Origin of the sequence: Sulfuracidifex tepidarius, from assembly GCF_008326425.1 — an archaeon.
GTDB lineage: Archaea > Thermoproteota > Thermoprotei_A > Sulfolobales > Sulfolobaceae > Sulfuracidifex > Sulfuracidifex tepidarius.
On sequence record NZ_AP018929.1, the window covers coordinates 1,942,189 to 2,057,531 of the forward strand.

Consider the following 115,343-nt stretch of genomic DNA (forward strand, 5'->3'; position numbering starts at 1 on the left):
CTCCGAGCGTGAGGACCAGCATGAGGACCCCAAGGATCCAAAGCAATTCCCTCGGTTTCTTGTAAGCTCCAGTGAAGTAATTCCTGAACATGTGAACGTAAGCTAGAATTATCATCGCGTAAGACCCGTACAAGTGGCTGTACAAGAATACTGAACCGTAAGGCACACTGTTGATTATAGTCTCAGTGGACTGGTATCCAGCGTCCGCGTTGTAATAGAGGAGGAGAATTAAACCCGATATTACAGTGTAAAAGAAAGCTCCAGCAACTAGAGCACCTAACCATTCGTCAACGTGGTACATGTAATCTGGAGTTCTGAAGAAAGGCAGGTCGTCTAGCCCCAGCCTATCTTTAAACCAGTTTGATACCCTTGAGGTTAAACTTTGTTTCATCAAATCATTTTCACCTCTCATGTGGAAAAGCGTTTCACGTTGAACTCATGACGAGAACGGGTTCTCAGAGTCAGACACTTCAGTCTTATCTCCTACGGAAGACCCGAAGCTACTTGATAAGTCTACCGTGGGATCCTTAGAGGGGACTCCGTTTGCACCTTCAGGGTATATGCCTACTCCTAATGAACCTAGGGCATATAGGTAGTCTGTGGAGCTATCCCATTCGAGGATCGTGGTCGGAAGAGGCCTCTGTGTAGGTCCGGTTAAAGGTTGGGCTCCGTGGTACGGGTCGTAAGTGGAACCGTGGCAGTCGCAGTGTATGATTGTGGGCGCATTAGCTGCCTTAGCATTCGCTATCGCTTGTGCCGTTAAAGTATCGGGTTCTGGTGCGTTAATTTGCGACGGAGTTACATATTTCGGAGGATAGAAATGAATGAAAGGTGGTTTGCATCCTAAGTGTTGACAGATAGCACTGTATGATACTATGGACTTGTTCGGTCCTACTCCACCAGGCCAGGTGTACTTATCACCAGTCTGAGGTACGGTTACAGTGTAAGAGGGTACTGAAACTGGCTTCCCCGAGCTATCTCCCAAGTTCAAAAGGAAGTTAGGCTCCCCTGAGAGGGGATAGTAGTAAATGGTTATGATAGGGCTATTCACGGGTAACGACGATGCCTTGATCGGATTCCCAGAGGAGTCTACCAGGAGGCTCTTCGGAAAAGCCGACACTGCTGACACATTAGGTGGAACGAGGACACGCAGTCCCGGGACTATCCCAGCTACCGTCGCCACACCGACACCTATTACCATGGCTTTGAGGAAGTTCCTTCTTCCCTCGTCTAAACCAGAGGTGTTCTTTTCGGCGAAGTTGAAAAGGTAACTATCTCCTTTCCTTATGAACTCTCTGGGGTCGAAGTTCTTAGTCCTAATCGCTATGGTGAGTTCCCTGACGAAACGAAGCTGATCCCATTCCATGACTTTCTTATCTCCCTTTTTCCAGTGGAAAGATAACATTCAAGGTCGTGTAATTTTCTCATACATTTCTATTAAGGTTGAGACGTTAGACTGATAGTAGTCTAGGCGACTCAAAATCAAGGATCCTTTATCAGGGAGATGTCTAAGGTAAACTAGAAAATAATAATAATATATAACACTTTTAATACTATCTATTACTAAAAGTATAATTCGTTGAAATCAAGGATTTGAAGTAAGCTTTTTTTCTTACTCTACACTGATGAGCGACTAGCAAGGAGTACGTAGCGGTCAAAACAAAAAAAAGAAGACCTGATTTAAGAACAGATCTGGATTAGGTGATAGAAAAAAGAAAGGAAAGAAAGCTTCATTTAAATTATATTGCATAAAAATACAAAAATCATTTTCATTAGTAAATTAATGTATACTGGACGAGTCATGGACTTCCATGGTCTTGCTTAAGGCTTCCCTTCCTTTCTCCCTCGCGGTATCCTTGTACGTTATCATGGAGAAGCCCATTGCTACCAAGAAAATGTATTCCATTAAATGGAACCCTGTAATACCCATGAAAACGTCGCTAATCACCATGAAATAGCCTAAGCCAGCCATTCCGTTCCTCCTTAATGCTGTCACGAGTGAAAGGTAGGTAGAGATGCTTAACAACAGGAGAAATAACCCTAAGTTATTTGGGTCATTGAAGGAAATCCCGTATATGGCAGAGAAAGTCATGTCCATTATCATGAACATGAATCTATTTGACTCGACCAGGAAATAAAGGGGTAAGAACAGGAAAAGGGATGGTATGGAAACTAAATACTTTATGACGTCTTTCTTACTTTGTTTCCCCCAGAACGTGAAGAACGCGAAAGTAACTACGCTCAACAAGAACATGTAAGTGTACCCGGGGTTGAACGTGAAATTCAATGAATCTATCGTCACTGCAGATATCATCGAGAAGGATATGAGAGCTAAAGTAGGAAGGAGGAATAGAGTGTCAAGACCTTTCCTCCTGAGGAAAGACTCCACTATCACAACAATTGAAACTGCTATACCGAGTATGGTGAACGGAAGGGAATGGTTGAACACGGGAGAGAGAACATCTACCACTGCGAGAGGAATTAAGGACTTTATCTTACCTGACATTGCTATTGCGATGAGGAATGAAGCCCCATACCCTAGGTATATACCAGCAGTACCTAGGTATTCCAAGGTTATTTTCCCCGGGATTGACAGAGGTAAGTAAGAGATTGGAAAGATGACTTGATAGAAGAATTGGAGAAAGAAAGCTACGAAAAGGAAAACTGTATACCACTTCAGATCCTTTTCTGAGATCAGTGACTTGATTTCCACTTTCACTTTCCTACACCTTTAGCGTAAAGGAAAGATATTCCTATTCCAATCCCCGAGACGATTACTCCGCTCAGTATGACCATTGTCAGGAACATTTCACTCACCTCCTATACATAACCCATATTATTCCCAGAGCTATCAAGGAGACTACTACACCCGCTATTGTCACGTCCATAACCAAGGGGTTTATGCTCACTATTGGAGGTGCGGGAGGGGACGATAGACCGCTTAGGGATAGTTGCAGGAAGGAAGAAGTTATGCTCTTGTCGAATAGAGTTTCGCCTTCCTTTCCTTGCCATGCGGCGAACGCTACGTAATAGGTCTTTCCAGTAGTTATGTTAGGCATGTACTGGGAGTAATTTGATGGTACAGCCAGAGGCCTAACGTATTCCACAGTCCAATACCCTCCAGAGTAAGTTGCTCCTGTCTTGATGAAGAATAGACTACCCTCTAGTCCAGAGCTCTTCACCGGAGCGTACCAAATTCCAGAACAGTCAACTTCGTACATGTTGGTATTGTTTGTGTATAGCGGAACTGCGAAGCCTTGTCCGTTATCTACATATGGGAGCCCGGTCAAGGTTTTGTTATCCCACAAGTTAGCCTTGAAAGCTGGGTCACTATCATTATTCCATGTAGCACCTGAGACCCACATCCATATGTTAGCTGACCCTCCTACTTGTTTCAATGAACCCCCAGCGTAAGTGAAGTTCTCCCCGTCAAATTGTTGACCTGGGAACTTACCACCTATGTGCATCCCGTCCATGGACGGAGTACCAGAGCCCATGTACCACATCATGGCAACTCTGTCCGGATAATACCAAGTGGAGTTAGTGTAATATCCATAAAACAGCCCGGAGTTGTATAGAATCCTCTCAACTGGTCTAAGGGAATGATAGAAGAGAATCGTCCCGTTGCTCAACACTTGGATTTGGCTACCATTAGGCATACCTACGGAAAGTCCGTCGTAAGAAAGGAATAGCCTTCCCGTCTCCTGTTTCCCGTTAACTATGGTATAGTACATGGTGTAATTGGACATTACATCATATTTGGCACCAGGGGTTATCTCGATGATCCTGAAGAGACCCGGTCCCGAAGCGGACGGATCTATACCCGCAGCGGCAGCTGACCAAGCTCCAAACGCAGGATTAGGGGCTTGCCACTTCACTAAAACCATGATATCGCTACCGTTCCATGCTGCTTTAACCATGATGTTGTGAGTTAGGCCTGAAGTAGGCGCATTGGGAATGTTTGCAGACAAGGATAAGTTAGTCCAAGGAATGTTCTTCCAGAACGACTCAGTCCCCGGTGCCTTGAGGTTAGCAGATCCTACCTCCTTGTACACGGTAATCTGAGAAGACGTCTGTGCCATAGGCACGTTCATGAAGCTCATAAGAAGAGAGATAAGGGAAACTAACAAGATAACAGAAAACACACCTTTGATTTTCCTCAACTCATGTCACATTGAAGATTTACGGTTCACAAGAATTAAGTGTGAAACGTTGGACTCATGGACATTCTTCCCCTTGCCATGACAAGGGAGAAAAGAACTTCATTTCGGACTGATTTTGTAATTTCCCATCCCCAGATACTATTAGAAAATATCGACTAAAGATAGGAATTAATATTATCAGACTTGTTATATCTACTTTTTTAAATATTGAGTAACTATTTTTATTTATTTTATTAATATAGTATATTGTGATTTTCATGATATTTCTATAGTTTTTATAACAGTTGTTCTGTTTCAACCTTTACTCTTAACTCAGATAAATACTTGATTTATATATATAATTTTATTAATGAATATTATTTCATTACTCTATTTTAAATAGAAAAAGGATAGGTTTAGCCTCTGATGAACACCTCACATAGACTCGTGGTTCTAACTGCAAAATTGAAGGTCAAGAGTTGTTTTCATGATAGTTTCTAAACTTAAATAATTTAAACAGAGTTAACTCTGGTCTATGATCTCTCTATATTATCTTTATGTTAAAAAATTTAAGGCAATAAACCCACTTTTAAGTTATGTGTATATTTTTCACAGACAAAATAGAAAGACCCTTGAACGCTGATAAAATAGTAATACTTAAGATGAAGGAGTTTTCTAAATTAGGACGTGAGAACGTAATTAAAGTCATAGCAAGGGAAAGACCTTCAGAGATGAGCAAGAGCTATTATTACTTTACTTTGAATAAGCTTAAGTCCCTTGGGCTAATGAGGGACAACAGCATCTCTTTCAAGGCTACCATACCGATCACTGGAGATTACTCACATCTGAAAGGTATTCTTTACGTTACTGAAAACAAGAATTTGATATACATAAACCTTGAAGTCGAGAACGGAACTCATTGTGTTAACTGTGCTCTTAAGGAGAGCTGTCTCTATGCTGTTAAGACAATAGCTAAGGAGACTGACATAAAGCTTAGGAGGGAGAACATAAGGCAAGCCTGGGAGGAACTCATAGAGGAAGCATGGAGAAGGGTGGTGGAGAACTCGGTTTCCATGAACGTTCCAGTTTCTCAAACTGATCTAGTTAAAGAGTCCAGTTAACGTCTCAGTGAAGAAAAATCATTATCTCTTTTAACACAGTTAAAAACACTATACTTTAATATTAGGTATGAGATAAAAGATTATGAGACTCGTTGTAGGTACGAACTTCGAAGATTCCTTAATAGAGAATATTGGAAAATTTCCGGTTAAGTACTTGTTTGGAAGCGAGACGAAAACGGTCACAGGTCACGGGAGAGCCTCTTTCGTTCTGCCCAACGTTGATAGGGAGAGATTAAAGGTACATGCGTCAATTGCCCATGAGAAAGGGATCAGGTTTCTGTACACTATGAATACCGCTACTCTTGGAGGGGAGGAGTACTCTGGAAAATTCATGAGTAAGGTTATGAAGGAAGTGGACTCCCTCTCTGAAATAGTGGACGGTTTCATCGTCGCTTTACCTATCCTGATTTCATATATAAGGAGGGAATTCCCTGATAAGGAGATTTCAGTTTCGTCTTACTCTAGGGTGTATAACGTAAGGGAAGCTGAAGAGTACTACATGATGGGTGTAGACACGGTGATAGCACATGAGGACGTGAACAGGAACTTCAGGACGTTGAAGGAGATGAGGAAATTCATTGATGTAGAAGTCATCACTAATAACTCCTGCCTTTGGGGATGTCCTTACAGGAGGACTCACGACGTGATATCTTCCATTACGTCGAGGGAAGATCAGGATAGAAAGGTCTGGTTCGAGTACCCTATACTCATGTGTGCTACCGACGTTAGGAACGACTTGAATAATTTGATTAGAATGAGGTGGATCAGACCGGAAGATCTCCACTTCTACGAGGAAATAGGGATCGATAGGTTCAAGATAGCGGGTAGGAACAAGAGCACGGAATGGATCACACGTGCGGTCAAGGCTTACTCCGAGAGGAAATATGAAGGAAACCTACTCGACATCGTGAGCTACCCCCAAGGGAGGGCAGTCCCAAAAGTGATGAGGAAGGTGGGAGGGCCTTCATATTACGACGTTTTGGAGAAAGTTAAGGTAGACAACAGTGAGTTTCCCGAAAGATGGTTAAACTTCTTCAAGTACAACGAATGTGAGAGCAAGAGGTGTGAAGACTGCAAGTACTGCGATATAATAGCAGAGAGGGTACTAAAGGTTGAGGGTGATAAGCCGAAGGATAAGGTTAAAGCACCATTGGAATTAATTCCGAGGTTTGAAAATGAGGAAAATACAAGTAATTAAACTCAAGGAGAGGGACTTCTTCGGAAGGGAACTAGCCCATAACGTAGTCCTAGTTATTGACGGGGACGGAGTAACTATGATTGATACCAGTCTGCCGGAGAACTTTGACTCCCTGGCGCATCAGCTCAAGGAATTGAACCTATCCTTAGAGGACGTGTCTAGGGTAGTCCTGAGCCATTCTCACCCGGACCATGTAGGGAACGCTGAGGCGATTAGGAGGATCTCCGGGGCTAGAGTTTACGCTCACAGAGAGGAAAATTTCACACAGTCTAATTTCAATTTAAGCTATGAAGAAGTGAACAGTGAGATTCCGGTCTCCCGTGAGGAGTTCGACCGCACATTGGAACGGATAAACCAAATCAAGATGGATTTACCTAGAATAGACGTGAAGCTTGAGGGAGGAGAAGATATCTCAGGTTTCCGAGTCCTGCACACCCCGGGCCACACCCCGGGCCATATAGCTCTATTCGACGGAGAGAACTTGGTGGCAGGTGACGCTATCAGGAATGAGAACGGATTAATGCCACCTTTGAGGTTCTTCAATTGGAACAACGAGATGGCCCTGAAGTCCTTCAATTTCCTCACCTCCCTTCCGTACAAGAGGGTGATCCCTTATCACGGGTGATACGATGCTTCCTTCAGTGGTGGTGTGGGAGAGCACCAAAGCATGTGATTTCAACTGTAGGCATTGTAGAGCCGTCAGCATAAAGGAAAGGCTTCCTGAAGAACTCACCGCAGAGGAGGTTGAGAGGAGGGTCATAGACCGCATCAAGGGCCTTTTCGTAATCAGTGGAGGCGACGCCATGAAAAGAGACGACATCTTGGACATAGCTAAGTACGCTTCTTCCAAGCTCGTTACTGCCCTTTCACCTAGCGGGTCCAGGATAACCAAGGACGTAGCACAGAAGATAAAGGACGCTGGGATCAGGGCTGTCTCGATCAGCGTAGACGGCCCTGAGCCTATCCACGACGACTTCAGGGGAGTCCCAGGGGCATACGAGATAGCGAGTGAGGCATCCAGGAACGTAAAGGACGTAGGACTTCACCTTCAGGTGAACAGCACGGTGAGCAGATTCAATATAGACCACTTGGACGAACTGAAAGACACGGTCATGTCCCTGAATCCGGACACGTGGGACGTGTTCGTTCTCATCCCTACGGGGAGGGCAACCAGGAACATGGAGATACTCCCGATACAGAACGAGATGCTCATGTTGAAGGTCAGGGAATGGAGGAGAAAAGGGATTAACGTTAAGATGACGTGTAACCCTTACTTCGTGAGGTTCAGCGCAGTAAGGGGAGACCCAGTGCCGAAATACGACCCAGAGAAGGGGAGAGGGTCGTCTGGAGGTGCAAGGGGATGCATGGCTTCAAACGGTTTCCTCTTCGTGGCTTATAACGGCGACGTTTATCCTTGCGGTTTCCTACCCATAAAGCTGGGGAACGTGAAGGAACGCCTCCTAGACGAAATATACAACTCTCCCCTCTCTAGGAGCATATCAGACCCTTCCGCCTTAAAGGGGAAGTGTGGAGTCTGTGAATACAAGCTAGTCTGCGGAGGGTGTAGGGGTAGGGTTTACTCCAAGACCCGTGACGTCCATGGTGAGGACGAGTTCTGTCTTTACCACCCGAGAGTGATGTACCATGATAAGCGTTTCCAGATTGCTTAACGGTAGACAGGAAGGAGGGGACTCGGTGAGGTTCTCTCCCGATACCTCTTATCCTAAGGTATTGGTATTCAACGTCACTAAGAACTGTAACTTGAGATGCGAACACTGTTATTCGTCTTCAGGAGGAGGTCACTTTCAAGACTTAAGCTTGGACAAATGGTTGAAGGGGATCAAGGAGGCATCAGACATGGGGGTCAAGCACATTCTGTTGTCAGGAGGAGAACCGTTAGCAAGGCCTGATTTACCCCTGATAGCGAAGGAGGCCCACGACAGGGGAATCTCGGTGGAGCTGTCAACAAACGGGACTATGTTGAAGGACAAGCTAGAGTCCATGAGGAGATACGTGAGTTACGTGGGGATAAGCGTAGACGGCCCTGAGCCTATCCACGATGACTTCAGGGGAGTCCCAGGAGCATATAAGAAAGCTCTAGACGGGATCAGGTATTCCAGAGACCTGGGTATCAAGACAGGGATAAGGTTCACGATAACGTCCAGGAATTACCAGTACATACCTCATATTTTCGACCTCATGAGGGAGGAGAAGCTTCAGCGTGTGTGCTTCTACCACCTAGGGTACGCGGGAAGGGCATCAAAAGGGATTGACGTGAGTAATGAGGTCAGGTACAAGGTCATTAGACAAGTGATAGAGCTCACCAAGGGGTTAGATTTCGAAGTGCTCACCGCTGACAACCCTGTGGACGGGATATTAATTTACCATGTAACTAAGAGCGACAGGGTTAAGGAACTCTTGATGAGGAATGGAGGTAACAAGTCAGGGGAGAGGATAGCCGACATATCTCCTGAAGGAGAGATCTACCCAGACCAGTTCACTAGGATTAGGATAGGAGATCTCGAAAACCTCAGAGCTACATGGGACAACCCGACGGAGTTGTTGACCAAGTTAAGATCCAGGAGAAAATACGTCAAGTGTTCATTATGTCCTTTCTTCGACATGTGCAACGGAGGTTTGAGAGGAAGGGCTTTCTCTCTAGGCGACTTGTGGGGGAGAGACCCTTCTTGCTATCTGGATCAGCTTCTGAAAGGAGAAAGCCTAGTTTAGCATAAACTGGAACATAATTGTCTTCTCTATAGAATTTAATTTGACTAAATCAATTAATTTAAGATTATTTTGCTAAAGATGATTTTGCAATATTAATGAACATTGTTATATATTTTAATTAGATAGTTCTCTAGGCTAGATTTGTAATCATTAAGTAAAGGAATAGGTATAGCCTGAATTCGCTTCTTTTTACGTTATCCTTGAGCATCACATAGATGGAGTTCGTGGTCGTGTGCGCAGTCTACTACCAGTACTGGGTCGTCTTTTGTCGTGTTTTCTTCACTGTTTTGAAGAGGTCGATTGTTGCTAACTCGTCCGGGTTTTGAGTATTGTCCCTAGTTTATGTTCGTTGTTTGTGCTATTTCTAGCGCTCCTCCCCTCGTTATTGCTCCTAGAGACGGTTCGATTGTCGTGTCCTTTCTCAGGTCTACTGGTTCCGTTAACGCTACGTCCGCTGCGTCCTTTAAGGCTTTGTAATATTCATGATCACTTAAGTTTCACTTATGAGTTATATTCTACCTAGTAATTTTTAAAAAGTTTTTAAGGTCTACTCGGATTACAAGGTTTTTCGGATAAAAGCTACACTTGAAAGAAAGACATATTGTCTCGTTGTTGAGTTACATGGAAGAGAAGAGGTAAGTGGCGATGCTGAAAGGGTCACTCGACCCGAAGAGGCTTTAGCAAGAATAAAATAATATGAACTGCTAAAGAATTCAACGAGATGCCAAACGAAAACAACGAGTAGAAGGAGAAAGAAGTAGGAATACTACTCAATTCTTACAACTATTATTTCTAAAGAGATATTAAACAAAAAGAGAAAGATTCTTAAATATATTTTCTATTTCATTTATTATGACTTGTGAGAAGTGGATTTTTAGATTGCTAGTTAAGGAGGAAATGGATAGAATAGATTTCATAAAATGGTTGAAGAAGAATTTTCCCCACTCAAAACTTCTGAAGATTGTCCTCGAAAAATTAGAATTGTTAAATAAAGATCCGTTCAACTATGCCAGAGAGAAACTAGGAAAGGATAAGTACGGTAACCCTATGTTCTCTATACGAGTTACGGGCGATATAAGGATAATTTAAAGCGCTGATTCAAAAATTGTATAGTCTTCATTCGGGAGATCGGGTCTCATAAGAGGGTTTACGGGCGTTAACTTTTTCTCATTCTCTAAATCTTTAATAGCCTCATTAAATGCATCCCTCACTTCATCAAAGTCTTCAAATTCTACGAAAGTATCTTCACCTTTCTTGACAATTCTCATAATTAAAGGTTTATTGAGGACATTAAAAGGGTAGCTGGTTTTCGTAGAGCTGACTTCCAGCCTGAGGGCTTGTAGTTCACTTTCTCAGGATAGAAATAGGGCCTCAATATCCTTTCCTGTATTCACGAAAGACGATGAAGCAACATTGATTGACTCCTTCCTTTCATTGACTTTTGTTTTACAAACTATTAAAGTATTGTTTCTCAGAGAGGATGGGGCGAGCTTTCCAGGGCTCTCTCCTCTTACTGTATAAATTGCAGTTATATCCATAAATTTCTTAATAGAAGACGCCACTATAGTCCATGCTTTCTCCCTCCCGTTGAATATCAACACAGTTCTACCGTCCTTTCTTAAAGTAAGGCTCAGATTTCTCATTATCTAATCTAAACCTTCTCTGAATGCTTCCTCTGAGATGGAGATTTCCTTCCTCTCAACCTCTGAAGGATTTGGAAGAGGGACGAACATTTTCATCACTTGGTGATGAATTACGGGCAGAGGGGAATACGACCTAATAAGTCCGTAGTAGGGGGATCAACTACCGCCAAACCTATTTCCTTTGGATATAAATTAACGTCTCGTGCATCCCCCAGAATCGGAGTGATAACTCCTTTTCTATCCCATTCTCCAGTCCAACTTTACAGTTAAACGGAGACTGTAAGGTGGGTTTCTCCCTTCTTGATAACGCAAAAGAATAGACATTACAATAGGTTATATATACGAAAGCTGCTTAGGTAAGGTAGAAAAGTTGTTAGATCAGAGGACTAAGGTTAAGCTAGTTCTTGATTAGGAAATAGCAAGTCTTTTCCAGAGAAGTACAAGAATAAAATAGAAGAATTAAGGAGTAAGGGTTTAGAGATTAATAAAATAGAAGAATTAAGGAGTAAGGGTTTAGAGATTGACTTCAAGAACGCTCATGAGAAGGAATACATAATTTATCTATCTTAATAGGGGTTCAAAGGGACGGAAGACCCTCGTCAGGGAGGGATGGATAGCCCTTTGTATAAGTTTAATTTTGTGAGTAGTATATTTATCCCTCTCTTTTACTAGAGTAGAAACATGAAAAGGAGCAGAGTAGATAAATTGAGGGACTTGATGGGAAAAAAGGAGGTAGATTACGTCATTTTAGGGCCTACAAGTAACATGTTTTACCTCACAGGTTTCACTGATGAACAGATGGAAAGACCACTCCTCTTCATAGTGTCGCGGGATGAGGCTTACTTCTTGGCTCCTAAGCTCTACGAGGAGCAGTTGTCACAAACCGGGTTCTCTGTACTCTCCTATCATGATGGTGAGGATCCCTATTCCCTCACGAGGATGGAGAAACGAAGCAGGGTTGCACTTGACGACCAACTGTGGACTGCCTTCACGTACCAAATAGAGAAAAGGTTTTCTCCCACCCTTTCCCTAGCTAGTTCTCTCCTAATGGAACTCAGGTCTAGGAAAGAGCAGGAAGAGATAGATATCATGATGGAAGGCATTACGACCGCTGAGAGTAGCTTTCTGGACTTCTTGAACGAGGTGAAGGAAGGGTTAAGTGAGTGTGAGCTAGCGAGGAAACTAGAGGAGGAGTTCTCTGTCCGTGGGGTGTCACCTTCCTTCCCTACAATATTGACATCAGGATATAACACTTCTATGCCACACCTCAGGTGTACCAATAGGAAAGTGAAGAAGGGGGACGTGGTTATCGTCGATTTCGGAATCAAATTCAAGGGTTATTCCACGGACTCCACGCGCGTGGTGTCAGTCGGGAGCCCAAACCCCGAGGTAAAGAAAGTTCATGACGTGGTAGTTAGAGCACAAGAGGAAGCGGAGAGTAGCGTCAGTGGAATGAAGGCAAAGGACGTAGACCGTCTAGCTAGGTCAGTGATAGAGAAGGAGGGTATGGGAAATTTCTTCATTCACAGGACTGGGCACGGGATAGGCATAGACGTGCATGAAGACCCTTATATCTCTAAAGGAAATGAGGAGGCTGTGGACGATAACATGACCTTCACTGTAGAACCGGGAGTTTACATTCCCGGTAAATTTGGCGTCAGGGTAGAGGACATGGTCCTCATGAAAGGTAGAGTCAGACCAATGAACTCACTAAGTAAAGAGATTTACATAGTATAAAACCTAGAAAAGGAAAACGTATATATGCACATGATTTTTTGTTCCTACACTTCTTTTCCCTCATTTAGCACTATACATCTTATCGCTATGCAGTATATTTCTGCTTTATATCCTGTTGACTCTCAGCTTACGTTTCCTTCGATAATAGTCTATACTTTATCCCTTCTATAATTGACCTTATCTCCATAAAACCGAACGGATCTTTACCTAAATAGTTAAGAAATCTATCCTCATTACTTACCGTAATTTTCCTTACTTCAGATCTCTTTTTCATTACATATCCCATTTCTTTACCTAAAGTAAGAATTGCCTTCAACTTAGCTTTCCTATTTGGAGGAGAGAAAGATTGTATAAGTCTAACGAAATATAGTGGTATAAAGTTAGAAAGGATCTGTTTCTTATTGTAATAAGAGAGGAGAAGGATCAACTGATTTCTCATGGTCAAATAGGAGGTGAACTGTGAAGGGAGTCTCTTGAACGTGCCGTGGGCTTCGTGAATGACTCTCGACTTAGGAACCATCATAACTCTGTATCCTGCTCTGTATAACCTCCAGGATAGCTCTGTATCTTCCCAGTAGAAGAAGTAGTGTTCATCAAAGCCTCCCACTCTCTCCAACACGTCTCTTCTAGTTAACGCTGCAGCTGTTGAAAACCAGGGGATCTCTGATGGCTCTTCTCCCCAACTCCACTCAGTGTAAACACTTTGAACTGCTGCGATACTCTCGTCACTCTTTGTTACCTCAACTAGTGGATCCAACCAGTCCTTGGGCACCTCCACGTCGTTGTCTAAGAAAGCCATGTATTTAGTCTTGAAAGTCCTGATTGCGACGTTCCTAGCATAGGAGGGCCCATAGTTCCTGTCTAAAGGAATTACCTTCACTCCTTTAGACTTGAGGTATTCTAAGCTACCATCCTTAGAACCGTTATCTACTACTATCACCTCGTTTGGATATTCAGTTCTCAGCACACTGTCGAGATATAGCTTCAGCAAATGTAAACCATTGTAGTTAAGTACTACAATAGGAATTTCCTGCATTGAAACGAATATGTTGTTCCAATTTAAATCTTTTTTGTTGTTCATGTCTAAACTTTAACTACAACATAAATACTACATTTGGAAAAATAGAAAAATACTTGTTTTTAAGGCCATGTTGATTTAAATTCCCTGTTTCACGTACTCTGCATAACCATTAAAGTTACCTAGGTCGTAAACTTGAGATACTTCTACGACTCTGAAGTCTACTCCGTTCTTTATCAAGGTTCTGATCCCGCAAGTGAGTTGCAGTTCTTCTGAGTAAGAAATTCCTCTGAGGGCGGAGAAGATTCTCCTATCGAACATGTAGTAAGGGACGATAATCATGTTTGACCTAGGAACTTTGGGCTTCTCCTCTACATCTATGACCTTGTCGCCCTCAGCTATAACTACACCGTAATTCCTAGCGTCAGTAACTCTCGTAGTTAGAAAGGAATTTGTTTTCATTTTACTTATATCCAGATCCTTAACTATCGTATCAGCTGCAACTACTAGGAACTTGTCCTTTGCGTAAGGTTCAGCGCGCAGCACTGCATCACCGAACCCTCTCGGCTCGTTTTGGTTGACAAAAGCTAAATTGCTGGATTCAATCTTCTTATAAAAGCTCATTAGGCTTTCGGCTTGTGAGTTCTTTCCTTTCATCTCCAGGAACCTTACGAACTCATAATCAGGGGTAAAGTAATCTTCGATTACCCTCTTGTTCTTGCTGACTACGAAAATGAAATCCCTCAATCCATTTTCGAATAGTTGCTCGAAAATCACTTGTATGACGGGCTTGAGTTCACCGTTAAACGGAACTGGGAGCATCTCCTTTGGTATTTCCTTACTTACTGGTAGCATCCTGGTTCCCAAACCTGCAGCCGTAATTATTCCTTGCGTGTCACTCACCCAAACCTATTGCTCTGAACTTATATCCTAACACTGAAGGGTTAAGGATCCTTCTTCCGTCTACTACGTATTTTCCTTTAAGCTTCTCTTCGATCCCAATAAATTCTTTCCATTCAGTTGCAATTATTACTCCTTCAGACATGTTCACGCATTCATCTAGGCTGGTCATTTGCGCCAGGTCAGTCTTGGCTTTGGGGTCGTAAGCGAACACTGTAGCACCGTCTTCCTTAAGCAACCTGATGATTTTTATTGAGACGCTCTCTCTAGTGTCGTCTGTGTCAGGCTTAAACGCTACGCCGAGGACGCATATCCTCCTGTCTTTGAGGCTCCCCATCATTTCCTTGAGGAGTCCCACCGCCTTTCTGGGCCTCTCGTTGTTAACTTGGATGGCGGCCTCAACTAGTCTCAATGGAGTTCCCATGCTTCTGGCATAGGACGCGATCGCAAGTGTATCCTTGGGGAAACAGGATCCTCCCCAACCTAGGCCTGCCCTCAAGAAATAAGGAGAAATTCTCTTGTCGAACCCTATTCCCTTGGCTATGTTATTCACGTCGCAGCCTGGGATTTTCTCGCAGAGGTTAGCTATCTCGTTAATGAACGAAACCTTCATAGCTAAAAAGGAATTAGCAGCGTACTTTATCATCTCAGCCTCCTCAGGAGTAGTCCTCAATATGGGCGCGTTAGTGAACTTCCATACTTCCTCTACTAGGTCTCCTGCCTCCTTAGAGGTACTCCCTATCACCACTCTGTCAGGCCTTATACTATCCTCTATAGCGGTTCCCTCTTTCAAGAACTCTGGGTTTGAGACAGTCTCAATCCCGGTGATTTCTCTTACCTTCCTGGACGTTCCTGGCAGAACCGTGCTCTTCATGACGATAACTGCGTCCTTTCTGAGTACCTTGGAAAGGGACTTAGCCGCAGAGAAGACGTAGTCCAAGTATATCTCTCCGTTAACTGTAGGTGTGCTTACCGAGATGAAAGCTAAGTCCACCTCCCTCAGGAAGGAATAGTCAGTAGTGAAAAAGAGTCTCCCAGTGTTCTTTTTCAGCAACTCGTCGAGGCCTGGCTCATAAATCGGGTTAACGCTACAGTTGAGCCCGTCTACCCTTTTCTGGTCTATATCAACGCCTATTATGTGATGGCCTTGGTTAGCTAATACTGCCGACGTGACTATCCCTACATATCCGAGGCCTACAACGCCTATTTTCATTCGAATCACCTCATAGTTGTTCTCTGAACCACTCAATTGTCTTCTTTAGTCCGTCTTCTACTGAAACTTTGGGTTCCCATCCCAGCTTCTCCCTGGCTTTAGAGATGTCAGCAGCCCTTCTAGGTGGGTCATCTGGCCTGGGAGGGAGGAACTTTATCTTAGACGTTGAACCTGACATTTCAAGTATCATGCTAGCTAAGTCTATTATTTTCATTTCCTTGTTAGACCCGACGTTGAAGACCTCTCCCTTGAGACTCTTCAAGAACATCATTTTGAGCGTTGCGTTTACCCAATCGTCCACGTAGAGGAAAGCCCTAGTCTGGTTTCCGTCCCCAAAGATTGTAATGTCTTCTCCCTTAATTGCTTGGTATATGAACCTAGAAACGACTCTCCCGTAACTCCCGTCCTCTCTTAGCCTTGGTCCGTAGACGTTGAAGGGCCTCTGAATCCTCACGTCCAGTCCGTACTCCCTGTAGTAAGACATGATCAAGGCCTCGGAGAACCTCTTGCTCTCGTCGTAACAACTCCTTATTCCATTAGGGTTCACTTTCCCCCAGTACGTCTCCGGAGTGGGCACTATCTCTGCTGAACCATAGACCTCAGAGCTAGAGGTATATACCATGACCCCGTCGCTTTTCCTCGTTATCTCTAACATTTTGTAAGTTCCCATGGAGTTCGACATAGCGGTCTCAACTGGGTGTTGTATGTAGTCCTCCGGGGAGGGTCTCGCTGCAAGGTGGACTACGTAATCAAACTTCTCGTTTAAGTCGGTGGACTCGATCTTTCCTTTGATCAGTTTCACTTTTTCAGGCAAGGCGTGATACTTAACGGTGGAGAAATCATCAACGACTGTGATATCGTGGTCCTCTTTAATTAAGGACTCAACTAAGAACGAGCCAAGGAAACCGGCTCCTCCGCTGATTAAAATTTTCATATGACTATTTAAAGAAAATGGGAAAAAAGCTTTTTGGATTATCCCTAAAGATAATCTATTTTGTCTTATAAGGTTAAAAACTGTTATTCTATTCAAAGTGATGAGACATGACGTGGATTTTAAACGAAAAAACTTGGATTAACTACAAGAAATGTAAATGTCTATAATTTGGACGGTTACTATACACTTGATAATATGTTTATATACTTACTATTGTTAGAATAAAGGTTCTACTACTATAAACACCAATACAAGATTTTATAAGATAACAAGAAGAGTATATTAGGTGAAAACAAATGAAATCCACAGTTGCTTTAGAAAAGCAGAAGAACAAGACAGAGATAAATGAAGGACCAGCGTATTACTTAGATCTAGACAAGAAGAGATCTTCTACTCACATTCTGGATAGTCCCTTACTTTATCTAAAGGTGAATTAAAAACTTTTTTAGAAGTTTAATTTTGTTAGTTCTGCTCTTGATATACCCTGACGTCAAGGACAAGATTCCCCTTCCTCATCTCTTGTTTCTTGATGAAGGAAATCTTCGATTCCCTCTCTGCTATTATGGAAGCTACAATGAGGGCTTGTATAAATCCTATTGCGCCTATCGGGCTGGACGGCTTAGGATTTACAATGGTTACGTTGAATTCAGACTGTCCAACTTCTACTTTCACGTCATCGCAGAACTTGTAGAGCTCTGTCATACCTTTCTTTAGTATCAATTCTGCGTCCTCAGTCATGGATATACCGCTTCTCCTTAACTCTTGTATTAAGATGGTAGCTGGAGTTTCCATGAATACTCCGAAAACTCCGTTAAAGTTTTGTATGAATTTTCTCTCTACTTTATCTATATTAATAGGGAATTTTTCTAGCATTAACATACCGTTTTGCCCGAGAGAGGAAGGAACGAAAATCCTGTAGAAATTCCTCTTGTCGTAAGTCCTGAAAGCAAGCTCCAGATTGTCGTTCATAGTTTTAGTCAGAAGTTCTGCCTTGTTGTCTGAGGAACCTCCCATGTTTACTCCCAGTACTGCAAGTCCTCCTGTAACTAGAGTTGTTCCGAAAATTGCAATCGGATAATAAGAAATGACGAAAAGTCCAATTACAATAAGCGCAATTCCTATAAGGATTATATATGCCCACGCACCCCGCATTCGGTTCACCTCCAGTAAACTTTCTCAGTCATATCTATTACTTGATTCCAAGTCACCACTTCCTTTTTACCCTCCTTTCCTAGATCGTCCCATCTACCGTCCAAAACCTCATTTACGACTTTTGATAATTCGCTTTCATCGTTAGGAGGAACCAGCAAACCATTTGTCCCGTGCTTCACCCTATATCTCAGGCTTCCAACGGCAGAAGCTATGACTGTCTTCTCTCTGCTCCATGCCTCACTTAGAACTATTGAGAACGCCTCTGCGTAATCTGTAATGCTAGGTATTACTACAGCTGACGCCCCGTCCAGTAACGAAATTTTCTTTTTCTCATCTACTATTCCCATGAAAATGCACTTATCACTGACATTTAGTTTCCTCGCTAGTTCTTTATATTTCTTTATGTCACCAGGACCAGCGAAAACTACCTTTGCATTTACCTTTCTGGATGCCCTCATCAGGAGATCTACACCTTTGATTGTGTGTAATCTACCTAGATATAATACATACTTCTCTTCTATTTCAGGTTTCATTTTAGGTGCAGATAATAAGTAATCGTCAACACCATCAGGGATGATCTCAGCCTCCTTTCCATACGTCTTTACAAGTTCGGCATCTCCCAGATTCTTGGCTATTATCACATCAGCGTTCCTTATCGCAGATTCCGTTACCTTGTGATATAGAGGCGCCATTCCTCTGACCAACGGATTTGGATGACTCCTTAATGAGTTCATCGCCATGACGGTAAGAACTTTCCTATCCTTTATTTTCTTTATTAACTTAACTGTAAAAAGCGAATTTTGAGAATGGAAGTGATATACGCCTTCTTTCAACTCAACCTTTTCAAGAGGATAAGTAAGGTCTGGCATCCCTAGAGGCCTTATTGACTTAACTCTAGTCACGTTGAAGTTGAACTTCTCCTCGGGAACCTTGTCAGAGGTAATAACTTCTACCTCGTGAATTTTAGATTGTCTTGATGCTAACTCATACAAGACCTTTTCCATTCCTCCGGGGACTGGATAGAAGGAGTGATTTACGTGGATCACTTTTTCAGTGCGCTCCACATTTTCACCTCTCCTTTAAACAAAGCATACATTTGAGCTATGATCAGGAAAATCTGATTTGGAAACCAAGCCTTAATTACGTTTCTCGTCTTTTTAGGGACGTAAAGTAATCCCAACAAGGAAAGCATCAATAAACTCAGAATTGGGTCGGACAAGGTTACTATGGCAAATCCTACCACTAATATCCACGGGTTTATCAGGTGGAGGTAAGCTTCCTCAGCAAAGACCTTCTTGAACTTCTTGTTCTCGCTTTTCAACACCTTAGGAAGGTATCTGGTGAAATGTATTATCAAATGTGACCCTCTCCTTGCCTTCCAACGGACGTAATCCATTCCAGAGGGTGCTAGCTCGTAAGCCCTCATGTTCACGCACACAGCTCTATACCCCTTCAGTGCAGTGATAGTAGCTATTGTACTATCATCAGCTCCAACTATCGGTATCTCGTCACAGGACAGAACATCCTTTCTAAAAGCAGTCATTTCCCCGTGAAATATTGGGGAAGAATGTATAGCTGATTCTCCCATTCTAAGGACGTTGTAAAAGTCCCTGTAAGAGTTCTCGGCAGAGGAATTGGCGTGTTTTATACAGCTTACTGCCCCCACCTCACCGTGGAGGTATTTTATGGCATTCTGAAGTGGGTCGTCCCATTTTGCATCTACGTCGGTCATGAGCACTATGTTGTTGCTAGACGCCTTAACTCCTTCCTTTATTGCAAAGATCTTCCCTCTCCTCTCAGTCTTTATTATTTTCATTCTGGGTATCTGTAAATAACTCATTCCAGAAGAAATTTCATCTTGAATGTTTCTTATTTCTTCAAAGGTTCCGTCGTCGCTGGAATCTACTATGACTAGCTCTACCTTTTCACGAGGGTAGCTTTCTAATACATTCATTATTTTCTCCCTTATCTTGTCCTTCTCGTTGTAAGACGGTATTATCACGCTCACCGGTGGGAGGTCTTCATTCTCCTTTAAGTCTAATTTCTTGTTCTTGATGTAAGCAAAGTAGCTTAACGGTTCAGTAAAATGTATGGCTAGCAAAGAGAGACCTATATCGAGCATGAAGTGATTATAAAAACTAAAAATAAAAGCGTTTCCATGAATTTTGCTTACAATATAAAAATATCTTATAATTAAGTTTTACTATAGAACTTTATTTACTAAATCAAGAAGATTTCTTTCGTAATTCTCTATCGAAAAATCTTCTGCTTTCTTCATCATTTCCTTGGCTTTACAGAAGTTCCACTCGTTGATAGCTTCCTCAATTTTAGCTTGGATCTCATCGTCCTTATGGTATGTATATTTAATTGGGACGAAGTCTACTACACCTCCTACGTCTCTGGAAACAGGGATTAGACCGGCATTCATTCCCTCAACTACAGCTACGCCGAAGCCTTCTATGTACGGCGTCGGATTGAAGTATACTCTTGAGGAGAGCAAGAGCTTGGTTTTCTGTTCTTCTTCTACGTTAGGGTAGAGACTAACGTTTTCAGTTTTAGATTCTAAGAGCTCCCTGAAGTATTGTTCGTCTTGAACGTGTCCCGCTAAGATGAACTTTACGTCGCTCAGATTTCTCGCTACCTTCAATACCCTCTCTAGACCCCTATCTCTGGAGAATCGAGACACAGTTATCACTGCTTTCTCTCTCTCGAAATCTTCTTTTAATTTACCATCTAATTTAAGGTGAACTGGAGGATGAAGTAAAGTTGCGTCGATGTCCCAGAAGTACTTAGCCTCTGCCTTGGTCCATCTACTGTTTACAGCGATTATACTACCTTCCTTCTTGGCTCTCTGTATGAACGTTTTCCTTATCTGATATTGAGGGAGTATCTTCAATCTTTCTTTGATTGGAGATCTAATTCTATAGTCAACATTAAATTGATGGAAATAGATGATATCTCCCATAATTGGTTGAATGTCACCATGCATGTTAATAGTGACCTTTCTTTTAGATAGGAAGTCATGAAGCATCTGAAGAGTTACGTTCTTTAAATCGGGTAACCTCTCGATACTCAAGTTCTTTAGAGTATCATCCTTCTTAAGCTCGTTTAGGATGAGAGGAGAAGTCCTAGATGTAATTAGTGTTATGTGGTATCCTCCCTTGGAGAGTATCCTCAAAGTGTCAATGGTCATCAGCTGAATTCCTCCCAGGACGTTTAGATCAAGTAAGGCTATCGAAACCTTTTTCATGAGATCACAGGATTTCCTTGTAGGTCGAAATTAACTGATCTATAATCACTTTGTTATCGAACTTTTTGCTTGCATTATCTCTGGCTATGAGCCCCATCTTCCTGACCTCTTCCCTTGGCATTAATGATACCTTATACAGCGCTTCTCCGAATTCCTTAATGTCATAAGTGTTAACGTGATAACCGTCTACTCCGTCGTTCACTTGCTCTATCAATCCTCCATTACCTTTAGTTACGATAGTTGGCCTTCCTGCTAGCATGGATTCTATCACTACCCTTCCCCACGTATCTATGTATAAGCTTGGGACAACTACGAAGTCGACGTCAGCCAAAATCTGTTTGAGAGACAATAAATACTTCTCATAAGGAACTCTCTTGGTCATTTCAACACTCTTCTCGATTCCTAGATCTCTTACGGTCGAGATCACTTCGCTCGATTCAAGTCCTCCGGGGATCTTTAGTCTAATGTTAGGGTTCTTCTTCGAAGCGTATGCGAAAGCATGAAGGAGTTGAAATACCCCTTTCTCTCTGTCGGGGTAACTCAGGTAAGCGAAAGTGAACTTGGAAGAGGGTGTGTAAGGTACGTAATCGATGTTGGATGCGAGGGCATTCACGTTAATTATTCTTATTTTGTCTTCTGGAAAACCTCTAGATACTAGAACGTCTTTCACCACTTTGCTTACTGCAATTATAGCGGAAGCTGAAGAAACATTGGCCTTTATCCTCTCCATTTTCTTCACAGCGTAATAAGCCTCAGCCAAGGAAGTGTAACTCCTCATGCCTTTCTTTTTCATGCCTATACACTTACTGAGCTTGGTAATACTTCTACAGTCACAGAAGTTTTCCTCCATCGAATTGAAGTAACATGTAGGCCACCAGTATTGTACGTTTATTACGGTCTTTACACCCATCTTCTCTGCAAGTGGTATTATTCCGTGCCAAGCGTTAGCTAGATGAATTATAGATCCTTTCTCTGGCTTTATCTCACTCAAGACTTTAGAAGAGTACTTCTCGCTATTGAGTATGGCTTCTCTTCCAAACAACTTCCCTTCTCGGGGTGGCTCTATGTAGTTGAAATCCGACTTAAAAGTCGTGTACATGTTCACCTCTATTCCGGCTTCGCTCAATTTCTTGTACATCAGTAGCGTAGTAGCGTAAACTCCTCTAAGATCTGTCTCGGTAAGTATTCTCACTCTCATTATAATTTATTAGCGTAATAACTCGATATAAAATTTTTCTTTTTTGTAAAGTCAATTAGTACTTTAGTCTAACGCATCAAACAAGTCAATGTTAAGAAATAATAGATAATTTCTTTTTACAGATATTCTCAGCTTTTGAAGAGGTACAATCTGAAACACTACTATAGATTTAGATGGTAGATAATTCATATTAAGAACGACAGCGACGGTGTCTTTCTCTTTTATCTTCTAACCTTGACCAGCAAAAAATTTTATGAAGCGTTCTACCATTTTCTATCATATGTCACCACAGAAGTTCTATGGCTATTTATTATTGTTCACAGGGATACTATCATTATTGATCTATACAATTTTATCTATATCTTTTCATTTATTTAATTATTATTTCACAATTCTCCTTATATTAGTTTCTTTCTTTGTTATAACTTTAGGTCTATTACTAAAATCCACACCAGACCCTATGTCTCTTGAAGAAGTAGAGCAGGAGATAATCAAGGAAATGAAATCTTTGGATTAATGCCGAACCTTTATGAAAACTTATATTCTTAGCAGGTCTTATCAGTGTAATGAAAGTTGTCTTTCTGCCACTGACCACTAGGCCTTGGGACGGTATAGAGGTTTACTCATATGAACTCGCTAAACGATTCAGCAGGATGGGAATAGACATCGTGGGAGTAAGGATATCACTCGAAAATAAGGTAAACGAAGTGAACGACCACTTTAAGGTAATAGACGTTAAGACACCTAATTTAAAACGTCAGGCATACCATTTTAGAGTAATCTATGCTTACCTACAGAAACATGACTTAATAAAGGAAGCCGATGTGGTTCATGCAGTTGGTGGCTACTATCTAGGTGTCAGGTTTCTTCCAGCTAGGAAGATAGTAACAGTAATAGGTTCCAGTAGCCTTCGTGAGAGATCTTCAATAAAGAAGCAGATTAGGAGAATCTATTCGTCCTTCTTATACAGGGGAGCTCAGGGATACATTTTCCCCAACGAGGTCATTAAGAAGGAATTTATGAGTTATCTCAAGCCGAAGAGACACGTAGTGATACCAATAGGGATCGATCTGGATTCGATGAGAGTGAGTGAATCCAAGGCAGAGTTAAGAGAGAGGCTAGGTTTAGATAAGGATGAGTATATATTCCTTTATCTAGGGCAGCTGGTAAACGGGAAGAGGCTCCCTGAGATGGTTAAGGCGTTTAGCCTGTTACTCAAGGAGAAGCCAAACTCTAGGCTAGCGATGGTCAGTTGGGGTTATCTTAAGAACGAATTACAAGGTTTAGTGAATAGCCTCAAAATTCAGGATCGTGTCACTTTCATCCCTCCTGTAAAGTATGATGAAAGAAAGTATTACTATAAGGCATCTGACGCTTTCTTGATGCTTGGAGATTCATTCGGCGATGGGGGTGTAAGTACGGCTGTAATGGATGCTCTTGGCTCTGGACTTCCTATCCTAGTGTCGAAGCATAGTCCCAACGTAGAGGTGGTGAAAGATGGAATCAACGGATTCTGTGTTGATCCTTCAGACGTTCAGTCCGTCAAAGAAGCGATGATAAGGATCGTTGAAGATCCTAATCTCGGAAAGAATTCACTTGAAATCGCCAAACGTTATACATGGGAAGAAGTCGCCAAATCGACTCTGGAATTTTATAAACAAGCATTTAATGACCTAGAAGTTTCATATGAGTTAAAAATGTAAAGATAATTTCTTGTATAGATAATAAATTAAAATGAATTAAAAGAAAATACATAAATAAAAATAAAAAAGTTACTTATTGAAGTTAATTAGTAGGCGTACCCGCCAACATTTCTCCTGAATTGAAGAAGACAGTATCGTTTTCAATTATTCCGTTATAGTATGTATCATATCCACTTAAATTAGGTCCATTAAAGTAAATGGAAAGCGTTTCTATATAAGGTCCACCAAAATTTACGCCCGAGATTTTACCTTGGGTGGGTATTTCGTGACCTTCGTAACAATATACAGTAACGTAAAACTCATAGGTCGGATCGCTAGATACTCCGTATCTTCCCAGAAGTTCTCCTCCCATGAATGCAGCTTCAGGGGAGTGTTCAGATGTAGCTATCATTGCATATCCTAAAATTGCGAGAGGTATTAACAAAATCAGGAAAAATGGAGCTATTTTGAAAAGTAATTTCTTTTGTTGTAGATAAACTATAATTATTACAGTGAAAAACACCATCGCTTGTGGTATCATCCTTGTTAATACATTGCTGATGTTGTTAGCTAACCCTAATGCGCTCTGCATCGCAATCAGCGATAATCCCACCGCAAAAGCCATCCATAGGAATTTGTTCGTCTTCCTCGATTTTAGAAGTAATATAAACGAGGCTATTCCGCTAGCCAAGAATATTCCTCCATCGATTAACTTGCTTATTACTGAATAGAAGTGATAAGGAGAAGAAGGTATGAAAGTGCTCGCAAGGTGAGACGACGGAAGAACGAGGTTCTTTGTAGCTTCGGGTATAAATATCGATTCCAGTAAAGTAACTAAACGGCCTAATAACAGATCTGCACCTCCTTGTGCTCCCTGAGCTAATGGATTGAAGAAGACCCAATAGATGTAAATTGAGGCAGTCAAAAGGGAAGAGTAACCTACATATTTCCAGTTAAAGTTTCCAATTTTTCTATAAAATGCTATCATCCCTATTAGGGCAGTGACGGAGCTTCCGAAAGTTCCTATGTCAGTTAAACCGGTAAGCCCAGTTATCACAACTAAGAGAGGAAGCAATCTAGATCCTCCGTTCTTTATAATTAACCCTATGAGCAGAAACGCTGGCATTAGCAAGTTGTATGACATTAGCTGCGGCGACCATTCTGCGACATAGAATGGCATTGAAGCGATGATCATGACAAGGAACCCAAGTTCAGAAAAAGGCGATTTCAAGAAAAGCCTAAGGAACGCATAACCAGTAATTAACTGAATGAGAGGGAAAATGAATGGACCATAGAAAATAAAGTAAGTTGTTGGTGATAAAGGTGAGAATAAGAAGGAAATTGCTCCGTAAATGAAGCCAAACGGATAATAAGCTTGATAAAGACCTGGATTCATGAGTGTAGAATGCCTTGCGAGTAGTAGGAAGACCTCTGAAGAGTGTCCTAACTCGTCCCTAGCAAGCACAAAGACCGGGTTGATGAAATAAAATAGAAAGAAGCTATTGAAGATTAAGAAAACTAGAGACGCTGGGACAATCTTGTTGTAGAGTTTCTTATCGAACTTCTGGTACTGAAGAATGGGTATTATTATTGCAAAAGCGCAAAGAAAATCTCCTATCCAGAATACAGGAGGTAACTCCTGGGTAAGTCCGAAAGGATATCTAAGTAAATCGTAGTTATTAATAGACACATTTAATATTTCGAATAATGAAATTTCTATCGCACCGGCAAAAAGGATAACTGATAATGTCTCAGGTTTCAAAAACCTCATTTCATATACCACCTAGGATACCTATCATGTAATATACTACCAAGCCAATCCATAGTAACGTAATACCGTTTATTATAGGTCTGCTCTTCTGAGGGAAGGGGAAGAATGCTATTTCAACGAGCACTGCAATTATGGCGTTCAAGAGAATTAGTAACCTGAAGTCCCTGATTCCTAGGATAAGCATTAAAGAATCAATTATACCGGTTGCCATTATGAATGTTACTGGATAGTACTTGTATTCCATTGTCTCACCTCCCTGATTGAATTAATTGTATTAAAAATTTCTGTTAAGATTATTACTGGTATTATCACATTGAAGAATGTAAAACCAATTGTGAAGTTTATAACGAGCCCTATGAGAGCTATTGCAACGAAACCTAATCCTAAAGAGAGACCGAGGAGAGAAAGTTCTGACAATACTTCGGTTATTCTCGGGTAGAACCCCTTTAATACGGCATATCCGACGAAGAAAAGCGTATAGGGAATTCCAAAGATGAGCAGCGGTTTAAGCAACGCAGACAAGACAGTGAGTAGAAGTATAATCGAAGAAGTATGAATAACCACTTCCATTGTTCCTACCTTCTGTTTCACGTCAAATGATTCTCTTGTTTCCTCCACTGCATCATTGAAAGAGTAGCCTTTAGACATAAGGTAATCTACGTGTTCTCTTACTGTGGAGAATTTATTCGATGTAGATTTCTCTTTATTTGTTTCCACAAGAAGTGATACAGCTGGTGTTATAAATGGTTTATCCAGCTTCTTTTCCCGATTTGTTTAATAATAAGCTGTGTCTCAAAAAAGTTTGTGTAGTGTAAGTGTAGCTGATTACTTCACTGTAAGGAAAGTCTGAGTAAACAAATTAGTTTTTTCAAACTTTGACTCAGATGAATTGTAATAATATAATATAAATATTATTTTATAATTACCTGTGTTTGATACAGTAAAGTTTATTGGTACTTTCCATTGCTGATTGTTAGAAAGCACTTTATATGAAGACGTTATGGTTTCGTTATCTCCAGTAGAGCTGTTCTGTAATATAACTGACAACTTGTAAAACATTGGCTTCCCTTCATGATTTTCAACCAGAACGTTATACTCGATTAATTGACCTGGTATAACGTTGCTCGTATATCCTCCTACAGCACCGTTCTCGTTAAGAAGCAACATCTCAGAGAAGCCTTGCTTTGTCTCTGCATGTATCACGATAACCCCGAAGGAGAAAACTGACATGACTATGAAGATACCTATTAAAATCCCCTTAAACGTGGTATCTCTATCTCTTTTTGAAACAAGAATACTATTTTTGAAAAGGTAGAACCATAAACGGTTATATAATGACTTAATTTTATTTCGAAATAGGTAAAACAACACAAGAATTATGGGTAAGGTCAGGAGTGAAGCGTATAGCTCTATCATTAAGAGGTCTTGTGAGGAATGGTATTCTAGACAAAGCGTATTATACTGCTGGATGAATTGTTGCATCTGATTCATTTAGACCACTGTCTACTTTTATAGTTAAAAAGCCTATTGAATATCCTAAAAGTGAAAAGAAGATAAGGAACGGCGATCCTAGGGTATACTTTGACCACTTGTAAACCTCACACGTTTCTCTGTTTACTTTCAGGAGAATACCTAAGTAAATTACTCCGATGAAAGGGAGCAAGAGTGAAGGATAGAAAATAGCAAGACTTACGGACATCAAGACAACGAATAGGACTGCGCTCACTCTCATTGTACCGTCCTTTATGACCCAGCTCTCTCCAGTAAATTCTCTGTACATTCTAGCTCCTATGGCAGACTCGATGTTCTGCTCTATATATGATTTCAGATTGTTTCTATGATAGTGATAAATTATATCTTGGGTATTAACTACGTACTTATAACCTGCTGCAGTTAGTTTCTTCAGAAGTTCATCCTCTTGCATGTAATTCATTTTTACGTTGAATCCTCCCACCTTAATCACGGCCTCCCTTCTGTAAATTGCCCCGTTAGCTGTAGCAAAGCCCTTACATAGGAACGCGTCTATGGCTTTCTGCATGAACGAAGAGTCGGGAGGAGCGAAAACCTTGGTGAAAACAACACCTATTTTCTCGTCCTTTTCCATTAGACTAACAGCGTAATCTATCCACCCAGGGGTTGCTACCATCGCATCGCTATCCAAGAAGGCTACGTATTTTCCTCTCGACTCTAAAACGCCCCGATTGTAAGCTATTCCCCTGCCCTTTCTTTTCTCTTCAATTACTCTGATTTTATATTTAGAGGAGAATTTATCAACTATTCTTAAGGTATCGTCTGTAGAATTTCCATCCACTACCAATATCTCAAAATTCCTGTAATTCAATCTCGAAATAGACTCCATTGTTTTTTCTACAGTCTTAGCAGAGTTTTTTGTAGCTACTACAATTGTTACTAGAGGATCCATGATCCACTTCTCCTTTACTAGTTAAAAAATATACATTATGTAGCCACTTTTTTAAAGCTGAACTCATTAATCATGTAAGTGTAACTTTTGAGTGATAACGATCCCTCTAAGGTAGGAAAACGGCTTGCTTCAAACTACATTAGCTTGTTTAAGGGAAGGCTTCTCTCTCACATGATAGGCTTCATTGGATCTATCATGGTCATCAGAATACTCATGCCACAGGACTATGGTATTCTCTCCCTTGCTATGTCTTTACCGTACCTTTTAGGTTCTTTAGGAAATGGAGGAGTTAACATAGCAGTAACTAGACTAGTAGCTAAGTACAGCGACGATGAATTTAGAGTGAAGAAATATATTTCGTCAGGGATCGCTTTCGACCTGCTCTTCGGCACTGCACTAGCCATTATTGGATATTTTCTAACCCCTTTTATTTTTACAACAATTTATGATAAGCCGTCCGTGATACCATATGCTCAGTTTGCGTCCTTGTTTTCAATTCCCTATTGGGGTTCAAGTTCCATATTTCAAGGTATTCTAGGCCTTGAAATGACGGAGGAGAACAGTAAAATGTGGATAGCTCATTATACTGTTCAAACAGTTTTAGGCATAGGATTAGCGTTATCTTTCCTCAGAGTATATGGAGTCGAAATAGCGTATATGCTAGCTTATTTAGCCATGATAATATACGGTATGAGTTTACTAATAAGAAAGTCATTACTGACGGTTCCCTCTCTCTCCTTCATGAAAGAACTAATCACCTTCGGCCTTCCTCTCACAATGACTTCAATTTCCTCAGTATTTGGAGGTATTTACTCTGTTTCTATAGTGAACAGGTTTTTCTCCATCTTCGAGGTATCTAACTTCACGGCTTCAAACAAAACAGGAGTTGTAATAGATACCTTGGTGAATCCTCTAGGTTATTCAATTCAACCGACACTTTCAAAGCTCGATTACTCAGATAAGGCTACTGTATCTACAATAATTAATAAGATATATAAATTAAATTTAATAATTAATCTTCCAGTTCTAATTGTTCTTGGTTACATGAGCTATCCGATAATTTTCATACTTGCAGGGCAGAGCTACACATTGGCACCTTTAATGTTGAAGCTTACGGTAATACGAATGATAGAATCAAATCTTCTAGGATATCCTGTATTTAATTCTGTGTTGACATATGCAGGTAAGGTCCGAACAGTGTCGAAGGTTAATACGTTAACGCAGATCATTTTTTCAGGTTTAATAACGGTTCTTGTACCGTTATATGGATATTGGGGATACTTCGTTGCGTCATGGGTGGATTTCATTCCAAGTTTCATTATATCGTTTCTTGCTCTAAGGGATCTGATCCCATCTTACAAGCCTCCAGTGAAGGAAACTGCAAAGGCTTTCTTAATAACCTCCGTTGTTCTCTCTCCCTTGCTATACCCAAGCATTATAGTAGTTCCCTTTTCGTTTCTATTCTTAATTATTTTGTTTAAACTGTACTCAGTAACGAAGGTTATATCTAAAGAAGAGATAAATGTCATCATGAAAGCCGTAGATTCATCGTCTCTCAAGGTAATGAGCCCATTGCTTAAAAGAGTATTTAGTGTTTAATAAAATATAGACATAATTTATATTTCATTCTTAGTTTTATCTAGAATACCTATAAAAGATGATACAGTGTATTCCCATGAGAACATTTCCGAACATTCTAGAGCTATTTTAGAATATTTTTCATAATTAGAAAGTATATTTAGAGTCTCCCTAGTCATTTCCTCCACGTTTCCAGTTTTAACAATTCTCACAGCGTCGCACTTTCCGTAGTAATGTGTCATTGCAGGGATATCGTAAGTCACAACAGGTACACCACATGCTAAGGCCTCAGCTACCACTATTCCAAATGAGTCTATATATGTAGGATAAATAAACACTTTCCCTGACTTCATAGTGCTGAATATCATGTCTCTACTTACTTCTCCTAAGTATGATATTCCAGTATCTTTAATTTTTTCTTCCAGATTGAAATCATGGTCTATAGGCCCCGCTATTGCTAACTTATTGTAGCCCTTTTCTTTTAGTCTTTTCATGACTTCTATTGTATCGTGAGTTCCTTTCATGAATCCAACCCTTGAAACTTGTATAGCGTCTAGATCCATCAGGGGTTTTGCCCTTCTTGCGCTCTCTAGATCTACACCTGCAGGTGGGTCCATTGGATAACAGTCAATTCCATAATTTTCTTTGAGTGAGTTGGATAATATTAGCCCGGCGCATATGTTATTTTTATTTTTTCTATATCTTTTTAGATTAGAAATACTACTTATAAACCAAAAGGTACCATCAATTGGATTAGTTTTTTTAATTAATTCCATGTAAAATTTCCACAAAGGATGAAATATAAAAGGTTCAGTATAGATCATGTTGATACTGTTTCGAGTTGAAGCTCCTATAACAAAATCGTATTTTCTTGAGATCTTATTGATCCTATTTTTAAAAATCGTAGAAAGATAAATTTTTCTTATAAGTCTGTATTGTTTACTATCGCTAGGCAAAACAATTTTATCCTCTAGCTTTACCTTGTTTTTCAGATCGGGGAAAGTATCCAGTAGCCCTGCTTCTTTTTTAGAGACGACCTCGATTAAGCCTACTTCTATTCCGTAGTCAGGAAGTCTGGATAATAACTCCTTTACAGTTGTCGTTGCACCGCTTATAGTGGGCCTTCCTATATTGACGTATAAAAGTTTCATATTTATGAGTAGTCAAATGATCCAATTTAAAAACTTATTTTAGAGGATCTATTTAAACGCAACTAACAATAGAGAAAATTTTTCTTGTTATAAAGGAGTTTCGGTTTTATTTATAGATATGCGGACGGCATTTTAGCTATTTTTAATAGGTTAAAATAACTTATCAGGATATTCCAGATATCTCCCTTTGAAAGATCCCCAATATAAGCTTTATTAAACACTTGCGCAATTTTGTATTAAGTTGAGAATTATACAGGTAGCTCCATTCTATCACCCCGTTCTAGGAGGAGTAGAAAAGGTAGTACAGAAAATTTCTGAATACATGAAGGAAAAAGGCCATGAGGTAGTCGTAGTTACATACAATAGAGACAGAGACAAAAGTAATATTTATAAAGAAAAAGAAATTATAAATGGAGTTGAGGTTATTAGGCTTCCTCCTAAGTTTACATGGAGTCACGGTTCTTATAGTTCGCTTCTACCGAAAATAGTATCCGACCTTAACCCAGATTTAATTCATGTACATGTCTGGAGACATCCTCATGTATTTCAACTAAGTTCTATGAAAGTTCCTAAGATACTTCAACCACACTCTCCTTTTTATTCGAGAAAACAGATAGGAAAATTCACTTTTATTTACTATAAAATTGTGGATTCTTTCCTAGGTAAAGAAATGAAGAATTACAATGTTATCTCTATAACACCACTTGAGAGGGATACAATAAAGAAGAAATTTAAGGTAGATTCTGTAGTAATACCCAACGGTATTGAGGACTATTATTTCGATGTAAAAAGTAAAGGAGACGACTATTACCTTTTTTTAGGAAGGGTTAGCAGTGAAAAGAACGTTATGAAAATGCTGAAGGGTTTCGCTTTGTCGAAGGTGAGTAGGCCACTTATCATAGCTGGTCCAGACGGTGGTTTGGGGACCGAAGTGAGGTCTTTCATCCATAAAACTGGTATTAATGCGAAATATGTAGGAAGCGTTACAGAGGAAGAAAAAATAGAGCTATTAAGTAAATGCAGAGCCTTGATCAATCCCAGACCTTATGAGGCATTTGGAATCACGTTAATTGAAGCTCAAGCTATGGGTAAGCCTTGCATGATAGTCGGACATGGAGGACAGGAATACGCTGCCCCTCCTGGGGTATCCAGCATAAGGGGTGAAGACAATGAAGTTGATATTTCCAATTTATTTAAGCAGATAGAAAATGATGAAATTTTTGAACTATTGTCAAAAGGAGCTAGACAGTATTCAGAGAGGTTTAGGTACAGCAAAGTTTTAGCTGAAATAGAGGAATACTACAACACTGTGGCCCAAAAAACTATAGAAAAAAATAATTAACATATTAAAAGATTTTATATGAGATATAATTTATTTTATCTAATAATTTTATAGTAATGGAATTATAGGGAAACTCTTAATAAAGTGCTAAGTTACTGTTATTTTTGAGGTACATAGATCAATGGCTTCCGACAATAGCGTTACCTTGAGTATTATAGTTATTAATGTAAAGGGAAAGGAAAATCTAATGCCTCTTATAGATTCTCTCTTAAATTCCTCTTTCAAAGATTTCGAAGTCATAGTTATTGATGACGTAGAACAAAAATTTGAAGATAAAAGGATAAGACTGTTAAAAATAAATGAAGATAAAGGAATTGCTTTCTGCAGAAATCTAGGTATTAAGAATTCTGTAGGTAAATTTATTCTTTTTTTAGATAATGATACTGAAGTAGATCATGATACTCTGGAAAAGTTTATCTCATATCTAATAGAAAATCCTGATTCTGTAGTTCAACTTAAGTTAGTGAGGCCTAATCACGTGATAGACGCAACAGGTGGATTAGTAGATGATTTGGGATATCCTATAGAATTAAACAGGGACGTGGAAGAGTCTAAGATAGACAGGGAAATAGAAGTGCTTTATGCTAAGGGAGCTGCTATGGGAATGTCTAGGAATACCTTGAATCAAATAGGACTTTTCGACGAAATTTACTTTTACGGTTACGAAGAGACCGATCTTTGTTACAGAGCGAGAAAAATGGGGATAAAGGTGATAGCTCTTCCTTTCGGAAGGGTAATTCATAAGGAGCATGGCTCATTTTCGAAAGATAACAAGGGAAGGGAAACTAGATTAGCTCATTTTCTAGAACGCGGAAGGCTTTATTTCATATTTAAGAACTTTGACTCTATGTTTCTTTTGAAACGTGTTCCTCGCGTCTTATTCTATTTCTTTGGATCAATACTAAAGGATATATACGGAAGGAAATATCATTTGGCAAAAACTAAGATAAGGGCTTTCGCTTGGTTCGTATCAAAATTTCCTTCTATTATAGCCGAAAGGAGGAATATTAAAGGAGTCACAGTAAACGAGAAAGAACTAATGAAACTAAGGCTTATTGTAAGGCACGGGGAGACAGTTAGTTAGATATGTTTTCACCCAAGAGTTTCCTCTAAAAAGTTATTGTGTAGGAATTAGATAATACACTCAATAATATTATACTACATTATATAACGATTAAACTGTTGTAGCGGTGTAATTAGTCCTTTTACTCTTAAATAATACTAGCGCCCGCGAAGCGTAATGTGTTATCAAACCTTGATTTCTTTTCCTTTCCAGCGAGGAGTCTTGTTCCTTTGTTGTCTATAAAAAGTAGGGGTATTTAAACTAGTTACTAATACAGATAATACCTGGAAATCAGTACAGATAGTAAATTATTTCAATACTCATGAATTTATAAGTTGAAGGAGCTAGTTCTATTTGGTAACTGGGATTGAGCAGGACGTCTGTGGAAGACAATTTCCCTAGAGTGAGTAAAGAAGATGTAACTGTGGTTCTTTGTACTTTAAACGAGGAAGATGCTATAGGTAAGGTGATAGATGATCTTTTTTCTCATGGATACAGTAATATTCTGGTAGTAGATGGATATTCCAAAGACAGAACGAGGGAAATAGCTGAGTCTAAGGGAGTTAAGGTGGTGATGCAGATTAATTCAGGTAAAGGAGGAGCCGTTATAACTGCTATAAATAAGGTAGATACAAACTTCATTGCGTTTATGGACGCTGACGGCACATATTCTGCCTCAGACTTGGATAGGTTGCTTTACCACGCGCCAGATTATGTGGAAGTCATAGGAAAGAGATGTAAAAGAGGAATAAGGACTCTCCATAGATTCGGAAACTGGGTTATAAATAAATTGTTTGCAATGGCTTTTTCTGAAGACGTGGGGGATGTTCTCTCAGGAATGTATATCCTTAAAACAGAAATAGCAAAGAAACTAGATCTTAGATCTAATGGCTTTGAAATAGAGGTAGAAATTGCTTCCCAGATGGCACGTTTCGGTAAAATAGCATATGTCCCCATATCTTACGGAGAGAGAATAGGAAAGACTAAATTATCAAGTTTTAGGGATGGTTTAAAGATCGTATTGTACCTATTCAAGATGATGAGATTCCAAAATCCCTTAGTGTTTTACGCTATAGTTGCTGGAATTTTCATTGTACCAGGCTTGATATCTTTGTCATACGCTTTCATTTTATATATTTTAACAGGAATATATCATAATGGATACGCGTTGATGGGAGCTATATTGACAATAGTAGGCGTTCAAGGAACGCTCGTAGCTGGTTTATCCTCTATGCTGAAGAGAATAGAAAAGCTTCTCTTGACGTCAAATGTATCTGTTAAGTAGAGGTATTTCTATTAAACGCCTTTCTTTTTGTCTATAAAAACATTTATAATATTGCAAAATAAAGAAAGCGACGAAAGATCTTTATAAGCACATCTGGATTAATTTTTTATTCAGAAATTGGAGGTGTTGAATGTGTATATATTATTATTGATCGCTTTAGCTATATCAGGTATAACCTTACAAGAATTCTTGCTTAGAAAAGTAAATACTCCTTTAAAGTCGTTAATTCTGGTTCTGTACTCCGCTATTCTCTCTATTGCAGGATTTTTAGTAATAATCTTTGAGACCCTCTTAAATGAGCCACTACTTGGGATATACTTGATTTCCTTCTCTTTGCCAGCATTTTTCATTGTTTATCTAACAAATTATTTCAAATTCTTCAAGCAACCAGAGTTTCTAGGCCTTTTAGTTGTATTATTTACAGTTCTGTCTTTCGCTAGTTCAGTGTACGTACCATCTACTTTACAGACTGTCACGGAAGATTCACCTCATTTATGCGATCCTTCTGCATATCCATTCTTTATCGATTTAAGTAATATATTACAGAATTCATCTTATGATTCGTATAAAATAAACATTAACTTAGGTCAGGGAACAAGTGAAGCCTATCTCGTTTATGGAGAGTTCTTACTTTATCTTAACGAATCTAAAGAAGTCCAATTTTTAGCCAATCAGACAATCAGTTTATTGCATAATGGGGACCTTAAGACCGCAAATAGTTCATATTCACAAATGTTTCGCGAATATAATCTAATGACATCTACATTGCAATCCTTAATTTACAATTCGAATCAATTGTTTGACAAACTAGGAGGTTCTTCGATCTCTACTTTCAGTTATGATTTAAATCAATTCAACTCCAAGGTTACATCTAGGGTTTACTACGTCGAGAAAATAATGTCATTAATTCAAAATTATTCTTTTAAGTCGTACCATCCAGTGTCTGTACATCTTAGTCCAACTGTGCTAGAATTTAATAATACTGTAGAAATTAATGGGAATATCACCTCCTCTTACGGATCTCCCAATGGATCAGTAGTAATTTATGTTAACAATATCTCAATTCAGAGATCATTAAATAACGGAGAGTTTAGTTTCCCACTTAAGTTGACTCAGTACGTTAGAGCCCTTCCTATAACGGTAGAATACCTAGGTAACAAAGGGTATCTTCCAAATATTAGTTCCTTCTATCTTCCTACTAATGTAGTCCTAACGAGTATGACATTTAATGTAACACCAAGGGGGAGCATCTACCCTGGTGAAACTATAACAATTCAAGGAAATGTAAGCGGAAATTTCAGGACCTTATCAGTATCATTCGATAATATAACTAGATACTTCATGGTAGGCCATAATTATTCAATTCGTTTTGCATTACCCACTAACTTAACTAACGAAACATACTTCCTAAACGTTACCGCCTTGCCTGATGGAATGTATTCGCCTTACACTAAGATAGTCTCCATTACGCCACACTTGTATAACATCAGCGTTACAGTTTCTTTGCCAAGCAAATGGATAGTCCCAAGTTCAATAACTTTAACGGGACACGTTTCATATAGTTCCGCTCCGGTTGATACTAAAGTATACGTGTTTGTGGATTCGCAGAGGTATGAAGCAATAGTAAGGAATGGAGAATTTCATGTCACAATAAAACCAAAGCTTACTCTAATATACGGGAAACAAGTGGTTATCGTGGATACAGTTCCATCTAATCTGTATTATAGACATATAGTTTCAGCTACGACTACCTTATACAACCCCTTCTGGTTCTTGGTAATCTTCATTATCTTACTCATATACATTGTCTTGAATAAGACGAGGAAGAAACAGGAAAAAGCTTATTTAATTGAAAAATATGTGGGTGGCGAGGATGAACTTTAAAGTAATTATTTTATCAATCTTGATAATTTTAAGTATTTTTACTCTTTTATTTGAGTTCCCAATAAATGGTTATTTATCTCCAGGGAATAATGGGCCTTATGGTATGTCCAAGGTATTTTCTGAGCTGGGGAACTCATCTAAAACCACCATGATATACTTGGTGTTGACTCCAAGCTACAACGCGAGTTACCTATATAGCTATGTGGAAGATGGGAACACCCTTATACTAGCCGGAAACCTGACTTTCCTGAATGATCTATTGAGCAAGATGAACGTTAGTATGTTATTAACTACAGGAATTTATGTAAATTACACATCATTTTACCAAATACCCGAGAACGTGGTAGCTTACTATCATGGGATCAGTATGGTGTTTCCAAGTCCTCACCCAATACTAGGGGGTATCCCCTTAGTCAAGTCGGGGCATTACGCGCTCATATCGCAGGAGAGGTTAGGTAAGGGCAAATTGATAGTGTTTTCTACCCCAGACTTCTTTATGAATAAATACGTTAATGCGGGATACCAGAATCTGGATTTTTTGAAGCAACAGATAGGTCGTTCTTCTATAGCAATCAATTCCCCTCAACCATTGATAATATATATTAGAGCATATTTGGAAGGAATTTAAAAGTTGGAACAAGCTTTTTAATGAAGTCTTTCATGATTACTTATATGAAAACAAAGATAGTGTTTTTATCATTTATAGTATCATTTATTATATTAGTCATGGTATTGCTTTCCACGGTAAACGCGGTGTCCTATGAAGGTTATGGACTTCGGATTTACTCTCCCTACCCTTTCTATATAAATGGTAAACTAGTTTCACCGGGTACGTACTATGAAGGATTTGGTGAAGTAGTTAATCTAACCTTTCCTACATATTTTTACAAAGATTCTGTATCAAGGTGTTATTTAAATTCAATTGACCTTAATGAAAGCAATGCAGAAAGTAATACTCCTGGTGTGTTAGAGCTCTATAATTCCAGTAATTCAACTATAATTGTTCTTAATACATCAGATTTTTATGAGACCTATGTAACTCCTCGCTATTTACAGCAGTACTACGTGAACGTAACATATAATTTACAGTTACCAGAGGCCCCGATAAAGTCTGGCTGGTATGATAGCCAATTTTTATTCAATATTCATTTACCTTTGATAGAAAATATTAGCTCTAACTACAGATATTATACCTATGAAATTCTAGTTAACGGAGTACCAGAGAGTTATTTTCACGTTGGTTCACCACTTAACATAAAAATACTGTCATATTATCAGGTATATGAAAAATTCATTAATAATATTACAGGGTATCTGAACGGGACTCTCGTAAAACTTTCTACAGGATGGTATAACTATGGAGATGATCTGAATTTAACTTCTCCTCTGTATACTGGGGTTGGATCACGATTAATCATATGGGGAAACGAAGTCGGGAACTTCAAGTTAACATCTCCCATCACTTTCGATGATAATGAGACGAACCAGTTTTACGTTAATTTCACCTCTCCAACTTTCATAAAATCTAATGGCCTAATCTATGAGACTACTGGTCAATGGTTTAACGAAAGCCAGAAATTTATGATTGAGAGCTCTTACCCAATAAACGCTACGTATAGATATTTCAGCGAAGGAAATTATCCTAGATATTGTGTGGGAGTTTATGGACCAATGAATATTACTGATAAACAAGTAGTACAATATTTGCTTACGTTTCCGGTTCAGTTAGAAGTTCAGTTGTCTAATGGGACTGAAATGACGTTTTCCTCTCAATGGATAAATGTAGGGACAACAGTTCACGTTTTACCACAGACAGCTTACGCCGATGAAGGTAAGGTGAGATACATAGTTCCTTCTCAAAACTTCTCTCGGCCCGAAGAGTTACAATATTTAAAGCAATATCTATTGAATGTACAACCATCAATAGTAGCTATGGTAAATGGGACTAACACCACCATCGGAGTAACATGGATGAATGCAGGGACAAATGTGACTCTATACAAGGTTTATTACATCAATTCCACCACAAGGATGGTTTTGTTAAGCTCTAACACTATGAGTTTCATTGTGAACTCTCCTATGAACATCTCCGCAGTTTATCAGCTTCAGGATCTAGTTCAAGTATACGGTAAATATTCCACAAGTATCATTTACTCCTTCAATAACTGGGAACCATACGGTTCAACGGTTACGATACCTCCTCTCCTTAGCTATGATAAAACATTGTTCCAGTTAAATTCAACCGTTAATACCATCTTGGTGAACTCTCCTAAATTCCTAAATCTTTCCTATGATCCTTTCAACGTTACTAGTTCAAATGGTATAGTTAATAATCAATCTAATTCAAACTTCACCTTCATACTTGTTTCTGTCATTGGAATAGCTGCGATAGCAGTCCTAGTCTACACTGTACTAATAAGAAGAAATCCACAATAGAATTAGCTCGTATTTTTTATTTTAAGTAAAGAATTAAGGTAAAACTTTTTATATAGATCATTTATCTTTCCTACATGAAAGCAATAATACTCCATGGAGGTCAGGGTACAAGGCTAAGACCACTCACCCACACTGGTCCGAAACAATTGATAAAGATTGGCGGGAAGCCTGTATCTCAATGGGGTCTAGAGGCGCTTTCAAAGGTAGGAATTAAGGAGTTCGGAATAGTTCTCGGAAATAATCACCCAGAAAAGGTAGTAGAATACTACGGTGACGGTTCAAAGTTTGGAGTATCAATTACTTACATCTATCAAGGAGAGGCTCTGGGTCTTGCGGACGCAGTGAAAAAAACTGAAGATTTCGTAGGTGGAGATAACTTCATTGTTTACCTAGGAGACAACGTAATTCTAGAAGGACTAGAGGAGCTTTTAAAGTTTCAAGGCTCAGCATCTATTTTGCTCGCTCAAGTGGAGAACCCTCAACGTTTCGGAGTAGCTCAAATAAAAGATGGCAGGATAATCAGACTTGTAGAGAAACCCAAAGAACCCATTTCAGATCTGGCCTTAGTAGGTGTATATGCGTTTACTCCAGACATATTTGACGCAATAAATAAAATAAAACCAAGTTGGAGGGGAGAGTTGGAAATTACAGACGCAATTCAGAAGCTTATAGATGAAGGTAAGAGTGTCTCTTACCATGTTATAAGAGGATGGTGGAAAGATACGGGTACACCTGAAGATCTATTGGACGCAAATCTCAAATTACTTGATAATTTCCTGGTAGAAGACAATAATGGATCTGTTGAAAATTCTAAAATACGCGGAAGAGTATATATCTCTCCGCAAGCAAAGGTGGTTAATTCCGACATTAGGGGCCCCGTTTACATAGGTAAAGGATCAGTAGTGGAGAACTCAATGATAGGTCCTTATACTTCTATAGGTGATGAATGCAAAATTAGGGACTCTGAAGTAACAAATTCTCTGTTACTTGACAGATCAGAGGTGAGCGGGGTTCAATTAATAGATTCTATAATCGGGCAAAGCTCAAAAATATCGAAGAAAGTGTCCAGTTTCCACGGATCTCGATTCATTGTAGGCGAAAACACCGTATTGCAGTTATGATGTATTTATCAATATTCTCTAATTTTCTTTTATACTTCATCAGACCTTAAAAGTCAAGATTTTTATATTTCAGATCTTCATAGGCCTCGAGATTTTAATGCGTAGCGCAAAGAAGTCCATACGCTCCGTAGCATGGGAGGCAAATGATCTAATGTTTCGTGAGGAAGAGGGAAGCCTTAGACATCAATACTGGAGGAAGTTCTCTTGCTCTTTAAGATCTGACGAAGATATTTCTATATTGCTTATTTTGATTTGGTTACTATATCATACTTTTAAAGTCGTAAACTAATTTTTCTAAGTATATAGAGACTTAAAGTTATATATACTATTATCCCTCGTTAATGAATATGAAGATTTATAGACATGTAAGTGTTTGATAAATTGATATATAATGGATTTGAAGTCTCTAGTTGTCCTACCGCCTCTCTTCTTTAATAGTGAAGCAAAAACTGCGGTAGCGTTCATTAAAGCTATCCGAGAGTACGGGATATCACAAATAGTTTCAGTTTCAACTAGAAATGACGATTATACGCAAGTTGATGAGATGGTAGAATTAGTTAAAGGCATAAAATCTTCCTCACTTCCAATAATAAGCGGACCATTAATCTCTGGACCAATAGATTACATCTTATTGAATGCCATGAAAATCATAGGTAGATTTGACTTCTCGTTAAATCTCTATTATGTTGATGTACCAGTAGGACTAGATGCATCCTACATTATTTATCCTCCCTCTGCTTTAATGTCTAGAGAGGAAATTATTAAAAGGAGATCGGGTTTAAAAAGAATTTATGCTAATATTGTTGAGAACTTAGTGCAGAAATCCGCCAACTCGAAGCATTTGTTATGTAGTTCCTCTTACATTAAGGACCTTATCAAGAGAGAGTATAATTACGAATGTTCAGTTATATATCCGCCAGTTGATGTGTTTTGGACTCCTAAGATTAATGAAGAAAAAGAGGAACTGGTAGTAGGAGTTGGAAAGTACGTCGAGCCAAAACACTGGGAGGAATTCATTCAAATAGCTAAGCTTGTGAAAGAGAAAAATAAGGAGGTAAAATTCACGATAATAGGCGGGCTAGACAAGGTGAGATCGTCAAGAGAGTATTTCAATAAGCTTCGGGAATTAGCAGGGGATAACGTAGAGCTTATGACGGATGTCTCCGAGAAAGATAAATGGGACATAATAAGTCGTGCGAAGATAATTCTACATTGCATGAGGAACGATAATTTCGGTCTGGGAGTCGCGGAGTCAATGTTCACAGGAGCTGTTCCAGTTATGTATAGAGCAACCGGGTCTTTAATTGACATTTCAGATAACGGTAAATATGGAGTCCTTTACAGCACAGTTCAAGAAGCGGCGAATTCCATTTTAGATATAATGATGGACGACGAGAAGTTTATGTCCTATAGCAGGAAATCCTTGGAAAGAGCTAAGGAATTCTCTTACGACACATTTAAGGCAAAGGTGTTTACTCTTCTTGATGAAATAACAAGAGGGCGTTGAAGAAGTATATCATTATTTTTATTTAAATATATTTTCCTTCTCTTTGATGGTTCATCCAAAAATTAATATCAAGTTTAAATAAATTCTTATAAGGGAAAAATCTTTTATAATTTGTGTACACACTTTATCTAGTTGTATTAAATTGATGATGAGTATTGTCATTATAAACTATGGAGATACCACTTACTTTAGAAAGTTAATTGATTCTCTGGACAATAAGGAAATGGAAATTGAGATTCTTGTAGGAACATTTGATAAAATAAATAAAGATGCAGAAGGGAAAATAAAATGGATATACCTAGATAAAAATTACGGTCCTCCAGGTAATAGGAATAGAGTGGCGAGATATGCCAAGGGAGACTTCATAGTTTTCCTAGATAACGATGTTGTTCTAAGTCCTGATTTTTCCGTTAATATATCAAAATACCTAGATCACAGTTCCATACTGCAGTTAGTGCTTATGAGGGAAGACGGAAGGATAGATAGCGCAGGAGGTTTAATAGATAAGTTAGGATACCCTCATGAAATAGGCAGAGACCAAAGATTTACTTCTCAAGAAGTAAAAGAAATACTCTATGCAAAGGGAGCAGGAATGATAGTACCAAGAGACGTATTCTTAAAACTTAATGGATTTGATGAAGACTATTTTTACGGTTATGCGGATACTGATCTAAGTCTCAGGGCATGGAAAACCGGATACAGAGTAGTTTCAATTCCAGTAACTGCAATTCATTATGAGCATGGCTCTTTTAGTTCGGACGAAGTTGAGAGAAAGCTCAGGCTTGCCTTCCTCTTGGAGAGCCGGAGGCTTTATTTCGTGACGAAGAACTTCGAATGGAGTTTTCTGCTCTCGGTTTTCCCAAAAATGGCTTTCTTCTTTCTAGGTTCAATGATTAAAGATATAGTAATCAGAAAGGACTTCAGTTTATTTGTAACCAGGTTCAAGGCGGGAACATGGTTTCTCGGTAAATTGACCGAAATTTCTAGGAAGAGACTGAAATACAGAGGGAAGTATAGACTGGGAGAGAAGGAATTGGTGAAGAAAGGTCTTATAATAGACCATTAGTTATCTTTATTTCTTTATTCATGAGAGGCTAGATCGTACTGGTTAACTCAGGGTAAGTCCCTTGTTCTTGTTGTCAATAGCATTATTTGTCTTTTCTCTTTGTTTATGAAAACTATTTATATGATGTATAATCAAATTGTTAAGTAAAACAAATAAAAGAATTTATTAGCTATTCTATACCTGCATATAAAAATACAGAACAAGAAAATTCCTATCTCTAGACTTCAATAAAAGGCATTTCGTTCTCATTAGGTACAACTATCTTGTAATTTCCCTTGATGAGTCTCTGTCTTACAGCAGCTGAGAACATGTCCATGAAGAAAGTCTTATAACAAGACTCTGCATGAGGGATTCTGTAAATGTCTAGACGAATGTTTAATTCTTTATTATATTTCATTGCCATTCTGAATGCCTTCAGATAGTTACTAGGAGATGCTAACTTTTTCCCCATGGCCTTTCTTATACCTTCTTTTAAATAATTGGCTATAAAGTATTCTTTAATATATTTTCTAAATTTAGAATTAGTTATCATTATAAATAAAAATCTACTTATTTTTATATGTAAATCGCTAACTTCATCTTCAGTAGTAGCTTTTCCTTTGTGATAACCAGTTTCGTATGGAAAGTACTTTACTTTGTATCCATGATGATATAGTTCCATTCCGAGTACACTAGAATCGAAATAAAGAAACGGAACTTCGTAGAATATGAATCCTCTAGATCTGGAAAATTCGCCTCTCAGCATCATCATGGCTCCTGAGACGTAAGTGACTAAACTCTCCTTGTTTGGATCCATGTTCGCTGTATGTAATCTGATTACGTTTCCATCATCCGCGATGAATCTACCCGTGTCAATCTTTCCTTTTCCCGTTATAAATTTCCCTTGAATTGCACCTAGCTTTGGATCGCTCTCCATCAATTCGGTCAAAATATTTGCGGAATCTGGATTAGGGACTGCATCTGGATTGACCAGGTATAGATATTTGGACTCCTTCGATGCGGCTTTGAAGGCTATGTTATTTCCTCCTCCAAAGAAAGTATTAATGTCAGATCTCAATAATTTGAATCGTGAATCTGTTACTTTCTCCTTCAAAAACTTGTATGTAGAATCTGTTGAGCCATTATCTAGAGCTATCACTTCGTAATTCGGATAATCTAAACTTCTTAGAGCTTTCAGATGTTCCTCTACAATTTGTTGTTCTTTCATTGAATTGAAATGAACTACTAAGATCGATATTTTTGGCTTCACGGGTATTACAGTAGATTACTACTATAAAAACCCTTTTATATTAAAAAGATAAGAACAAAAATTAGCTTTTATCTACTTAAAAAAAGATAAAGTGTTAAATTAAATAAATCATTCTCGTTGACGAATAAAATCGTATTCAGGAAGAGGTTTTCTCGCTTTTTGACCTTTGTTTAGGACCTCGTCTATAACGCTTTTTATTTTCTCGGCTTCTTGAATATGCCTTTCGTATTCTTCTATCTTCTTGAGGATCATCTTGCCCTTATCCGTTGTTTGGAATGCCTTGTTTCCTGTTTCTATAATTAGATCGCTCTTTATGAGATCAGATAGATAACCGGTAATCGTTTTATGATTCAGATTAGCAGCGTACATCAAAGAGGTCTTCTGAGTTTCTTTTATAGAGGCGCTCAAAATAGATTTAATTATAGCTATCTTATTTCTTCTAGCCCTCCTTTTCATAGTTTTCTATAGTAGAAAACTTGTATAAAAAGGTTTTCTATGAACATTAGAGTTATTGAAACTAAAAAATAGACCAAACGGTAGTGTAAAAAAGATTAAAGCTAAATCATACGGGACTTTTTCTAACAAAACAGTATATCTGGCCTTAGTTTTCTGTACAGTAGAAACTTGTCGTTAATAAGTTTCAAATACTATCTAAGATCTTTCTATAGAGAGTAAAAGTATATAGATTAATTCTTTTAATAGACATACTCTTTTTAACAGTATTGATGTTTAATATCAATGTGTAGAATATCAATTTAGCGAAGAACTTTTTTTCCTAAAAAAAATTAAGAGGAATAAGTACCTCCTGTATAAAATTAGAGAGACAATGGACTTAAATATTAGAAGTAAAATGGCAGCACCCTCTATATAAGCTCAACTGAAGTTGGGTAAATATAGTCTTTAAATAGAACGTTATATTTTAAAATAAATTGACTAAAAATTAGTAGAATTTCTCTAAAATTCTAAGAGTTATGTCTAAAATAACTTTTTAGCTATAAGATTTCGCTTGTTAAACAAAAATAGTGATGGCAGTGAGTAGGAATCCGGACCAAAGCGGAACATGACATTATCAAAACTGATTATTTTTTGAAAAGATATAAAATATAGTTTTTATAAATCAAAAGAAAATACTTAAGAAAGACTTAATTATATAAGAATTTATGGTAAGAATTTCAGGTTTTCTATAATCTTTGATGCAGCTGAATCTGGAGAGTGATTTGTGTTTACAAATTTAATGTTTTCATGAAAATCTAGATCTATCTTGTTTTCTAAGATATCCAGTATACGGGTTGCGAACTCTTCTTCACTTTCTGCATTTACGTAATTTATCTTCTCTATGCCTTCTACAGCTATTTTACTGGCAATGATAGGTTTCCCTGAGGCCATATATTCTAGTGTCTTTAATTTAACTCCTCCTCCCCTCTTTAACGGAGCTATACAGATGTCTGCTGCTTTTATGTATGGTGCGGTTGACTCTACATACCCAGTAGCGTGGACGGGAGGTTCTACAGATGGAGGAGATGGTCCTACAAGATAGAAATTGGCATCCTTTCCCTTAGCCCTTATAATTTTTGATATCTTAATTACTGATAGCGCAGCTTCCTTATTTGGGGGATAACTCATTCCCCCAACGAAGACTACCGCCGGTTTCTTTAACTCAACCGGCTTAGCGTTGCTAAACGCTTCTACATCTATAACGTTAGGGAGTATCTTTGCTTTCTTCAGTATAGTTCTCTCAGTTTCGGACGGAACGAATGTGACGTCGCAAATCTCCCCTATTCTCTCTAGAATTGAGACTATTCTCTTTCCAAAGCTGGACAGCCCCGTGTCCTGCCTTGATTCCACAGAATGGAGATGAATAAAGCAAGGAACCCTTAACATCCTAGAGGAGACAAGGGAAGGGATTACGGGCCACGCTGTCTCTGAGATTATTACGTCGTATTTTCCGTCGACTATCCTTTTTATAAAGGTGGGAGATATTTCTCTAAGCCAGAGAAGTCTCTTTCCCTTTTCGTCTGCCTTTCTCTTGGAATAAGGAACTATATCAACGTCAATTCCCTTTTTTCTTAGCTCCCTTGAAATCAGGTACACTTGTTCATGAATTCCGCCCCTCTGAGGATATATGCTCTCCATCATGACGAAAGCTATTTTCATATATGAAATTAGTTCTTCCTATTTTTAAAATTTCTTCTATATTGAAGTACCTTTAAATGGAAATAATTAAATACTTGGAAGTTCCTATTATAGCTGTGTAATAACTTGGACGTTACAATAGGGATTCCTACATTCAAAAATGACGGAAGGACTATTCTATACACTTTGCAGTCTTTGACCAAACAAACTTACGCGGATTTCAAGGTTTTAATTGCGTATAAACCGAGCGAAAACGATAGAACTCTGGACGTTATAGAAAAATTTACTAAGTCATTAGATCTGAAAATAATGTTTCAGAGAGAAGGTTACTTTGACGAAGCCTTGAACATGATTTATTCTACATCCAAAAGTGATATCCTTATATCAACAGACGATGATGCAGTCCCTTCAACTAATTGGGTCGAGTCCCATATAAGGGCCCATGAGAACTTCTACGACGCGGGCGTCATAGGTCCTTTTTTAGGGATCTCGCATAGATCATCCTTGATAGCAAGGCTTTATTCAAATATATTTGAAGATCCATTAGAGGAAGATATGAGGTTATCCAATAATTATTTCGCAAAGACCGGGATCCTAGTTAGGAATAATCTATTTAGAAATGCAGGGTCAAAGGTTAGAACATTTAATCCAATTGGGGTCAATATGAGCATTAAGAAAGAAGTGTATTCGGATTTCAAGCTTCCTAATATGACCCTGCGGGGTATAAACAATGAACTGTATTTATGTCTTCATGCATATGAAAAAGGATATCCTTGTACATTGGTAAACGAAAAAATTGAGGTAGAACATTTCGATCGTGATTCAATGAGCCGTCCCAAAAATTTGTCAGGAATAATTGAACGTTTCGCAGAATTTTCCTTGTCAGTGTATTATCTTTCTAAGTTGGGATATGATCTTGACTTCAAGAAACTTAAGCTAGATATCTTTTTGAAATCTATTCCTTGGAAGTTTAAAAAAGATGAGAAATTAAAAGCGCAGCTCGTAGGCATAAAGAAAGGAATAGATATATCTTTAGAGGCATTAAAACTTAAGAAAGATGAAAAATGGATAAGACAAAAATTAATGGAAATTCGCGGAGAGCAACAGAACTCATCTAATGTTTTGAGGGATTATCAAAATGTCTAAGATATCTAGAAGGCAATTTGTAGGACTACTAGCAGTAGGATCTATCGGGATCACTGCAGTAGTCCTGGAAGGCAGTAGGAAAGGTAATAACTACAACTCAGGTTCACCTACATCTTCAAAGACCTCATTAGCGGGAACTACATTCACTCCTTTAGTAATTTTAGTTGGTTCTTCTCAACAGTGCAAGGCTATAGGTTCAAACGGAGAAGTCATCTTCTCAGGCACCTGCTCTGATGGAAGTGGAACTTGCGGTATTTATGAGGCAATGCAGTACGTCAACCAGAACTTCGGCGCTGGAAAGGTTGACCTCATAGGCGAGTTCTATCCTACCAGTTCACCTTCCCCGATCCCCAACGTTGAACTTGACGGAAACGCAGTGATTTACTTGTCCCCTGCTAACTTGCAGTTCATTATGTCCTCAACTAGGGGTAACGGAATAAAGCTTCTATGGTATCAGAACTACGGTTTCGTCAACACCTTGCTCTCTCGCTCGCCTTCCTTTTCGCTTTCTCCTTACTTTTTCTTCCCTACCACAGCCTCATCGGTTTTCTTCGCTAACGGTGACCTTACCTTAGGCACTCCTTCATCATTCACAGTAGGAGCTTGGGTGAACGGAAATCAGAACAACAACGGAGGATATATCCTCACCTATGGATCCATGAGTGGAATATCCTGGGCCATACAGTACGGATATGGAGCGATTCTCTTTAACACAGATCAGACGTTAAAATATTATTATGACGAAGCTCCTTTCCATGTTGCAGTCACTTACGACAACGGAGACGTCACTCTGTACGTCAACGGCAAACCCGTGTCAACATCCACCTCTTCCATCTCATACGTAACTCCCTCTTATCTGTGGTTGAACAACTTCCCTAAGGTAAATCAGCAATCAGGTCTCTCTCCTTCCTCTCCGTTTTCGTCTATAGAGAACGTTCAGTTCTACCCTAAGGTTCTCTCTCAATCTCAGATCGAGGCAATTGCATCACCTACTGCTTCGCCAGTAGACCCATCCATATCTTTCTGGGCCCTCTATCGCTACATCTTTTATCTCGGAGATCTGATCACAGGGAAGGGATTTCAGAGGATGGGAGGCGTCCTAGAAGGAGGTGTGTTCTAGGCTTAAAATATTTCTAATTTATTAGATTCTTTTCTAAATTATTTTTGGTTCCTTCCAATTTATATAACGTTTCTTTAGCTTCGATTACATAATTAATAAAGTAGTTTCTTGACCTCATATAGTTGATCTCTTTTTAATCTAACTCCTTTTGACTAGTCCTAAATATAAGGAAATTTTCTGATTAATAACTTTATAGATTATCTGAGAATTCATCAAGTAGAGAAAGAAAAAGTTTTTACTATAATATTTTTATAAATAGCTTTTTATTACTATATAAAGATAAGAGCTCAGTTACGAACGAAATTTATTTAAAAATAATATCAATTTTATAGAAAACTTAATATAGATTAGTTAGGAACTGAATATCTATGAGCAAAATTTCAAGAAGAGAGTTCATAGGACTGTTAGGCGTAGGAGCTGTAGCTTTAGGTTCGTCTAAATTAGCTCTCTCTTCAAGCCCCTCCAGTGAAATACCATCTTCCTTTTTTGGTTCGTCATTGGCAGTAGTCTTTAGTTCTTCTCAACAGTGCAAGGCTATAGGTTCAAACGGAGAAGTCATCTTCTCAGGCACCTGCTCTGATGGAAGTGGAACTTGCGGTATTTATGAGGCAATGCAGTACGTCAACCAGAACTTCGGCGCTGGAAAGGTTGACCTCATAGGCGAGTTCTATCCTACCAGTTCACCTTCCCCGATCCCCAACGTTGAACTTGACGGAAACGCAGTGATTTACTTGTCCCCTGCTAACTTGCAGTTCATTATGTCCTCAACTAGGGGTAACGGAATAAAGCTTCTATGGTATCAGAACTACGGTTTCGTCAACACCTTGCTCTCTCGCTCGCCTTCCTTTTCGCTTTCTCCTTACTTTTTCTTCCCTACCACAGCCTCATCGGTTTTCTTCGCTAACGGTGACCTTACCTTAGGCACTCCTTCATCATTCACAGTAGGAGCTTGGGTGAACGGAAATCAGAACAACAACGGAGGATATATCCTCACCTATGGATCCATGAGTGGAATATCCTGGGCCATACAGTACGGATATGGAGCGATTCTCTTTAACACAGATCAGACGTTAAAATATTATTATGACGAAGCTCCTTTCCATGTTGCAGTCACTTACGACAACGGAGACGTCACTCTGTACGTCAACGGCAAACCCGTGTCAACATCCACCTCTTCCATCTCATACGTAACTCCCTCTTATCTGTGGTTGAACAACTTCCCTAAGGTAAATCAGCAATCAGGTCTCTCTCCTTCCTCTCCGTTTTCGTCTATAGAGAACGTTCAGTTCTACCCTAAGGTTCTCTCTCAATCTCAGATCGAGGCAATTGCATCACCTACTGCTTCGCCAGTAGACCCATCCATATCTTTCTGGGCCCTCTATCGCTACATCTTTTATCTCGGAGATCTGATCACAGGGAAGGGATTTCAGAGGATGGGAGGCGTCCTAGAAGGAGGTGTGTTCTAAATGATAGTAGTCTCTGACCACATGGATCCAGACGTAGACTTCTATGTTCCACCAGGATCAGACGCTACTGATGTTTTAAACGAAGCTCTCCAGCTCGGGAACATCTATGGTGTGGCTCACATTATGATTAGAGGTAGATTGTATCTTTATGCAAACGGAAACACTCTCTTTAGCTTAGAACAGAGCAAGCACTACCTTTTTGAAGGGGATGGCTTAGGAGAGCTGTACTACGTTAACCCTAATAACGCACAGAACCCCGGTCCGGTTTTTGCCGTGGCGTCGATAGCGACTTCACAAATGCAGGAAATAGGGGATACAGCTCCAGTCGTAGGTAAACAGTTCGCGGCGTATTCCACAAATGGGTGGATGGTAGCTTTCAAAAACTTGAGGTTATTGAATCAAACATCTCAGCGTTGGTTTATAATCACAGGCTTTTCGGGCATGCATTCCCTCATGATGTATTTCGACGGAGTAGAATTCTTCTCAGGCATATGGATAAATGAAACCACTGAAGTAGTTGTGTATAACTGTTATGCTAATGGAGCCGAACTTCTCTTTGACTCTCAGTCTAGAGAATTAACGGTTTTTGGTTCTAGATTCGAACATAATGCTGTGCTTGCAATGTCAGCTAGAGGATGGTCTGTAGTAGGCTGTGTTTTCGTAGGAAAAGGTTCTTATCTCAATCCAGGTAACGATGGAAACGATGGATCAGTGGTAGCTTGTGTATTTGATGGAGCAACACTAATTACGCAAGGAGCAACAAACCTGAAGATAGTTGCATCCCAATTTCAGAATGTGACTTTCAGCGGATATCAAGGCACTGTTCAACTGACTTTAGGATGGAATTATGTAATAGTTGGCTGTTCTTTCGTTCAGTTCCCACTTTCAATAACTAACGTATATAACGGGCATACGATAGTCATAGCCATGAACAACTTCGATTATGGCTCTTATGCAGAAATAGGAGTTTGTGACAGCGGTTACGTGGACTCAATAGTGATTATGGGTAACATTTTCTCCTCTCAGCCTTATAATTCCTCTCTGATCTTCTTCACAGGGAGCCCTCAATATAGATCGACAAGCAATGCAATTTACTTTACTGGAACCATAAACATGCTACAAATAGCCTTTAACACCTTCATAAACGCGGCTAACCGGTCTGGAGCAACTTTAGGAATTAAGGCAGCTGAGAACGAAAACCTTCACGGACAAGGGTATATCAACTTGGGCATCTCCGTAAAATACGCATATATCTCCTTTAACTACTTCAAGAACAATCAGGGCCTTCACGATAATGGCACGGGAAAGCCCCTGGGAGTGTTTTACATGCAACAGTTAGGGTCTTCCATGCCCACAGTGAGTTATCTCATGTTTTACTTTAACGTAAACGAGGACAACCCCTTGTACATACCATCCTCACAGAGCTATATATCACAATTCAACATAGGTATGTGATATATTATGCTAGAGGAAAGAGAACAAACTGGAAGACATTCCAAGACGTGCTAGGTCGAGAAAATCCGTCTTATTTAAATAGGACATATGGGTCAGGAGAACCATGAAAGCGATCATAAAATACGATAACGGGGAAACAGAGGAAGTAGAGCTAGAAAAGAAAGAGGTCATACCAAGCGACCAAGGGAATGTAGCCCACTTTAAGTATGTTAAGCTGGATAAATCAAAGAGCATCGTTATCCACGTATATCTGCCAACCACAGAGGAACCTAACGTTAGGGCTATAGACATAGGAAAGGAAGTGGTAGAAAGGAAGACTTCAATTTCAAGATACAACAACATTGCAGACGATCTAATCACGAGAGCTAAGTTTATGAGTCCTTCCGTCGATAAATGTGTTTTTTGTGGAGACTTAGCCTCCAACACCTTTAAAGGTAAGAAAGTTTGTTCCTCTTGTTTTGCGGAGCTAAATAAACATGGAGAGGCGTCTGAGGAGTTCTCTAAGTACTTAAGAAACAAGACGATCCACAAGTGGAACTCTTAAAGGTGTCTGTAAAGATGTTTCTCTTGATACAAGGCTCATGTTTTGCTGTTTTCTTTTAGTACTCGTTTTCCAACGACGTTCTACGGTCAGCTGACCGCTTCTTCGTATCACATTAACAGGAGAGAAATTGTCGCTAAAAATTGTAAGGATTTACCTTTCATGAGAAAAGCGTAATTATCATGAGAAACCCTCTCAACCCCATGGAAATAGGAAAATACGCCTTATCAGGACTTATAGGTGGACTCCTGGAAGTACCCTTTTATCTCAAGGACTTGGAGGTCTTCTCGGAGATCTCTTTCAGGATCACAGGGGTCCACTCCGTGGTGGTTGGGGTTATCCTTCACTTGATTGCATCAGTGATCATAGGAGTTGTTGCACTTTCTCTCTTGAACGTAGCCGGAATAGAAGGGAGAGGTTTCTGGGCGTCTCTGCTCATCGGGATCATGCTGGGGTCGTCGGTTTTATCACTGTTTAGCCTACCCGTCCACCTCACGGTCTTTCCCCTGAAGATAACTCTCGTTTACGTTATATCGCACATCTTTTACGGAGTTTTCGTCTACCTCGCTTACTGGGTCCTTCAAAGAGGGTAGAACCTCAGCACAGCTCTCCGCGACTGAAAATTGATAGTAGTTACAGAATTTAAGGAAAAACAAAATACTTATAAATCTTCATGTTAATAGCACACTCATGAAGTTAGTGGCTTCTCTTGGGACTTCCCCCGGAGGGATCCTCGAGACGTTCGAATACCTAAGGGGGAGAGGGATTGAGGTCAACGATATAGTGATAGTGAAAACCAAGGACAGTGCAGTCAGTAAAGCGTATGACTACCTACTCTCCATGTTTTCGTGCTGCGTGAAGTTGAGGTACAACGACGTGATGATGGGAGCTATCGACTTACCTTTCAGCGATATAACTACTTCAGACGACTTGAACGAGCTAATGAAAATTGTATCACCAGCGATTAACCAAGGGGACTACGTTGATATCACGGGAGGAAGAAAGGCTATAAGTATGGTCATGGGGCTGATAGCCATGAAGAGGAAGGCCCACGTGGTCACTACCATAGTGTCTCAGTCTAAGTACAACGAAGTTCAGGAAAAGCTGAGGAAGGGTCATCAACCTGTGACCCAAAACTGCTCACCTTCTGACAAGGAATTCTTCTGTAGCCTCTTGTCTAGTGACGCTGTGACTATAGAGATAAACTTGTAGTAGAGTTTTTTCAGGCCCAAGTTAGACCTAGGGCGTAGAACCTAGAGGAAGGGAACATCTCTTCCGGTCATGGCCATACCGTTTTTTAAAAATTTCTATATAATGTAATAGATACAGAATAACTATTATTATTTTAGCTCTGTATTATAGTTTAAAATATTAGATTAGAGAAGAAAAAATTTTTCATAAAAAATCAGATCTTTTAATTTTTTACTATTTAAATCCCGGATTTAGCCTCGTTTATTTCTTCTAAGCTCTTACCTATCGTGTTAGGAAGTATGATTATCAGTATCACCCCCAGTATTACCATAGGGACCTGGAATCCTACCCATATAGGTAACGCACCAACGGACGATATTAATCCCAATATGATTGCAGTTGAGATTGCGGCACCCAGATGTGCGAAACCATCTATGAAAGCGAAAGCCGTACCGCGTGCGTAAGTCGGGACGTTCTCAGTGCCGTTCAGGTAGTTCAGCTGGTTGCTCCACCCCACACCTATCAGGTTGGTCAATACGAAACCGAGCGTCATGACGGTCAGGTCCCCTGAGGTCGCTCCCAGGACAGAGACGGCAACACCGAGGAGCATCCCTATCGCGTAAGATAGGGTCACGAGTATAGGCCTTCTCACCTTCTCCACGACGGCTCTCAGCACTATAGCACCTAGGAAAGTCGCTACCCCAGCATCGCCGTAAAGTAAGGTCACTGAGTTGGACACCGAGGAGAGGGAAGGAACTGTGCTAGTCCACAACAGGAACTCTGTGAGGTAAGGATACTCCCCGAAGTAAAAGAAGAATACAGCGAGCATTATCAGTATTACCCTGGTCCTATACTTGGGGTTCTTGAAGATGTAGAATGGATCTACCTTCTTCTCCTGGTACTCTATAGGGATAGGAGCGGGAAGCTCCTTCATCCCTGTCTTTTCCATTGCTTTCTTCTCCATGTCACTGACTACCTTCTCCGCCTCCTGTGTCTTTCCCTGCAGTGCCAGCATCCTCACGGTCTCCGAAGCATGTCCCCTAATAGCCAGGGTGATCAGAGCTAGGGTCGCTCCAACTCCGAAGATTACCCTCCAACCTATTGAGGGATCAGCGACGTCTATGTAGGATGCCATGAAAGGCCCTAGTCCGAGCCCTGCCCAACCAGCAATGTATACCAAGTTGAAGTACTTAGCTCTGTTCTTTGCCGGGACCATTTCAACTATGTAAGTTGGAACTAGGATCAAGTCCCCTCCTATACCCATTCCTGTTATGAACCTGAACAGTACGAACATGGGGTAGTTAACTGCTAAAGCGTTCCCCAGACTACCTACGGCTGTCAAGAGGGCTGTCACCATGAGCATCGGTTTCCTTCCCACCTTGTCTCCTAGATAGCCCAGCAACAGCGCTCCAGGTATGTAACCGAACAGACCCATGGAGACGACGGTTGAGGCTTCAGACGAGGTCAGACCGGTGTACTTCAGGGAAGTAGACGAAAACGCTATTCCCACGTCTATGACGTCGTATAGAGCTATGAAGTAACCGAAGGCTAGGGCTAGAACTATCGAAATGGGTAACACCATTACGGGCAATCTGTCTAGCCTTGCAGTTAAGATAGAGGCTACCTTTTTTCTGGCGTCGTCCATGAATGGTTTAAATACATTTCCATGTAAAAAGTTTCTTACATAAATTTTGAGAACCAGTTAAAATAATAATACCAAACCAGGGGAGTTGTTTATGGGTGTTTCCGAGCAGGAGACTTTCTGTTAGATCTAATCCCTCAAAGGTCATCTCAAGACACACCTTCACTATTACAATTCTTCGTGAACTATCATGAAGGAGTACGCTTTACCACCAGCTATGGAGCCAACGTAATCGTCTTGACCAGATTTGCATGCTATTTTAAGAGAGGAGTGTTACTGTCAAGGTCAACATTTCAATGGGGGCATGTCCACCTCAAAGGGGGAATCCTCCAAACTCTGAGACCCATTTTAAAGAAAGGTGTGTATGTACATATACATGTATACTTTTGTTGCCTAAAATTTTTTAGACGCTATCAGTAGACAATACCATGCAAAGGTATAATGACTGGCTGAGGAAAGCTGAGAGGAATCTAAAGTCGGCTGAAGTTAACATGGAGAATCAACTGTATGAGGAAGTATGTTATGAGTCTCAGCAGACAGCTGGAAAGGCGGTCAAAGCTCTGCTGAACTTTCGTCACATGGAAGCCATACATCAATCAACCACTCTCCTTCTGTAGCGTTCTGGAGTATCACTGCCCAAGGACATTGAGGTCTGCGTACAGGAGCTGGACAAACAGTATATATTCCATTCCGTTACCCTGACATATACGATGAGGGGCACCGGTGGACTATTATAGTGACGAGTTGGCTAAACGGTGCTTGGAATATGGTAAGAAAATTTTAGAGTGGGTGGAAAGAGTTGTTAGAGAGACTTTGCAATAATTATTCAAAAAAAGTAAATCCTAAGATAGTTATACTTTTCGGTTCTCGTGCTAGGGGAGACTATACTAACGAGAGCGACATCGACGTCCTGGTAGTGTCAGACGCTCTACCTAAAGACTCCAGGGAGGGATTTGGTATACTCTTCGACCCCAATGAGCCTGAAGTCGAGCCAGCGGCGATGAACACTGAGGTGTTCATGAGAAAGCTCAAGAACGGCTCAACCTTCATCTTAGAGGTCATCGAAGACGGGAAAATACTCTGCGGGGATGATAATTTCATAGAGGAAATGAAAGAAATTTACGCTGAGGTTAGGAAGAGGTTTAGAAGAGAGGGAAAAATGTGGACGTGGGATTAACGAACGTGTAGAGAAGGTCGTCTGGTAAACTCACCCGCCATTTACTGATCTAAATCGCTTAACTAAATATAACAATAATTAAAATTAATAAACATATAATAGTTATACACAGTAAAATATATAGAAATGGAGAATATTCTTATGTAGTCAATTAATAAAAAAATTAAAAAAATAATTTAAAAAAACTTTTTAGGAGCTGAAAGTTATATTAACAGACGTCCCTGCAGCTTCCCTTATGGTCTGCTCTATAACGTTAACTCCGTCCCATATATTTGAGAACATTTTTTGATCGTATAAGTGTTCCATCACGTATTGTCCATTAGCTTCCTTGAGAGGAAGTATGTTGTAGAGTGGTCCGTATGCCATGTAAGTTCCGTTAGGCCCAGTGATTATGAGGACTGTGACGATGTGGGTCTTCAGGATTGCTAAGGGCTCATGTGTACCGTTGAATACTGCGTCAAGCTGGTAATGCATGACTAGCTGATAAAGGGGAGTTGGAAGGAAGTGTGAAGTCTCATTGGCTCCTACTGGGATTAAGTCTCCTTCAGGTATAGGTTGGCAATCTGCAGTCTCGTTCATCCACTTGTTGTACAGATATATGTAATAGAAGTGAACTGGTTCGTCAGGCTCATAGGGCTGGTAACCAGTGAATATGAGTCCAGTAGTGTTAGGGAAAGGTCTGTACGGGTTTGATGTTCCGAAAGTGTAGTTGAGCTGTCCGAACCCAGACATGATTACGTAAAGAGGCCAACCGTCGGAGAGCGCTACGTGGCAACCTAACCACCCGACTAAGTAGACGTCTACTTGTCCCGGCGGGGCGAAGTCCTCCGACGAAGCATAGAAGAACTTGCCTGATGGCACTGTAGCGTACATAGGAGGCACTTGGTTGTTAGCTACCGGAACAGACGTTGCTGGGTAAGTTGTGCTTGAAGTTCCCGAGGGGTCTGAGTTGTAAGCTGCTAAAAACTCGGGAACTACAGCTGCAGCAATTAAGGCTGTCAAGGTAAGGAGTATTAAAAACTTCTCCCTTCCTTTCAAAGATATCATGTTTATCTGAAGAAAGAAAAGAATGTTTTTTTATTTAAGCTTTACGTAATAAAGTAAATAAGGTAAACTTTTTTTAAATAGAGTAAACTCTCCTCTTTCAGAAAAACTATGGATAAAAAAGTGGTCGTAGCTCTCGTGATTGTTTTGATTGTGGGAGCGAGCTTAGGTTTCTTTTTAGGTCATGTTTCAACGTCAACATCTCCTTCAACAACTTCATCGTCGACCTCATCGTCTACGTCATCAGCGTCCACAGTTTCTATGTCTTCTACAACCTCTAATGTAAGCTTCAACGTATATATGGACGGAATCCTCTTCACCGATTTCTATTACCCTTCAAATTCTCCATCAGCGGATCCCTCAAATTTCGTCATGTACGGAATGACATCTAATAGAGACCCAGTGATCGCTGGTCATCTTAACGTTTCTTGGATAACTCCACTAATGGGAAACTTCGAGCAAAACATGACCCTATGGAACCAACTGAACAAGGAATACGGGAAATCCTTCGGTGCAGCGTACAGACAGGCTACGGGAATAGCCGTAGGTCCCACTGAAGCAAACGGGATGGTATATGTAGCAAGTGACGCTGGTTGGGTGTACGGAATAAACGAGATGAACGGAAAGATTGTCTTCATGCTTTATACTCCGGGAACTCTGAGCATGTGGGAGCCTCTGATCTATCACGGTGTAGGGTTAGTAGGTTTAGGTGGAGCTATGTTTGACTATCAACAGGGAGCTCTGAACGGATTCGGAGGAGGTCATAGGGGACAATACACTGGTATAAATGGGTTACTTGCTTTCAACGCTACTGATGGGAAACCCCTGTGGCTCGATTTAACCAGATCTCAAGCAATGCCTACCGGAGTTATAAATGACGGAATAGTCTACTGGGATGATGGAGACGGTGTAATTCACGCTACTAACATAACTGACGGAAAGACGTTGTGGACTTTCCAATATGACGGAAGCGGAAACATGGCATCTCTTGACTTCTATCACGGGATAGTTATAGCTGGCTTCTCACAAGCTTATCCTACTAACACGTCTGCAATAGTAGGAGTTTACGCATCTAACGGAAGTGAGGCATGGATGATCAAGTTGCCCTACGCTACTACGTCCGCAGTGGGAGACGCAGTAATGAGCGTGTATGACGGATATGTAGTGGACGGGTTCTTAGGTTATGGGAACGGAAGCCTTCCTTTATTGAATCACATTTATTCAATGCAAGTCCTGTTAGTAGCTAATGCAACTACAGGCAACGTGATATGGACTGCCAATGTCACTGACGGATTCGTGCACCCAGGCGACACTAACAACGGTTATAATCCTGAGATCATAGGAGAGGTCATTTACGAACCTACGATAGAAGGTAATGTAATAGCATATAACATCACTGACGGAAAGATCATCTGGTCTTCACCGAAACTCTCCAACGGAGTGCTCCAAGCTGCTCCTACATATTACGACGGATATCTATTTGTTCCAGCAGGATCTACCATAGCAGTACTCAACTCTACCAACGGAGACTTGGTGAACGTCTTCCACACTCAGTTTATAATGAGACAGCAGATGATCATAGTCGGTAACACTCTAATTGAAGCTAGCGGTACTAATTACGTCTTCGCTGTTCCAGTATACAATGTGATTCATGAGAGCTCTATTTAAAAGGAAAATTATTACCATTTTTAGAAATCTTTTATTTACTAAGTGATATATTTTTCTTAAATCATTGTGACTGCAATATATCAAGTCTAAAGCGTTTGTCCTTTCCATTCTTAAAACAAGAAGATTCGTATTAGTGTCGCTTTGTAGAACACTTCAATCTCTTTAGATTTTAGTAGTTAGCAATTAATTCTAAGTTTTATATTTAGTTGAAAGAAAATTAAAGGTAAATCCTAATAAGATTTGAAGAGATCTAAAAGGATATTAGACTGGAATATTCTTAAATCATCTATAGTCTGTGAGCTAGCTTATTAATTCCTTTCCCTTATTTATAATAAATTATGGATCATTATTAGAATAATAACAACAATGTTTTCCTATTTATATGGATTACTTGACTGTAATGAAAGCGTAATCCATTGAGGTAATTTCGTGCTTCAAGTCCTAAACTTGCTCAATTACCAATATATACTCGAGACTTATCCTAAAAGGAAAGAGTTCGCTAAGATCTACTATTATGCGATTATTCCTTTGAGAATATATATTAGAGAATCACAATATCTTTATGGGATTTCCATTCTTCGGACAACAACCTACGTTCGGGTCAGCTCTTTGTGGAGGCTCCATAGGACTAGGAGGGAAGACAATGAACGTACCACTCCAATATCCTATAAATATGCAGTACGTGGGACAACAAGTAGCCTCTTACTTGAGTGGAAGGGGATTTGAAGTTAACCCAATGATAAGCCAGAACATGGCGGTAATCCAAGCGAGACATTCCAGTCTGTTAGGCTATTTCACCGATTCAAATAAGTCTTATACTATAAGGATTTGCCAAGGACAAGGTTCTGCGACCATTGAAACGGGAGTAGCTAATTGGATCCAGGACTTAGTACCGTTGGCAATGGGCGGAGGTTTCTCTTTCTTTAGCGATGACATGTTACACAACAAGTTACTGAGCATCCTGGGGTTAGGAGGGACTGCTTTCGACGCCTACCATGTATATCAACAGTACACCGGAGAAGACCAGTTACTCAACTATATAGCACAAATAGTATCAAGCGCACCTCCAGCTCAGGGAGGTAACATGGGAGGTAACATGGGAGGGTTCCCTCCGCAGGGCGGTTTTCCTCCTTACTAAATATTTAAATTAGACATGTAGATTGAAACTTTTTACGTGTTTCAACATATATGAGATCTGATTAAATAGTACTATAGAAAGAGATTTTTTGAAACTTATGGGCATCACTTTTGCTGATTTCTTTTAATAAGTGTTATCTTAATAGGGGTTTGAGGGAGTGGAAGATCCCATCGGTGGTATTTGCCTGAATAGCACTTCCCTTACAACGTTATTGAGGAAGGCCTATTCAAACAAAAATTTGTTATCATCATTTTTATCTTTTTGTTCCTTAATAACATATTTTTCTTGCACTGTTAGAATCAAAGCAGTATTACTTTTTGATTAAAATGGAAGTAACTATCCCTTTCTATTCTTAAAAAGTAAGGAGGCTAAACAGAGATACATTATCCATATATTTAAAACATTTACAGTTGATCGATAGTAAAACTTAAATGGCGTAAGAAAAAACACTCCTGAACTTTAATGGGAGAAAAGTCAGTTTTCACTCGTGAGTCCTCTGGTCTGATAAAGGACGTAAATGGTTTGGACGCTGTAATGTTGAACTTGGGTAACATGTCAGCCGGTGTCGCGCTATTCACTAGCATAAGCCCTTACATACCTCAGGGCGGTGTGATATGGATCGCTGCCATCATCGGTCTTTTCCTTACCCTTCCACAAGCTTATATTTACAGCTACTTGAGCAGGAAGATTGCAAGGACAGGAGGTGACTACATATGGATTTCCAGAACCTTCAATGGGTTACTTGGTACGACCATGGCATTTGCGCTGATGATAGAGTCTACAGCGTATTTCGCTCTGATCGCCTTTTTCTTCTCACAGACTGTAGGTTCATTCCTGAGTACAGTGGGACTCATGGACGGTATACCTTCCCTTGTGTCACTGTCGAACACTTTATCGTCTCCTTTAATCTCGTACTTGCTTGGTGCGCTCATCTTCGGTATTGCCATAGGCTTCAACATAGCAAAGGCAAAGTGGGGTTACACTCTAGTGACGATCAGCGGAATAATAGCAATGATAGCCACTGTAATAGCTATGGCGATTCTAGCTTCTAACATCGGTGATTTCCACACTGCAATATCTAAGTTCATCTCCGTGGAGGGGATAACTCCTCCTTCAAATTACAAGGCTACGGTTTCACCGTTCAGCTTGGTCGCAACGATAGGAATACTTCCGATAATAGCTATCTTCACTTACCCCTGGATGCAAGCTACTCCTGCTGTTGCAGCTGAAGTGAAGAAAGAGAAGTTTCTGAAGTACGGAGTTTATGTCCCTCTTCTCGTCACTGGACTCCTTGTAACTTTGGGTTTCCTACTGATGTACGAAGCCGGTGGGTATTACTTCACCAATTACGAGTTCATAAACAACGGGTTTACATACACCTTCTGGACAGTGGCTATGGGTCTAACTAATAACCTTCCTCTTCAGGCTGTGTTAGGTATAGGACTAATAATGTGGGAGTTCTCAATCCTGGCTTACGGTGTGATAGTGTTCGCCAGATACATATTCGCGATGGCGTTTGATAGGGTGTTTCCTGAGATATTTACAAGGCTCAACAGGGGAGGCTCTCCTGTTTATACTCATGTTTTCGACCTCGCTTTGACTCTGGGGTTACTGGTCTTCCCTGTGGTGTCTATAAGTGGTGCAACATCTCTCTATGGTGCTATAGTTATAGGAATGATATATTTCATGGTAGTGAGCATCGCAGCGTTTCTAATTTCTATGAGAGAGAAAATATACACACTTCTACTCGCTTCTGTCATGGAGGTCGCCTACTTTGCATTCCTTACATATGAGGCTGTAACGAATCCTACATTTTCGTTCATAAACGCTAACGGGAGTCCGAACCCAGTAACGTTGACTTTCGTGGTTCTAGCCTTCGTTATCGGTGCTGTCATATATCTTGCTTCCAAGTTCTACAATAAGAAGAAGGGAGTCGATATAGACATGGCATACAAGGAAATACCGCCCGAATGACCTTTTTTATTTTTATAATTTCTTTATAAATATATTTTGGAATATATGTATTTTTATTTATCTCTTATAAGATTTTCTCTAATTCTACAAGATCTTAATATAGCGAATCATTCGGCCCTAACGAAGGCTTCATGTGCTGCATCTATTGGGCAGTCCTCAGTATTTGCAAAGTCATATCTAGGAACACTCTCAGCTTGTATCTCTGCGGTTGTTAGCAAGGTGAAGAGATGAAGCAAACCTCCTTTTGAGTCATCTATGTGATACTTATTCTGTCAGTGACTGTCTGGGCATGTCATCCTCAAAAGGCTACATTTAAACTAGGAGAACACCGTCATGAGAGTACGGACTTTCACTTCTATCAGGATAAATGAGACTTATATCTACCTTTTCACCTAATGATAAAAAAAAGAGGATATAGAAAAAATGCTAAAAAATTAGCTTATTTAAGAACTATAGCTTTAAACTAGTTATTGTTTTTTCTGTCCTTGAGCTGGCTGATCTTTCTTCTGGCCCTTTTCCTTCTTGCCTGCCATTTTAACCCTGATTCTAATCTCCTTCATATGTTTAAAAGACTTCTTGACTATATTAGAGTAAACAGTAACATAAAACTCTAAGGTAAATTAGAGAATTCTAGTTAGTTTTATACGTAATAGTTTCATAAATTTTCTATAGTTTAAGGGGTAAATTATAAATAATTTTTATTATTCTATACATAGAGTACGTTAGAAAACAACGTGAAAGTCCTCTATTCACGTTGATTCTTATAAAGAGAAAAAATGTTCTATACTGAAACAAAAAATTACTTCTTTAAGGAGTTTAGTACCTTCTCCCCGACTATCATGGACGAGATAGTCACCATCGGTACTCCTATCCCGGGTTGAGTGTATTGGCCTACGTAGAAAAGGTTAGGTATCTTTCTGTTCCTCATGGGTAAACGGAACGGACCGGTCTGGTCTAACGTATGGGATATACCGAAAGCTGTCCCTTTGTAAGAGTTGTAGTCTTCCTCGAAGTTTATAGACCGGTAGACTCTCTGGAACTTAACTTGGAACTTGCTCCCCGTCTTGACCATGAAGTCCTTGACCACCAGGTCAACGAAGTTCTGGTATTGAGGAAACAGGAGCCCAGGAGAGACCGGGATCAAGAATACTAGGTCGTCTCCTTTAAGTGAATCGTCAGTTGCCTTCCTATAGCTCACGTAGTACGACATGTTCTGTGGGTCTGGTTCTTTACCTTGTGATATGGAGTCGAAATGTACCTTCCAGTTTCCGTTTATCACTATCGTGTGATGAGGAGCCTTCACTTCGCCCTCCACACCTAGGTAAGCCAAGATTGCTGAGGGTGAGAGTTTCTTACGCTCCCAGAAGGACTCCCCCCTCATTGTGTACTCGAAAGGTAAGAGGGTATCGGCGTAGTGGTAGTCCATGTTGAATATGAAGACGTCCCCTTCCTCTCTCTCGTCCCCTGACCTGACCGCAACTACACTCTCGTCGACGTCAACTTTGCTCACCTCGTGGTTGAACTTGAACTCAACTCCCGCCCTCTTGCATAAGTCGTATAACCTCTGTACCATGCCTGCGAAACCGCCTTCAGGGTAATATACTCCTTTCCCGAAGATTGCGTAGTTCACCATGGCGTAAACTGCAGGGGTATTGAAAGGGGAACCTCCAAGGAAGACCGAGGAGAACCCCATGGACTTCAGTGAAAAATCATCAGTGAAGTATTTCCTATTGAAAGAGTCCAAACTTGAAAAGATCGGGAACCTACCCAAGTTCCTCAGGATCATGGGGTCCAGGAAGTCTGAGAACTTCATTTCCTTGAAGAGGAACCTCTCCATGGCTAAGTCGTACATGAACCTGGTGTCATCCATGTACTTCTTGACTTCCCCGGAGAGGGGGAAGGAGTCCTTCCTGAAGTCCCCGTGCTTTTCGTCCAAGTTTAACTTTCCGGTGTAGAGGGAAAAAAGGGGGTCTACTTCCTTAACTCTTGGAAGTTCCTCTCCAACCTCTCGGTAAAACCTCTCGAACACTTCCGGCATGAGGTACCACGAAGGCCCCATGTCGAAGGAGAACTCCCCGTGAGAGAACCCCCTAGCCCTCCCTCCGGGCCGGTCCAGTTTCTCTAGTACGGTTACTTGTAAACCTTTCTTCTGGAGGTACAGAGCTGTAGATAGCCCGCCTATTCCGGCTCCCACTACTACAGCCTTCATGCCTTCTGCCTCGCCTCCTCAGGTATCTTATCTATCCCCTTTATCACTAAGAGGAAGCCCCAGTTCCCCTTACCTTCCTTGTGATGTACATCGTGAACCAGTATGAGCTCCCTGAACGGTTGGTGTCTGAGCCCCCAAGAACGTAAGTGGAGGTGACGGTCGTGGATTATCATGTCGTGGACGAACGCGTACGCAACCCCGTAACCTGTCATCCCTAAAGCGATGGAGAGGAAGAACGGGTTACCCGTGGTTATCCACTTCAATATGAGGAAAATGGAGATCCCTGCAAATAATATCCCGAAGGCGTCGTTCTTCTCTAGTTCCCTCTGAACCCTCTTGTGATGGTCCTCGTGGACGAACCATAGAATCCCGTGCATTAGGTACTTGTGCATAAGCCTAGCTATCAACTCCATGCCGAAGAAAGTAGCAACTCCAAGCGAGATCAATTCTAAAGTTTCAATGAACATGAGATGTAGTTAATCTGTTAATATAAAAGAATCTGTTAGATCAATTTTAACCTTCTTATAAAACTAGAAAGAAGAAAATTTTTTACACAATTACTTTTGCTACTCTTTTGATAAACAGTTAATTATGAAAGACCAACTTAACGCCATTTTCAGGAGAGGTAGTGTAACTTACTATAACAGCACTTTCCTTTTCCCTAAGCAGATAAGGAGGGACGTGACCAAGCTTTACGCGTTTGTGAGGGTCTTCGACGACTTAGTGGACAGTGTACCTCAGAAGGCAGAGGAGTTCTACGAGATGAGGAGGAAGTTCGAGCTAGCCCTGAAAGGAGAGGACGTGGAAGACGTAGTCCTCTCCAATTTCGTTGAGCTAATGGGAAGGAAGAAGCTCGAGAAGGGATGGGTAGACTCCTTCCTGAACTCCATGGAGAGCGACCTCCACAAGAAGGTCTACTATACCCTTGACGAAACTTTAGGGTACATGTGGGGGTCTGCTGAAGTGGTGGGGCTGATGATGATGAAGATACTTAACTTAAAGGAGGAGGCGACCTACAACGCCAGGATGCTTGGGAGGGCCATGCAGTACCTTAACTTCATCAGGGATGTTAAGGAAGATATTGAAATGGGTAGACAGTACTTACCGGTCAAGGAAATGCAGGAGTTCGGGGTCAAGTCGTTAAGCGAATGTACAGATAACTTCAAGGATTTCCTGAGGTACCAGTTGAAGAGGTACATGTACTTCCAGAGGGAGGCGGAGAAAGGGTATAGGATGATACCTGCGAAGTATTTAATAGCGATCAAGACCGCAGGTGATATGTACAAGTGGACTGCAATGAAAATATGGATGGATCCATGCATCGTGAACAGGGAGAAGGTCAAGCCGAGAAAGAGGAGAGTCCTAGCTAGAGGCCTCTACAACTTCCTGGGTGTACCGATTTGGAATTTAGTTTCTTCCTACCGCATTTAGCCTACATTGAAATAGACTCAATGATATTCTTCCCCACCTTGGCGATATCACTCCTCTTTCACGTAAGGAGGATGTATAAGTCCTTAGTATTCTCAATGGTGATGGTAGCTCCCCTATACTTGGTGTGGGACTTCTTGGCTACGTGGAAGGACTCTTGGAGCTTCAACCCACACTGGGTGTTAGGGGTCTACGTCGTAGACCTACCGGTGGAAGAGGTACTCTTCTTCTTTGTCACACCTTTCGCGACCCTCCTCATCTACGACTTCGTGATGTGTAAGTTCAAGGAAAGGGAAATCAATTTCATCACCAGGAGGAAAGTGACTATCTCTGCACTTGTGTTGCTGTTCTTAGACGTCCTATTCACGGGGTACTCTTACACCTTCGTAGACCTAATATACGTCTCGGCGTCGTTGCTCCTGTCCAACGTTTTAGACCCGGACATGTTAAGGTCGACGAACTACTGGCTATTCGTAGCGTTAACGTATATACCGTTCCTCGTTTTCGACTACTTTCTAACGTCACTCCCTGTGGTCATTTACGGCCCTCACTCTATACTTGGTATAAGGATAGTCACGATCCCCATTGAGGACGCTTTATACTCCTTTTCGATGATGAACTTTTACACTCTATTCTATAGACAAGGTAGGAAAGTATGGAGCTTGATAGGTTAGAGAGGCTTTTCTCCAGCGAAGACCCCAGGGAGGTGGAAAAGGTATACTCCTTCGACAGAGATACGATAGTAAAGTGGATGAAGGAAAGACCTTCCCCGGAGTTCAGGGTAAAGGAGGTGGAAGGGGATGAAGAGGTAGTAGTTGTGATCCCTACTGCAGACCTCAAGGGTGACAAGGCCAGGGAAGCCTCTTCCGTTTTCTCACCTCTACACGTGGTCCTGGTAGAGAGCAAAGGACCTCTCTTCAACTACTCTAAGAGCGTTAACCTCGGTATCATGAAGGCTATGGAGAGGTCCCCGAAGTGGGTAGTGGTCTCAAACGACGACGTGCACGGCAGAGACAACGTCTCCAAGCTCTTGGACGGGTTATCGACTTCCACCAAGGGGATGGTAATGGCTTCCCCTTCTTTTTATCATACTTACAAGGTTTCCCTGATCGAGATGAAGCCCTACTTCCTGAAGGGGATGAACCTCATAGGTAAGATAGGTAGGCTTCCTCCTGCAGAGGTCTACAGCTATCTGGCAATGCGTTATGGGGGAAGACTGGGAGTGAAGACGTTGACTGTGATAGATTCGATGTTGGGTCCTATGAAGAGGATAGCGGGAGAGGTTAAGGACTCCTTAGTTAACGCGGGTAGCTTCATGGTTCTCAACAGGAGGGTAATAAACGGAAATGTTCTAGACGAGACTTTCGTGAACGGTTATGAGGACGTGTACCTCTCCATGAAGATGAGGGACGACTGTGAAGTCATAGACTTCAAGATCGACGAGGAAAGAGGAGCCAGCTTGGGGTTCGGGAAGTTGAGGTTCTTCAAATCCTTCGTGAACGAGGTCTACCTCAATTCACTTTTGTGGACGAAGACTTCGTGAGCTGCATGCTATTAGGAGTCTTTGCAAGTCCAGAATTTTAACATCTTGGATCAAGAAAAATAGTTCAGCAGTTTAGATATACGGTTTTTTCAACAAATTGTCGAGTTGACCCCCCTTATCATGTTTAATACTTCTCTAGCCGTGGGCCTCTTGCTAGGGTCTACTGAGACTATTTGCTTAATTACGTAGTCTAAAGAGGGGTCTACACTGAAGTTCCAGCCCATTAATTTAACTCTAGCCGTCTCGACACTGTCCCTCACACAAAGACTGTCACCCTTTATTCTAAATCTGCTACGCAACCCTTAGACAATACCAGTGGAACCCTTCTATGAGCTACTCTGAACTTATAACTTAGGAGGGGGTAAGTAAAATGCTATTCGATCCTAGACCTAAGGAGAAATTGAAAGATATATTTGACAGGGAAAAGGAGGTAGAGCTACTCTAGAGATCCCTGGACTCTCCACTTATAATAGTATCGGGTTTGAGGAGGACTGGTAAGACATCTCTAGTTAAATCAGTCCTCAACGAAGTCAAGGCCCCACATCTTCCTGGACATGAGAAGGTTTGAAAATAGGGAATACATAGTATACAAGGACTTTCTAGGCGTGTTAGAAAGGGAAGTAAACTCCATAACTAAAAAATCGAAAGGAGTTTTAGATTATTTCAAAGCTGTAAAGGGAGTGAGCGTAGCGGGAATGTCATTAAGCTTCAGCCGGGGAAAGGAAAGGACAGAGTTCTCAGACGTGCTTTCCTCGTTAAACGACTGGGCTAATGAAAACGGTAGGAATGTGACTGTGGTCATAGATGAGGCGCAAGAGTTGATGAAACTAAAAGGGTACGATATCCTCCCGTCCATAGCTTACGCTTTCGATAACCTGAGGAAAGTGAACTTCATTATAACGGGATCCTAGGTGAGGGTGAAGACTAAATTCCTGAAGGTAGAAAAAGAGAATTCTCCTCTTTATGGTAGGGCACATGTAGAGATCAACGTTAATACTTTCGATAAGGAAACGTCAATCAAGTTCCTTGAAAAGGGATTCGAGGAACACGGAATAAATTTCAGGAAAGGCGAGGAGGTTTATGAAGGGCTGGGAGGCAGTCCTGGCTGGCTAACTTACTACGGATACTTATACATCAAGAAAGGGGACGGACAAGCAATGGAGAACACTAGGATGTATGCTAGTAAATTGTTATCTAAAGAGCTATGCGACTTTCTGGTTGAGGGAGGAAGGTTGGGATCCAAGGAAAGGTATCTCAGAGTATTGGAGACTTGTAAGTCAGGATGTTCATGGAAGGACATCAAGAACGCTCTTGAGGCACTTGAGGGTAGGAAAGTAAACGACGGTACAGTTCACATTATACTTCAGAATCTGCTGGATTACTCTTTCCTCGTTTTGGAGGGAAAAGGTAAGTACTTCCTCGCAGACCCCCTTATCAAAGAGGTGAATGATGTGAAGTGCTCAGGTCTGTAACTATTCCTTAAGTCGTTTTTTGTAAGAACCAGGGAAGAAATGTGAACATTTGCAACGATTTTACTTTAAATATGTAGGAGGTTGCACTCTAATTCACATTGGGTTTATCATGTGAATATAAAACCCTTCTATAAGGGGAACATTCATCCCCATCTCACTTAGGTCTTGCTCTACCTTGAACCCCGTTAAGATAAATATAAAAAAGTTCGGAGATAAACGATTTCTCATGAATAGAGGTATAGTTCTTGCCATTCTTTCAATAGGTACTTTGATGGCAGCAGTGGACACCACAATAGTTCTCTTGGCTTTGCCCTCAATGACGATTTCCCTGCATACGGATCTGTACCACACTATCTGGGTCTTACTGGTATACCTCCTAGTTCTGTCAGTACTCTCTACTCAGTCAGGTAGGATAGGTGACATAGTGGGGAGGTCAAAGGTGTACAACTTGGGATTCGTGATCTTCACGTTATCGTCGCTGATGTGTGGTCTCTCAAGTGACGTTTATGAGCTGATAGCCTTCAGGTTCACACAAGCTATAGGAGGTGCTTTCCTCACGGCGAACAGCTATGCAATCATAGCCGATTATTTCCCGCCTAACGAGAGGGGAAGGGCTTACGGTATAACCTCAGTAGGTTGGAACGTCGGTGCGCTCGTAGGGATAGTCCTAGGAGGTGTCCTCACCACTTTCCTAGGTTGGCAGTACATATTCTTCATAAACGTCCCTATAGGAGCTGTGGCTGTGGTCTTAGGGGTCAAGAACCTCAAGGACGTTAATACGCATAAGTCTTCACTCGACATTTCAGGGACTGTCCTCCTGGGAACCTCACTCACTCTCATCTCTGTTGGCTCTATACTGATAGCCAGCAACGGCGTTACCATGCCTGAAGTCGCTGCTATCCTTCTTGGAATAGCTTTTCTACCGGCGTTCATCTATAACGAAATGAAGGTTAAGAACCCCGTGATAAACGTCAGCTTGTTCAAAGAGAAGTTGTTGTCCTTCTCTTTGGCAGCGAGCTTTTTGCAGGGGATAGGGGGTCTGTCAATTACTTTCCTCCTCATAATGTACCTTCAAGGCGTCAGGGGACTGTCTCCTCTCGATTCGTCGCTTCTCCTCACTCCCGGCTACGTCGTAGCGAGCGTCCTAGCTCCCTTCATGGGCAGGTTCGCAGATAAGGGCAAGCCAGGGGCTGTGGCAGGAGTTGGGCTACTCTTCATCTTCGCGTCCCTCATGATATACTACTTTGCCCTCACTCCTACGACTCCCTTCCCAGAGATTTTAGGCATTACAGTGATCACTGGGATAGGTTCTTCCATGTTTTGGCCTTCGAATGCAGCTGCGGTCATGTTCAATGCACCCAAGCAATACTACGGGTCAGTATCAGGAGTTTCCAGGACTCTAGGGAGCATAGGTACCGCCTTGAGCTACGTGTTGAGCATAACAGTAGCTACTCTGGCTATCCCGAGATACGTTGCCTTCGAGATATTTCTGGGTACTAACGTTCTAGACGGTAGTGTGGACTCCACATTCGTCAACGGACTCCATTTCGCTTTCCTGGTTTCCGCTGTGATAATCCTGGCAGCTTCCATCTTCTCTGTCATGGGAGGTGGGACAAAGAAGGAGACCAGGAAAAATGAGATCACAGTTAAGGACAGGGAATGAGCGAGGGAGAGGGTCCCAGAGACTGGTAACTCAATATATTTTTTATTTCTTTATAAAGTAAAGAATATAAATTAAAGAAATATTATTATTTAAAAAGGAACTGAAATCTTTGTCTTAGGAAAAGGCAAAATCTTGAGTCCCCCATAAAATAGTTGGTCTAAAGTAAAAACATCAGTTCTGTTCTAACACGATAAGCCATTTAAACTACGGTACCGATACTCTCTCGGTATCTAGGTGAAATTCATATTTGACAGGGAGTTAACTGATGAAGACGAGTTCTTTAGTAGAGAATTAAGTTACTAGCTTATCTGTAGCAGTTGTTATAGTTTCCTAACTTAGCTTTTTCGACGTGTCTGATACAAATAACAAAATATACATGTATGTATACATTGTGCATATATTGATACTTTTTTGGACACTATAATAGCGTCAGTGCTTAAATAGCCTTGTAATGTCGAACACTTCCCTCTCAAGTTTAGTCTTCTCCACGTCCACATAATTAAACACTTCCAATATAGCATTGAATATCTTCCCGTCTTGATCTGATATTCTAACTGCCCTGTTTATTTCAGTATAATATATAAATTTAGAAAGTTTATAGATAATGAGTGAACCAACGAGAATGAATAGGAAAAATATGAGGACACTGCTAGTAGTAGACTTAGTCATATCGTAGACACTGTTCGCTATATAATAACCACATACTAATATCAGAAATAAAACTACTGCGACTATCACGTTATTATCACTATCTGGAATCTTAATCCTTCTCAAAGTATCCGGTACGACGCTTATGACGTTGTTTTCCCCAACAATTATTACCCTTTTATTTGTAATGCCTATAAGGTCAAGCTCTGTATCGAACCTCTCTATTAAGTTCTCTTCATTATAAAGCTGAACTCCCGCAAATTGTCTGTTGTTGGGAGAGTCCATTTCTTATGTGTGCCTTCTTTATCCAATTTATTAAACTTTTCTGTCAATAAGCTCTTTAGGACATAACTCGATTTATTCAGGTTTCCATCTAGAATTCACTTTGTTTCTATTAATAGAGAATGAAATTTCAAACGAAATATTTCATCGTGATGTAGACCTAAATTGTTCAATATAAGATAATAGATCTAATTTTATCTTTTTATCTAAAACATAACTAGTATTGCGGAATGAAAGCAGTCTCCGTATTTCAAGAGAAGTGTATAGATTTGAACTGGTTGAATAGTGTGACCGGACATATTGCCTTGTGTTTGGTTAAAATGACGAAAACAAAAAAGAAACTTGTTCATTAATGTGATTAGAATATCTCGTTAGGAAAGTTAATAAAATTAGATTCTGGACGCAAGTAAATCCAAGGAAGTGTTATCTCATACGTAATGTATTAAACAGTGTTCATTCCTTTGGTTTCATTGTTGTGAATTTTGTTACATAAATCTAGATATCACTTCTTATGTACTATATAATTTATATAATGAATATAGAGAATCTTTATTAGCAGATTTTGGTAAAGACAACCATGGCAGGTTTTAATGGTATAGAAGGAGATTTGAACGTACCTGGCGAAATACCGATATGGATAGCAGTACTCTACTTCGTGATAGTTGGAGCAATATATGCAGCAGCTATAGCAATGAAGAGGGTTAATTTCAACACTTTAGATCTAGTCTACATAGGAATTGGAGGAGCCTTATCTGTAGTCCTTGAGTTCTATGTGGGACCGATATTCTCTAGAGTCGTTCCTAAAGTCCCCGGTCTTGACATCAGTTTTGCCTTGCGTCTTTTCATGGTCACGATATTCGCAGCCATAATAAGGAAGCCGGGATCAGCAGCTGCAATGCTAGCGATATTCGACCTCTTAGGTGACCAGTTTCACTATGGATACTCTGGAGAGCCGGTTTACCTGATCTACGAGTCTTTAACTTACGGGTTCTTCATAGACTTCGTCACGTTCATCTCAGGGAATCACCTATTTGGTATAGGAATGAAGAAGATGAGTGCTGCCAGGATGCTCTTCGCAGGGTTCTTCCCGGCCTCTAGGGCCAGCACGCAGACTCAAACTCAAATTGTAAACGAGGAAGAGGAAGAGGCTAAGAAGGACGTCTCATGGGTCCCATTGGTAATAGCTCAGTCGGTTTTAATAGGAGTGCTAGTGTCTACCGCAGATCCGATATTCTATGACGGGTTCTTCGGTCCCTTAGTATCCGGAGCTGTAGTGAACTGGGCTTCAATCACTTTCAAGTTCTTGACTTACATACCTTGGAACATTATCGCCGTTTTCCTTGCAGGTATAGTAGCTAGAAGGATAGCGAAGGTACTAGGATGACGTGGTGATGTCACTTTGAAAGCAATAGAAGTCAAGAACCTATCTTTTTCTTACTTGAACACATCTCATCCTGCAATAACTGTAGATGACTTCTCCGTAGACGAAGGGGAGACTGTCCTGATAACAGGGAAGTCGGGTGAAGGAAAGTCTACGTTCATAAGCTGTATTAACGGTGTAATACCTCACATGACTAACGGTGAACTGAAAGGAGAGGTGACGGTGATGGGGATGGAAGTTAAGAAGACCCCCATCCACAAACTCTCTTCAGTGGTAGGTACTGTGCTTCAAGACCCAGAGTCTCAGACCATAAACTATACGGTGGAAGAGGAAGTAGCATTCGGTCCTGAGAACCTGAAGTTACCCCCTGAGGAAATAAGGGAGAGGGTAGAGGAATCCCTTGAGATCACAGGGATATCTCACCTGAGAAGTGAGGTAATTTACAACCTTTCAGGAGGAGAGCTCCAGAGGACAGTAATAGCAGGTGCATTGGCTATGAGACCACAGGTGATGATATTTGATGAGCCCACTTCAAACATAGACCCAGAAGGGACAAACAGGATATTCAGTTTAATTGAGCAGATGAGAGGGAAAAAGACAATCCTCATAGTCGAGCACAAGGTGGAGCGAGTACTCAGGTTCGTTGACCGTGTGATCATGATAGAGAAGGGTAAAATAAAGTTCGACGTGAGGAAGGACGAGCTAATAGACCACGTTGATGAGATGGTCTCTAACGGGATAGATATTCCCGACCACTTCGTTTATTCCAAGAAGCTCGGCATCAAGTCTCTAGACGTGTTCGAGGTTAAACAGAAAATGGTTGAGAGAGGAGTGAAATTGGAACCTTACCTCAGGTTCAAGAGGAACCTTGACCCCGTGTTGGACGCTTGGGTCAAGGTGAGTTCGAAGGAGGGAAAGGAGTTAGTTAACGCTTCCTTGAGGTTAAACAGAGGTGAGGTCTACTCCCTCATGGGTATGAACGGCGCGGGGAAGTCGACTTTCCTTAAGGCAATAGTGGGCTTCTTAGACAAAGACGTCGTGGTCGAGTCTAAGATTTCAGCGAACGGGGTCGACATATCGAAAGCCCCTATATACAAGAGAGGAGAGCTAGTAGGTTACCTCCCACAGAACTTCGATCTGTCGCTGATCACCAGTACCGTATTCAAGGAAGTAGCTTTCCCCCTGAAGGCGAAGAAAGTAAAGGACTGGGAGGAGAAGGCGAAGAAGATACTGGAAGACTTCGACATGATCAAGTATAGGAACAGAGACCCTCTAGCTTTGAGCATGGGACAGAGGAGGAGGGTAGCGATGGCTTCAGCAGTAGCGTCCGGTGCAAAGATACTCCTGATGGACGAACCTACCTCTGGACAGGACTTCTATCACAAGGAGTTGTTAGGCAAGGAGATAAACCAATTGAGAGAAAAAGGATATTCATTCCTGATCGTGACCCACGACGCTAGGTTCGCCTATCGCTACTCAGACAGGATAGGGTTACTCCATAAGGGTAAGATGGTGTTGGAGGGAACTCCTGAAGACGTGTTCCTCAAGTCTGCAGACTACGGTGTAGAGCCACCTTCAGACTACTTGTTGAGGTGTAGATAATGGATCCTCTACTTTACAACATTTATGATAATGTAATGAGCTGGTTCTTCTACTTCTTCGGAATAACTTTCCCTATATATGCTCTCATAGGAGTCATAGGGATAAAGGGTTTCCTGACCATCACCAGATACGAGAAAGGGGACTCCTTCCTGTATAGGCTAAACCCAGTCACTAAGATAGCTATGGGGTTGGTTGTGATGACCATCGCAGCTATCACGATATGGTGGGTGGGAGCTATACTGACGGTGATAGGGCTAGGGATATATCTGACCCTTAAGGACGGAAAGAGGAAGTTCTTCCTAGGCTTGTTCCTCACTATCTCATCCATCATAGGTAGCGCTTGGGGTATCGCTACTTACACTCCTTATAGCATACTTCACTATGCGTTTGGAAACTTTAACCCTGTGGTCGTCTGGGTATGGCCCTCGTATTTCTCTGTAATGGGTTACCAGCACTTCCTGACTCTACAAGGAATGGAGTACGGCTTTCAGGTCGCCATGAGGACAACTCCCATATTCCTCTACTCTCTGATTTTGGTCATGACTACTACTCCCTCCCAAATAGTGAGGGCTTTAACCAAGATAAAGCTCCCAATAGAAGTAATCTTCTCAATGGTCGTAGCAATGAGGAGCCTTCCCAGGATATTTGAAGCTATTGACACGTCGGTCAAGATGCAGTTCCTGAAGGGAAGGGGATACGGAGCATCGAAATGGAAAATGCCCATATACATGCTCGTGGGAGTGTTTTACGCCATAGTGCCAACTCTTATCTACCTCCTGAGGGGAGCTAAGTACACACAGATGTCCGCTGACACGAGGGCTTTCAGAGCTTACAAAGACAGAAGTTACCTCTACGACATTAAGTTCTCCAGGGAGGACTACATAATGCTTGCACTCTTCGCAATAGGTATAGTGCTCGCTATCGTAGCTACTACCATGGGTTACGGGAGAGCCGTACCTTATGTAGGATACTGAAAATGGGAGAACAATGAAGCAAAGAGAGAGGGAAATAAGAAAAAGATAAAAAAGAAAAAAGGAAAGAAGAAGAATAAAAAAAGAAAATCATAATATGTCTCTTTTTTCCTATATACTCGTCTTCTCTTTCCCTTTCACTTTCGAAGAAATGTTGCAATCATAGAGGGAAAACAAGAAACGGGTTCATAGCTTCTCGTTACGTTATTGCTCTACCTGAGACTGATACCATTCAAGGGTTTGTCTTTCTCGGAGTTATCTATTTACTTTTTAAATTCCTAAGAACTCTTTACACTCTAGGTAAGACCAATGGAGAAGGGAGACCTTTACGAGTTTCTTAAGATAGACACTACCTCAGCTAAAGGGAAGGGAGAGGAGGGAGCTAAATTCCTCGTCGATTACATGACTGATCACGGGATTGAGGCCAGACTGATCAGGCACAAGGCAGTTAACCCTTACGTAGTCGGAGAGCTGAATGTTGGAGCGGAGAGGACTCTTTTGGTTTACAATCACTACGACGTTCAGCCCGTGGAACCGCTTGATAAATGGAATACCGACCCTTTCAATCCCACGGAAAAGGAAGGGAAAATATACGCTAGGGGAGTTGCAGACGATAAGGGGTCTCTCATTGCCAGACTCCAGAGCATCTTCGAGCTAAAGAAGGAAGGTAAGCTCAAGGTTAACCTGAAGTTCATCTACGAGGGGGTCGAGGAGATAGGAAGCCCGAACATAGAGGACTTCCTTGAGGACTACAAGGATCAGCTTAGGTCAGACTATGTTCTATGGGAGGGAGCCGGAAGGGGTCCAGACAACTCACCGGAGATAGTTCTGGGCGTCAAAGGTCTTCTTTATGTAGAGGTGAGGGACAAGACTCCAAAGGACCTCCATTCCATGTATGCACCCATCGTGAGGAACCCGGCCTGGGAGCTAGTGAATTTCCTCAACTCGTTGAGGAGTGACGGAAAGGTTAACTTGAAGGGATTTTACGATAGAGTGAGATGGCTCACTGAGGAGGAGGCTAGACTCATGAAAGGGGTTAAACAGGAGATGGAGAGTTCCCTGTCTCAGTCAGTCCCCGAGAACTTCATGAGGAAATTGGTGGAAGAGCCTACGTGCAACATAGCTGGTCTCTACGCGGGGTACATAGGGGAGGGGTCTAAGACAGTCATCCCGTCATACGCTTTCGCGAAGATAGATTTCAGGCTAGTCCCTGATCAGGACCCTGAAGAGGTGTTGAAGTCACTCTTGAGCGTGATCCCTCAACAATTTGAGGTAAAAGTATGGGGAAAAGTGAAGCCTTACAGGACGTCGTTGAAGAGCGAGATAGCTTCAGCCTTAATTTCCTCAGCTAGGAGGACTTACAACGTTGATCCGAGCGTTCTGCCTAACAGCCCCGGTACGGGCCCTATGGAGGCTTTCGCAAGAATTTTGAATAATAACCAGATAGCGGACGGAGTGGGCGTAGATAACTCAAGCTCTAACATTCACTCTTTCAACGAGTGGATACACGTTGAAGATTACCTCCTGGCACAGAGATGGATGAGAGAGCTCTTGTTGGAATTGGGGAATATGCCTTGACCCTTTTTATAAACTTTATCTAATTGAGAGGTAAGAGACTATCGCGGGAGGCCTATGACTATATGAAGGTATAGGACTTAATCTGGAAGTCTCTTAGCTCGAGCGTTCAACCTTTCAATTTGGGGAATTAAATATAGAGACACAAGTAGTGGTTCCTTATCTCGCTTTAACTTTTTCCCTTTTCATTTCATGTAGCACAAAAGAGACAGACACTATGAGAGGAGGACTCAAATCCTCCTACCTATTTCTCCTCCCTTTCTCTCCTCTCTATTTTTTCTTCAACTTTTCGAAGAGCTTCTCTGTCTTCTCACTGATTTCCTTGAGTTCCTTCTTCATTTCGGTCAAGTTTGACTTTCTCTTCAAGTCGTCTAACTTCTGCGTGAGGTCATGATATTCTTTCTCTTCGTCGTCGGTCTTCTTTCCTTCTTTCTTTACTCTTTCCAAGTTTTTCGGGAAGGTATCACGCATGGTAGTTATCAACTTGTTTATGTCTTCCTCCACCTCTTCCTTGGTTGCGTAACTCTTCTCCTTTATTTCTTTTAGAAGTTTTGAAAGATCCATATGTGAATTAGTGATAATCAGTTAAAAAATTTTTGATTTAAGCAAGAATCTGTATCCTATTTAAGCTTTCCTTGTAGAAGCTGTAGAAGTCCTTAGTTGCGGATATGAGGTGCCATCTGTCCTTCTCGTCCAGGAGGGACTCCAGGGATGGACCTATCTTCCTTCCTACCACGACGGGCTCGCTGATGTGAACTATCTCGTCCTCGAAGTAGTGAGGGAAAGCGATGGACATGACCTTGTTCTCATTCAACACTATACTGCGTATTATTTCCTCTATTATCGTGCCCGGACCCCAAGTGGTACCTCCCATAGCCTTTATTATGTCTCCAGGGATAGACTTAACGTATCTCTCTACTTCCTCCTTGTCGACCTTGTCACCTACGAGTTGGTCTTTCACAGTCACCGTGCTCCACAGGATCACCGCGTCGTCACCATGTTCACCTCCTACGTAACCGTTCACGTAGTTGACTGGAACCTTCAGCTTCTTAGCTATGAACGACCTCATCCTCATAGTCTCCACTTGGTCTCCTGTGCTTATCGTGTATTTTCCGGACACTTTCATGAATATGGAAGCCATCATGTCCACTGGGTTGCTGACCATCACGTATATGGCGTCGTTTCTCTTCGGCAGCTCCTTGGCTAGACTCGCTATGATTTTCGCGTTCTCGACGAAGAGATCCCTCCTGTCCATTCCAGGCTTCCTCGGTTTACCTGCGGTGACCACTACGACGTCGCAGGAGGTCACGTCGTCTAAGGAGTTAGTTCCCAAGACTTCGGTCTTTAGTCTCCTCGAGGCTAAGGCGTGTCTGAGCTCATGCTCGAACTTCTCGGGGAGGTCTGGAATTATGTCGTAAAGTACTGCCTCGTCTACGTAACCTCCCATCAATGTATTGAACGCAATTGTCTGACCTATCTTTCCCGTACCTATGAATCCTATCTTGGTCATTTTGAATCACAGTTACAATTCTCAGTTTACTTTTTTAAGTTTTACGTATTATTTTTATAATGGTAAAAAAGAAATGAAAGATCAGCTACTTAATATGATAGTCGGGCATTACTCCTCCTATTCTCTTGCGGGGGAGGATGAGCTGAAAATGAGGCTGCTGGACGCGCTCGCCGTTGCATACGCCGCCAGGAGGGAAAGGATTCCCTTCTCTCTAACGCTCATTCAGGGAGACGTCCCGTCTTTGATGGGGATGACCTCAGTGGACTCAGCAGCTTTCGTGAACACTTTCCTGATCAGGTACCTCGACTTCAACGATACTTTCCTTGGACTGGAACCGCTGCACCCTAGCGACATGATAGGGGGACTCTTGGCCTTGGGATACGTTCAGGACTCATCAGGGGAAGATCTGCTCCACGCTATGGGGTTGGGATATGACGTGGGGGTGTCTCTCTGTAAGACCACTTCCTTGAGGAAGAAGGGCTTCGACCACGTCAACTTCCTCGGAATAGGAGCCGCAGTAGCGTCAGGGTACCTCCTCTCCCTCAGCGAGGAACAGTTGAGGAACGCGGTCTCCCTCACCGTAGTCCCACATGTGGCATTACGTGAGACTAGGTCGGGGAAGCTGACTAGCTGGAAGGCAGGAGCTGCGGCAGAGGCGGTTAGGAACGCGGTATTCAGCTCCCTCTTAGCTAAGTCAGGGATGGAAGGACCGCCTCTTCCGTTTCAGGGGAAATACGGTTTCACTAGTTTGGTAGCTAGAGACATGGACTTGTCAAGATTCAAACCTAACGTAGAGGTCAGGAATACCGCGATAAAGGAGTTTCCCGTAGAATATCACGCCCAAGCTGCGGTGGAGGCGTCGCTCAAGGCCGAGTGGAGCGGGAAAATCGAGAGCGTCCTTGTGGAAACCTATGAGGCAGCGGTCTCCATACTTGCTGATGAAGATAAATGGAACCCCGAGAACAGGGAGACCGCTGACCACAGCTTACCTTTCACAGTCTCGTACTCCCTCCTCAGGAGGGACTTCTGGCTCGACAGCTATTCTCACATACATGACAGGGACGTCAGGGACCTCATGAAGTTAGTTCAGGTTAGAGAAGTGAAGGAGTTCTCCCAGGAATACCCGGAGAAGCTTCCCGTGAGGCTCACTGTGAACTCTTCCTCAGTAGAGGTCGATGTCCCTAAGGGGTACCCGACTAACCCCATGACAATGGAGGAGGTAGAGGCGAAAGCCAGGAGGCTGGGGTTACCAGAAAAGGTTATCAGCTTAGTAAGAGAACTGGAAGAAGTGAAGGTGAAGGATCTTGTCAGAGAAATTACCTGATTTCATGGTAATACCCGGGGTCTTCAACCCGTTCTCAGCCATGTTAGCTAAGAGGTCTGGGTTCTCAGCCGTTTACTTATCTGGCGGAGGGCTCACCTCCTCCCTGGGTTTGCCTGACCTAGGGACCATAACTCTGGACGAGGTAGAGTGGGTGCTCCAGAGGATCACGGAGACAGTAGACGTCAAGGTCGTGGTGGATGCAGACACGGGGTTTGGTGAAGTGCTCAACGTGTTCAGGGCGGTGAAGAGGCTGGAGAGGGCCGGGGCGTGGGCGATCCAGATAGAGGACCAAGTCATGCCCAAGAAGTGTGGTCACCTCAAGGGGAAGGAGGTAGTACGCCCTGAAGCGATGGTAGAGAAGATAAGGACAGCACTTAAAGCCAGGGAGAAGTCCATCATCATCGCTAGGGTTGACTCCAGGTCAGTCCTCGGTATGAGGGACGCGATAGAGAGGGCTAAGAGGTACCTTGATGCTGGTGCAGACGTTATCTTTCCAGAGGCGTTAGAGACCAAGGAAGAGTTCTCAGAGTTCAAGAAAGAGTTAGGTAATGTGAGGCTTCTAGCTAATATGACGGAGTTCGGCAGGACTCCCCTCATCACTGCAGACGAGTTCAGGGAAATGGGCTACTCTATGGTCATCTTCCCTGTCACAGCCTTCAGGGTCGCGGCGAAGGCTATGAAGGAAGCTTACGACGTCCTGGCTAAGGAAGGGACTCAGTCCTCCCTTATGGACAAGATGATGACCAGGGAAGAACAGTACGACGTTGTAAACTACTACTTCTATGAGGACCTAGATAGTTCTATGTCGAAAGGTTTATAGTCTTGTTTGCTGACAATATTAATTATGATTCAAGAAAAAATTAAAAAAATAATCACACGCCCCATGGTTACAGTCACTCAAGGTACGTCGCTCCTGAACGCGGTGAAACTGATGGCATCTCAAGGGATAGGGTCGGTAATCATAGTGGACAACCAAGGGAAACCTATAGGCATATTCACTGAGAGGGACCTTCTCATGGCTATCGCGAGGGGAGAGTCAACTAACACTTCAATAGAGAAGATAGCTACGATTGGGAAGTTAATAACAGTGAACGAGGAAGACAGTGTGGGCAAGGCAGCGAAGCTGATGCATGAACACAACATAAGGCACTTGGTGGTCGTGAACCAGGAAGGAGCAGCTGTAGGTGTAATATCTATCAGGGACATAATAAGCGAGAAGCACCTCTTGTCGGCGATATCATCAGAGCCGGGGGATGAGTGGGTGGGTGGTGATTGATGCAGGTCAGTAGAGGGCTAGAGGACGTCATAATTAAGACGACTTCCCTCACCTTTATAGACGGAGAGAAAGGCATACTCAGGTATAGGGGATACGACATAAACGATCTGATGAACGCCTCATACGAGGAAGTGATCTACCTCATGCTTTACGGTGACCTACCTTCTAGAGGAGAGCTGGAAGAGGTGAAGTCAATCATAAACGAATCATATGACGTACCTGAGAGCGTGATTAACGTGATTTTCTCCTTGGGGAGGAGCTGTGACCCTATAGGCATGATGGAGACTGCGTTCGGGGCTCTAGCTTCGGTTTACAACCCAGCGTGGGATAAAGAGAGGGACAAGGAGACTGCGTTGAAGATCATAGCAAAGGCTTCTACTGTAACGTGTAACGTGATGAGGGCTAAGGAAGGCCTGAAGCCGAAAGTACCAGAGCCTTCAGAGAGCTACGCCAAGAGCTTCCTTAGGTCATCCCTTGACAAGGAACCGGACGAGCTAGAGGTGAAGGCGATGGACAACAGCTTGGTCCTTTACACGGACCATGAGGTCCCCGCTTCCACTACCGCGGGTCTGGTCACAGCTTCAACTCTTTCAGACATGTACTCCTGCGTAACTGCAGCTTTAGCAGCGTTGAAGGGACCTCTCCACGGCGGTGCAGCTGAGGGTGCGTTCAACCAATTCGTGGACATAGGGTCTCCTGAAAAGGTAGAGGAATGGTTCTCAAGGAAAATGGAGGAAAAGAAAAGGATAATGGGGTTCGGGCACAGAGTTTACAAGACTTACGATCCGAGGGCTAAGATATTTAAACGACTAGCAGAGAGCTTATCCTCGAGAAAACCAGAGGCTAAGACGTATTTTAAGATCGCATCTAAGCTAGATGAGGTAGGAGAAAAACACCTTTCAGAGAAGAAGTTGTTCCCGAACACTGACTTCTACTCAGGGATATTGTTCTACTCCATGGGCTTCCCCGTCTACATGTTCACACCTATATTCGCGCTTTCGAGGACGCTCGGGTGGACTTCCCACTTCATAGAGTACGTCGAGGAACAGCACAGGCTCATAAGGCCTAGGGCAGCATATGTCGGAGCCGAGAAGAGGGAGTTCGTTCCTCTTGAGAAAAGAAGCTAAAGTCTTCTAGAAGCTGATGTAGAAGCTCAAGAGGTTCGTAATGAGACAAATTAGCCTACATTTTATATATTTTATTCTCTTTTGCTTCATCTCAATAAGGCTGAATCCCTAAAATGTTTTCAAATCTCTCATATTTTTTAATCATAAGTTTAGTTTAGAATTTCAGGATTAATACTTGTATTTCTCCCATCTATGACAAAGTCTTGGCAAATGGTAGCATTGAGAGAATCATTATTGGTTTCTGTAAGTCTACTAAGCAGCTAAAAAAGATTCATCCGCGTTATTAGAAATGGAGTTAGCTTATCCAGTTTTTAGATCAGATGTAAAATTTCCCTTTTGTAACATATATCTTTTTTAAAATATCTTAAAATTTCATGTGAGTTGTAAATTATCTGTCAAAACAATACTTAAATATTATAAACAAAGTATAGCATTTGATGTATAAATATATCGGAATTTTGGCGATATCTCTCTTTTCCCTCAGTATAATCCCGATAGCCGGAGCTTTCTCGTCTGCAGGTACTGCATATGTTGGACCTAATCTACAAGGAAATGAGATGGATCAACTTCCTTCAAACCAGGAAATATGCGTGTTCGTGATGATTCCTCCTAAAAACATGAACGAATTGATGTTAATAGCTCAAGAGGTTGCAAACCATCAGATCCCTCCGCTGTCAAAACAAGAGATGAACTACATGTTCGGGGATGTGAAGAAGGAAAGTGAGGTCGTCTCTTATCTGAAGCAAAGCGGGTTCAACGTGACTTTCTCCTCTCCTTTCTCAGTGATAGCAGTGGGAAATGCGTCTCTTGTAGACAAGATATTTCATACTTCCCTTTCCATGTTCAGGGACGCCTCAGTGAGCTATTATAAACCCACCGTCTCTCCCACTATTCCATCTCCTCTTAGAGGAACCTTTGTAGGCGGGCTGACAAACTTCACCGAGTTTCAGCCTCAATACGTTACGCTTGGAAGCCCTACAACGTCTCAATTTCCCGCTCAGGTTCCCGGGAGTCAGTTCTCAGCCTTGATGTATACACCCCAAGAGCTCCAGGGTGCGTATAACGTGACAGGACCAGAGGGGAAGAACGTGACTGTGGTGGTACTGGACGCCTACGGGGACCCCGAAATCGAGCAAGACGTGAAAGCCTTCGATTCCATCTATCATCTCCCTAACCTGAACCTCACCATAACTCCTGTCGGTCCTTACCATCCTCTGTTGGGCGTCCTGACTGGATGGGACGAGGAGGTAGCTCTAGACGTGGAGGCTGTACACTCCATGGCACCTTACGCTAAGATAGACTTGGTGGTAGCTTCAAATGCAGGTTCTGCTCTCTACGAGGCTATAGACTTGATAGTCAGCGAGGATCTCGGACAAGTGGTAGACATGAGCTTCGGCATCCCTGAGAATGAGGTAACGGCTACGGGATTCTACTACTACGAGAACGGGCAGCCTCAAATCAACTACCCTTGGGTGGACTACTACTTCGCCCTTGGATCAGCTGAGGGAATATCTTTCTTTGCCGCCTCTGGAGATGACGGTGCATACGGAGGGACTCCCACTTATTACGGAGGTGTTTCATTCCCTTCATCTTCTCCGTTCGTGACCTCTGTGGGAGGCACTTCGCTCTTCGTTAACACAACGTCGGGTGAGATAGGAATGCCTAACTCCACAGCGTCCTACGGTTACGAGACTGCATGGAGCGTCGAACCACAATACGAGAACCCTGAGACCAGTACTGTCTCCTCAGATGGAGGCTTCAGCACCTTGTTCCCAGTTCCTTGGTATCAGATTCCAGTCACCCATTCAGACTCTAGGACGACTCCTGACGTCTCGGCAGACGCAAATCCTTACACCGGAATGGAAATAATAGTAAACGGGCAGAGGACTGTAATAGGAGGGACCAGCTTATCGACACAGTTGTGGGGAGGAGTGGCGGCAGACGTGATCTCGTTCGTGAAACACCCTATCGGTCTGTTCAACCCTTACTTGTACGAAATATACCAGAACAGTACAGAGTATAATGAGGCGTTTCACCCCGTCACCCTTGGTTTCAACGGGGAGTATCTAGCCAACTCTTCCTACAACTTGGTCACTGGCATGGGGTCTCCGAACGTTGGGGAGCTGGAACAAGTGATGGAGACCTTGGTTAAGGAACCCAGGCTGAGTATATCAGTCTCTACCTTCGCAAAGAACATTACATATCCTTGGTATCCTTACTCCTCCAACTTCACAATTGTAGCTTCAATTTCAACGCCAAACTCCACAACTGTCATGAGCGGCAACTTCGTTGCATATATCTTCACGTTGAGGGGATTCCTCCTCAGCGTTCCACTTAGCTTCAATGGGTCTTACTGGGTCGCCACTGTATACGTAAACAAGGGATATCCTCCGAACGTGTGGAGCGTTGTAGTGAACGGAACTTACGGTGGCATCACAGGTACTGGGTTCGTGGACATTGACGTGGGAGACGGAATAAACGTGCTCTCTCAGGAAGGCTACATAGGTATAAGCTCTCCTTTCACTTATGAGGTCTGCATTTACCAACCCAACGGTTCCCCTGTTGAGTTAAATTCAGTGAAAGCTTACTTTACACTGAACTCTCGCGACATCTTCAACGTGACCATGTTCCAGACCTCCACTCCAGGGTTATATGAAGGACAGGGAGAGGTGATCCCTCCGACTCCTCAAGGCGCTTACGTGATATACGTCAATACCTCGGGGGCATCGGTCTACTCGTGGGACGTAATTGGAGGCTTCATATACGGAGCAGTGCTTACCCCTGTCAACGACGGAGGAGGTTCGATAAATGTGGGAGAAACTTTCGCTGTGATAGCTTCAGCTTACGACAGAGAAGGGCTAGGTCTTTTCACGGGGAACGATATGGTTTACATTTACAACGACCAAGGTAAGTTAGTTTACTCTACAACCATGGTCCCGGCGCCTGACGTGGATCAATACTATATTTACAACTTGTTCGGATACCAAGAGGCCAACATAACTTTGCCGTCCAACTTCACCACGGGTTTCTATAAACTCATCATATCTTCTGAGATAAACACTTCAGTGGGCATGTGCATGGAGAACTTCACCACGGGTTTCTACGTGTCTCCTCAACAGCTCACCGGAAAGGTCTACACGCAGTCCATTTTGTACCAAGGTGAGAACGTGACAGTTTACGCAAACGTTACCTACCCTAACGGGACGGAAGTAACTCAGGGAGAGTTTACCGTTACCATGATACCTCAACAGTCCTTGTATAATTCCATAAATGAAGAGTTCGACTACGGAGTTCCCATGCAGTACAACTTCACGATACATGAGTGGGAGGCTAGGGTAACTGTTCCTTCAGTGATGTCTAGGGAAGGTCTTTTCTCCGTTGCCGGGCCTTTCTCCGTGGTGCTAAGCGGTACATCGTCCTTAGGAAACAACGTAGTTTCGAACTCTACCGTATTCGTTGAGCCTTACACTTACGAAGTGATGAACATAACTTCTCCCACTAGCGTGACGTCTGTGTACTCTCCCGAGATCACAGTGTATCATACCACAGGGAACATTACAGACTCTACACTGGAGAACCTTATAGCAGACCACGCTTCCGTAGTCATTTCATCTTCGAAGTTGATTCACGTGAAAGCTGTGGACTCAAACGTGACATTGGAGGGAAGCGACATAGGAGGAGGTGAAGTCGCCTTCACATTGATAAACTCGAGTCTCACGTTAATCGACGTCAATGTGCATGACGTGAAGTTTATCTTCAACTTGACCAACTCTAACGTGAGTGAAGTCGGAGCGCTGTTCTATAACTACACCAACTTGTCTACAGTACCCGCTCCGAGGGTGGTTTCTGTATCTCCTATAAACGTGACTACAAACTCAACCTTCCTGAAAGTGGAGCTGAAGGGGTATGACTTGAGGGTAACTTCGCTCACCCTGAACGGAGAGGGAGTTAAGTACCACGTCGGCTATACGTCGTCTGGAGCGTATCTTGCGATACCGTTCTCTAACCTCCCCGGAGGCCTCTATCATTACGATCTACAAGTGACAGAGAACGGGTTACCTTACAACCTCTCTTTCGATGTGTACAACTCCTATCCTCAGGTTAAAGAAGCACAACTGGATCACTCAATCTCTTCAGTGAACAGTTCGGTGAGCACACTTGATCACTCAATTTACATAGCTTACGCTATAGGGGTGATAGGAATAATCTTGGCTCTAGTCTCCTTATTCTTGAGGGTGAGAAAATGAAGACTGTCATAGTTAAACTTTTCATGATAGGAGTAATCCTGCTCATGTTATTGCCCTACATGCCGGGACAAGCAGCGACTTACAGCGAAGGCAGTTACATACATGGTAATAGCCTTTACTTGCCCAGGCTCTTCAACATGACTTCTTCACCGTCACTCTTCAACCAGGATCCGTCGTACTACTCCTTTGAGGCTTATCACCTTAACATCACCGGTAAACCTGTGAAGGTGATCATAGGTAGGGACTTGCTCTTCAATGACACCGGCCTTAAGCCCATAATTGAAGACGTTGAAATACCTTCTGGAAACTACTCTCAGGAGATACTTAACGTGTCGATAAGTGAATTCAACGGGACTCAGTACGATAGGCAAGTGTACATCTTTGCTGACGGAGTCCCAATATTCTGGGGTTCAACTCAAGAGATTCACAACTCTACAGCGGAGTCAAGAGTAACGGAATTCGAGAACCTCCTCAAAGGAAACGTAACGTTCGAAATGGTGATAGAGAACTTCTACGACGCTAAGGTCAATATCACGGGACTCTACGAGATGAATGTGACGCTATACCTCTATCCCGGTCCAACCCCTGTAGGCCTTCCTAACATGTTCGTACCGCTCTTCAACAGCTCCTACAACTATTCGTACGTGGTGTTGAACCCACTAGACGACGTGACTACCTCAAACGTGAGCATACCAATGGGTACTTACAAGGTACAGATGCTCTTGTACGAAGAGGGAGGAGGACTGGACGAGTTCTGGTATACTAACGAACCCGCTACCAGGGAAATCTTGATCTATTACAATAATTACCTTGCAGGAGATCTAAATCCCTTCGAGACCATATATACGGGTGGAATAGATTTGTTCTATTGGAAACCACTGACCTCCATAGATACCCTTTCATTCCATTCTCCCTACCTGATAGACCTGACTCCGATGTTGGCATTGTCCCATAACGCTACCATAAGGGTCACAGTCACTAACTTAAAGACGGCGTATCATCTCACGGGTTCAACGGCTTTCGACTGGGACCTCTCAGGTGTTTTAATGCTGTGGGTGAACGAGAGCAACCCTATGATTGGAGGAACCGTCGTGACTGAGACACAGCACTTCATAGACTCATCTCCTATCTTCATACCAGGGTATACGCCTTCCACTTGTTACTACGACGAGGGAGGAAATTACTTGTTGAATTATACATCTGTCTTGGACTTCCTCCACGGCAGAGAAGTAGCAACGACAACGCAAGAGGGCAAGTTCGTAGCAAGGCAGTCCTTTAACTCCGTGTACGAAAGCGTCTACTTAGACGAGACCTTCAGCGAGTCCGTGAAGGACATCGGAATGTATAACTACACCATGGTGGAACAAGGTAACTATCCGGTGAACATGTATTTCGACGCAATAGAGATTCCTCTCTCATCGTCTCCCAAGATACCTTTCAATTTGTCATATGAACAGAACGGGTCCCTCGTACTGTCCTTGAACTTCATGAAGAACACTTCATTTGATGACTTCATCACGTCAAGCAGTGTGAACGAGGTGGTGAGAAGCGAAGGAGGCTTCTCCGGAGTAATAGAGGTGATAAACAACTACGGAGGAAGTGAGCTCGTCTCACTAACATCAAACTACGGTGTAACATCGAAGGAACTTAACTTAACGTTTGTACAGAACGGCGTTGGACTCAGAGAGAACTTCTACGCTCAAGGCATACAGAACAGTACCGTTAACACCAGCGGGTATTACTCTCATTTACATGTAAAGTTCTCGAAAGTAGGTGATCCAATCCGTGACGAACAAGTCCAGCTTTTAATCTCAGAAATAATCAAGTTAATCTACGTTCCAGTACTCAAATCCCTTTTTCTCTTTATCTAGGACGATGCGAAGTCCGGGTAAAGCGAAATATTTTTTCTTTATATTATTTTATCGAATGGCTTTTCTATTCTTATTTTCTTCTGATTACTTAAAATATCTTGATTAACGAAAAACTTCTCCATGTTTCCCCATTAGATTTAAAAAATAGCTATCTAATTGACTTGATTGATTGTTAAATTGAAAGTAGTCTGCTGTGAATGTATGCCATTTTTTTCATCAATTTAGCTTCATCACCTTCCACGTAAGAGTCGCCGAAGTCTCCGAAGTAGTTTTCACCTATCCTCAGGATTGTGGCTAGTCTGCTTGGCCTGAACGACAGACCCTCACCCATGGCGTTCCTCATGGCAGTCCTTCCTGAACTCATCGCGACTTCAGCAGACATGGGAATTTGCTGGTCTTGAAAAGTGGCGCAGTCCCCCGCTCCGTACACGTCCTTGTAATCCACAGAGGATAGGTCTTTCTCTACTATCATCCTGTGGTTCACGTTCTTCAAACCTAGCTCGTCTACCGTGTAAGACCCCTTAAGACCGCCTGCAAATATGGTGAGATCCGATTTAATTTCACCCTTGTCAGTGACAACGGAGTCCCTCTTAACTTCCGTAGCCTCGGTCTTCAGCATCACGTTGACGCCTCTTTCCTCCAATAGAGATTTAGCCTTCTCTGAGGAAGCCGTGGTCATCGTGGGAAGCAATCTCCCCCTTCTCTGGATGATGGTCACGTTTCCTTTTATGTTTCCTGCTAACTCTACTCCGGTTGCACCTCCTCCGACTATCACTATCGACTTAGAGGTAGGTATCATGTCTCTGATGACTCTTGCGTCATCCAATGTCTCTATCTTCTTAGCGTACTCCTTAGCTCCCTTGAGCCTGGGGAGGTTCTGATGATGGCCTACTGACAGGATTAACTTGTCATACTTTATTTTACTGTCTTTAGTTATGATCTCCTTGTCCTTGAAGTTGACCTTTATCTCCGATGTCTTGACATGTATTAGGTACTTTGTGGCAACGTAGCTCTGGTCTATAGATCCACACGCGTAATCTATTATCCAAGGTATCATCACGAACTGGTCCTTCCTGTCTATTAGGACGGCGTTGTGGTTCTCCTTCAGCGCTGATAGACCCGCGAAGCCCGCACCTATGATAGCTATCATATTCTCTCCAGTTTCTCTCTGAAAATTGAGAGCACGTACTTCTCGGCCTGAGCGAACGTTAGCTTCGGGGGCATCGGCCTCTCATTAGGGTTCACCACCGCCTCCAGGAGAGCAGGGCCTTCAACGCTGAGGAACTTCTCCATCACGCTTTCACCTTCGTCGTGGCTCTCTAACCTGAAACCTGTGAAGCCCATAGCTTCAGCCAGCTTCACGAAGTCGGGGTTAACTAGGTCTACTCCCCATTCTGGATACCCCATGACTTCCTGCTCGAACTTTATCATGCCAAGCTTAGTGTTGTTGTATACTACCACCTTGATGGGTAACCCGTATTTCTTCGCGGTTATCATTTCCATCATGGTCATCGCGAATCCTCCGTCACCTACGAACGAGATCACCTGCTTTCCGGTCGCTAGGGAGGCACCTACGCCGGCAGGTATACCGAACCCCATCGATCCAAGCCAGGACGAGAACAGGAAAGTTTGTTGTCCGGAAGCCCTGAAATGTCTTGCCGTCCACATAGTCACGTTCCCGACGTCGGTTACTATGACGGCGTCTTTCCTGCATTTCTGTGACGTGAGGTAAGCTACGTACTGGGGTTTCAAGGGAGTTGAGTCCTCCTTCTCCTGCTTCTCTAAGTCGCTGATCCATTCCTTCTTGCTCTTCTGCAGTTTTGCGTAGTGCTTCTCTCCTTTTTCTTTCACTTCGGCTCTTATCTTTAAGAAGTCCTTAACGGGGATAGGGTACTCCACGTCCACTCCTATCCTCTTCCCTATGTTCGACGGATTTAAGTCAACTTGGATTACCTTGGTGTTTTTGGGGAGGAAATTAACGTATGGAAATGACGTCCCAAGCATGATCAGGAGGTCTGCCTCATCTATTGCCTCAATTGAGGGTTTAGATCCTAAGAGACCTATCCCTCCCATTACCTTAGGGTCGTCGTCCGGAAGGATACCTTTTCCGTTAAGTGCATAGATCACGGGTGCTCCCAGCTTCTCTGCAAATTCGTTGAGTTCAGTAGAGCTTCCTTTGGCTCCTCCTCCTATCATGATGACTGGTTTCTGGGACTCATTAATCATCTTCAACGCGTCCGAGAAGTCCACGGTATACTCTACCTTGGGAACCACAGACGTCTTTGGCTCATGGTAGTCCGCACTCTCCCTCAATATGTCAACTGGTAGGTTTATGTGAGCTACTCCCCTCTTAGTTACAGCTTCCCTTATTGCCCTCCTCATTAAGTACTCTGCGTTTTCGGGATTCACTATCATCCGGTTGAAGACCGCAACATCGTCCATGAGCTTGACTAGGTTGACCTCTTGGAAGTAATCGTGACCTAACATGTCGCTCTCTACCTGACCTGACAGAGCTATGACGGGAGCATGATCCATCTTAGCGTCGTAAAGCCCGTTCACTAGGTGTATCGACCCGGGTCCCGACGTCCCCATACAAGCTGTAGGTCCACCAGTGATTTTCGACTCTGCAGACGCAGCGAAGGCCGCTCCCTCCTCATGCCTTACTTGGATATACTTGATCTTCTCGGATTTCCTCACCGCATCAACTAACGGGTCTATCGAGTCTCCGGGAAGTCCGTAGATCCTCTCAACATGATTCTCCTCAAGGACTTTTACTATAACTTCCGCAACCGATGTCATATTATCTAATGTCATTCAAAACTTTTATTCGTGGTTTATTAACATTATAAACCTAGAAAACTCTACTATCCTGGTAAAATGTTCTAATCCAGGAAATTAAACTAATTCATGACAACAAAATGTTTAAATTATTGAAATCGCTATTTAATCTATGAATGGGGAACTTAGGAACGGATTTAGTAACGTAGGTATTGGTTCACTCCTGTCGGCTATCGGTCTAACATTGATGGAGGTATTGAGTAGTATTATTCCATTTTCCTCTCTTTTAGGTCTGGTTTTAGGAATTATAGGCCTCTATTTCCTGATAAAGGGATTCGGAAGTCTGAAAAGGGGAGGAATATCGGTTTCTAATACGGGATTTTACTTAATATCGATTGGAGTAATACTCGACATTGTCCTAGTGGTTCTCTTGTATTTATTTTTAGGATCTCTTGGGTTAAGTCCTACATCTCTTGTGGGTCTAAGTCGTCATACGGTGCTCAGTTTACTGCCGTATATCGCAGGAATTGGAATCGTAAGCTTGGTTTCCCTTCTTCTCTTTCTAGTAGGAGGAATTCTTGCAGGCATTTCCTTCTATAACTTAGGTAAGAGTTACGGAAACTCTCCCATGCAAGTTGGCGGAATCCTAGTGGCGATACCATTCCTTGAATTCATTGGGTACTTCCTCACATGGGTGGGAACTATGGAAGTAGGGAAATCCCCAATAGGATTATACCCTTACCAACAACAGACCTATGTCCAGACTCCGACTCCTTCCTATCCTACACCTTCCTATCCTGTACCTTACCAAATAGGAGCAGGTACAATTGACTCCACAGGCAGAGCTTTTCTCACTCTGTTCTCTCAAGTTCAAGTTCAGATAACCGATGCTCAGTTGTTGGACTCCAATATCGTAATATCTCAAACTAGGTCGTTCACTCCCACTCTCCTGGTTCCGGGTAATAATAACGTTAATGTTAATTTCACTTCATTTCAAGGAAATCCTGGCAGGGCATACATAGTGAGGCTCTTCCTGTCAGGAGGGACTTACGTAGATGCTCTGGTGAAGTATTTAGGTTAATAAAACTTTTTAAGAAAAAAGGTTAAAAAATTGTATTTAAGAGAAAAAAACATTCTGATAGAGTTTATTAGCAATTAAAAAATACCACTTAATGGTTATGCAGTCCAATACCATATCGCCGAACCTCAGAAAAATACTCCTAATGATTATTGGTGTAGATCTAATCGGACTCAGCGTTTTTTATTACAGTAATTCAGGTTCGTATACTTTCGCTGGTTACATTACATTGAACTCTTCTAAATACCCTATATACTGGTACCTCGTACACGGCCCAATAGTTTTGATGTCAATCTTCATGTTCACTTTGGGAATAGCAACCTTGATAGTTGGATATCTAAACCAACCCAAGTCGACTAAACCCATAATAGTCCTTACTGTGTTTACCATAGTCTCGGCTGTGCTTGTGACGAGGGTGTTCTACTTAGGGAATTCCCCTTCAGTTGTAATGCTACCTTTGCCCGCTAAAACTGACGAATATGTAATTCAAATGGCATCAGCTTTCAATCTAGTGCATGGTATAAACCCTTACGAAGTTAACCTCGAAAAGGTAATGTTGTCTTCTATCCCTCCTCAGCAGTTTACCTTGATTTACAGTAACAGCGCACCACCTTATGTTCCGGGGAAGGTGATAGGTTTCGTCGACTACTTTGACTACCTTCCGCAAGCAGCCTTGTATTACGTTCCCGCGATCCTTTTAGGTATCCCTGGTGTCATCTGGAACGCGTTGGTTTATTCTAGCGGTCTCTTCCTTTCCTTTAAGAAGATGGAAGGCAGCGTGAAGTATCTCTTCCCTGCCGTGATAGCAGGTTCCATGTTCATCTTCCTGGAGCCTGCAGTCATGCCCGTCCCGTCGGCGGGATGGATAGTCCCCCTTTTGATAGCTGTATCATATCCTGAGTATCCCATCTTATCAGGGATCATGTTAGGATGGGCTTCTGCTTACAAGATTTACGTCCTACCGTTCGCGCTCTTCTACCTCGTTGAGGCTAAGAGGATGGGTTATAACGTGAAGAAAATGATCTATGGCGCCCTTGCCTCTTTTCTGGGACCAACGCTTCCTTTCCTGGTCGAGGACCCATCCGCCATGCTTAAGGACGTGTTGGCTCCTTTGACACTTAACCTTAGGCCTCTGGACGGAGGTCCAGGGATCACGGACTTGCAGTTTTTAGGTATATTCATTCCAAAAGACCTGCAAATAGCTATCCTTGCTGGAATATTGGTATCTGGTTTGTTTATATCCTTGTTGCGCAGACTAGGTTATCTGTCTTTCGTTATACCCTCTATAGCGTTCTTCTGGTGGTATAGGCCAGAGCCTCAGTACTTCATGTACTTCCCCTTCATAGCTCTGATAGCAGTGATGACGGGCTTCTTCGGAAAGATCGAGTTAACTGAGTCGCGTCAAGAGACCTGGCTGTTCTCCAGTTTCTCCATTGGGATCTCAGCGTTCTCCGTGATGTACCTAGCCCAATATGCGTTCATAATTCCAGCTGCAGTATCAATTTACCTGTTAGTCATGATGTCCCTTACCGTAATGTTCGTCCCCATCTCTATCATGATTGAGAGGGCTAAGTCTCTCATTACCAGGCTAAGTGAAAAGACAGTCTCATGTCTAACTTTCCTTTTCATGACTGTTGCGATGGTCGGAATAGCTTTAGGAGTATCAGATCTCCTCTTGAACGGCCTGTGGTTCGTAGTAATGGGACACAACTACGAGAGCGACGCTTTTCTCCTTTCAGTCCTTGCGGCTAAAGAGATGGTGGACTTACATAACCCTTACTCTTTCGTCTTCTTGCATGATATGCTTGAGAGCCCTCAGTTCGGGAAAGTATTTTCGATGTTCCGATATTCTAACTCACCTATTGACCTGAACGACTTGAAACCTTCCCCTGTTTTCACTCCCTACTTGGATCCATCTGGTCAATTCATCAAGTACGGAGCTAGGGTGAACTACGTAGACTTTTATGATTATCCTCCGGGAATGGCACTCTCTATGATACCAGCCCTTCTATTGAGAATTCCAGTATCTCTATGGGAGTCTTTATTATACGTGTTCTCTATTGTTACGCTATTCCTATCTATTAGGAATGAGAAAAACTTACTATATGTCCTTGTGTTCATCCTTTCAGGAGTCTTCGTTACATTTTATGGGGAGGCATTCGAGAGCGACCTCTCACCATGGATATCCCTGATACTCATTGCAATTTCCTTTAGAAAATACCCTTTGATATCCGGTGCATTGACAGGTTTTGCAGCTACGACCATGCCGGAGGCCACTGTGTTGGTTCCTTTCATATTGATATTGATTTACAACGAGATGGGTAAGCAGTTCTTCTTGAGGTTTCTAATCTCCGGGATCTTGTTAAGTGCTTTACTCGTGTTGCCCCCGATCTTGATTGACCCAAGTTCGTTGACAATGATGTTCTTCCCCATATTAGCGAAACTGCCGGTGAATGGGGTGAGCTTGACTACCCTGATCTCTTTGTATATCTTTCATAGTTACTGGCCAGTCTCTTTCCTAAGTATATTTCCTTATGTCGCTTTAATTGGTTCTATTGCTATTTCTGTTATTTTTTATAATAAAATTAGAGAAGGAATATTAATGTTTCCTATGTTTATAGTGTTAAACTTCACGAGGGCAGAGATAGAGTACTTCGCCTTCTACCCGTTGGTAGCTTTCTTGGCTTGGTTGTTGATCACTAGGGAGAAAGAAATAACTCGCAGTGAGGGATTAAAGGTCCTACATGGATCTCACTTTCGAGTCCTCGAAAGGCGAAAAAGAGAATCTTAAAAAGTAATTATTTTATTAAGTGCGATCTTTTTATATATAATGAGATTTTATTATAAATTTATTACTATTATATAACACCATTTGAGATAAGTTCAGATAGCTTAGTCTACTAGCCTGTTGTAAAATTCTTCTATTTTATCTTATGATTTTAAATGATTTCTAAAATATGTGTGAGCTAATTTAAAACTATGTCAACACACCTGATATGTATTTTCATAAATTCTTAAAATATTCTTATATGATGTAAGTAAGATTTATATAGAATTACTTATTAAAAACAGTATTAAAGAAACTTTATAGATTAACTTATTAGAATAGATTAACTATTTTATTAGTCTAGACTTAAAGATTAAGTAAATACATAACTTTTAAATATAAAAATAGCCTAGTTAGTTCGATAAGTTAATGATATTTGAGATCCTGGAGTTAATTTATATGATATTAACTGGTACTTTCCTCTATTGGCCTATCCATTTCCTGATATTTCTCGTTGCAGCAGTATTAATAAGACGTTTTCTAGCCAGAAAATACAAGCCTTACACTGAAGGTTTAAAGAGATCTGACGTAAAGGTAACGGTAGTCATACCAGAGTACAACGAGGAACTTGATATACTTGAGAGGTGCGTGAAGAGCGCGGTAGAGAACAATCCAGACGAGATAATAATTGTTTCTGACGATAACAGAAAGGAGGTTGAGGACATAGGGAAGAAATACGGTGCTAAGACGTTAAACATACTGTCTCTTGGATCGAAGGTGAGGCTGGGGAAAAGGGCATCACTAGCTTTAGCGTGGCTCGTGGCTAAGGGGGACATAATAGTACAACTTGACAGCGACACGATCATGAAGCCCAACACGATAGAGGAGATAATAAAACCCTTTGCTGATCCCAAGGTTGCTGGAGTACAAGGACATCCCACCTTGTTTAAAACAGGGGAGAGAATACCTTACCTTTGGGGACAGTTAATAGAGGTCTCTAGGGATGTAGTGTGCAGAATGTTGAACGGTCAGCTAATAGTTATTGATGGTAAGATAGCAGCCTATCGGAGGGACTACCTTTTGAAGTACGTATATCCGTTCCTGACTGATTCATACAGAGGGAGAAAGGTAGTTACTGCAGATGATAGATCGCTAACTTACCTTGCAAATTATAACGGATTTAAGACAGTATATCAGTCTACAGCGGAAGCAGAGAGCGCTGCACAGCCCACATTGGTGAAGTTCATTTATCAACAACTGAGGTGGGCAAGGAGTGGTTACATGTACCTGATTAAGGACTTCGCCTCAGGTATGTTCTTTAAGGCTACGAAGAGTTATAGGTTTCAAAGCTTGACTTATTTACTAGCCCCGATTTCTTTCACTTTTGCGTGGATTCAAACGTTGATCGTCAATGTACAAGTAGTTGACATCATAGGACTTTACGTGAACTCAAAGTTAGGCGTACCGGATACAACTTTGTTTCTTTACTCCCTACTGGTGTTCTTAGCTGGTTTAATCCTGACCGTGAATTTCGGAACGAGGGGAATGGGAGTGGACATGAGCAAGGTCGGTAGAATTAAGTTGTTGGACTACATCGCACTTGGTTTGCTAGGTTTGCTGGTGTTTTACCCCATGTTTCTCTATGCCTTTATTACGCATAGGGACGCTTCAGTTTGGTTGACAAGATAGAGAAGATGACAGAATTTTCTAAAAACTAATTTTTTGAACTAAATCTTACTAAAAAATAATCCATATAGATTTTATAGTTCTTCAAAAAGAAGATTTTTATATTTAAATCTAGACACTAAAGTTATGACAGAGGAATCCAAACCTAAACTCGTTATGAGCAATGATGCATCCGAGATATCCTTAGAGAAGTTGGCAAAACTGTATTCTGCTATGCTCAGGCAGGGTTTTGTCGAGTGTCCAAACTGCAGGGAAATAAACCCTAAGGAAGCAACATACTGTTCCAACTGTGGTGCAAGGCTCAAACATCCAGAACATTTCTACGTTCTATCCTCATGGCTGATATAAATAGTAACTAACCCAGAATTCCTTAGAGGCGTAATATATGCAGAGAGAGACACTAAGGTGAATAAAATAGCCGTGGATTACCTCATCGAGAAAGAGGGAGAATACATATTATTGTTTAGTTACGGTTCCTCTGCGTTCAAGAGTCTCCTCGCAGATGCACCAGAGGATGAATTGAAGAATATCAACGGGAAACCCGTGCGCATAATCATTCTAGTTGCTGAGGAAGCTGAAGAGAAGGTAAGGTTAATGTTTAGAGACTGGAAAAATGTAGAAATTAAGTCTCAGAAGTTCCTTGTCCTAAAGTAGGGGTAGTGGAATTTGCGAAAGAGTTTGTCCTTATTATTCATTTTCCTTTTATCAGCTTTACTATTGCCCTTATTTAACGCTGGAGCTTCCGTTACTCATACCTCATCTACTCCAATAATTCAAATTTCAAAGGTATCCTGGTATTCACCTCCTTTCAATAAGACAGCTGCAATCCTCCTTTCAATTATATATGCTGAGAACATCAGGGCTTACGCGATAAGAGTGGAATTGTCCCTACCTGAAGGTATTTATAACTCTACGGGAGGAAGAGAAGTAATCAGGTGCGTTCCTGTAACCACAACTCAAGGAAACGTGGAGGTTAACTTCACCTTAAATATAGGAAATGTGACGTCGAAGGTTCTTAACTTCGAGGAGAATCAATCCTGGTTCCTGGATTACAACAACGTTTCCATGATCTATAACGTCTCAGAGAACTTAACTTTGAGCTACTTGGGAGATCCAGTTCCATTTGTTACGTTCAGGAACCAGTCCTTGATCCTTGAGAACTTGGGCACTGCTCCCTTATATAACTTTACAGTTGTCTCTCAAGATATAGATCGTACTATTCACTACTTGGGATCAGGTGAGAATTACTCTATAGAAGTTCCTCAATCTCTGCCAGAGTATAATGTAATGTTCTCTGTAGATACTCCATATAATCAATTGAAAGAATGGAATGTGTCGTACATTGTACCTTTGAACTTGGGCGTAAGAGTGACAGCATCACCCGTTAGTTCTGTCTACAGCTTACTCCCTGGTTACAATCTTGTAAGACTGAATGTAACCTCGAGCTCCCCTGCTAATATGACGGTGATAATTTCCTCAAGCAATGCGTATGTGACACCCAATTACATACAAGTGAGAGGAAGTTCTGTCATTCCTCTGACTGTTCTAGCTACGGGATCAATTTCAATTATTCATGTGAGTGTGAAAACATTAGGACGTCAGGTTTATTCAAGCAATTTCTCATGGATCGTCTCTCAACCTTCACAGTTTGATATTCCATTCAAGGTCTACTCTGAAGTCGTAGGAAACGAGGTAGTAACTTCGGTTAGTGGTTCTTTCAAAACTAACGTCAGTTTGTACTACCAAGGCATGCTAGTACACGAGGGGGTTCCTCCATACAACGTGTCCATCCCATTTAACGGAAATGGGAACGTAACAGTTACCTATCAGGTTAACGGTTCGGTGTATAGTGTAAGCTTTCCAATTCACAATCTCCCTAAGGTTGTTTCGTTCCCGTTCCTCAAGGTTATTTCAATAGAGAAACAAGTAGTCACAAGCGACGAGGTTGTACTGTTGGTCGGGATCTATAATTACGGCAATTCGTCTGCTTATGACGTCGATGTAGTGGGGAATTCTCCGGAACAAAGCTCACCGTCAGCTGTAGAGGTCGAGTCTCAGATTCAGCCAAACGAGACCGTCTTCGTTCCAGTATACATATACGGAAACTCATATTTCTATAATATAACGATAAAAATATTCTATAGTTCTCAAGCGAAACCACAAGTCATAACTAAAGACGTTATAGTGGACGTTCCGTCAAAGCCAACTCCAGTGGGAGAAGTAATATCAGTGTTGAGTGTAAGTTACCACGGCATACCCATACTATTCGTGGTTCCAGTAGCGATCTTCATCGCCATAATATTGTTCCCACGTAAGAAGTAAAGGGTTTTGCCCGTACAACACATGTCAATATACGTAGGCATGGGAGGGCGATAGTTTTTCTTGAGACTACCTACCTCATTTAAGATTTTATACTATTTTTATATTATATTTATTTATCAAGACTAAATAAATATTTCTTTAGTTCCATTTGATTAACTTTATTACTTACTTTCAACTATTGACTATTAATGAGCGATATAGTGTTCGGTGGCATAGTGGGAGCTATAATCACGTTTTTGATAGCTTGGATAGTAGACTCGATACCGGTATGGATCGCCGCTAAGTTCTTCTCTGACGAAGACAGCTTTCCTAGAGCTATGGTAGCGACGTTGGGAGGGATAATTGTCTTTGCAATAGTCTTTGCAATATTTACTATAGGCCTAGCGGTCTTCATAGGTCCTCTAGCTTCGCTTGTGGGTGTAGTCATAGCTTTCATTGCCCTGCTGTTAGTGTTCAAGGCAGTATTCGATGTGGGGTGGCTAGGTGCTCTTGGTATAGCCATAATGTCAGTAATTATATTTCTGATAATAGCTTTTATTCTGTCAATAATAGGAATAGGGATACCCAATCTGATACATCACGTATAAAGCAAGGAAGTTAAGGACTAGAAAAACTAAATCACTTTTTAAAAATACATTTTTCTTTCCTTCTTTCTTTTAAAACCTACTTAAAAAACTAAGATTGACTTGGACTCGGCACTCTTGAAGGCGAACTCTGAGACACCGCTCACCTTGACCTTAGGTATTAGGTCTTTTTCCTGTATTCCCTTGACTCTCATCCCGAACTCGCAGGCTGCCAACTCCACGCTGTCCTCACCTAGTTCCATTAAATTGTCAACGTAGTAAGAGAGGGGCTTGGCGTTGTTCAGTAGTACTTTCTCGTTTTCTCTACTAACTCCCTTGAGAGCATCCATCGTGAAGAACATGTACACTTCACTTCCGCCTGACACGTAACCTATAGCAGTGATTATTCCCATGTATAGCTTCTCGGGATCTCCTGACACCATGAAGAATGAAAACTTTTCACCCATTTGTTCTCACCTTTACATATTTCACTAAAGCATACCAAAACCACATGAGGCACGCGATTACGACTCCGTAACCGATCAGCCTCAAATCCACGGGTGCTATCCCGCGGAAGAGATAGAAAAACGTGTCTAATTCCACCGCTATGACCACGGGGGAGACTACGTCGACACCTCCGAAAGACCACGTACCTCCGTCCAGTCCTTGGACTATCTTTACCATGTTGTACCAGAACACTGAGAGGCCTGCGAAGACTAGAAAGTAACATATCCAGAGTGTAGCAGTCAAGTAACCTTCCATCTGAGTGGGAACTACGTATACTGCGTAATTCCCGTTAGAGAGAGCAAGCTTGTTAGACCCTACTAGGTACACCTCGCTGAACCTGTACCACCCTACAGCGAACATGGATAGAACGAGAGGGGCGAGCAATCTCCTAACGTAAACCGGGTTTATCTTGACAGACATTTCTCATAACCTCTCCTGAACTTTCACGGCTAAGTATACTCCTCCTAACATTCCGAAGATGAATATGATCCCGTCGTAGCCTATCTGGGCGAAGTTGGTCCACATTAATCCCACGTTGCAACCTAACGCCATCCTCACTCCTATTCCCACAAGTATTCCCCCGATGAAGCCTATTGCAAGTCTCTTCTTCTCCCTCGGAATCCTTATCTTGAAGTCGCCGCTTAAGTAAGAAGAGAAGAAAGCCCCTACGCAGAGCATAACTACCATCAGGGTACTCGTGTCCACTATGGGTAGAGAATCATTGAACCAAGGAGTGGTAAGGAAGAGGTGTTGTCCGAAAATGAATAAGATGTACTCGAAGAACCTTCCTCCGTCAGAGGATGTAATCACCAAGTAGTTGAAAGTGTACCCAGCCCCTATGATGAAGACCAGGAGCATATCTAGAGCTAGGATCACCGTGGTTAAGTTAGTCCCATATGGTTTCTTGAGCAGTAAAAGGTCCTTTGCTTCCTTCTTCAAGTCCATCCTCTTTATCGATTCAGGGGAAGGGATTGCGGACTTCCCGAACGCTTTGAACTTGGGAGATGACGCCATCATTCCCTTACTTACGTTGCCCATGGACATAGCGTTCCATTTCTTCTTGGTTCTAGCCTGCAGGTATATCCCAAGACCGATTAAGGGAACAGAGTAGAACACTGTTGTGACCAAAACTCCAGCGTCAGAGACGTCATGAAAGATCAGGTACGGAAGGTACTCTACGTAACCTCCAGAGGTAGTTGAGAGTATGCCCTTCTCCATAGTGTAAAGCTGGAAGGGCCATATCCCCACTGCGAATATGTAAGTCCCTATCATCATTCCGAAGAGCTCTATCCAGTTCTGAACGTATCCTGAGGCCGCTCTGTATAACATGGAGAGATTACATCCGCCTGCTAGGGCAGCACCGAAGCCGAAAATTATTGACCCTACTAAGATGTACCACCCTCCGAAGTAATTGAAGTAATACTGATCGCTAGCAGGTATTACTCCCAGTCCCACCAGGAGGCCGGCTCCCAGAGCCGAAAGCCCAAAGAGGAGGAGAAGTGCTCCGAACCTCTCGTAACTCCTCACGGTGAACACAGAGGTCATCGCGTTAACGAAACAGTAGTTTCCCCTCTGTGCTGACCAACCTAAAATGAAGCCTGAAAGAGCGAAGACACCAAAAACAATGGGCCAGCCGTAAGAAAAAACCGGCTGTAGCACCATAGGTGGCAAACTTAACTCACCTTTTGAATCCTAAACCTGTAGACTTCACCATCTTTTATGATAGTAAAGGGGTAGCCGTTTGATTTAGCTAGAGACGGAAGGGTTACGTCTACAGCAGGTTGATGATCAGTTAGGACTTCCAGTATCTGTCCTTGCTTCATCTTCTTCAACTTCTTCCCAGCTGTCATCTCGGGAATTGGACATGACTCTCCTCTTACATCTACTACCTCGTCCGGTTTCCTGGTTTTGAGGTCTTCACTCATTTTTATTTGCACCTAAACTAAACAACTTTAATTAAGTTATTTAAGTATTAAGTCTTTTTAAATTCTTTGTTAAGCTTTTCTCATCAAAAGTAAACACTCAAGTAAGGAATGAGGTCAAGGAAGGACAGAAAGAGAAAAAATGAAAAGCATGCTATGTTCACGGTTTTCATCGGATTGATATCAGTATTTAAAGAACTATATAGAGGAATTTTTGGAATTAAAGTGTTCAAAAGAGGAGAAATAGAGCTAACGTTTTGTTTTCTCGTGCTGTTACAGAAAAAGGGGGTTAAGGGGGCGGAAAGCCTCGCCTCTCTGAGGCGGGGATGGATAGCCCCCTTTGTTTAAATACTTCTTTGTGAAATATCTTTCAGTGATGCTAATGACGCTCCTCCCCAGCTTGACCGAGGGCTTAGGACTGTGGGAGGAGCAATTAATATCTCTCCTTTCCTTTAAGGGACTAGAGCTCGGCGATGAAAGTCCCCTCTTTTCAAGTGGGGGGCTCTCTGGCTACCCCGACTGCCCACCAAATGAGAGATGTAATCCCGAATAGATGGTGGGAACGATGAGCCACTCTGGAAGGGGACCCTCGCCGTGGCGGGGAGGAAGTCAGTTAGAGAAACGAATCCGTCGTTTTTTCACTTGATTTTTGAACACTACCAACTTAAGAAATACAGAGCCTTCCATTTTCAAGTTCATGAAAATAGACTCAGCTAGGACAAGGCCGCCCGAGAAGGATTTAAGGTAGACCTCTAGGTCTAGCCTTAGGTAGCTCTATTACGTATCTCCTCAAGTCTCCCTCATCGCTGTAGACCAGGTCGATCCCGAACTTCTTTATCACCATGACCACGTCTTGTTCTTGCGAAGACCCTCTCTCTACGACGACTTCCAAGACGTCATTGTCCTTCATTTTCTTTACTTTAGAATAAACTATTAGCTGGGGAACCGAACAGCAAAGCCCTACTAAGTTGACTTCGCTCCTCAACTCTCAGACCTCATGTAAAACACGTGGATTATCCCGACGCTCCCAGTTACCATATTTATTGCGTCTTCGTCAAACAGCTTGGTATCTCCGTAGTCGAGCCTTGCAGCTACCATCTTCTTGTCCTTAACTACCGCAGTCAACAACCATCCCCTGCCTTCGGGAGAAGCCACTATCATAGCATCTCCTTCAACTTCAAGGAGAGTCGGAGAGAAAGTCTCCACTCTTTTCTCCTCGACTACCTTATCGTAATGCAAGTAAAGTTTCCCTATGGCCATCTCATCCCTTATTACGTCCCTTACCTCATAGAAGCTCAGCGGTGTTTCGTTTCTCCCGCACATGAACGTGAACGTGGCGTAATCACCGTTATCCTCTATCTCGTACCTGCAATTGAAACTCCTAGCTACCTCAGGGAGGGTGTACCTGATTGCGGGAGGGTTATCGACCAGTACCTCTATGACCTCAAAAGGTTTGGCTGAAAGTATGGCCTTCTTCGTCTCTATTTCAGGAACGGGACAAGTAACCCCCCTCAAGTCCAACCTCTTAGCCTTAGTCGGGTTAAATATGGATTTCCCCTTGTTATTTTCCTTCCTCACTATGCTGACGTTGTTTAGAAAAGACGAGTATTTCTCCAAGTTCCTCGCTATCCTCCATTCCATCGGTTTGAACAAGACAGAAGAGATCGAGGCACACTCCACCTTAACCTCCGCCTCCTCACTCAAGTCAATTATCACCATGAACTTCCCGTTCTCCTCTGTGATCCTCACCTGATTTCCCTTCACTGAGGCGAAGACGTTCATTTCTACGTTCATCCACCTTACCTTCCCTGAATACCCGTAGTCCATCTTCTTCAGGTCCTTCAACCCGTATACCATGGCGCTCTTCTTCAGGTCCTTGAACACGTCTATATGCTTAGGGTTAAGTGTAGCCTTCACACTTCATCAAGAAGAGTAGTATCTTCCCTACCTTTAAAAATTTATCATAATTATCGATATTTTATAATAATAGACGATTCTATTAACTATTATTTTTATTTTATCTATAAAATTATAGTATGATGATTTTCAAAAGAAGGTTTATTAAGTTTTGAGAATAAAACCACATATGGATTCTTGTGGTTGCCAGACCGAGAGGAAGTTCGCTTCAGATTTCCTAGCTAGGCAGGTGTTCAGACTGGGCAAGAGGAAAGGTAAGGAAATGGGAAGCTTTGAGGTCAACGGTCGTAAATTCTCTATCTACGAAACTAAGGAGGGTTACAAGTACCTTTGCGACCAGTGCCCTCTCCTCATCATTACGTTGGAAGCGGTCATGGAGGAGGTCAACAAGGGAAACAAGGACGAGAGTCAGGTGATGGAGAGGATTTCCTCAATAAAGGGACTCACAGTGAACCAAATGATAAGGGAAGTGGTTGTGAAGGTGATGGAATGTCTAAGAGAATAGCTTACTTGGTTGAATCCCCCCTGGGAAACTACGTTCTAGGACAGATGATAGTCCCCCAGCTCGAGGAGGGAAGGCATGTAGCTACGGTAAAGGGCATGTTTTTCCTGGATAACAACGTTTATTTGTTGATGAAAGGTAATCCTCTAGCTGATAGGCTAGCTTCCTTGAGCAGGTCACAGGGGATCTATCTTCAGGCATGCGATCAATGCGTCTTCATGAGAAACTTAGCGGACAAGTTGATAGGTGAGGCAAAGATAGGTTGTTTTCCTGACTTCTATAATAAGTTATTGGACGAAGTGGACATGATAATCACGGTTTAATTTTTTTAGTCGTAACCTTTTTTTAAGAAAAAATGAAATAAGAGTTTAAAAACTGACTAAGCTTTTATACGTTTCTTAATTTAGTTAACTTATGAACTATAAGTTAATTCTGCTAGCTGGGTTCGTGGTTATACTTGCTGTAGGGTTCGGCTCGGCTTACTTGATGCTAAACGTACCCGGGGTTAGCTCATCGCACGGAGTTTCTTCCACTCCATCATCTCCGACTTCACCGTCATCTTCATCATCGTCTCTCTACTTCCTTACACTTACTCAGAAGGGAATTGCAATGGTGATAAATCCGTTCTCTGCGTCTAGTTTCCTGGGTTTTCAACACGTAGTTAACATATCGCTGAACGTCCCAGACCAAGTGTTTTACTGGGAGGAAGTACCTTACGGTGACACGATATCGCTCAACCAGTACGTGTTCGTTCCCCTAAATAACGGAACGGTGGAAGTTTTCAATTCCACTAACATGAAGGTTGTAGACACCCTCTCCGTGGGAGATTCTATAGGCTTCATAGGTGTAGCGTACTCTCCACACATGAACAGAGTAGCTATAGCTGATGGACCTTCCGGAGTAGTTGAGGTCGTAAACGCTCATACCCTTCAAGTCGAGTGGAAGGATACTTTCGCCTCAAACGGAAAGACTATGTATCCTTGTGACGTGAGATGGACTCCTGATGGAAGTTACTTGTTAGTTCCAATGAAACTCAACGACTCCATAGTCCTCATCAACTCCGGTAACGGAAACGTAAACACGGTGAAGGTCACATCCCCTAAGTCTGAACCTTACATGCTGTCGCCTAACGTTCAGGGAACGATGGTTGCTGTAGAGTTCTCGGGGAACAACAGCGTTGGGTTTTACTCACTTCCCGACTTATCTTACATGGGTATGGTGAGGATGCCAAGTACTGTAGTAGCTCAGAGAGGAGTTTTCACGCCTAACGGGTCATATTACCTTGAGGCGTCCGCTGACTCAAACGAGGTTGCCGTGATATCCACTTCCTCGTTTTCAGTAGTGAATACCATCAACTTACCTTCTACTTCAACTCCTGGACTGTCGGGAATAGCTATCGCTCCTGGCGGACAATATGCGTTCACTGTGATACACGGCAACGTTAATACCGGAGGGATGATAGTGTTGATCTCCCTTTCATCTATGAGCGTAGCATATCAAGTACCTCTGAGTACAGCTCCGTCCTTTGTGGTTCCGATGACAGGATCAGCGGAGAACTACTTGGTCAACAACGTCCTCTTACCTCCGGTGACTGGGCTTCACTGCTAGGTGAACTAAGGTGAGACCTTTAAACCCCCTTTTTTATTTTTTCCTTTTCTTGGAAGCAACAGTTCTATTTCCTGTGATAATAAACGGATTCAGGGTGGTAAACGTATGGTACTGTCCGATGTCTGACACTGGACAGATAACGTTCATCACCCCGTTTCTGGAGTACGTCTTCTCCTTCCTGTTGATCTCTGTCACAGTGGGCGTGGTTCTGTTCAGGAAGAAGGGGAACAGGTTCATCCTGGTGAGAGGCCCTATGAGAATAAAGAACGTGATAAGGGCAGTTTTGAAGGACAAGGTCGGGTTCGCTTTGGTCTCAACTTATTTTGTTCTGTATTACATCTCTTACCTTATTACCTCAGGAGTCCTTCTAGTGCCGGGGCTGAACGTGGACAAGTATTTCGTTCAACTTACGTTGACTACCTACGAAGGTGCAGGTCTTTCAGTGTTAAAGCTCGGAGGACTTTACCTGGTAGCTGAGCCTTCAATAATGTTGATGGGTTTAGCTGTCGATCTGTTGCTGACGGTTTCCCTGATCCTTTCCTACTACGTGATTTCCTTAATTTATGTTTCTGCAAACCTTTACTCGTTCCCCGTTCCAAAGTCTTTCAGGCTTTCCGCGACCTCAACTGCAGGGGGATTCTTGACCGCCTCAGTTCCTTCAATAGGCACTATAGCTGGCATATGTTGTTTAACGCCCACGGCAATGAACTCTTTGCTCTACATGGCGTCAGGCGCATTGCCCCTCACCAAGGGAGTAGCCTGGAAGTACGGTACGTTCGTCCTAGGCGCTTGGACTGGAGGGATAATGCAGGCCCTAGCTTTAGGCTCCACTGTCCTAGCTGGAGCCCTTATTTTAGGGATCTCTGCTTACTACGTTGTGAGGATATCGAGGAGACTGGCTGATAGATATGAGGTGATGATAAGTGGTTGAGGCTAGACAGGGGTCTTATTGGGACGTAATGTTCAGGCTAATTGCGGGGTCTATATGGATAGTCGCAGGAGTCCTAGACAAGCTTCTAAACCCTGGGTTCCTTAACCCTGACTCGACCAAGTATGTGGGTTTCACAATACAGTACTTCGCTGAGGGATCTCCGATTAAGGGATTCCTTTATTCAGTAGCGTTTCCTAATCCTGTTCTAACTGGTGAGCTGGTGATAATAGGGGAGATATCCTTCGGAGTTCTTTTCATGAGCGGAATGCTGACTAAACTTGCGTCGACTTGTGCTCTTTACACTAACTTGATATATTTCCTTTCTGCTGCGTGGACGGGAGCTACTGAATATGGTATAAATCTGCTCTTAATGGGAGTAGATTTATACTTCCTGGTAAACGGAGCTAAACGTCTTTCCATTGATTCTATGGCTCCCGAATCCCCGTTGTGGTCGACGAAGCTTTGGTTCACGGCAGGATCTGTCTTGTACCTACTTGTCGTAATATTCCTTTATTTGAAAGGTCTTTAAGATTTTTCAGTTATCTGTTTTTTTTTAAAAATCTTAGATAACGTTGGGTCTATTTTCGATTCTTTTCTAAATCGTGATTGAATCTCAGTCTTAATGTAAAGATATTCCTCTAAATGAGCTAACAGAAGATCTTTTTTAAAAAAAGATTTAGAGCGAAGGTAGAGGAGTCCCAGACTCTATACCAAACGAACTTAGAGGTAACGCCATTATCCATCCATAGTTGTTCACTAGGTAAATTGTACCTCCAGCTATAGCTGGGTTAGATATGCCGAAGAATCCTCCGAGAACATACCTACCCAAGAGATGTCCGTCGCTGGCATTCATTACGTATAGAGAGTTTGCACCTAGTTGCAGAAGATAACCGTCGAAATATATAGGGGATCCTCTAGGAGCTCCTGCGAACTTCGGTGCTAAAGGTATTCCGGGCAAGACGGTCTCCCATAACACCTTCCCGTTAGATGCGTTTATGGCGAACTCCTCTCCCGTTGAAGGATCTGGTAAGTAAGCTACACCGTTCACCACAAGCGGTACTCCTCCTTTAAATGCAGCAGGAACACCTCCGTACGAGAGGTTGTCTTCCCATAACAGTTTACCGTCGGTTGCGTTCACACCGTATGCCACGAAAGACACGAACTTACCAGTTTGATTAGCAACTGTATCAGAGATTACTATACCTTGTTCTTGGTCTACAGCTACCGGCACATCTCCTACTCCAGTGTTCGAGGATACATATGGTGGATTGATAGATGATTCCCAGACTAGATTGCCGTTAATTCCGTTTACAGCTACTATCTTTCCATAAGGGTACTGTAACTCGCTGAACCCAGCCATGAATATAGGAGTACCATTAGGTAACACGTAATAGTTGACACTACTCATGCTTGCGAACAACCCAGGCAAATGGGTCTGCCACATCACTTTCCCCGTAGTAGCGTTAGCTCCTGTGAAGAACCCAGCTCCATCTACATACGCTACAATTCCGTTATAGACTGCGGGAGAAGGCATTGCCTCTCCATCGGTGAAGTGCATCCACATTAATCTCCCGTTAGTGGCGTTAAAAGCGTAGATCGCGCCGTATGCCATTCCTCTTACGATTAAACTATCGTTCCCCGCAATGTAATGATTGAAGTTGGCGAAGTTGAAGCCGACATCGCCCACGGAGACATAGACCATCCCTTCGCTCACAACGGGGTCTCCCATCGCATAGCTGGCCAGCCCAGTTGCGTACCATATTACGTTCCCCGTAATTGGGTTGATGGCGAAGACTGATCCGGGGCCTGAATCTGCTTCCACGAAAAGCATGTTATCTGCAAGGGTAGCTCCCAGAGGTTCTCCCACAAATTGGCTTAATGCAGTTTGAGCGCTTCTGACTCCCTTGACTTGTGCTGCAGGTATGTGCTGAATTGAAACATTTAGGGGTAAGGGATTGCCTCCCGCAAGTTGAATATAAGGTTCAGTGAAATTCACGAAGTAGAACAGCGGATCTGATGTGTTCACTAACGCTTCGTGCTCTTGATTTCCGTTTATCACATTCCAAGAGTTAGGCAAGCTAAGGTTGAATGGATAGGAATTCAAAGGACAGTATACCACCTTAACGATGTAGGGGAAATAGCATCCATCTAGTTCTGAGTAATACGTAACATTCTGAAAAAATCTATGGAGATGTGGAAATTGTGGTGTTTCAGCCTTGGTATTATGATTGCTCATATTGAAAACGACCAAAGTAGAAGCTATAAAAAACAATAATATTCCAACCGCAATATATTTGTTTTTTGGATTCATATGAAACGATCTTTCTTATGATAATAAAGATTTACATTTGTTTTAGCGTGAGGTAGGATCTGTAATACTGAAAACTTTCTTTCTGGGAACTATCTCATTGTTTTATCATCGCATCTCCTCTTGTTCTCATCTTTTTCTATGTATCTCTAACGTCATTTAATTCATATTAGTATTGGAGCAAAATCTTTCAGCGAATAATGGATCGGGTTAAAAAGTGATTAAAAAGAGCCGTAGAAATTCTTATAAGATAGTAAATGTGTTCGCAAACATTTAATAGTATCCAGAATATCAAGAATATGTTAGGAGACCAGAATGGTTTGGAAAGAATTGAAGGACGAGGCAAAGAAGTCTGTAAAAGACTTAATGGATACGGGTAAAGAAGTGGGAAAGAGCACAATAGAAGCGGCATCAGGAATAGCGAAGGACGGGATAGATCTGGGGAAAGAGACTGTTAAATCCTCTATGGAAATAGGGAAGTCTGCTGAGAGAGGGATAAAGGATGTAACTAAGGAAGCAGTCAATGCTAGCAAAGAGCTAATCGGTGACGTAACCTCTGGAGTCAAGAGTTCCATGGAAGGTCCAGTGAGGGAGATGAAGAAGCTGGGAGAAAAGGACGATAAGAAAGACAGCAAATAGGAAAGGATCAGAAAAGATGAAAATCTATATAATTTTTTGGTTATATGTCTACAAGAAAGGGAAATCCTTTTAAATATACTTCATTTTAAATCTTGATGATATCAATAGTGATTCCTGCTTATAATGAAGAGAACAGAATTGGCAAGACATTGAAACTTTTATCAGCATGGATGAAAACTGAAGTTGTAGTAGTCTTCGATGGGGACGACAACACCCCGGAGGTGGTCAAGAAATTCCCGGTGAAGCTCTTCGTCTCAAAGGATCGCCTCGGAAAGGGAGGGGCATTGAAGGTAGGAATTATAAACGCGTCGTCGCAAAGGGTTCTCGTCCTAGACGCTGATTTGCCTATCTCGAGGGAAGACTTAATTAAGATAATTTCGGAGGACGCTGACTTAGTTATCGTGAAAAGGAGAATGGTAGGAATGCCTCTGAAAAGGAAGGTCCTTCACGACAGCTTCGTAGCGTTGGTTAAGGTTTTCTTTCCCTGTTTAAGAGATTTAAGCGACTTTCAGGGTGGAGTTAAACTGATGGACAGAGAGAAGGCTTTATCAGTGAAGGATGAGTTGATAATTCAAGACTTCCTCTTTGACGTGAACTTGATTTATGCATTTAAGAGGAAAGGGTATAAAATAAAGGAAGTGGAAGTAGACTACATTCACGACGAAACTGACAGCAAGATATCTAAGAAGCTGGTAAAGGTTATACTTCTCATGTTCCTGTCCTTAGTGAAGTTGAGAGTTTATTATTCTCCATTCCGTGGAGTCCTTAAAACTAGGTTGTTCATGAAAGCACAGACTTCCATTTTGAGGATTCTAAGGTGAGTTTTCCTCTTCTCTCTTTCTCATGACTACATGCGAGATCTATACGTTACACAAAAGATTGAAAGCCTCGCCCTTTAGGGCGGGGAGGAAGTCAGATGTAACATACATGTGTCTCATTTCTCCAGATTTTCAAGCTTTTTGCTCTTACTATCAATTACTTTCTTGATTCTTCCCCAAGGTAGGAGGATTGACAAGTAAGACAGTAGGGAGATCGCTAAACCCACGTAGAGGTATACTTGCCCTGGGAAAATGCCCTTCAGTGTCACCTTACCGCTCATGGTATATGCTTTTTTGGATGACAACTCATGCTCATTCAAGTAGAAGGATAAACCGGACGCATTGCTCAGCTTCAGTGTGAAAGGATACGACGAGTGTATCTCTATCTTAACTCCTGAGAGCTCAGGCTTGACTGAGTAGTTCAATTCCTGCACCAAGTGTCCTACCTCCAAGAGATTAGTTCCATTCCAAACATCAACTGATATATTGATGGTCGACTTCCCTTCATGAGTGATCTCGAGGAACGATATATGCGAGGTCAGGTTGAGAACTTGTGAGGTGAACGACTCGAAAGTTCCGTTCTGATATTGTACGTCCACGTTTACGCTCTCGTTAGAGTGCACTACAGTCCATTTAGCTGAGGGAAAATCAGCGTAGCTTACGACTAAAACAGAGGAGTTATCCGTGTACCAAATCGCGTATCCCAAGTATTCCTTCAAGGACGATTCCTCAGGAAGGAGAGATATAGGAGAGGAGTAGTTGACTTCAAGTTCCTGAAAGTAAGGGCTCTCCCCCTTGATTCTGGTCACATTTAAGTGGTCAGAACTCACGTTAATCACGTAGTTTGCGTATTTCTCGTTTGTCAACGGCAGGGGGGATAGGAGGCTGTAATTCCCTATCCAGTAAACGTATCCGTGAGTGAGTTCAGGAACGTGAAGCGAGGGAGCTTGTCCCGCTGAGTATATATAATCTGCTTGAGATAATAACAATAGGATGAAAGTAAATCCCAAAAGCACTTTCTCGAAAGGATGGTCTAAGGTCATAACGATGTAAAGTGAAGTCAAGACTATCACAGGGTAAAGCCCTGAAGAGTACGGGACGTGAAGCATCATGACTGCGGTAGACGCCAGGAGGACGAAAGGCGCTATCTTCCTCCCTCCAAGATAGATGGAGATAACTGCCACGCCTGCGAGCAAGAACAGGTATCCCCATTGAGACGAAGAGGAGTTGGGGAACCCCAGGAACATGTAGGGTATTATCCAGAACGCCGATACCCCCAAGTAAGGAAGAATTGAATACTTGCTAGCGTTATCGTCCCTTCCTAGAAGAGACATCGCATATGCGGCGAAAGGGAACAACGGGCTCGTGGAAGATATTGCAACTAAAGGCATCGAAGAAGCCAGGAATCCCCTCTGCGATCTGATCCTGCTCAGGAGTAAAATTGCAGGCAACACAACGTAAGGTATCACCACATGGGGTGAGTCTATGGGAAACATAATTGTATATAACAAAGATCCTATCATTGGGTATTTCATATTCATTGACTTCAAGGCATGATAGGAGAGCACTCCCGAGATGTAAACCATGGAGAAGACGACCAAGTAGAAAGGCTTGTCGAAAAGAAAGAACAAGAGGAAATCGTTCACCCTTGGGTAATAAAACGACCCAGGCAACCACAGAGAGAAGGGGCTGTACTTGAAGAGGAATGAGCCTGAATCAGCCCAATAGAACTTCCCCGGTATACCGTAAGCAGCGAAAAGCAGCGCTGGTATTATAGGTATCAGATAAGGAGACCTCTTCGGAAGTTTCACGTTTTCTGATGCAACTCCTATTACACCTGTGAGTAAATCGAAGTACGACACGTCAGCTATAGATGGAGTCTTGAAGACGCTCACTATCAAGAGCAGTATACCGGATAACGCGAACCCCCTGACTTCAAGCTTGAAGTACCTCATGGCTATGAGGAGGGATATCAAAGCCAGTAGCTGAAAGAGAGAAGGTATTCCTAACAGCAAAGCTGAGTAACCCAGAGTCAACCAGAGCGAGTACGACACCTCCCAAACGAGAGAGACTGAGGTGGACAAAGCTACTAAGACGAAATCTAAAGGAGTTATGGCGTCGAAGCTCAAGAAAGTCAAAGAGGACAGCACAACCGCTACTGAAATCCACTTCCTCCTCAGTATCCCTATCAACGACGTGACGATTAAGAGGGCGGGAAACTCCTCCCCCACTTTGTAAGAGAGAATTAGAGACGCTATGATAACCAACAAGACCATGGCATTAGAGGAATCCTTGTCGATTTCCATCAAATTAAATAGTGTGAAGTGCTAATAAGTTTCACTAATTTTCATATTTTAAAAATTAGGCATCGAGTCAAACTCTAAAAACTTTCTCGGTAGTACCCACAATCTAGTACTACCAAGGGAAAGTAGCACAACTGCTAAACCTTAACAGGAGGGGTTCTCTGACCCTCTCGACTGCCCCTCAAATGAGGGATGTAAACTCGAATCGATGAGGGGAACCCTCGCCGTGGCGGGGAGGAAGTCAGATCATATCAGCTGTATCTACTGTGGCCATAGAGGCTGTATCGACCACCATGTATATTTCGCACTATTTCCCCTCCTTATATAAGAACGGCCTTACGTCATTGGGCGTAGTAGTGACTTACGTCCTGCTAGCTTTCTTCTTCGTGAATTACGTCGGGGTGAAGTTCCTAGGATTTCATATCTCTTTAATATCAACAAATAAATATATTATTACTATTATTGTATAATTTTAACTTACCTTCCCCTCTGTCTATTATGAAAATCTTGAGTATAGTTTCCGTTCTTCTTTTCCTTTTTTTACGTTTTCGCTTACCCTCTAATTAAATGTAGCTCCGCATAGCGCTACACCACATATGTTCATTGCTTATTCTCTAGTAAAAAGATAAGTGCATAAAGTTTACTCTACAATTTTCTCTGCCTCTAAATTATTTAATAAAGTGATATATATTTTAGCAATGTCTTGAGCGTCATGTCCATTAAGCCATCTCATCGGTTTTAGGCTACTATTATCTATTGACAACTTTTACGCAGATTAACGCAAATCATATCGAACATCATTACGCAGATGAACTCCTAATCGCGAAGAACGCGGAAATATTCTACACTTTGTGTAAGGCTTAATTTAATCTATGTTTAATATTTTGAAATATTTTTAGTTGAAATATTAAGAAAGTACTTCATTCTAAGCATATACACTTAGTTTATGTGTGTACAAACGTCATCTAGGTCTTTGATAGCTCTTTCTTTCAATTATCTCACTAAGCCCTTTCAATCATTAACGTCAAGTTCTTCCTCCTCTTGTTCACTTCATCAGAAAAGGAGAGTACTCCTCCCCTTCGAATGAACGGGCTAACCTCCTAGCTTGGGTGAACACTTCGTCCTCCCCAACGTTACTAAGCCCTCTATAAACTTCTTTTAAGGATATGCCTTCCTCACCTTTCTCCCTAGCCTTACCTATGAGGAACCTATCCACTAAAGGACGGAACTCCTCCATCAAGTCGAAGACTAGTGACTCCCTTCCAGACCTAATAGAGTGGAGGAAACCTACATATGGATTGAGGCCTGCTGAAATCACTGCAGACCATACCCTCCTCCTGAGCATGGCATAGCCCACGTTTAACGCCACGTTAAACGGATCCTCGGACTTCCTCTTCCTGCCGGGAAACTTCAGGGGAATAAGGGACTTAACCGAAGACCAGTATATTCTGGCGCCCTCGGCTTCCTTCCCCATGACTTGTTTCACAGTTGAACAGGAAATTACTTCTTCCTCAAGTTTCTGTAGTTTCTCAGTGGATAGGTCGAGGGAGTACTTCCTCTCGTAATACCTGAGCACCACCCTTTGGTTCCTCAACTTCCCTCTGACGAAGACGGAGGCATACTTTACCCGAGAACTCTTCCACGCCTTAAGTTGAGATAGCCAAACCTTCATGGAACCGCCGTATCTTGCGGGTATCACCTTAGCTACGGGCTCTCCTTTCCTGAAGAAGACTAGGTCTATCCCGTACTCGTTAGCTAGTGCAATTACCTCAGAAGAAACCGAACCAGTGACGAGAAAAACGATGGAAGATAGCTCAACTGGAGAGACGCTCCACATATCCTTCCCTTTTAAGGAGCAAACTATCATGTTGTCTTTAACGTGTAAGAAAGCTCCCCAATCTTTTACGAAGGCTATAGTGCCTCCTCCCATAATTATGTCTTGATGAAGGGGATTATAAATTGGTAATACCATTTCATTGAGACCTTCAAACATGATAATCTTTTATGATTTTTATTATAATTTTAAATTAAACTTAATTAGGTAAAAATTAACTAGAAATTGGTACTAATTTTCAATCCCGTTATGGGTTCAACTGAATTCCGTGTTCAGGATGATACGCTATCAATTTATCATCTTTCAATCCCGTTATGGGTTCAACACGCCGTCAGATTCGTGATAAAGAGAATAGAGAAGTGGACTTTCAATCCCGTTATGGGTTCAACATGTATATGGGTTCAATGGAAAAAAAATTAGGGCTGTCACTTTCAATCCCGTTATGGGTTCAACCTACTTCAACAAGAAGTTGATATAAAAACTATATGCTTTCAATCCCGTTATGGGTTCAACTATGCAAAAACTTTGATGAATGTTATTTATTCCACAGCTTTCAATCCCGTTATGGGTTCAACATTTAATACGGAAATGAAAAAGATATCTCTTGATGTTATACTTTCAATCCCGTTATGGGTTCAACCTGAACAACCTGAATAAAGCGACAACATACTTCTATTATTTCTTTCAATCCCGTTATGGGTTCAACACCGGTAGGCATGCCCTGAAAATAGTGCCTGATATCGTTTACCACTTTCAATCCCGTTATGGGTTCAACATTATGTAAAACAATTATCTACCGATACATACATTAAAATCTTTCAATCCCGTTATGGGTTCAACTTATATGAAGGCTATAAATTCCTGAAAAAATACATAAAGACTTTCAATCCCGTTATGGGTTCAACAAAGGATATACAATTGTACGAATAGGTGATTGGGTAATCCTTTCAATCCCGTTATGGGTTCAACTTCAGCATGAAAAAAAGACGACTTAAATTATTATCATACCTTTCAATCCCGTTATGGGTTCAACAAGAAATAGATGAACTGAGTATCTACAACCACTTCTTAACTTTCAATCCCGTTATGGGTTCAACTCTCTGTCTTCCTGCTCTTCCCGATATTTGCTTATACTCTTTCAATCCCGTTATGGGTTCAACTAGCTTGACCGTAGACAGCACCTAAGAGGAGACCTACTTTCAATCCCGTTATGGGTTCAACTCAGTTTTCCCGTTAGAGCTGA

106 protein-coding genes, 1 pseudogene and 1 CRISPR repeat array (2 of these 108 only partly in view) are annotated in these 115,343 nt (G+C 41.9%); of the genes and pseudogenes, 64 read left to right on the plus strand and 43 right to left on the minus strand.

Annotated elements, in window-relative coordinates; translation table 11 throughout:
- From soxC to cbsA, 4 genes are all read right to left on the minus strand, one after another.
- Positions 1 to 391: the beginning of a proton pump complex cytochrome B SoxC gene (gene soxC / locus IC007_RS10065; RefSeq protein WP_054846373.1), read on the minus strand. 1,277 nt of this gene lie to the left of the window's left edge; the window shows 391 of its 1,668 coding nt (coding positions 1-391); its start codon is at positions 389 to 391; its stop codon lies beyond the left edge, outside the window.
- Positions 392 to 436: 45 nt separating this feature from the next.
- Positions 437 to 1,405: a Rieske 2Fe-2S domain-containing protein gene (locus IC007_RS10070; RefSeq protein WP_149528706.1), complete on the minus strand. Its 969-nt coding sequence runs from the start codon at positions 1,403 to 1,405 to the stop codon at positions 437 to 439.
- Between the two features lie 375 nt (positions 1,406 to 1,780).
- Complete coding sequence (locus IC007_RS10075; RefSeq protein WP_149528707.1) at positions 1,781 to 2,719, minus strand: hypothetical protein; 939 nt, start codon at positions 2,717 to 2,719, stop codon at positions 1,781 to 1,783.
- 94 nt (positions 2,720 to 2,813) lie between these two features.
- A complete protein-coding gene (cbsA, locus tag IC007_RS10080) occupies positions 2,814 to 4,163 on the minus strand; it encodes a cytochrome b558/566 subunit A (protein ID WP_149528708.1) in 1,350 nt (449 codons plus the stop codon).
- A gap of 611 nt (positions 4,164 to 4,774) precedes the next feature.
- Here cbsA and IC007_RS10085 point away from each other — a divergent pair.
- From IC007_RS10085 to IC007_RS10110, 6 genes and pseudogenes are all read left to right on the plus strand, one after another.
- On the plus strand, positions 4,775 to 5,263 hold the full coding sequence (locus IC007_RS10085) for a hypothetical protein (RefSeq protein ID WP_149528709.1): 489 nt from the start codon (positions 4,775 to 4,777) through the stop codon (positions 5,261 to 5,263).
- A gap of 82 nt (positions 5,264 to 5,345) precedes the next feature.
- Positions 5,346 to 6,461: a peptidase U32 family protein gene (locus IC007_RS10090; RefSeq protein WP_054846346.1), complete on the plus strand. Its 1,116-nt coding sequence runs from the start codon at positions 5,346 to 5,348 to the stop codon at positions 6,459 to 6,461.
- The gene (locus IC007_RS10095) at positions 6,439 to 7,086 is read left to right on the plus strand and encodes an MBL fold metallo-hydrolase (RefSeq protein ID WP_054846374.1); all 648 of its coding nucleotides are present in this window, start codon (positions 6,439 to 6,441) and stop codon (positions 7,084 to 7,086) included. The genes IC007_RS10090 and IC007_RS10095 overlap by 23 nt, the downstream gene beginning before the upstream one ends.
- A gap of 4 nt (positions 7,087 to 7,090) precedes the next feature.
- Positions 7,091 to 8,131 (plus strand): radical SAM/SPASM domain-containing protein, encoded by a 1,041-nt coding sequence (locus IC007_RS10100; RefSeq protein WP_149528710.1) that lies wholly within the window; start codon positions 7,091 to 7,093, stop codon positions 8,129 to 8,131.
- On the plus strand, positions 8,106 to 9,191 hold the full coding sequence (locus IC007_RS10105) for a radical SAM protein (RefSeq protein ID WP_054846347.1): 1,086 nt from the start codon (positions 8,106 to 8,108) through the stop codon (positions 9,189 to 9,191). The genes IC007_RS10100 and IC007_RS10105 overlap by 26 nt, the downstream gene beginning before the upstream one ends.
- Positions 9,192 to 10,043: 852 nt before the next feature.
- Positions 10,044 to 10,351: pseudogene (locus tag IC007_RS10110) on the plus strand (type II toxin-antitoxin system RelE family toxin).
- Between the two features lie 192 nt (positions 10,352 to 10,543).
- Here IC007_RS10110 and IC007_RS10115 read toward each other — a convergent pair.
- Positions 10,544 to 10,834: a hypothetical protein gene (locus tag IC007_RS10115; protein WP_149528711.1), complete on the minus strand. Its 291-nt coding sequence runs from the start codon at positions 10,832 to 10,834 to the stop codon at positions 10,544 to 10,546.
- 681 nt (positions 10,835 to 11,515) lie between these two features.
- Here IC007_RS10115 and IC007_RS10120 point away from each other — a divergent pair.
- Positions 11,516 to 12,571: a M24 family metallopeptidase gene (locus IC007_RS10120; protein ID WP_054846348.1), complete on the plus strand. Its 1,056-nt coding sequence runs from the start codon at positions 11,516 to 11,518 to the stop codon at positions 12,569 to 12,571.
- A 127-nt stretch (positions 12,572 to 12,698) separates the two neighbouring features.
- On the opposite strand, the gene IC007_RS10125 is transcribed toward IC007_RS10120, so the two are convergent.
- The 4 genes from IC007_RS10125 to IC007_RS10140 form a co-directional block, all read right to left on the minus strand.
- Positions 12,699 to 13,607, minus strand: a complete 909-nt coding sequence (locus tag IC007_RS10125; RefSeq protein ID WP_054846375.1) for a glycosyltransferase family 2 protein — start codon at positions 13,605 to 13,607, stop codon at positions 12,699 to 12,701.
- A 120-nt stretch (positions 13,608 to 13,727) separates the two neighbouring features.
- Positions 13,728 to 14,492, minus strand: a complete 765-nt coding sequence (locus IC007_RS10130; protein WP_084739832.1) for a sugar phosphate nucleotidyltransferase — start codon at positions 14,490 to 14,492, stop codon at positions 13,728 to 13,730.
- A complete protein-coding gene (locus IC007_RS10135; RefSeq protein ID WP_054846377.1) occupies positions 14,485 to 15,702 on the minus strand; it encodes a UDP-glucose dehydrogenase family protein in 1,218 nt (405 codons plus the stop codon). Before IC007_RS10135 ends, IC007_RS10130 begins: the two co-directional genes overlap by 8 nt.
- Positions 15,703 to 15,712: 10 nt before the next feature.
- Entirely contained in the window at positions 15,713 to 16,636 is a 924-nt protein-coding gene (locus IC007_RS10140; protein ID WP_054846349.1) for an NAD-dependent epimerase/dehydratase family protein, read from the minus strand.
- A 296-nt stretch (positions 16,637 to 16,932) separates the two neighbouring features.
- Here IC007_RS10140 and IC007_RS13365 point away from each other — a divergent pair, with 296 nt between their 5' ends.
- Positions 16,933 to 17,073 (plus strand): hypothetical protein, encoded by a 141-nt coding sequence (locus tag IC007_RS13365; RefSeq protein WP_156303809.1) that lies wholly within the window; start codon positions 16,933 to 16,935, stop codon positions 17,071 to 17,073.
- Positions 17,074 to 17,098: 25 nt separating this feature from the next.
- On the opposite strand, the gene IC007_RS10145 is transcribed toward IC007_RS13365, so the two are convergent.
- The 5 genes from IC007_RS10145 to IC007_RS10165 all read right to left on the minus strand — a co-directional run bounded on the left by IC007_RS10145 (position 17,099) and on the right by IC007_RS10165 (position 22,236).
- Positions 17,099 to 17,788, minus strand: coding sequence for a hypothetical protein (locus IC007_RS10145; protein ID WP_054846350.1), 690 nt, complete (start codon positions 17,786 to 17,788; stop codon positions 17,099 to 17,101).
- 5 nt (positions 17,789 to 17,793) lie between these two features.
- Positions 17,794 to 18,852: a glycosyltransferase family 4 protein gene (locus IC007_RS10150; protein WP_232048893.1), complete on the minus strand. Its 1,059-nt coding sequence runs from the start codon at positions 18,850 to 18,852 to the stop codon at positions 17,794 to 17,796.
- Positions 18,831 to 19,910, minus strand: coding sequence for a glycosyltransferase (locus tag IC007_RS10155; protein WP_054846351.1), 1,080 nt, complete (start codon positions 19,908 to 19,910; stop codon positions 18,831 to 18,833). Before IC007_RS10155 ends, IC007_RS10150 begins: the two co-directional genes overlap by 22 nt.
- Positions 19,911 to 19,991: 81 nt before the next feature.
- A complete protein-coding gene (locus IC007_RS10160; RefSeq protein ID WP_054846352.1) occupies positions 19,992 to 21,038 on the minus strand; it encodes a glycosyltransferase family 4 protein in 1,047 nt (348 codons plus the stop codon).
- A 4-nt stretch (positions 21,039 to 21,042) separates the two neighbouring features.
- The gene (locus IC007_RS10165) at positions 21,043 to 22,236 is read right to left on the minus strand and encodes a glycosyltransferase family 4 protein (RefSeq protein ID WP_054846353.1); all 1,194 of its coding nucleotides are present in this window, start codon (positions 22,234 to 22,236) and stop codon (positions 21,043 to 21,045) included.
- A gap of 566 nt (positions 22,237 to 22,802) precedes the next feature.
- On the opposite strand from IC007_RS10165, the gene IC007_RS10170 reads away from it, so the two are divergent.
- On the plus strand, positions 22,803 to 23,939 hold the full coding sequence (locus IC007_RS10170) for a glycosyltransferase family 4 protein (protein ID WP_149528712.1): 1,137 nt from the start codon (positions 22,803 to 22,805) through the stop codon (positions 23,937 to 23,939).
- 82 nt (positions 23,940 to 24,021) lie between these two features.
- Here the strand turns inward: IC007_RS10170 and IC007_RS10175 are convergent, their stop codons facing one another.
- The 5 genes from IC007_RS10175 to IC007_RS10195 all read right to left on the minus strand — a co-directional run bounded on the left by IC007_RS10175 (position 24,022) and on the right by IC007_RS10195 (position 28,114).
- A complete protein-coding gene (locus IC007_RS10175) occupies positions 24,022 to 25,689 on the minus strand; it encodes a hypothetical protein (protein ID WP_149528713.1) in 1,668 nt (555 codons plus the stop codon).
- 1 nt (position 25,690) lies between these two features.
- Entirely contained in the window at positions 25,691 to 25,933 is a 243-nt protein-coding gene (locus IC007_RS10180) for a hypothetical protein (RefSeq protein ID WP_054846355.1), read from the minus strand.
- A complete protein-coding gene (locus IC007_RS10185) occupies positions 25,909 to 26,406 on the minus strand; it encodes a hypothetical protein (RefSeq protein ID WP_054846356.1) in 498 nt (165 codons plus the stop codon). Before IC007_RS10185 ends, IC007_RS10180 begins: the two co-directional genes overlap by 25 nt.
- 108 nt (positions 26,407 to 26,514) lie before the next feature.
- Complete coding sequence (locus IC007_RS14295; RefSeq protein WP_500797352.1) at positions 26,515 to 26,919, minus strand: DUF1616 domain-containing protein; 405 nt, start codon at positions 26,917 to 26,919, stop codon at positions 26,515 to 26,517.
- Between the two features lie 226 nt (positions 26,920 to 27,145).
- Complete coding sequence (locus tag IC007_RS10195) at positions 27,146 to 28,114, minus strand: glycosyltransferase family 2 protein (protein WP_054846358.1); 969 nt, start codon at positions 28,112 to 28,114, stop codon at positions 27,146 to 27,148.
- Positions 28,115 to 28,198: 84 nt separating this feature from the next.
- Here IC007_RS10195 and IC007_RS10200 point away from each other — a divergent pair, with 84 nt between their 5' ends.
- Positions 28,199 to 29,710 carry an oligosaccharide flippase family protein gene (locus IC007_RS10200; RefSeq protein WP_054846359.1) on the plus strand — a complete coding sequence of 504 codons (1,512 nt, stop codon included), beginning with the start codon at positions 28,199 to 28,201 and terminating at the stop codon, positions 29,708 to 29,710.
- 17 nt (positions 29,711 to 29,727) lie between these two features.
- Here the strand turns inward: IC007_RS10200 and IC007_RS10205 are convergent, their stop codons facing one another.
- The gene (locus IC007_RS10205; protein ID WP_054846360.1) at positions 29,728 to 30,840 is read right to left on the minus strand and encodes a glycosyltransferase family 4 protein; all 1,113 of its coding nucleotides are present in this window, start codon (positions 30,838 to 30,840) and stop codon (positions 29,728 to 29,730) included.
- Between the two features lie 241 nt (positions 30,841 to 31,081).
- Between IC007_RS10205 and IC007_RS10210 the strand changes: the two genes are divergently transcribed.
- The 3 genes from IC007_RS10210 (at position 31,082) to IC007_RS10220 (ending at position 34,530) form a co-directional block, all read left to right on the plus strand.
- Positions 31,082 to 32,182, plus strand: a complete 1,101-nt coding sequence (locus IC007_RS10210; protein WP_149528714.1) for a glycosyltransferase family 4 protein — start codon at positions 31,082 to 31,084, stop codon at positions 32,180 to 32,182.
- A gap of 121 nt (positions 32,183 to 32,303) precedes the next feature.
- On the plus strand, positions 32,304 to 33,266 hold the full coding sequence (locus IC007_RS10215; protein ID WP_054846361.1) for a glycosyltransferase family 2 protein: 963 nt from the start codon (positions 32,304 to 32,306) through the stop codon (positions 33,264 to 33,266).
- A 340-nt stretch (positions 33,267 to 33,606) separates the two neighbouring features.
- Entirely contained in the window at positions 33,607 to 34,530 is a 924-nt protein-coding gene (locus tag IC007_RS10220; RefSeq protein WP_054846362.1) for a glycosyltransferase family 2 protein, read from the plus strand.
- 110 nt (positions 34,531 to 34,640) lie between these two features.
- Here IC007_RS10220 and IC007_RS10225 read toward each other — a convergent pair whose 3' ends face one another.
- On the minus strand, positions 34,641 to 34,880 hold the full coding sequence (locus IC007_RS10225; RefSeq protein WP_149528715.1) for a hypothetical protein: 240 nt from the start codon (positions 34,878 to 34,880) through the stop codon (positions 34,641 to 34,643).
- A gap of 445 nt (positions 34,881 to 35,325) precedes the next feature.
- Here IC007_RS10225 and IC007_RS10230 point away from each other — a divergent pair, with 445 nt between their 5' ends.
- The 6 genes from IC007_RS10230 to IC007_RS10255 all read left to right on the plus strand — a co-directional run bounded on the left by IC007_RS10230 (position 35,326) and on the right by IC007_RS10255 (position 42,544).
- Positions 35,326 to 36,414, plus strand: a complete 1,089-nt coding sequence (locus IC007_RS10230; RefSeq protein WP_162302178.1) for a hypothetical protein — start codon at positions 35,326 to 35,328, stop codon at positions 36,412 to 36,414.
- A complete protein-coding gene (locus IC007_RS10235) occupies positions 36,404 to 37,042 on the plus strand; it encodes a hypothetical protein (RefSeq protein WP_149528717.1) in 639 nt (212 codons plus the stop codon). Before IC007_RS10230 ends, IC007_RS10235 begins: the two co-directional genes overlap by 11 nt.
- 44 nt (positions 37,043 to 37,086) lie before the next feature.
- A complete protein-coding gene (locus IC007_RS10240; RefSeq protein ID WP_149528718.1) occupies positions 37,087 to 38,850 on the plus strand; it encodes a hypothetical protein in 1,764 nt (587 codons plus the stop codon).
- 74 nt (positions 38,851 to 38,924) lie between these two features.
- Complete coding sequence (locus IC007_RS10245) at positions 38,925 to 39,971, plus strand: glucose-1-phosphate thymidylyltransferase (RefSeq protein WP_149528719.1); 1,047 nt, start codon at positions 38,925 to 38,927, stop codon at positions 39,969 to 39,971.
- A 391-nt stretch (positions 39,972 to 40,362) separates the two neighbouring features.
- Entirely contained in the window at positions 40,363 to 41,478 is a 1,116-nt protein-coding gene (locus tag IC007_RS10250) for a glycosyltransferase (RefSeq protein ID WP_054846367.1), read from the plus strand.
- A gap of 109 nt (positions 41,479 to 41,587) precedes the next feature.
- Complete coding sequence (locus IC007_RS10255; RefSeq protein ID WP_502708103.1) at positions 41,588 to 42,544, plus strand: glycosyltransferase family 2 protein; 957 nt, start codon at positions 41,588 to 41,590, stop codon at positions 42,542 to 42,544.
- 217 nt (positions 42,545 to 42,761) lie between these two features.
- Here IC007_RS10255 and IC007_RS10260 read toward each other — a convergent pair whose 3' ends face one another.
- From IC007_RS10260 to IC007_RS10270, 3 genes are all read right to left on the minus strand, one after another.
- A complete protein-coding gene (locus IC007_RS10260; protein WP_054846369.1) occupies positions 42,762 to 43,793 on the minus strand; it encodes a glycosyltransferase in 1,032 nt (343 codons plus the stop codon).
- 108 nt (positions 43,794 to 43,901) lie between these two features.
- Positions 43,902 to 44,249, minus strand: a complete 348-nt coding sequence (gene sso10a, locus IC007_RS10265) for an Sso10a family chromatin protein (RefSeq protein WP_054846370.1) — start codon at positions 44,247 to 44,249, stop codon at positions 43,902 to 43,904.
- A 702-nt stretch (positions 44,250 to 44,951) separates the two neighbouring features.
- Positions 44,952 to 45,947 (minus strand): glycosyltransferase family 4 protein, encoded by a 996-nt coding sequence (locus tag IC007_RS10270; protein ID WP_149528721.1) that lies wholly within the window; start codon positions 45,945 to 45,947, stop codon positions 44,952 to 44,954.
- 105 nt (positions 45,948 to 46,052) lie between these two features.
- On the opposite strand from IC007_RS10270, the gene IC007_RS10275 reads away from it, so the two are divergent.
- The 7 genes from IC007_RS10275 (at position 46,053) to crn1 (ending at position 52,866) form a co-directional block, all read left to right on the plus strand.
- Entirely contained in the window at positions 46,053 to 47,072 is a 1,020-nt protein-coding gene (locus IC007_RS10275) for a glycosyltransferase family A protein (protein ID WP_162302131.1), read from the plus strand.
- Positions 47,065 to 48,192 (plus strand): LamG-like jellyroll fold domain-containing protein, encoded by a 1,128-nt coding sequence (locus IC007_RS10280; protein ID WP_149528723.1) that lies wholly within the window; start codon positions 47,065 to 47,067, stop codon positions 48,190 to 48,192. The genes IC007_RS10275 and IC007_RS10280 overlap by 8 nt, the downstream gene beginning before the upstream one ends.
- 368 nt (positions 48,193 to 48,560) lie before the next feature.
- Positions 48,561 to 49,658 (plus strand): LamG-like jellyroll fold domain-containing protein, encoded by a 1,098-nt coding sequence (locus IC007_RS10285; protein ID WP_149528724.1) that lies wholly within the window; start codon positions 48,561 to 48,563, stop codon positions 49,656 to 49,658.
- A complete protein-coding gene (locus IC007_RS10290) occupies positions 49,659 to 51,113 on the plus strand; it encodes a hypothetical protein (protein WP_232048898.1) in 1,455 nt (484 codons plus the stop codon).
- Between the two features lie 103 nt (positions 51,114 to 51,216).
- Positions 51,217 to 51,657: a hypothetical protein gene (locus tag IC007_RS10295; protein ID WP_149528725.1), complete on the plus strand. Its 441-nt coding sequence runs from the start codon at positions 51,217 to 51,219 to the stop codon at positions 51,655 to 51,657.
- 179 nt (positions 51,658 to 51,836) lie between these two features.
- Positions 51,837 to 52,247, plus strand: coding sequence for a hypothetical protein (locus tag IC007_RS10300; protein WP_232048899.1), 411 nt, complete (start codon positions 51,837 to 51,839; stop codon positions 52,245 to 52,247).
- Between the two features lie 97 nt (positions 52,248 to 52,344).
- Positions 52,345 to 52,866 (plus strand): CRISPR-associated ring nuclease Crn1, encoded by a 522-nt coding sequence (gene crn1 / locus IC007_RS10305; RefSeq protein WP_149528726.1) that lies wholly within the window; start codon positions 52,345 to 52,347, stop codon positions 52,864 to 52,866.
- 217 nt (positions 52,867 to 53,083) lie between these two features.
- Here the strand turns inward: crn1 and IC007_RS10310 are convergent, their stop codons facing one another.
- The gene (locus tag IC007_RS10310) at positions 53,084 to 54,490 is read right to left on the minus strand and encodes an MFS transporter (protein ID WP_054846291.1); all 1,407 of its coding nucleotides are present in this window, start codon (positions 54,488 to 54,490) and stop codon (positions 53,084 to 53,086) included.
- A 425-nt stretch (positions 54,491 to 54,915) separates the two neighbouring features.
- Between IC007_RS10310 and IC007_RS13875 the strand changes: the two genes are divergently transcribed.
- Entirely contained in the window at positions 54,916 to 55,104 is a 189-nt protein-coding gene (locus IC007_RS13875) for a HEPN domain-containing protein (protein ID WP_232048900.1), read from the plus strand.
- Positions 55,105 to 55,286: 182 nt separating this feature from the next.
- Positions 55,287 to 55,664, plus strand: coding sequence for a nucleotidyltransferase domain-containing protein (locus IC007_RS10320; RefSeq protein ID WP_149528727.1), 378 nt, complete (start codon positions 55,287 to 55,289; stop codon positions 55,662 to 55,664).
- 189 nt (positions 55,665 to 55,853) lie between these two features.
- Here IC007_RS10320 and IC007_RS10325 read toward each other — a convergent pair whose 3' ends face one another.
- Complete coding sequence (locus IC007_RS10325; protein ID WP_149528728.1) at positions 55,854 to 56,711, minus strand: DUF929 domain-containing protein; 858 nt, start codon at positions 56,709 to 56,711, stop codon at positions 55,854 to 55,856.
- A gap of 108 nt (positions 56,712 to 56,819) precedes the next feature.
- Between IC007_RS10325 and IC007_RS10330 the strand changes: the two genes are divergently transcribed.
- From IC007_RS10330 to IC007_RS10340, 3 genes are all read left to right on the plus strand, one after another.
- Positions 56,820 to 58,376 carry an outer membrane protein assembly factor BamB family protein gene (locus IC007_RS10330; protein ID WP_084739821.1) on the plus strand — a complete coding sequence of 519 codons (1,557 nt, stop codon included), beginning with the start codon at positions 56,820 to 56,822 and terminating at the stop codon, positions 58,374 to 58,376.
- Positions 58,377 to 58,938: 562 nt separating this feature from the next.
- Entirely contained in the window at positions 58,939 to 59,514 is a 576-nt protein-coding gene (locus IC007_RS10335) for a hypothetical protein (protein WP_054846287.1), read from the plus strand.
- A gap of 462 nt (positions 59,515 to 59,976) precedes the next feature.
- Positions 59,977 to 61,488, plus strand: coding sequence for an APC family permease (locus IC007_RS10340; protein ID WP_054846286.1), 1,512 nt, complete (start codon positions 59,977 to 59,979; stop codon positions 61,486 to 61,488).
- 799 nt (positions 61,489 to 62,287) lie between these two features.
- Here the strand turns inward: IC007_RS10340 and IC007_RS10345 are convergent.
- Both IC007_RS10345 and IC007_RS10350 read right to left on the minus strand, forming a co-directional pair.
- Positions 62,288 to 63,697 carry a phytoene desaturase family protein gene (locus IC007_RS10345; RefSeq protein ID WP_149528729.1) on the minus strand — a complete coding sequence of 470 codons (1,410 nt, stop codon included), beginning with the start codon at positions 63,695 to 63,697 and terminating at the stop codon, positions 62,288 to 62,290.
- On the minus strand, positions 63,694 to 64,164 hold the full coding sequence (locus IC007_RS10350; protein WP_054846285.1) for a sterol desaturase family protein: 471 nt from the start codon (positions 64,162 to 64,164) through the stop codon (positions 63,694 to 63,696). Before IC007_RS10350 ends, IC007_RS10345 begins: the two co-directional genes overlap by 4 nt.
- A 124-nt stretch (positions 64,165 to 64,288) precedes the next feature.
- On the opposite strand from IC007_RS10350, the gene IC007_RS10355 reads away from it, so the two are divergent.
- The 3 genes from IC007_RS10355 to IC007_RS10365 are packed head-to-tail and all read left to right on the plus strand — an operon-like array spanning position 64,289 to position 66,668.
- A complete protein-coding gene (locus tag IC007_RS10355) occupies positions 64,289 to 65,128 on the plus strand; it encodes a phytoene/squalene synthase family protein (RefSeq protein WP_054846284.1) in 840 nt (279 codons plus the stop codon).
- A gap of 20 nt (positions 65,129 to 65,148) precedes the next feature.
- Positions 65,149 to 65,799 (plus strand): lycopene cyclase domain-containing protein, encoded by a 651-nt coding sequence (locus tag IC007_RS10360; RefSeq protein WP_054846296.1) that lies wholly within the window; start codon positions 65,149 to 65,151, stop codon positions 65,797 to 65,799.
- Entirely contained in the window at positions 65,781 to 66,668 is an 888-nt protein-coding gene (locus tag IC007_RS10365) for a hypothetical protein (RefSeq protein WP_054846283.1), read from the plus strand. The genes IC007_RS10360 and IC007_RS10365 overlap by 19 nt, the downstream gene beginning before the upstream one ends.
- An 89-nt stretch (positions 66,669 to 66,757) precedes the next feature.
- Here the strand turns inward: IC007_RS10365 and IC007_RS13370 are convergent, their stop codons facing one another.
- On the minus strand, positions 66,758 to 66,928 hold the full coding sequence (locus IC007_RS13370) for a hypothetical protein (RefSeq protein ID WP_156303796.1): 171 nt from the start codon (positions 66,926 to 66,928) through the stop codon (positions 66,758 to 66,760).
- A gap of 294 nt (positions 66,929 to 67,222) precedes the next feature.
- Here IC007_RS13370 and IC007_RS13880 point away from each other — a divergent pair, with 294 nt between their 5' ends.
- The 3 genes from IC007_RS13880 (at position 67,223) to IC007_RS10375 (ending at position 69,803) form a co-directional block, all read left to right on the plus strand.
- The gene (locus IC007_RS13880) at positions 67,223 to 67,579 is read left to right on the plus strand and encodes an ATP-binding protein (RefSeq protein WP_054846282.1); all 357 of its coding nucleotides are present in this window, start codon (positions 67,223 to 67,225) and stop codon (positions 67,577 to 67,579) included.
- Positions 67,580 to 67,585: 6 nt separating this feature from the next.
- Positions 67,586 to 68,140 carry an AAA family ATPase gene (locus IC007_RS13885; protein WP_232048901.1) on the plus strand — a complete coding sequence of 185 codons (555 nt, stop codon included), beginning with the start codon at positions 67,586 to 67,588 and terminating at the stop codon, positions 68,138 to 68,140.
- A 226-nt stretch (positions 68,141 to 68,366) separates the two neighbouring features.
- Positions 68,367 to 69,803, plus strand: a complete 1,437-nt coding sequence (locus IC007_RS10375) for an MFS transporter (protein WP_054846281.1) — start codon at positions 68,367 to 68,369, stop codon at positions 69,801 to 69,803.
- Between the two features lie 429 nt (positions 69,804 to 70,232).
- Here IC007_RS10375 and IC007_RS10380 read toward each other — a convergent pair whose 3' ends face one another.
- Positions 70,233 to 70,736: a hypothetical protein gene (locus IC007_RS10380; RefSeq protein WP_054846280.1), complete on the minus strand. Its 504-nt coding sequence runs from the start codon at positions 70,734 to 70,736 to the stop codon at positions 70,233 to 70,235.
- Between the two features lie 574 nt (positions 70,737 to 71,310).
- Here IC007_RS10380 and IC007_RS10385 point away from each other — a divergent pair.
- The 4 genes from IC007_RS10385 (at position 71,311) to IC007_RS10400 (ending at position 76,265) form a co-directional block, all read left to right on the plus strand.
- On the plus strand, positions 71,311 to 72,117 hold the full coding sequence (locus IC007_RS10385; RefSeq protein ID WP_149528730.1) for a hypothetical protein: 807 nt from the start codon (positions 71,311 to 71,313) through the stop codon (positions 72,115 to 72,117).
- Positions 72,118 to 72,132: 15 nt separating this feature from the next.
- A complete protein-coding gene (locus tag IC007_RS10390; protein WP_054846277.1) occupies positions 72,133 to 73,716 on the plus strand; it encodes an ABC transporter ATP-binding protein in 1,584 nt (527 codons plus the stop codon).
- On the plus strand, positions 73,716 to 74,690 hold the full coding sequence (locus IC007_RS10395; protein WP_054846276.1) for an energy-coupling factor transporter transmembrane component T family protein: 975 nt from the start codon (positions 73,716 to 73,718) through the stop codon (positions 74,688 to 74,690). Before IC007_RS10390 ends, IC007_RS10395 begins: the two co-directional genes overlap by 1 nt.
- Before the next feature lie 306 nt (positions 74,691 to 74,996).
- Positions 74,997 to 76,265: a M20/M25/M40 family metallo-hydrolase gene (locus IC007_RS10400; protein ID WP_054846275.1), complete on the plus strand. Its 1,269-nt coding sequence runs from the start codon at positions 74,997 to 74,999 to the stop codon at positions 76,263 to 76,265.
- Positions 76,266 to 76,532: 267 nt separating this feature from the next.
- Here IC007_RS10400 and IC007_RS10405 read toward each other — a convergent pair whose 3' ends face one another.
- Together IC007_RS10405 and IC007_RS10410 are read right to left on the minus strand one after the other, a co-directional pair.
- The gene (locus tag IC007_RS10405; RefSeq protein WP_054846274.1) at positions 76,533 to 76,826 is read right to left on the minus strand and encodes a hypothetical protein; all 294 of its coding nucleotides are present in this window, start codon (positions 76,824 to 76,826) and stop codon (positions 76,533 to 76,535) included.
- A 37-nt stretch (positions 76,827 to 76,863) separates the two neighbouring features.
- The gene (locus IC007_RS10410) at positions 76,864 to 77,772 is read right to left on the minus strand and encodes a lactate/malate dehydrogenase family protein (RefSeq protein ID WP_054846273.1); all 909 of its coding nucleotides are present in this window, start codon (positions 77,770 to 77,772) and stop codon (positions 76,864 to 76,866) included.
- Positions 77,773 to 77,845: 73 nt separating this feature from the next.
- Here IC007_RS10410 and IC007_RS10415 point away from each other — a divergent pair, with 73 nt between their 5' ends.
- The 6 genes from IC007_RS10415 (at position 77,846) to IC007_RS10440 (ending at position 87,617) form a co-directional block, all read left to right on the plus strand.
- Complete coding sequence (locus IC007_RS10415) at positions 77,846 to 79,096, plus strand: MmgE/PrpD family protein (protein WP_054846272.1); 1,251 nt, start codon at positions 77,846 to 77,848, stop codon at positions 79,094 to 79,096.
- Positions 79,097 to 79,100: 4 nt separating this feature from the next.
- Positions 79,101 to 79,916, plus strand: coding sequence for a methylisocitrate lyase (prpB, locus tag IC007_RS10420; protein ID WP_370685807.1), 816 nt, complete (start codon positions 79,101 to 79,103; stop codon positions 79,914 to 79,916).
- 24 nt (positions 79,917 to 79,940) lie between these two features.
- Entirely contained in the window at positions 79,941 to 80,372 is a 432-nt protein-coding gene (locus IC007_RS10425; protein ID WP_054846270.1) for a CBS domain-containing protein, read from the plus strand.
- Positions 80,369 to 81,499, plus strand: a complete 1,131-nt coding sequence (gltA, locus tag IC007_RS10430; protein WP_149528732.1) for a citrate synthase — start codon at positions 80,369 to 80,371, stop codon at positions 81,497 to 81,499. Before IC007_RS10425 ends, gltA begins: the two co-directional genes overlap by 4 nt.
- Before the next feature lie 437 nt (positions 81,500 to 81,936).
- Complete coding sequence (locus tag IC007_RS10435; RefSeq protein WP_054846269.1) at positions 81,937 to 85,746, plus strand: S53 family peptidase; 3,810 nt, start codon at positions 81,937 to 81,939, stop codon at positions 85,744 to 85,746.
- Positions 85,743 to 87,617: a peptide-N4-asparagine amidase gene (locus IC007_RS10440; protein ID WP_084739819.1), complete on the plus strand. Its 1,875-nt coding sequence runs from the start codon at positions 85,743 to 85,745 to the stop codon at positions 87,615 to 87,617. The genes IC007_RS10435 and IC007_RS10440 overlap by 4 nt, the downstream gene beginning before the upstream one ends.
- Positions 87,618 to 87,789: 172 nt before the next feature.
- On the opposite strand, the gene IC007_RS10445 is transcribed toward IC007_RS10440, so the two are convergent.
- Positions 87,790 to 88,767 (minus strand): NAD(P)/FAD-dependent oxidoreductase, encoded by a 978-nt coding sequence (locus IC007_RS10445; protein WP_054846268.1) that lies wholly within the window; start codon positions 88,765 to 88,767, stop codon positions 87,790 to 87,792.
- Entirely contained in the window at positions 88,764 to 90,416 is a 1,653-nt protein-coding gene (locus tag IC007_RS10450) for a thiamine pyrophosphate-dependent enzyme (protein WP_054846267.1), read from the minus strand. Before IC007_RS10450 ends, IC007_RS10445 begins: the two co-directional genes overlap by 4 nt.
- 151 nt (positions 90,417 to 90,567) lie before the next feature.
- Between IC007_RS10450 and IC007_RS10455 the strand changes: the two genes are divergently transcribed.
- The 7 genes from IC007_RS10455 (at position 90,568) to IC007_RS10485 (ending at position 98,835) form a co-directional block, all read left to right on the plus strand.
- Complete coding sequence (locus IC007_RS10455) at positions 90,568 to 91,476, plus strand: DUF973 family protein (RefSeq protein ID WP_054846266.1); 909 nt, start codon at positions 90,568 to 90,570, stop codon at positions 91,474 to 91,476.
- A 97-nt stretch (positions 91,477 to 91,573) separates the two neighbouring features.
- The gene (locus IC007_RS10460) at positions 91,574 to 94,264 is read left to right on the plus strand and encodes a hypothetical protein (protein ID WP_149528733.1); all 2,691 of its coding nucleotides are present in this window, start codon (positions 91,574 to 91,576) and stop codon (positions 94,262 to 94,264) included.
- Positions 94,265 to 94,669: 405 nt separating this feature from the next.
- Positions 94,670 to 95,929, plus strand: coding sequence for a glycosyltransferase (locus tag IC007_RS10465; RefSeq protein ID WP_149528734.1), 1,260 nt, complete (start codon positions 94,670 to 94,672; stop codon positions 95,927 to 95,929).
- Between the two features lie 123 nt (positions 95,930 to 96,052).
- Positions 96,053 to 96,274, plus strand: coding sequence for a zinc ribbon domain-containing protein (locus tag IC007_RS10470; protein WP_054846263.1), 222 nt, complete (start codon positions 96,053 to 96,055; stop codon positions 96,272 to 96,274).
- Positions 96,275 to 96,331: 57 nt separating this feature from the next.
- Positions 96,332 to 96,580, plus strand: a complete 249-nt coding sequence (locus IC007_RS10475; RefSeq protein ID WP_054846262.1) for a hypothetical protein — start codon at positions 96,332 to 96,334, stop codon at positions 96,578 to 96,580.
- Between the two features lie 63 nt (positions 96,581 to 96,643).
- The gene (locus IC007_RS10480; protein ID WP_054846261.1) at positions 96,644 to 98,248 is read left to right on the plus strand and encodes a hypothetical protein; all 1,605 of its coding nucleotides are present in this window, start codon (positions 96,644 to 96,646) and stop codon (positions 98,246 to 98,248) included.
- Positions 98,249 to 98,436: 188 nt separating this feature from the next.
- On the plus strand, positions 98,437 to 98,835 hold the full coding sequence (locus IC007_RS10485; RefSeq protein ID WP_054846260.1) for a hypothetical protein: 399 nt from the start codon (positions 98,437 to 98,439) through the stop codon (positions 98,833 to 98,835).
- An 80-nt stretch (positions 98,836 to 98,915) separates the two neighbouring features.
- Here the strand turns inward: IC007_RS10485 and IC007_RS10490 are convergent, their stop codons facing one another.
- From IC007_RS10490 to IC007_RS10505, 4 genes are read right to left on the minus strand one after another with little or no spacing between them, the layout of a single operon-like run.
- Positions 98,916 to 99,278, minus strand: coding sequence for a DsrE family protein (locus IC007_RS10490; RefSeq protein WP_054846259.1), 363 nt, complete (start codon positions 99,276 to 99,278; stop codon positions 98,916 to 98,918).
- Positions 99,271 to 99,738, minus strand: coding sequence for a hypothetical protein (locus IC007_RS14130; protein WP_306308652.1), 468 nt, complete (start codon positions 99,736 to 99,738; stop codon positions 99,271 to 99,273). Before IC007_RS14130 ends, IC007_RS10490 begins: the two co-directional genes overlap by 8 nt.
- Before the next feature lie 3 nt (positions 99,739 to 99,741).
- Positions 99,742 to 100,989 (minus strand): YeeE/YedE family protein, encoded by a 1,248-nt coding sequence (locus tag IC007_RS10500; RefSeq protein WP_054846258.1) that lies wholly within the window; start codon positions 100,987 to 100,989, stop codon positions 99,742 to 99,744.
- Between the two features lie 2 nt (positions 100,990 to 100,991).
- Positions 100,992 to 101,243, minus strand: coding sequence for a sulfurtransferase TusA family protein (locus tag IC007_RS10505; RefSeq protein ID WP_054846294.1), 252 nt, complete (start codon positions 101,241 to 101,243; stop codon positions 100,992 to 100,994).
- Positions 101,244 to 101,351: 108 nt separating this feature from the next.
- Here IC007_RS10505 and IC007_RS10510 point away from each other — a divergent pair, with 108 nt between their 5' ends.
- Both IC007_RS10510 and IC007_RS10515 read left to right on the plus strand, forming a co-directional pair.
- Entirely contained in the window at positions 101,352 to 101,588 is a 237-nt protein-coding gene (locus IC007_RS10510; RefSeq protein WP_149528735.1) for a hypothetical protein, read from the plus strand.
- 28 nt (positions 101,589 to 101,616) lie between these two features.
- On the plus strand, positions 101,617 to 101,793 hold the full coding sequence (locus IC007_RS10515) for a hypothetical protein (protein WP_232048903.1): 177 nt from the start codon (positions 101,617 to 101,619) through the stop codon (positions 101,791 to 101,793).
- 186 nt (positions 101,794 to 101,979) lie between these two features.
- Here the strand turns inward: IC007_RS10515 and IC007_RS10520 are convergent, their stop codons facing one another.
- Together IC007_RS10520 and IC007_RS10525 are read right to left on the minus strand one after the other, a co-directional pair.
- A complete protein-coding gene (locus IC007_RS10520; protein WP_054846552.1) occupies positions 101,980 to 102,225 on the minus strand; it encodes a sulfurtransferase TusA family protein in 246 nt (81 codons plus the stop codon).
- Positions 102,222 to 103,157, minus strand: coding sequence for a sulfurtransferase TusA family protein (locus IC007_RS10525; protein WP_054846551.1), 936 nt, complete (start codon positions 103,155 to 103,157; stop codon positions 102,222 to 102,224). Before IC007_RS10525 ends, IC007_RS10520 begins: the two co-directional genes overlap by 4 nt.
- Positions 103,158 to 103,326: 169 nt before the next feature.
- Here IC007_RS10525 and IC007_RS10530 point away from each other — a divergent pair, with 169 nt between their 5' ends.
- The 5 genes from IC007_RS10530 to IC007_RS10550 all read left to right on the plus strand — a co-directional run bounded on the left by IC007_RS10530 (position 103,327) and on the right by IC007_RS10550 (position 106,727).
- Entirely contained in the window at positions 103,327 to 103,662 is a 336-nt protein-coding gene (locus IC007_RS10530; RefSeq protein WP_054846550.1) for a hypothetical protein, read from the plus strand.
- Positions 103,647 to 103,982 carry a DsrE-related protein gene (locus tag IC007_RS10535; RefSeq protein ID WP_054846549.1) on the plus strand — a complete coding sequence of 112 codons (336 nt, stop codon included), beginning with the start codon at positions 103,647 to 103,649 and terminating at the stop codon, positions 103,980 to 103,982. The genes IC007_RS10530 and IC007_RS10535 overlap by 16 nt, the downstream gene beginning before the upstream one ends.
- A gap of 91 nt (positions 103,983 to 104,073) precedes the next feature.
- Complete coding sequence (locus tag IC007_RS10540; protein ID WP_054846548.1) at positions 104,074 to 105,267, plus strand: YncE family protein; 1,194 nt, start codon at positions 104,074 to 104,076, stop codon at positions 105,265 to 105,267.
- Positions 105,268 to 105,316: 49 nt separating this feature from the next.
- Positions 105,317 to 106,198, plus strand: a complete 882-nt coding sequence (locus IC007_RS10545) for a hypothetical protein (protein ID WP_232048904.1) — start codon at positions 105,317 to 105,319, stop codon at positions 106,196 to 106,198.
- 28 nt (positions 106,199 to 106,226) lie between these two features.
- Complete coding sequence (locus IC007_RS10550) at positions 106,227 to 106,727, plus strand: TQO small subunit DoxD (RefSeq protein WP_054846553.1); 501 nt, start codon at positions 106,227 to 106,229, stop codon at positions 106,725 to 106,727.
- 147 nt (positions 106,728 to 106,874) lie between these two features.
- On the opposite strand, the gene IC007_RS10555 is transcribed toward IC007_RS10550, so the two are convergent.
- Complete coding sequence (locus IC007_RS10555; protein ID WP_162302180.1) at positions 106,875 to 108,302, minus strand: outer membrane protein assembly factor BamB family protein; 1,428 nt, start codon at positions 108,300 to 108,302, stop codon at positions 106,875 to 106,877.
- 519 nt (positions 108,303 to 108,821) lie between these two features.
- Here IC007_RS10555 and IC007_RS10560 point away from each other — a divergent pair.
- Positions 108,822 to 109,145 carry a hypothetical protein gene (locus IC007_RS10560; RefSeq protein ID WP_054846544.1) on the plus strand — a complete coding sequence of 108 codons (324 nt, stop codon included), beginning with the start codon at positions 108,822 to 108,824 and terminating at the stop codon, positions 109,143 to 109,145.
- A 95-nt stretch (positions 109,146 to 109,240) separates the two neighbouring features.
- Positions 109,241 to 109,966 carry a glycosyltransferase gene (locus IC007_RS10565; RefSeq protein ID WP_054846543.1) on the plus strand — a complete coding sequence of 242 codons (726 nt, stop codon included), beginning with the start codon at positions 109,241 to 109,243 and terminating at the stop codon, positions 109,964 to 109,966.
- Positions 109,967 to 110,079: 113 nt separating this feature from the next.
- Here the strand turns inward: IC007_RS10565 and IC007_RS10570 are convergent, their stop codons facing one another.
- Positions 110,080 to 112,269: a hypothetical protein gene (locus IC007_RS10570; RefSeq protein WP_149528737.1), complete on the minus strand. Its 2,190-nt coding sequence runs from the start codon at positions 112,267 to 112,269 to the stop codon at positions 110,080 to 110,082.
- Positions 112,270 to 112,532: 263 nt separating this feature from the next.
- On the opposite strand from IC007_RS10570, the gene IC007_RS10575 reads away from it, so the two are divergent.
- Complete coding sequence (locus IC007_RS10575) at positions 112,533 to 112,736, plus strand: hypothetical protein (protein ID WP_149528738.1); 204 nt, start codon at positions 112,533 to 112,535, stop codon at positions 112,734 to 112,736.
- Between the two features lie 575 nt (positions 112,737 to 113,311).
- Here IC007_RS10575 and cas1 read toward each other — a convergent pair.
- Positions 113,312 to 114,259, minus strand: coding sequence for a CRISPR-associated endonuclease Cas1 (gene cas1 / locus IC007_RS10580; protein WP_306344631.1), 948 nt, complete (start codon positions 114,257 to 114,259; stop codon positions 113,312 to 113,314).
- Positions 114,260 to 114,335: 76 nt separating this feature from the next.
- Positions 114,336 to 115,343: a CRISPR direct-repeat array (repeat unit 25 nt; unit sequence CTTTCAATCCCGTTATGGGTTCAAC); it runs 931 nt beyond the window's last position.

Excerpts from the sequence above, each read along its gene's own strand:
- IC007_RS10070 (WP_149528706.1), bottom strand. The coding sequence starts at position 1,405 with ATGTTATCTTTCCACTGGAAAAAGGGAGATAAGAAAGTCATGGAATGG.
- IC007_RS10090 (WP_054846346.1), top strand. The coding sequence starts at position 5,346 with ATGAGACTCGTTGTAGGTACGAACTTCGAAGATTCCTTAATAGAGAAT.
- IC007_RS10095 (WP_054846374.1), top strand. The coding sequence starts at position 6,439 with ATGAGGAAAATACAAGTAATTAAACTCAAGGAGAGGGACTTCTTCGGA.
- IC007_RS10100 (WP_149528710.1), top strand. The coding sequence starts at position 7,091 with ATGCTTCCTTCAGTGGTGGTGTGGGAGAGCACCAAAGCATGTGATTTC.
- IC007_RS10105 (WP_054846347.1), top strand. The coding sequence starts at position 8,106 with ATGATAAGCGTTTCCAGATTGCTTAACGGTAGACAGGAAGGAGGGGAC.
- IC007_RS10115 (WP_149528711.1), bottom strand. The coding sequence starts at position 10,834 with ATGAGAAATCTGAGCCTTACTTTAAGAAAGGACGGTAGAACTGTGTTG.
- IC007_RS10120 (WP_054846348.1), top strand. The coding sequence starts at position 11,516 with ATGAAAAGGAGCAGAGTAGATAAATTGAGGGACTTGATGGGAAAAAAG.
- IC007_RS10125 (WP_054846375.1), bottom strand. The coding sequence starts at position 13,607 with ATGCAGGAAATTCCTATTGTAGTACTTAACTACAATGGTTTACATTTG.
- IC007_RS10135 (WP_054846377.1), bottom strand. The coding sequence starts at position 15,702 with ATGAAAATAGGCGTTGTAGGCCTCGGATATGTAGGGATAGTCACGTCG.
- IC007_RS10140 (WP_054846349.1), bottom strand. The coding sequence starts at position 16,636 with ATGAAAATTTTAATCAGCGGAGGAGCCGGTTTCCTTGGCTCGTTCTTA.
- IC007_RS13365 (WP_156303809.1), top strand. The coding sequence starts at position 16,933 with ATGAAATCCACAGTTGCTTTAGAAAAGCAGAAGAACAAGACAGAGATA.
- IC007_RS10145 (WP_054846350.1), bottom strand. The coding sequence starts at position 17,788 with ATGCGGGGTGCGTGGGCATATATAATCCTTATAGGAATTGCGCTTATT.
- IC007_RS10155 (WP_054846351.1), bottom strand. The coding sequence starts at position 19,910 with ATGCTCGATATAGGTCTCTCTTTGCTAGCCATACATTTTACTGAACCG.
- IC007_RS10160 (WP_054846352.1), bottom strand. The coding sequence starts at position 21,038 with ATGAAAAAGGTTTCGATAGCCTTACTTGATCTAAACGTCCTGGGAGGA.
- IC007_RS10165 (WP_054846353.1), bottom strand. The coding sequence starts at position 22,236 with ATGAGAGTGAGAATACTTACCGAGACAGATCTTAGAGGAGTTTACGCT.
- IC007_RS10170 (WP_149528712.1), top strand. The coding sequence starts at position 22,803 with ATGAAAGTTGTCTTTCTGCCACTGACCACTAGGCCTTGGGACGGTATA.
- IC007_RS10175 (WP_149528713.1), bottom strand. The coding sequence starts at position 25,689 with ATGAGGTTTTTGAAACCTGAGACATTATCAGTTATCCTTTTTGCCGGT.
- IC007_RS10180 (WP_054846355.1), bottom strand. The coding sequence starts at position 25,933 with ATGGAATACAAGTACTATCCAGTAACATTCATAATGGCAACCGGTATA.
- IC007_RS14295 (WP_500797352.1), bottom strand. The coding sequence starts at position 26,919 with ATGTCAGTTTTCTCCTTCGGGGTTATCGTGATACATGCAGAGACAAAG.
- IC007_RS10205 (WP_054846360.1), bottom strand. The coding sequence starts at position 30,840 with ATGAAACTTTTATACGTCAATATAGGAAGGCCCACTATAAGCGGTGCA.
- IC007_RS10215 (WP_054846361.1), top strand. The coding sequence starts at position 32,304 with ATGGCTTCCGACAATAGCGTTACCTTGAGTATTATAGTTATTAATGTA.
- IC007_RS10225 (WP_149528715.1), bottom strand. The coding sequence starts at position 34,880 with ATGAAAAATGCTGGCAAAGAGAAGGAAATCAAGTATATCCCAAGTAGT.
- IC007_RS10235 (WP_149528717.1), top strand. The coding sequence starts at position 36,404 with ATGAACTTTAAAGTAATTATTTTATCAATCTTGATAATTTTAAGTATT.
- IC007_RS10240 (WP_149528718.1), top strand. The coding sequence starts at position 37,087 with ATGAAAACAAAGATAGTGTTTTTATCATTTATAGTATCATTTATTATA.
- IC007_RS10245 (WP_149528719.1), top strand. The coding sequence starts at position 38,925 with ATGAAAGCAATAATACTCCATGGAGGTCAGGGTACAAGGCTAAGACCA.
- IC007_RS10250 (WP_054846367.1), top strand. The coding sequence starts at position 40,363 with ATGGATTTGAAGTCTCTAGTTGTCCTACCGCCTCTCTTCTTTAATAGT.
- sso10a (WP_054846370.1), bottom strand. The coding sequence starts at position 44,249 with ATGAAAAGGAGGGCTAGAAGAAATAAGATAGCTATAATTAAATCTATT.
- IC007_RS10270 (WP_149528721.1), bottom strand. The coding sequence starts at position 45,947 with ATGAAAATAGCTTTCGTCATGATGGAGAGCATATATCCTCAGAGGGGC.
- IC007_RS10280 (WP_149528723.1), top strand. The coding sequence starts at position 47,065 with ATGTCTAAGATATCTAGAAGGCAATTTGTAGGACTACTAGCAGTAGGA.
- IC007_RS10285 (WP_149528724.1), top strand. The coding sequence starts at position 48,561 with ATGAGCAAAATTTCAAGAAGAGAGTTCATAGGACTGTTAGGCGTAGGA.
- IC007_RS10290 (WP_232048898.1), top strand. The coding sequence starts at position 49,659 with ATGATAGTAGTCTCTGACCACATGGATCCAGACGTAGACTTCTATGTT.
- IC007_RS10295 (WP_149528725.1), top strand. The coding sequence starts at position 51,217 with ATGAAAGCGATCATAAAATACGATAACGGGGAAACAGAGGAAGTAGAG.
- IC007_RS10300 (WP_232048899.1), top strand. The coding sequence starts at position 51,837 with ATGAGAAACCCTCTCAACCCCATGGAAATAGGAAAATACGCCTTATCA.
- crn1 (WP_149528726.1), top strand. The coding sequence starts at position 52,345 with ATGAAGTTAGTGGCTTCTCTTGGGACTTCCCCCGGAGGGATCCTCGAG.
- IC007_RS10310 (WP_054846291.1), bottom strand. The coding sequence starts at position 54,490 with ATGGACGACGCCAGAAAAAAGGTAGCCTCTATCTTAACTGCAAGGCTA.
- IC007_RS13875 (WP_232048900.1), top strand. The coding sequence starts at position 54,916 with ATGCAAAGGTATAATGACTGGCTGAGGAAAGCTGAGAGGAATCTAAAG.
- IC007_RS10325 (WP_149528728.1), bottom strand. The coding sequence starts at position 56,711 with ATGATATCTTTGAAAGGAAGGGAGAAGTTTTTAATACTCCTTACCTTG.
- IC007_RS10330 (WP_084739821.1), top strand. The coding sequence starts at position 56,820 with ATGGATAAAAAAGTGGTCGTAGCTCTCGTGATTGTTTTGATTGTGGGA.
- IC007_RS10335 (WP_054846287.1), top strand. The coding sequence starts at position 58,939 with ATGGGATTTCCATTCTTCGGACAACAACCTACGTTCGGGTCAGCTCTT.
- IC007_RS10340 (WP_054846286.1), top strand. The coding sequence starts at position 59,977 with ATGGGAGAAAAGTCAGTTTTCACTCGTGAGTCCTCTGGTCTGATAAAG.
- IC007_RS10345 (WP_149528729.1), bottom strand. The coding sequence starts at position 63,697 with ATGAAGGCTGTAGTAGTGGGAGCCGGAATAGGCGGGCTATCTACAGCT.
- IC007_RS10350 (WP_054846285.1), bottom strand. The coding sequence starts at position 64,164 with ATGTTCATTGAAACTTTAGAATTGATCTCGCTTGGAGTTGCTACTTTC.
- IC007_RS10355 (WP_054846284.1), top strand. The coding sequence starts at position 64,289 with ATGAAAGACCAACTTAACGCCATTTTCAGGAGAGGTAGTGTAACTTAC.
- IC007_RS10360 (WP_054846296.1), top strand. The coding sequence starts at position 65,149 with ATGATATTCTTCCCCACCTTGGCGATATCACTCCTCTTTCACGTAAGG.
- IC007_RS10365 (WP_054846283.1), top strand. The coding sequence starts at position 65,781 with ATGGAGCTTGATAGGTTAGAGAGGCTTTTCTCCAGCGAAGACCCCAGG.
- IC007_RS13880 (WP_054846282.1), top strand. The coding sequence starts at position 67,223 with ATGAGAAGGTTTGAAAATAGGGAATACATAGTATACAAGGACTTTCTA.
- IC007_RS10375 (WP_054846281.1), top strand. The coding sequence starts at position 68,367 with ATGAATAGAGGTATAGTTCTTGCCATTCTTTCAATAGGTACTTTGATG.
- IC007_RS10380 (WP_054846280.1), bottom strand. The coding sequence starts at position 70,736 with ATGGACTCTCCCAACAACAGACAATTTGCGGGAGTTCAGCTTTATAAT.
- IC007_RS10385 (WP_149528730.1), top strand. The coding sequence starts at position 71,311 with ATGGCAGGTTTTAATGGTATAGAAGGAGATTTGAACGTACCTGGCGAA.
- IC007_RS10395 (WP_054846276.1), top strand. The coding sequence starts at position 73,716 with ATGGATCCTCTACTTTACAACATTTATGATAATGTAATGAGCTGGTTC.
- IC007_RS10400 (WP_054846275.1), top strand. The coding sequence starts at position 74,997 with ATGGAGAAGGGAGACCTTTACGAGTTTCTTAAGATAGACACTACCTCA.
- IC007_RS10405 (WP_054846274.1), bottom strand. The coding sequence starts at position 76,826 with ATGGATCTTTCAAAACTTCTAAAAGAAATAAAGGAGAAGAGTTACGCA.
- IC007_RS10410 (WP_054846273.1), bottom strand. The coding sequence starts at position 77,772 with ATGACCAAGATAGGATTCATAGGTACGGGAAAGATAGGTCAGACAATT.
- IC007_RS10415 (WP_054846272.1), top strand. The coding sequence starts at position 77,846 with ATGAAAGATCAGCTACTTAATATGATAGTCGGGCATTACTCCTCCTAT.
- prpB (WP_370685807.1), top strand. The coding sequence starts at position 79,101 with ATGGTAATACCCGGGGTCTTCAACCCGTTCTCAGCCATGTTAGCTAAG.
- IC007_RS10425 (WP_054846270.1), top strand. The coding sequence starts at position 79,941 with ATGATTCAAGAAAAAATTAAAAAAATAATCACACGCCCCATGGTTACA.
- IC007_RS10435 (WP_054846269.1), top strand. The coding sequence starts at position 81,937 with ATGTATAAATATATCGGAATTTTGGCGATATCTCTCTTTTCCCTCAGT.
- IC007_RS10440 (WP_084739819.1), top strand. The coding sequence starts at position 85,743 with ATGAAGACTGTCATAGTTAAACTTTTCATGATAGGAGTAATCCTGCTC.
- IC007_RS10445 (WP_054846268.1), bottom strand. The coding sequence starts at position 88,767 with ATGATAGCTATCATAGGTGCGGGCTTCGCGGGTCTATCAGCGCTGAAG.
- IC007_RS10450 (WP_054846267.1), bottom strand. The coding sequence starts at position 90,416 with ATGACATCGGTTGCGGAAGTTATAGTAAAAGTCCTTGAGGAGAATCAT.
- IC007_RS10455 (WP_054846266.1), top strand. The coding sequence starts at position 90,568 with ATGAATGGGGAACTTAGGAACGGATTTAGTAACGTAGGTATTGGTTCA.
- IC007_RS10460 (WP_149528733.1), top strand. The coding sequence starts at position 91,574 with ATGCAGTCCAATACCATATCGCCGAACCTCAGAAAAATACTCCTAATG.
- IC007_RS10465 (WP_149528734.1), top strand. The coding sequence starts at position 94,670 with ATGATATTTGAGATCCTGGAGTTAATTTATATGATATTAACTGGTACT.
- IC007_RS10470 (WP_054846263.1), top strand. The coding sequence starts at position 96,053 with ATGACAGAGGAATCCAAACCTAAACTCGTTATGAGCAATGATGCATCC.
- IC007_RS10485 (WP_054846260.1), top strand. The coding sequence starts at position 98,437 with ATGAGCGATATAGTGTTCGGTGGCATAGTGGGAGCTATAATCACGTTT.
- IC007_RS10490 (WP_054846259.1), bottom strand. The coding sequence starts at position 99,278 with ATGGGTGAAAAGTTTTCATTCTTCATGGTGTCAGGAGATCCCGAGAAG.
- IC007_RS14130 (WP_306308652.1), bottom strand. The coding sequence starts at position 99,738 with ATGTCTGTCAAGATAAACCCGGTTTACGTTAGGAGATTGCTCGCCCCT.
- IC007_RS10505 (WP_054846294.1), bottom strand. The coding sequence starts at position 101,243 with ATGAGTGAAGACCTCAAAACCAGGAAACCGGACGAGGTAGTAGATGTA.
- IC007_RS10510 (WP_149528735.1), top strand. The coding sequence starts at position 101,352 with ATGAGGTCAAGGAAGGACAGAAAGAGAAAAAATGAAAAGCATGCTATG.
- IC007_RS10515 (WP_232048903.1), top strand. The coding sequence starts at position 101,617 with ATGCTAATGACGCTCCTCCCCAGCTTGACCGAGGGCTTAGGACTGTGG.
- IC007_RS10530 (WP_054846550.1), top strand. The coding sequence starts at position 103,327 with ATGGATTCTTGTGGTTGCCAGACCGAGAGGAAGTTCGCTTCAGATTTC.
- IC007_RS10535 (WP_054846549.1), top strand. The coding sequence starts at position 103,647 with ATGTCTAAGAGAATAGCTTACTTGGTTGAATCCCCCCTGGGAAACTAC.
- IC007_RS10540 (WP_054846548.1), top strand. The coding sequence starts at position 104,074 with ATGAACTATAAGTTAATTCTGCTAGCTGGGTTCGTGGTTATACTTGCT.
- IC007_RS10550 (WP_054846553.1), top strand. The coding sequence starts at position 106,227 with ATGTTCAGGCTAATTGCGGGGTCTATATGGATAGTCGCAGGAGTCCTA.
- IC007_RS10560 (WP_054846544.1), top strand. The coding sequence starts at position 108,822 with ATGGTTTGGAAAGAATTGAAGGACGAGGCAAAGAAGTCTGTAAAAGAC.
- IC007_RS10565 (WP_054846543.1), top strand. The coding sequence starts at position 109,241 with ATGATATCAATAGTGATTCCTGCTTATAATGAAGAGAACAGAATTGGC.
- IC007_RS10570 (WP_149528737.1), bottom strand. The coding sequence starts at position 112,269 with ATGGAAATCGACAAGGATTCCTCTAATGCCATGGTCTTGTTGGTTATC.
- cas1 (WP_306344631.1), bottom strand. The coding sequence starts at position 114,259 with ATGTTTGAAGGTCTCAATGAAATGGTATTACCAATTTATAATCCCCTT.